This is a genomic window from Actinomyces capricornis, from assembly GCF_019974135.1.
Classification (GTDB): domain Bacteria; phylum Actinomycetota; class Actinomycetes; order Actinomycetales; family Actinomycetaceae; genus Actinomyces; species Actinomyces capricornis.
The window spans coordinates 806,451-919,529 of record NZ_AP025017.1 but is presented as its reverse complement, the minus strand read 5'-3'; the positions used below and the strand labels follow the sequence as shown (position 1 = coordinate 919,529).

The following is a 113,079-nucleotide window of genomic DNA, read 5'->3' as shown; positions in this document are numbered from 1 at the left end:
CCGCCGTCTACGCCGGCGCCGACGCCTTCCCCCGCTTCAAGGCCTGAGCCTGTCGGGCAGCGCACTGGCGCCGCCCACCTGAGATGAGGGCACCCATCTGCGGGGTGCGGCCGATCCGGATCGGCCGCACCCCGCAGTGCTGCCCGGGCCTCCCGAGCCGCTCAGGAGGCCCGGGCCACTGCCCTGGCTCTGGGTGCCACTGGTCCCTGTCAGGGCGTCCTGTCAGGGCGCGCTGAGCGCGGCGGTCGGTGGCGTGCGGGCGGCCCGCGCCGCCGGGTAGGCACCCGCCAGTGCGCCGACGACCACCGTGATCCCCAGTCCCGCCACGATCGCCAGGGGCGGTATGGCCAAGGGCCAGCCGCGCAGCGCAGCCATCCCCCCTGATACCGCGATGCCGATGAGGCAGCCCAGGATCCCTCCGGTGAAGGACAGCACCAGAGCCTCGGCCATGAACTGGATCCGGATATGACCGCGCCTGGCGCCCAGGGACCTCCTCAGCCCGATCTCCCTGCGCCGCTCCAGCACCGAGACGATCATCGTGTTGGCCACGCCGATGCCGCCGACGAGCAGGGCGATGGAGCCCACCCCCAGCATCAGGCCGGTCAGTGCCCTGTCCGCGGCGTTCTTGGCCTCCAGCGCGTCGGAGGGGCGGGAGACCTTCACCTCGTTGGGGGTCTGCGGCGAGATCGTGGGCGCCAGCAGGGACCGGACGGTGGGCACGGCGTCGTCATCGCTGCGTGTGTACACCCTGCTCGGCTTGCCATCGTGTCCCAGTAGGGAGGAGGCCGCGCCTTGGCCGATGAGCGCGGCGTTGTCGAGCTCGGGGGCCAGCGCGACCGGCTCAAGGATGCCGACCACCGTGAACCACGTCCCCCCGATCCACACATTCGTCCCCGGCGAGACCACCCCCAGTCTTCGTGCGGCGCTGCTCCCCAGGACCGTGGCCGGGTAGTCCGCGGTGGCCTCGTTGAGCCATCCGCCCCTGCTCACCCGTCCCGCCACAACCTCCAGGAGCGACTGCTCGGCAGCCAGGGTGGCGATCCCGCCGGAGGCGTTCTTGTCGATCAGCGGGCTGCGGTAGACCAGGGAGCTCTTGACCGTCCCGGTGCTCGAGGCGCTGCGCACCCCCTCGATGAGCCGCACCCTGCCCACAGAATCCTGGGGGAGAGGAGCATCCTTGCCGAAGAGGTCCTGGCCGCTGCCCGCCGTCAGCAGATTGGTGCCCAGTGAGTCGAGCTGGGCCGTGAGCTGGGCGTGGCTGGAGGCGGAGACCCCCACCACCGCGACCATGGCGGCGATACCGATGGCGACGCCCAGGGCCGACAGGAGCGCCCGGGCGGGCCGGGCCCGCAGACCGGTCAGCCCCAGGCGCAGTGCGTCGCCGGGGAGCAGCCGTGAGGGTCGGAGCCCCACTGCTGCACGGCGGGCGGCACCAGTCTCAGTGCGTGATGCGTGCGCTGCCATGCGCGTCCTCCTTCCGCATCGAGTCGCCCACAACGCGGCCGTCGCTCAGGCTGATGCGCCGGGGCAGGCGGGAGGCGAGCTCCTTGTCATGAGTGATGACGATGATGGTGGTCCCCTGCCGGTGCAGCTCGTGGAGGAGCTCGACGATCGAGGCCCCTGAGACCGAATCGAGGTTCCCGGTCGGCTCATCGGCCAGCAGCAGCGCGGGATCGCCGATCACCGCCCTGGCGATGGCCACGCGCTGGCGCTCGCCCCCGCTGAGCTGGTGGGGGCGGTGATCCAGCCGGTGCCCCAGTCCCACACGCTCCAGCGCCCGGCGAGCGCGCTGGAGCCTGGCGGAGCGGGGCATGCCGCTGTAGAGCAGGCCGTCGGCCACGTTGTCCAGCGCCGTGACGCCATCGGATAGGTGGAACTGCTGGAAGACGAAGCCGATCCGGCTGGCGCGCAGCGCCGACAGGCTCGCGTCGTCCAGGGAGCCGACGTCGAGTCCGTCGATCTCGACCGTGCCCGAGCTGGGGCGGTCCAAGGTTCCGATGAGATTGAGGAGCGTGGACTTCCCCGAGCCCGAGGGGCCCACGATCGCGACCAGCTCGCCGTCATCGACCTCCAGGCTCACGCCCGCGCAGGCGGTCACGGGAGGCTCTCCGTAGCTGCGGTGCACGTCCCGCAGGGACAGGATGCGGTTCCTCATTGCGGCACCACCACCGACTGGCCCGCGGTGATCCCCTCACCGGAGATCTCCACGCGCCCGGCCGCGAACAGCCCGGTCGTGACCGGCACCTTGCGGGTGGTGCCATCGTCCTGGACGACCTCGACGCCGTACTGCTGCGGGCTCAGGGCCAGCAGTGCGCCCAGGGGCACTGAGAGCACGTCCTCGCGCGTCTGGCTGGGCAGGGCCACCGTCACCGAGGCCTCCTGGAAGGCGGTGCTGGACCCGGCCTCATCGAGGGTGATGGTCACCGGGATGATCCTCTCCTTGGACTCCCCCGATCCTGAGGTCTTCTCCGTGGGCGTGCCCACGGTGCTGATGGTGCCGGAGGCCGTGGAGGAATCGGGCATCGTGATGGTCACAGCCGTTCCCACGGCCGCCAGCCCCTGGTCGGAGAGCTTGACGGGGGCATCCACCACCTGGGTGGTGCTGGTGACCGCGTAGAGCTCGGAGCCCATGCCCACGCGGTCCCCGAGCCTGGCACTGACCGGCCCCACCCGCAGATCCCCGGGGGAGAAGACCACCTGTCCCAGCGGGACGCTCCCGGTGCGCGACAGCCCCGCATCCCTCTGCCACCGCAGGACGGCGCCGGTGGTCGCCCGGCCGAAGCGGTTATCGGGCTCGCCCTCCAAGTAGCCCAGGGACCTCAGTGCCGCCTGGAGCTGGCGGACGTCCTCGCCGTCGTCCACGCCGGCCTCGAGGGTCCGCCAGGCCGGCAGGGCGCCGTGCATGAGGTAGGCGGCCTCGGCCCCCGCGCGGTACAGGAGGTCGCCCTGGGTCAGGACGGTTCCGGAGGCGGGCAGGCCGATGAGCACGCCCTCGAACCCCGAGGTGAGAGTGCGGGCCTCGGAGTAGCGCAGTGTCCCGGACACCGAGGCCTGGCCCTGCAGGTCCCCGCGGGTCACTGTGTCGGTGGCCCCGCTGAAGGGGCGGGAGGACGGCTCCGAGGGTGCTGAGAATGGTCCGATCCGTCTGGCTCGCATGACGGCGCCCGCGGTCAGGGCCAGGGCGGCGCAGGCTCCGCCGGCCAGCAGGGCGCGGCGTCGCATGGGGCGGGCCTCGCTCGCGGGAGCGTCGGGTCGGGCGGCATCCGTGGTTTCCGTCCGGTCCTGCGCGGTGGCGCCCTTCGCAGCGCTCGTGGACTCCGAGGGCGCGGGCGCGCGGTCATTGAGGGCTCGCATCACTTGCCGCCCCTCGTGGTCTGCGGCGCACTGGGAGACCCGGAGCCGACCTTCTCAGCGCAGGTGCTCAGGGCCTCCTCGGGGATGGTCTCATCGAGGCGCAGGACCTCGCCCGGGGCGGGGTCGGCGACGTCGTACCCCTCCTGGCGCAGGCACTCGGTGACCAGGACATAGAACTGCTGCATCTCCTCCTCGGACACGTCCTCGGCCCCCGGGAGCGGGCCGGCGCTGCTCTCGCACTCCTTGTAGGCCTTCTCAATGGCCTCGGGGTCGCCCGTGGTGGGGATCGCCAGGGCTCCATCGCTGTCAGGATCAGGGACATCGAAGCCCTTGTCCCGCATGCAGCGGGAGATGGAGAGCGTGTACTGCTGCAGGTCGGCGGCGTCGGTGGAGGAGTGGGAGGACGACGCGGGGGCCGCGGATTGGGCGCAGCCGGCGAGCAGGCTCAGTACCATCGCCGCGCAGATCGCCCCGGCGGCCGCGGCCGTCCTGGTGGCCGCGGCCCTTCTCATCATGCTGGTCCCTCCAATGGTGGTCATGGATGTCCCTCCGTACTAGGTGCGGTGGCCGGCCCAGTGGCGCAGCCCTTACTGGGCGGACAGGAGCGGATGCGTCCCGCCCGCGGGGGCAAGACAAGCCGGACCGGTGTTGCCATGGCGTTCACGGTGCCGCTTATGCCGTGGCAACGTCGGTGGTGGTTCAATCTGGCCGTCAGTGACTCACGGCGTCAGGCGCGATGAGCGCCTGCGGGTATCGAGGGGGCAGCAGTGCGCGTGCTGGTCGTGGAGGACGAGGAGTACCTGGCCGAGGCCATCGCGGCCGGGCTGCGCCGCGAGGCGATGGCGGTGGACGTCGTCGGGGATGGGGCCGGGGCCCTGGAGCGGATCGGGGAGCACCACTACGACGTCCTGGTCCTGGACCGCGACCTGCCCCTGGTGCACGGAGACGAGGTCTGCCTCCGGGTCGCCGAGGAGCACCCCGGCACCAGGGTGCTCATGCTCACCGCCGCCAGGAGGCTGGACGCCCGGGTGGGGGGCTTCGAGCTGGGGGCGGACGACTACCTGGTCAAGCCCTTCGAGTTCCCCGAGCTGGTGGCCAGGCTGCGGGCCCTGGAGCGGCGCAACCAGCCCGCGCGCATCCCTGTCATTGAGGCCCACGGCGTCAGGCTCGACCCCTTCCGACGCGAGGTGCGGCGCGACGGGCGCCCCCTTCGGCTCAGCCCCAAGGAGTTCGCCATCCTCCAGGTCCTCATGGAGGCCGATGGGGGAGTGATCAGCTCCGAGGAGCTGCTGGAGCGGGCCTGGGACGCCAACGCTGATCCCTTCACCAACTCCGTGCGCGTGACCATCTCCCACCTGCGCCGCAAGCTGGGCGACCCCTGGGTGATCCAGACGGTGAGCGGCGCGGGCTACCGGTTCAGCGCATGAGGCATCGCCCGTGCCCAGCCGCTGGCGCCCCTGCGGCACCGGCGCTCCAGTCCCGGCCGGCGGGAGGGGAGCTGCCGGAGGCAGGCCTGCGCCGTGCACGGCGCCTGAGCATCCGCGCTCGCCTGGTCCTGACCTACACCGGTCTCATGGCTGCCACGGGGGCGGTCCTCATTGCCCTGGTCTCCTCCTATACCTTCTTCGAGGTCTACATCATCTCCGACGGCGGGCAGATCCCTCCCGAGCAGGTCGACCTCTCGTCGCCGGAGTTCAACGAGCTGCTGAGGGACGTCGAGAGCTCGCTGTACACCACGATCCTGTGCGCGGCAGTCATCGTCCTGCTGGTGCTGACCCTCCTGTCCGCGGTGGTGTGCTGGATCCTGGCCGGCAGGATGCTCCGGCCACTGACCTCCGTGAGCGCCGCCGCCAGGCGGGCAGCCTCAGGAGACCTCGGCCAGCGCCTGTCCCTGTCCGGCCCGCATGACGAGATCCACGACCTGGCCGACACCTTCGACAGCATGCTGGCCTCCCTGGAGCGGGCCTTCGAGGTGCACCGCCGCTTCGCGGCCAACGCCTCCCATGAGCTGCGCACACCGCTGGCCACCACCAAGACAATGATCGACGTCGCCCTGACCGACCCCCATCCCACAGTCGAGGGCCTGCGCGAGGTCCTAGTGCGGGTGCGGCAGACCAACGACGCCAATCGGGAGCTGATCGACGCCCTCCTGGACCTCGCCGATGCCCAGGCCGGGGAGCTCGAGCGCGAGGAGGTCGATATCGCCGCCATCATCCGCGGCGAGCTGGCGCGCCTCTGCGATCAGGCGCATCACCGGGGCCTGCACGTGCAGTGCGCACTGGAGGAGCCCCGGGTCAGGGCAGATCCGGTCCTGCTGCGCCAGGCCGTCTCCAACCTCCTGCGCAACGCCGTGCGCCACAGCGCCGAGGGCGGCCGGGTCATGGTGCGGGTCCACAGCCGCCCACTCGATCGGGGCCGGCCTTGCGCCGTGCGGCTCACCGTTGACAATGATGGCCCGGTCATCCCCGCCGAGAGGATCCCGGTCCTGCGTGAGCCCTTCGTCCGCGGCCAGGGGCGCTCGCGGGGCGCCGGGCACGGCCTGGGCCTGGCGATCGTCTCGGCCGTGGTCACCGCCCACGAGGGCGAGCTGCACCTGCATGCCAGGCCCGCCGGGGGACTGGGCGTGGTCATGGACCTGCCGGGAGCCCCGGGCCGCTCCTGATCACGTGGAGCGGGCCGCCCCTGGCCGCCGCCGCGACTCGTGGCGCCCGGCCCGCTCAGGTGCGCGCCGCCATCGGGCGGTGTCGGTGACGCCTCCTGTGTCGTGCGCGCCCTGCGCCATCGACCTGGGGCAGGATTCGATGCATGACGCCGCGCCGACCCTCCCGCACCGCCAGCCACCGAGGCTCACGTGGCTCGCGCGGCTCGGGAACGCACCCCGGCCGCGCCTCCTCCAGTGCCGCGGGCCCGGGGGCCTCCGCCGGGCCCGCCGGCTCGCGCGGAGCCTCCGATCGGGAAAGCGCCGAGGCCCCCGTGGTCGCCGAGAGGGGGGTGCCCCCGCGCGTGGTCACCCTCGTCATCGTGGCGCTCATCTCCTTCGCCGTCGTCTTCACCTCCCTGCGCGCCTACCTGTCCCAGCGCGCCCAGTACGACGACGTCGTCAACCAGCTCGCCGAGGCCAAGGCCACCTCCACCGCCCTGGAGCAGGAGCTGGCCCAGTGGCAGGACGAGACCTTCGTGCGCTCCCAGGTGCGCCAGCGCCTGGGCTACGTCATGCCGGGGGAGACCACCTACGTCGTCGTGGGGGCTGACGGCCTGGCCGACGGCGAGGGCGGCGGCGATACCGACCAGGACTCCCAGCGCCTGCCCTGGTACGAGACCCTCCGGAAGTCCTCGCGGGCGGCGGGCGGCGCCGAGCAGACCGAGGCGCCCACCGACCCCGCCCAGCGGGGTTGGGCCCCCACCACCCCGCAGCCCAGCGGGCAGCCGAGCCCCAGCGGAGCACCGGGCGGCCGGCCGGGGCAGGAGCCCAGCGGGGCCCCCGGTGGGGCGCCCGCACCCCAACCCCAGCCCAGCGCAGCGCCCAGCCAGGCACCCGCGCCCCAGGAGACGCCATGACCGACACCCCCGTGACCCCGGCCGACCTCGAGGCCCTGACCGAGCAGCTCGGGCGGATCCCCCGGGGCGTGGTGGCCATCGCCGCGCGCTGCGTCTGCGGGCGCCCCGCCGTCGTGCGCACCGCCCCGCGGCTGGACGACGGCACCCCCTTCCCCACCAGCTACTACCTCACCCACCCCGCCGCGGTGAAGGGGTGCTCCACCCTGGAGGCCGAGCACCTCATGGAGGAGCTCAACGCCGAGCTCGCCCAGGACGCTGAGCTCGCCGCGGCCTACGCCCGCGCCCACGAGGACTACCTGGCCCGCCGCGCCGAGCTCGGGCAGGTGCCCGAGATCGAGGGGATCTCCGCGGGGGGCATGCCCACGCGCGTCAAGTGCCTCCACGCCGTGCTGGGCCACACGCTGGCCACAGCGCCGGGCATCAACCCCATGGGGGACCGCACCCTGATGGCCCTGCGGGCCCGCGGCCTGTGGGATGAGGCCCGCTGCCACTGCTGAGCCGCCGGCCGCCGCGGCGGCCGACTACCGGGGCCCGCCCGCCCCGCAGTGCGGCGCGGGCCTGCGCCCCCGATGCCCTTGTTGCGGCCGGGCCGATCCGCTCCGCCGCCCGGCCTGCCTCAGCGCCCGGCCGGCCGCGCGCCGGGCCACGGCACCCCACACGCCCGGGCTGCTACGTTTCCTGCCAGGAGCGCCCAGCGCCCCTCGAACCGCCTGAGCCGAGCCCCTCCAGGAGGACCCGCCCATGACCCGCGTGGCCGCCATCGACTGCGGAACCAACACCATCCGCCTCCTCATCGCCGACGCCCACCTTGAGGCCGGCGGCGTGAGGCTGGAGACCCTGGAGCGGCGCAACGAGATCGTGCGCCTGGGTCAGGGCGTGGACCGCACGGGCCGCCTGGACGATGCCGCCCTGGAGCGCACCCTGGCGGTGGTCGAGGACTACGCCGCCCAGTGCGAGCGCCACGGCGTCCCCCAGGGACCGGGGCACCGGCGCTTCGTGGCCACCTCCGCCACCCGCGACGCCGAGAACCGGGAGGCCTTCACCACCGGGGTCAGCCGCCTGCTGGGCATCGCCCCCGAGGTCATCAGCGGGGATGAGGAGGCGCGCCTGGCCTTCGCCGGCTCCCTGCTTGGCTCGGCCGCCCCGCAGGCCCCCCGCCTGGTGGTGGACCTGGGCGGGGGCTCCACCGAGCTGGTCCTGGGGGCGGGCGCCCCCAGTGCGGCGATCAGCCTGGACGTGGGCAGCGTGCGCATCACCGAGCGCCATCTGGCCCACGGCGTCACCGCCGGCGGCGAGGAGGCGGCGCGCGCGGAGGTGCGCGGCCTGCTGGAGGAGGCCGCCCAGGTGGTCGACCTCGGCGCCCCCGAGCTCATCGTGGGCATGGCCGGGACGATCACCACCGTGACATCGCATGCCCTGGGCCTGGAGGCCTTCGACCCGCAGGCCGTCGACGGCGCCGAGCTGGGAGTCGAGCAGGTCCTGGCCTCCTGCGAGGCGATCATCCACTCCACCCCCGCCCAGCGCGAGGGGTGGGGCTTCCTGTCGCCCGGGCGCCGCGACGTCATCGCCGCCGGGGCCCTGGTGTGGAGCGAGATCGTGGCCCGGGTGGCCGCCGATACCGCGGCCGCCGGGCGGTCCCTGCGCGGGACGGTGACGAGCCTGCGCGACATCCTCGACGGCGTCGCCCTCTCGCTGGTGCCCGTGGAAGCGGCGGCGCCCAGCTCCCCGCAGTCGGCTGGTTCCACGGAGTCCTCCGGAGCCGGCGCGGCGCCCTTGGACGGCGCCGGCAGCGGGCCCGCCGTGCGGTGAGGCGGCGGGGCCATGACACCGCAGCAGTACCAGCCGCATGAGGCCGTTGGCCAGGAGCCGGGGCAGGAGCCGGGGCAGCGGGGCCCCGGCAGTGGCCCCCTGCGCTGGGGCGGGGCACGGGTCGGTGCGGGACGGCCCGCGCTCGTCGTCGCCCTGACCGGCCCCACCCTCGCTAAGGCCGCCGACCAGGCCCGCCGGGCCGTGAGCGCTGGGGCCGAGGTTCTGGAGATGCGCGTGGATCTGCTGGAGGAGGTGCGCCAGGGCCTGGAGGCGGGGCCCGGTCCGGCGGCATCCCGGATCCTGGAGTGCCTGGGAGGCCTGTACGAGGCTCAGGCAGGCATGGGGGCCCCGGGGCAGTCCAGTGCCGGTGCGGACCTGGAGGCGCCCGCCCCGCTCCTGCTCACCTGCCGCACCACGGCCGAGGGCGGGCGGGCGCAGGTGGGGGATGCCGCCTACAGGGAGATCCTGCTCGCGGTCCTGGAGGCAGTGGAGGCACTGCCGCGGACCGCGCGCCTCGCGGCCATCGACGTCGAGGTCCAGCGCGGCTGCCTGCCCGAACTGGCCGCGCGCGCCCACGAGCGGGGGATCGACGTCGTCGGATCCTTCCACGACTTCGAGGGCACTCCCGGCGACGCCGAGCTGGAGGAGGTGCTGGCGGGTATGGCGGCCCAGGGCGCCGACCTGGCCAAGGTGGCGGTGATGCCGCTGAGCGCGGAGGACGTGGCCCGCCTGCTGGGGGTCAGCGCGCGGATGTCGACGGCGCTGGAGGTGCCGGTGGCAGCGATGTCCATGGGGGCCCTGGGGACCATCAGCCGTGTGGCACCGGTCTTCGGCTCGGCCCTGACCTTCGTCGTCGTCCCCGATGAGGAGGGTGAGGCCCTGGCCTCCGCCCCCGGCCAGCTCCCCATCGAGCAGGTGCGCCGCTGCCTGGAGTGGCTGGGGGGCTGATTCCGCCGCGGCCCGGAGGCTGGCGCTGCTGGCCTCCCGGAGCTACTGACAGCCGGAATCGCTGGGGACCCGGAGGTTCTGACGCCCGGAGGCTCTGGGCGCTGAGTACTCCGGCGCATGGCGGAGATGGGTCCACTGTGCGGGGTTGTCTGCACTGCGCAGGATTGTCTGCACTTTGCGGGGGATGTCTGCGGAATGCGGGTCTCCCAGACCTGCACCGTGCCGACAGCACCTGCAATCCACGGACAACCCCGCGTTCTATAGGCACGGGGCGGCGCCTGAGCCTCCTGTGAGGACCCGCAGGAATTGCCACCGCACTAAAGGGACGCACCCCGTGACGTAGCGCCGGCGTCCTGCCCCCGCATCACGTGGGATGGTCTGCCTCGGACACCTCAGCCCCGGAAGCCTCAGCTCAGGTGGCCCCAGTCCCGGCGGCGGCGATGCCGGCGGGTGGGGCGCCTCACCGCAGGGCGCCTTCCGGGGCCGCTTGGCGGTGGCGTAGACTGCCCGGCGTTGCCCCGGCGAGGGACGCGCTGCCCAGCGCGCATCCGTGATCGACGTGGTGGTACCTGGCGGTACTGCGCGTCGACGCGCCCGCCGGACCACTGACTGCGGGGCCCTGGTCCCGCTCCTCATCATCTAGGAGAGCCACATGGCCAACAACGCCATCACCCTCACGGGCCAGGACCGCACCGAGTTCGGCAAGGGCTCGGCCCGCCAGGCCCGCCGCGCCGGCCAGGTCCCCGTCGTCGTCTACGGCCACGGCACCGAGCCGCGCCACCTGCTGCTGGAGGAGCACGCCACCCGCCTGGCCCTGCGCAGCAACGACAACGCCCTGGTCGAGCTCAAGGTCGGCAGCGAGACCCTGCTGGTGCTGACCAAGGAGGTCCAGCGCCACCCCATCCGCCCCGGCGTCCAGCACGTGGACTTCCTGCTGGTCAACCGCAACGAGCGCGTTGAGGTCGAGGTGCCCGTCACCGTCGTCGGCGAGGCCGCCCCCGGCACCATCCACATGATCGAGTCCTCCCACGTGGTGCTCTCCGCCCCCGCCGTCTCCATCCCCGAGACCCTCGAGGTCGACATCACCGGCGTGGCCGGCGGCACCGTGCTGACCGTGGCCGACCTGACCCTGCCCGAGGGCGTCGAGGCCGTCTCCGAGCCCGAGGCCGCCGTGGTCAACGTGGCCGACAAGGGCGCCGTGGCCGCCTCCGTCCCCGAGGATGAGGCTGGGGACCAGGCCGCTGAGGAGCAGTGACCGAGCCGTCGCCGCGAGCCGAGTGAGCCGCCCGTGACCGCCCCCTGGCTGATCGTCGGGCTGGGGAACCCCGAGGCCCGGTACGCCCGCAACCGCCACAACGTTGGCCATATGGTCATCGACGTCCTGGCGGGGCGTACCGGGGCCCGCCTCTCCCCCCACAAGGCCCGCGCCCGCCTGGCCGAGGTGCGCCTGGGGATGCTGCCGGGCGGAGCGCCCGGCCCCCGGGCCATCCTGGCCGCGCCCACCTCCTTCATGAATGTCTCCGGTGGCCCCGTGAAATCCCTCCTGGGCTATTACGGGGTGGACCCCCGCGCGGGGCTGCTGGTCATCCACGACGAGCTCGACATCCCGCCCCATGAGCTGCGCCTCAAGCGCGGCGGGGGAGAGGGCGGGCACAACGGCCTGCGATCCATCTCCTCGGTGCTGGGCACCAAGGACTACGCGCGGCTGCGCGTGGGGGTGGGCCGCCCGCCGGGACGCCAGGACCCCGCGGCCTTCGTCCTGTCCGACTTCCCGGCGCGCGAGCGCGAGGAGTTGGGGGTCACCCTGGAGCAGGCGGCCGACGTCGTCGAGCAGGTGGTGGCCGAGGGCTTCGAGGCCGCTCAGCAGCGCCTCCACACCCCCTGACCCCTACTCTTCGACAATTTGCATGAGATCGTCCTTTTCCAGGCCCGGAAAAGGACGATCTCATGCAAAAGGGGTAGGTTAGGTCATGAGGCCGGTCTCGTAGGCCACGACGACGGCCTGCACCCGGTCGCGCACGTCCAGTTTGGCCAGCACATTGCCCACGTGGGTCTTGACGGTGGTGGCCGAGACGACCAGATGGGCCGCGATCTCCGCATTGGACATGCCCCGGGCCATGAGCATGAGGATCTCGCGCTCCCGGGGCGTCAGGGAGGCCAGCCTGGGGTCCTCGGCCGACGGCGTCCCACCGGTGTCGGGCAGGTCGGCGGCGAACATCTCCAGCATCCGCTGGGTGACGCGGGGCGAGACCACCGCCTCCCCGGAGGCCACCGTGCGGATGGCCTCGGCCAGCTCGGTGGGGCGCGTGTCCTTGAGCAGGAAGCCGGAGGCACCCGCCCGCAGCCCGGAGAAGGCGTACTCATCCAGGTCGAAGGTGGTCAGGATGAGGATCCGGGTGCTGGGGCATTCCTGGGCGATGATCTGCGTGGCCTCGATGCCGTTCATCCCCGGCATGCGCACATCCATGAGGATGACATCGGGCCGGAGGGCCTTGGCCTGGGCGATGGCGGTGGTGCCGTCGGAGGCCTCGCCGACCACCTCGATCCCCTCCTCGGCATCCAGGACCATGCGGAAGCCCATGCGCATGAGGGACTGGTCGTCGGCCAGAACCACGCGGACGGTGCGCAGGGGCTCGGCCTCCTGGTCGTCGTCGCCGGCTGCGGTGTTCACAGAGGCATCTGCCACGAAGAGCTCCCTTCATCGTGCTCGTCCCAGCGCAGGACGGCGCGCACACGCCACCCGATGGGGGTGGGGCCGGCCTGCACTGTCCCACCATAGACCGCGGCGCGCTCCCGCATGCCGATGAGGCCCTTGCCCGATCCGTGCATGGGCCGTGAGCCCGGGGCCGCCTCGTTGTCCACCGTGAGCACCGCGGTGCCCGTATGGCGCTCCACGGTGACCGCCACGGACTTCGTGGTGGGGGCGTAGCGCAGCACATTGGTCAAGGACTCCTGCGCGATGCGGAAGAGAGTGAGCTGGAGGGCCTTGTCCTGCGGCAGGCTCGCGCCCGTCCACGTGTAGGCCACCGGCACTCCGGCGGCCCTGAAGTGCTCCACCAGGGTGGCGATGTCGGCCTGCTCGGGGGCGGGGGACATGGGGGCCTCGCCGGTGGTGGGGTCGGCCTGGGTACCGGTGGCCCGACGGCGCAGGTCGGCGATCTGCGCGCTGGGCTCGACGGGCGCCACCGTGCCCGGGGGCGCGAACTCGGGAACCGGCAGCTCGCGGACGACCGGCACGGGGCCTGAGGTCACCGGGCTGGCCTGGGGTTGGCCGCCGCGTGGGAGGCCCGTGCGCGGATCATCGGCCTGGTGGGCGCCACCGTCCTGCTCGCCCGCCCCGGTGGTGCGGACGCCCGACGGGGATGCGGCCGAGGCGGGCGAGGCCTCCGGGGCCATGGAGGTGGCGGGGGGATCCTCGCGCAGGACTCCCACGAGGCGGCGGGTATCGGCCAGGGCACTGCGCCCGGTCTCGGCCAGCACCTCCAGGGCCTGCTTGGCCTGCTCGGGTCGGCGGTCGATGGCGGCGGCGGCGCCGTCGGCCATGGTGATCATCACCGCCAGGGAGTGGGCGACGACGTCGTGCATCTCGCGGGCGATGCGGCTGCGCTCCTCGGCGGCCGCGAGCAGCGCGCTCTGCTCGCGGGCCAGGGCCATGCGAGCCGTGTGCATCCGCAGATCCTCGAGGTTGCGGCGCGAGGCCCTGATGGTCAGGCCCACGAGCACGGGGATGGCGAACATGATGAGATTGGTCGTGATGTTGCGCCATGCCGACTCGGCAGTCTGGTTACTGCTCTCGGTGATGAGGTAGTTGATGGAGAACACCAGGCCGGTCACGGCCCAGGCCCCCCAGGCCGCGGCGGGGCGCCGGTAGACGGCGATCGTGCCCAGGCACAGCGGCAGTCCCAGGATGACGAAGGCGGCTAGGCCTCCGAGCGCCGTCGCGCTCTCCTCGGGGCTCAGCGATAGCAGCACCTGGCCGATCGTCTGGAAGGCGACGAGGAGCAGGAGCAGGCCCAGCCAGCTCGCCATCGGGAAGCGTCGCCGCACCGCCAGCAGGGCGGTGGCGATGACACTGGAGCCCAGGGCCATGGGCAGGGCGCTGGCGATCTCGCGGGGGAGCTCGAGTGCTGGTGAGGGGCGCATCAGCAGCAGGAAGCCCAGGGGGATGTTGACCAGGAGGACGCCCACGGCGATGAGGGAGTCCACCTGGAAGGGGTGCTCGCGATACCAGGTGCGCAGACGGCCGCCCAGGGAGGCGCGCACGGGGGAGTCGCGGTGCAGTGCGGTGGTGAGGTGCATCATGGCAAGTGTGGCATCTTCTGGGGCCGCGTGGCCCTCGGGTCCGGTCCTGGCGGGCTCGGCGGGGGAGGTTGCGCTATGGCTTGCGGTGCCCGACGACAACGGCAGCGCCCGGGCGGCGGCCTGGAGGAGTGCCAGGTGGGCCGAGCGGGGGGAGGCGTCGACGTCGTCGAGGCGGCCGGCAGGAGGCGGCACCGGCCCGCGGCTGCCGGGCCCGGGGTGGGGCGGCTTGGGGGTGGGGCGATCCTGGCCGGGTAGGCGGGGAGACCCGCTCTGGTCGGGTGATGACGGTGATGGCTCGATAGGGCTGGTGGGATACCCCGGGCGGCCCCGCAGCACTGCGGGGCCGCCCGGGGCGGGCTCACCTCGGCGGGTCAGCTCCATGGGGGCCTCAGGCGTCCCGGCGCAGGAAGGACAGGCCGCCCAGGACCAGGGGCACCAGGGTCCAGGCCAGGAAGACGGCCAGCACGACCGGGTGGTCGACGGAGGCCTCCGCCCACCGCGAGGTGTACTCGAAGGGATCGGATACGGCGTTCGAGGCGGCCGAAGGCGTGAGCTCCAGGGCCTTGGTGGCCCAGTCCCACTTGAGGGCCATGAGGTTGAGGGGGAGGTTGATGACGAACAGCAGCACTGTCGTGACGGTGAGTGCCCCGGCGGTCGAGCGCATGAGGAAGCCCAGGCCCAGGCTCATCAGGGCGATGAGGGCGAAGGCCAGGCCCGTGCCCCAGAACAGGCCCAGGTACTCGGCGTCGGCCAGGGAGCCGGCGTGCCCGTCCATGAAGGGGGCCGAGAGAGCCCAGGACAGGGTGATGGACACCAGCCCCAGGACGAAGGCGAGGGCTGCCACCACGATCGCCTTGGCGGCCAGCAGGCGCCCGCGGCGGGGCACGGCGGCCAGGGAGGAGCGGATCTGCCCCGAGGCGTACTCCCCGGTGATGGCCAGGGCCGCCAGGACGGCCACCGCGATCTGGCCGAAGGTGGCGCCGACGGTGATGGCCTCTGCGGCACCGTCCTGGACCTCGGGGGTCTGGCTCAAGGCGATGGCCAGGCCTGCGCCGAACAGGACGGTGACGACGACGGTGATCGCCCCGGTGACCCAGGTCGAGCGCAGGGTGCGGATCTTGGTCCACTCCGAGGCGACGGCCCGGGCGAAGGTCTGGCGGCCGGTGATGGCGGGGCGGCGCAGGGCGGGGGACTGGGTGCTGGGCCGCGCGGCAGGCGCGGGCCCCTGCATGGTGGTGGCGGTCATGATCGTTCCTTTCGTGGGCCGGTGGGTCAGGCGGCCCGGGCGCTGTGGCGGGTGGGGGAGGAGGGGCGCGGCGCCGCGCCCCCGGTGGGGCGGGGACCGGCTGGCCCGGGGTCGGCGGGGGTGTGCTCCCCGACGGCGTACTCCACGGAGTCTTTGGTCAGGGTCAGGTAGGCCTCTTCGAGGCTGGCGCGGATGGTGGTGAGCTCGTGCAGGACGATGCCGTGGGTGGCGGCGAGTTCGCCGATGGCGGCGGCGGTGGTGTCGGTGGTCTCCAGGACGCTGGGCTCAACGGGGCGCGCGGCCAGCTTGTGGGAGGCCATGAGCTCGGCGAGCCGGGTGGCCTGGGGGGAGGCCACGCGGACGCGGTCGGCGGTGGCTGCGGCGATGACCTCGTTGACGGGGCCAGAGGTGATGATGCGGCCGCGGCCGATGACGATGAGCTGGTCGGCGGTCTGGGCCATCTCGCTCATGAGGTGGGAGGAGATGAAGACGGTGCGGCCCTGGGAGGCCAGGTTGCGGCAGGTCTCGCGCACCCACTTGACGCCCTCGGGATCCAGGCCGTTGACCGGCTCATCGAAGATGAGGGTCTGGGGGTCGCCCAGGAGGGCGGCGGCGATGCCCAGGCGCTGGCCCATGCCCAGGGAGAAGCCCTTGACGCGCTTCTTGGCCACGCTGGTCAGGCCGGTCAGCTCCAGGACCTCGTCGACGCGGTTGGTGGGGATGCCGTTGGAGATGGCCAGCTGGGTCAGGTGGGTGCGGGCCGAGCGCGAGGGGTGCAGGCCCTTGGCGTCCAGGAGGGCGCCGACCTCGCACAGGGGCGCGGCCAGCTCGCGGTAGGGGCGGCCGTTGACGGTGACGCGGCCGGTGGTGGGCTTGTCCAGACCCATGATCATGCGCATGGTGGTGGACTTGCCGGCGCCGTTGGGGCCGAGGAATCCGGTGACGGTGCCGGGCTCGACGGTGAAGGAGATGTGGTCCACGGCGACCTTGGCGCCGTAGTGCTTGGTCAGGTCGACTGCCTCAATCATGGTGGAGTCCTCTGCTCGATGTGGCTGCTCGGTGCGGTTGGGTGATGCGGGGTCTGGCGATCTCGGGATATGGGAGCCGGTGAGGGCTGCTGTGCCGGGGTGCCTTGTGGGCGGCCGGTGCTGCCCTGGTATCCATCACGGTAGGCGGGCGGCGGCCCCGGTCGGATCGGCCCGGTTGACGAACCTGGCGGAGGGCCTGATGGCCCCAGCGGCCGAGAGGGGTCCTCCTGCGGGAGGAGCCGGTGGGGGCGGGGTTGTCCACAGGGGTGCTGATCAGGTGGTTGACACGGTGGTGGGTGGCTCGGCGGTGCGGGTGGTGGCCACGCCGGTGTCCTATACGTGGTCCTGGGGTGATGGGACGTCGTTGACCACGACGGATGCGGGGGCGCCGTGGCCTGATCACACGGTGTTCCACAAGTACTCCGCCACGGCGCGGGGGGTCAGGATCACGTTGACCACGACGTGGCGGGCGACGTACTCGGTCGATGGGGGCCCGGCGCGGGCGGTGGCCGGGGTGCTGACGACCACGGAGAGTGATGAGCCCTTCGATCTGGTGAGGTTGCAGACCTATCTGACCGACCAGGGCGAGGAGGCCCAAGGCCACTGACGCCCCCGCGATCGTTCGCCCGGTGCGCCAGCGGCGCTCACCTCAGCGCCGGGCCGCGGCGCACTCCCGATCCGCAGCCGGGGACCGGCTCGCCCCGGTCAGGTCGTCTCCGGCTTCTTCGTTGCGGGGCCCGCCGTGGGACCGCTGGATTCGCCGGTGGTCGTCGGACCGTTCTTCACCGATCCCGTGCTCTGGCTGCCGTCCTTGGTCGTGGCGAAGCAGTAGTAGGAGTGGTTGCCGGCGTCCCAGGCGTTCTGGGAGGGGTACATGTAACTGGTGGAGAAATCACCCACCGAGCCCCCCATGTACTCGATGAGGGCCGTGGAGCAGGCCGTGTCGATCTCCGAGGTCAGGGCGGTCTCGTCATAGGCGCCCAGGGATGACTGCCCGATGGAGATCACCTCCCGGTCATGCGGCGTCTCGCAGTTGACGACGGAGACCTCGCTGACGCTCTCCCCGTCGGCCGCGGCGCTGTTCTCCAGCGTGCAGTCGCCCACCGCCAGGTCGGAGATCCGCGTCGGTCGGGGAGTCTCGGAGGGGGCGGCGCTCGGCTTGCCCGGCGTCGGGGAGGCGGAGGCGCTCGGCTCACCGCTGGGGGGCGGGGAGTCCTCCGAGGAGGCCGAGGCGCTGGGCTCGAGGGGCTCCACGGCAAGGGGCTCGTAGTTACGGCACGCCGTCAGGCCGACCGTCAGCGCCACGAGAGCGGGAATGGCGAAGAGAGTGCGGGAACGCATGATCGGAGTCTGCCCGAAGTCACGGTTCGATACCAGCGCATCGGCCACAGGCGAGGAGGGCGCGTGAGGCGGGTGGGCGGTGCCGCCGCTGAAGGATCCTCTGGGCCTCCTGAGGGCCGTCGGCGGGGGTCCAGGGGAGGACTCCCCATGGGCCGGGCCGGTCCGGAGGCCTCCTGGCGCGGGGAAGGGATTTCAACCAGGAGGATCGCCTGGGCATAATGGGGCCAGTTCCCGGCCGAGGGCGGTCGCTCGCCTCGCCCGGGTCGCCGGCCCCCGACGGGGGCTGCGCTCAACCGTCCCCCGAGAGAGGACAGCCACCACATGAGCAACCCCTTCTTCAGTCGCAGCTCCGCCTTCCAGCCCGGAGGCGGCGTGCGCGAGTCCGCCCCCGCCTACACCCCCAACGGCTACCCCACCATGCCCGGCTACCAGCCCGGCGGCCAGGGCGGTTACGGCACGCAGTCCTATGGCGCCCCGGCCTACGGCCAGCAGCCCGGCTACGGCCGGACCACCTACAGCCAGCCCGGCTACGGCCAGGCGCCCCAGGGCTACGGCCAGGTCACCCCCGAGCAGCTCGCGGGCCTGGAGGCCCAGTACCAGGCGCCGTCGGCCAGCAGCGTGGACATGCGCCGCATGACCTACGACGACGTCATCATCCGCACCGCGGGCCTGTTCGGCATCATCGTCGTCACCGGCGCCATCGCCTGGAACCTCGTGACCTCTCCGGCCACGATGGGTCTGGGCTACATGGCGACCTTCGTGGGCGCCATCGCCGGCCTGGTCCTGGGCCTGGTCAACTCCTTCAAGTCCAAGCCCTCACCGGCCCTCATCATGCTCTACGCCGCCTTCGAGGGGCTGTTCCTCGGAGGCTTCTCGGGCGTCATGGAGTACAGCTACCCGGGCATCGTCATGCAGGCGGTGCTAGCCACGGCGGCGACCTTCACCGCCATGCTGTGCGCCTACAAGTTCGCGGGCTTCCGCGTCCAGGGGCGCTTCCTGCGCATCGTCCTGGTGGCGGTGGCCGGATACGCGCTGTTCTCCCTGATCAACCTCGGGCTCATGCTCACCGGTGTGGCCAGCGGGCAGTGGGGCCTGCGCAGCATCGAGGTCATGGGCATCCCCCTGGGCGTCATCCTGGGCCTGGTGGCCGTCGTCCTGGCCGCCTTCTGCCTGGCCATCGACTTCGAGTCCATCCAGCGCGGCGTGGAGAACCGCCTGCCCCAGCGCTACGCCTGGGCCGGCGCCTTCGGGCTGGTGGTGACCATCGTGTGGATGTACCTGGAGTTCCTCCGCCTGCTGTCCTACTTCCGGGACTGAGCCGAGGCGCTGGGCCGGCCTCGTACCGACCCGGCTGTCCCGCCCGGGCAGTACCTACTGAACGCACCGGGCCAGACGGCTTCCCCGTCTGGCCCGGTGTGCTGCTCCGGGTCAGGCTCGGGCGAGGCCCCGTGCGCGGTGCTCCCGGTGCCGCGGGCGAGGGCGGGCCGGTTCGCGGCGAGCCGAGGGGTGGATCCCGGGCGGCACGCGGGCCTGGCGTAGGCTCGCGGCCATGATCAACACGAACATGCCCACCGTTGAGGGAGCCGCGGGCTCCAAGCCCACCCTGACCTTCCCGGGGCCCCAGGCCCCCGAGGGCCTGCAGGTCCAGGTGCTCGACGCCGGTGACGGCCAGGTCGTCGAGGCCGGCGACACCATCGTGGCCCACTACCTGGGCCAGTCCTGGGACGGCGCCGTCTTCGACAACTCCTACGACCGCGGGCAGCCCCTGAACTTCCAGGTGGGGGTCGGTATGGTCATCCGCGGCTGGGACGACGCCCTGGTGGGTCAGCGCGTGGGCTCGCGCCTGCTGCTATCCATCCCCTCCGAGCTGGGCTACGGCGACCGCGGCGTGCCCCAGGCCGGCATCAAGGGCGGGGACACCCTCGTCTTCGTCACCGAGATCCTCGGCGTCATGTGACCACCTGAGCGTCACTCCCGGCCGGACCCGGCATCGGCCCCCGGCCGGCGAACCCGTGCCGCCCCCGCGCTGCTGGCCCCGCAGCCGGGGGCGGCTCTGCGTGCGCGGCCATCACGCCCCCGATCGGGCGGGGCAGGGCGCCGGGGTGGACTGGACTGGATGGGCCGCGCCGGACCGCAACCATCATGGCTGTGATCCTCAGGATGGAGCTCTTGCTGCTGCGGCACTCCAGGGTTGGAGCGCTCACCGCGGTGGTGATGGTGGCCGGCACGGTCCTGCTGCTGGGCGGCATCACTGTGGGCGTGGCCGGCGGCAACGCCCAACTCGTCGCCGAGGCCGGCCCCGCGGCGAGCCTGGACTGGAGCGGCCTGCTGGCGGGCGCCACTCAGGTCGCCGGCGTTGCGGGTCTCCTGGGCGGCGGCACCATCCTCGCCTGGATGTTCGGGCGGGAGCTCGCAGAGGACACCACCTCGGCCTTGCTCGCCCTGCCCTGTAGCCGAGGCAGGATCCGCCGCCAGGCTCCCCGCTCGCGCGCTGTGGACCCTCATGGTTGCCACTGCACTGGTGGTCGGAGCTCTGGCACTGGGAATCACCATCGGCTACGGCCCGCCGACTGCCGTCGCATGGGTGGGCCTGGAACTCGACCGATGGTCCGGTCGCCAGTGCTGCCGGTGGAGCCGCCGCACCGTCGTCGAGGAGGCCGGCGACGACGGCCCCAGGTGTGACGCCGTCAGTCGCCCGGGCCGCTCAGGTGTCCTTGGTCCCACGAGGTGGTCGCCTGGAAGAGACCTGACGTCGTGACAGTTACCCTGAGCGCAGACCCGCGTCCTTCGTCAAGGAGACCCCATGCCGCAGTACCGCAGCGCCACCTCCACCTCCGGCCGCAACATGGCCGGGGCCCGCGCCCTGTGGCGCGCCACCGGTGTCAAGGACTCCGACTTCGGCAAGCCCATCATCGCCATCGCCAACTCCTTCACCCAGTTCGTCCCCGGGCACGTCGGCCTGCGCGACGTCGGGCGCCTGGTAGCCGGCCAGATCGAGTCCGCCGGGGGCATCGCCAAGGAGTTCAACACCATCGCCGTGGACGACGGCATCGCCATGGGCCACGACGGCATGCTCTACTCCCTGCCCAGCCGCGACCTCATCGCCGACTCCGTGGAGTACATGGTCTCGGCCCACTGCGCCGACGCCCTGGTGTGCATCTCCAACTGCGACAAGATCACCCCCGGCATGCTCATGGCGGCCATGCGCCTGAACATCCCGGCGATCTTCGTCTCGGGTGGGCCCATGGAGTCGGGCAAGATGACGGCCGCCGACGGCACCACCCGCAAGCTCGACCTCATCGACGCCATGATGGACGCCGCCGACCCCACGGTCTCCGATGAGATCATCAGCGCCATCGAGCGCCTGGCCTGCCCCACCTGCGGCTCCTGCTCGGGGATGTTCACCGCCAACTCGATGAACTGCCTGACCGAGGCCCTGGGGATGGCGCTGCCCATGAACGGCACCATCCTGGCCACCCACGCCGACCGCGGCGAACTGTTCAAGCGCGTGGGCCACCAGATCGTGGCCATCACCAAGGCCTACTACGAGGGCGAGGACGACTCGGTCCTGCCGCGGTCCATCGCCACCAAGGCCGCCTTCGAGAACGCCATGAGCCTGGATATCGCCATGGGGGGCTCGACCAACACGGTGCTGCACCTGCTGGCCGCCGCCCAGGAGGCCGGGGTGGACTTCACCATGGCCGACATCGACCGCCTCTCGCGCAGGGTGCCCCAGCTGTGCAAGGTGGCGCCCTCGACCAACCTGTTCCACATCGAGGACGTCCATCGCGCCGGCGGCATCATGGGGATCCTGGGCGAGCTGGACCGGGCGGGCCTGCTGGAGACCTCCACCACCAATGTGCTGGGCTCCACCCTGGCCGAGTCCCTGGCCACCTACGACATCGTGCGCCCCGGCCCCGACGGCGTCCCCGGCTCGGGGCTCAGCCAGGAGGTGCACACCGGCTACCTGGCCGCCCCCGGCGGGGTGCGCACCACGGAGATGTTCTCCCAGTCCTCCCGGTGGGAGGCCCTGGATACCGACCGTGCAGCGGGCTGCATCCGCGACCTGGAGCACGCCTACTCCGCCGACGGCGGGCTGGCGGTGCTCTTCGGAAACATCGCCGAGAAGGGCTGCATCGTCAAGACCGCGGGGGTGGACGACTCCATCCTCACCTTCTCGGGGCCTGCGGTGGTCTTCGAGTCCCAAGACGATGCGGTCTCGGGGATCCTGGGCGGGAGGGTCAAGGCCGGCGACGTCGTGGTCATCAGCCACGAGGGCCCGCGTGGGGGCCCGGGCATGCAGGAGATGCTCTACCCGACGACGTACATCAAGTCCATGCACCTGGGCAAGGAGTGCGCCCTGCTGACCGACGGGCGCTTCTCCGGGGGCACCTCGGGGCTGAGCATCGGGCACTGCTCGCCCGAGGCGGCGGCCGGGGGCCTCATCGGGCTGGTGCGCTCGGGCGACATCATCGACATCGACATCCCGGCGCGCTCGATCTCGGTGCGCCTGGATGAGGGGGAGATCGCCCGGCGCCGGGTCGAGGAGGAGGCCCGCGGGGACGCGGCCTGGACCCCGCATGTGGAGCGGCCCCGCAAGGTCTCGGCGGCCCTGCGCGCCTATGCCATGCTCGCCACGAGCGCCGACCTGGGGGCCGTGCGGGACCTGCGCAGGCTCGGCGTCCCCCGCCCCTGACCCTCCCTCCCCTTCCTTTCGACAATTTGCATGAGATCGGCCTTTTCCAGCCCCGGAAAAGGCCGATCTCATGCAAATTGTCGAAAGATGGTGGGGAGGTGAGTTGAAAATGAGTCTCAACAGCACTTAGGGTGCTGCATATGACTATCGTTCTCGACTCGCTGGGCCTTCGCGCCGGGGGACGCACCCTGCTCGACGGCGTGAGCCTCAGCCTCGTCCCGGGCGGCCGCACCGCCCTGGTCGGCGCCTCGGGGGCCGGCAAATCGCTGACCTGCGCCGCCCTGGCCGGCACCCTGCCCCCCGGCCTGGAGGCCAGCGGCTCCCTGCGCGTCGTGGAGGACGCAGCACGGGACGGCGCGCAGGACGAGGGTGCCCCGGAGGCGCCGGCGGGCCCGGACCTGCTGGGCACGCCCGCCGCGGCACGCCCCCGGGGGAGTCGGGCGGCCCTGGTGCCCCAGGACCCCACCACCGCCCTGCACCCCCTCATCCCCGCCCTGCGCCAGGTCGAGCTCGCCGCCCGCGGCGCCGGCGGGTCCCGGGCGGGGGAGCGCGCCCGGGACCGGGCGGTCGAGCTGCTTGAGGCCGTCGGCCTGGACGCCGGCACCGGTGCCCGCGTCCCCGGGCGCCTGTCGGGCGGCCAGCGCCAGCGCGTCTGCCTGGCCCTGGCCCTGGCCGGCGATCCTGCGGTCCTCATCGCCGATGAGCCCACCACCGCCCTGGACGTGGTGGCCCGCGGCGAGGCCCTGGCCCTCCTTCGCGACGTGACCGGCGGCCCGCAGTCCCCCTCCCTGCTGCTCATCACCCACGACCTGCCCGCGGCCACTATCTGCCAGGAGATCGTCGTGCTCCACCAGGGCCGGGTCGTCGACCGGGGCGCTACCACGAAGGTCCTCACCGACCCCCGCCACCCGGCCACGCGCGCCATGTGCGAGGCGGCCGCCGACGAGACCCTCGACGGCGCCCTGGCGGCTGCAGGACTGCGAGTCCGGGGAGGCGGGAGCGGCAGTGGCGGCGGGGGAGGCGGCGCCGGATCGGGCGAGTCCGGGCACCGGCGTCGCCCCGGTATCGCCGCATGAGCGGTCTGGCGGTGCGCGGCCTGACGCGCTCCTACCGCGCCGCTGGCGGCTACCACCGCGTGCTCCGCGGCCTGGACCTCGCCCTGGCCCCCGGCCAGAGCGCCGCTCTGCTGGGCCGCTCGGGCTGCGGCAAGACCACCCTGCTGCGCGCCCTGCTCCTCATGGACCGCCCCGGCCCCGAGGACGGCGGCCAGATCCTCCTGGAGGGGCGCGAGGTCCGTCGCGGCAGCGCCCGCCGGATGCGCCCCTACCGCCGCGCCGTCCAGTACGTGCCCCAGGACGCCGCGGCCAGCCTCGACCCCCGCCGCCGGGTCCTGGACCAGGTGACCACGCCCCTGCGCACCCTGGGGGTTGCGGGCGGGCGCGCGGAGCATGAGGAGAGGGCCGCGGCGCTGCTCCAGGGCCTGGGCGTCGCCGAGCACCTGTGGGGCTCCCGGCCCCACGAGATCTCCGGGGGCCAGGCCCAGCGCGTGGCCATCGCCCGCGCCCTGGCGCCCCGCCCGAGCTACCTCCTGCTCGATGAGCCCGTCTCTGGGCTCGACCCGGCCCTGCGCCGCCAGGTTCTCGAGCTCCTGGCCGGGCTCGGCGGCCGCGGATCGGGCACCGAGCCCGCCACGGGGCGAACGGCAGCGCAGGCTGCCGGGCCGTCGTCGGGGGAGCGGGCGGGGCGGGAGCCCCCGGAGGGCGGCGACGACGACGCGGCGGCACCGGCGGAGGGTCGGGCGCCGGCACCGGCCCTGCTCGTGGTCTCCCACGACCTGGCGGCGGTGGCCCGCATCTGCCAGCGCTGCCTGGTCATGGACGACGGCGCCCTGGTGGAGGACGCCCCCATGGAGCGCATCCTCACCAGCCCCTCCCACCGGGCCACGCGGGCGCTGCGCGACGCCGTCCCCCAGATGCCCGCGATAGGCGCCTGAGCCCGGCGGGCGCCCCGTGCCGGCCTCGATCCCCCGGGCCCCGCCTCCAGACCAGCCACGACGACCGCCGACCGCCACCGACTCGACCGGAAGGCCCCTGAGACCCCCGAGCACACCGAAGCCACTGAGCCCATAGCCCACCGCCGGACCCCGCCTGGCCAGCCCCCGGCCCACCACGACCAGTCCCATCATCAGCGCCCGTGACCAGTGCCTGCGACCACCTGCGCGGCCTGCCGCCCGGTGCGCCCACCAGACCGATGAACCCGAGGAGAGCTCATGAACCCGTCCACCACCACCGCCCCGGTCACCCGCCGTCAGGTGCTCGCCCTGCTGAGTGCCGGCGCCGCCACCGCCACCCTGGTCGCCTGCAGCTCCGGCGGGAGCGGCTCGGGTGACGGGCGCATCCGCCTGGCCATGCTCCAGCCGCCGCGCAGCGGCCTCAACCCGCTGTCCGACGACGCCTTCAAGCTCTCGCGCTGGTCGTGCGCCGAGACCCTCATCACCCTGGATGCCGAGGGCAACGCCATGGAGGGCCTGGCCACCTCCTGGACCCAGGATGACGAGACCACCTGGCGCTTCACCATCCGCGAGGGCGTGACCTTCCACGACGGCACCGAGTTGACCGCCGAGCAGGCGGCCGCCGCCCTGAGCTTCGCGGCCGCCTACAGCACCCCGCCGCGCATCCTGGACGGCATCGAGCTGAGCGTGACCGCGCAGGGCCAGGACGTCGTGGTGACCACCGCCAGCCCCGACCCCCTGATCCCCCACCGCCTGTCCAGCCCCCAGCTGGCGATCCTGGCCGCCGCGGCCTACCCCGACCGGGCCGACGGCCCGGTCGACCCTGTGGGCCACGGGACGGGCGCCTTCAGGCTGACCTCCGTGGAGGGCACCGCCGGGGCCACCCTGGAGCGCTACGAGGACTACTGGGCGGGCAAGGCCAAGGCGCCGGGCATCGACGTCACCTTCGTGCCCGATGGCACCGCGCGCGGCGCCGCCCTGCGCACCGGGACCGCCGACCTGGTGGAGGCCGTGCCGGTCTCCCAGGTGGCCACCCTCGATGATGCCCTCCTCCACGAGGTTCCCATGCCCCGCACCTGCACCCTCTACCTCAATACCTCCTCAGGGGCCTTCGCCGACGCCGGCCTGCGGGCCGCGGCCCGAGACGCCCTGGACCCCGAGGCCCTCATCTCCACCGTCTACGAGGGCCATGCCGACGTCGCCGCGGGCCTGCTGGGGCCCGCCCTGCCCTGGGCGCCCCCGCTGCGTTCCTGGGACGGGGCCTATGCGGGGGCCAAGGGGGCCGCCGCCCAGGGCTCGGTTCCCGGCGCCGCCAAGGCGGGATCGGTGCCCGCGGGCACCACGATCACGGTGGGCTCCTACACCGATCGCCCCGAGCTGGAGGAGATCATGGTGCTCCTGACCCAGCAGCTCGAGGCGGCGGGCTTCACCGTGAGCACCGACGTGCGCGAGTACGCCCAGATCGAGGCCGATGCCCTGGCGGGCTCCTTCGACGCCTTCCTGCTCTCGCGCGCCACCGTCCTGGACTCCGGAGACCCCGTGGCCTACATGGTCTCCGACTTCTCCTCCTCGGGCTCCTTCACCCTGTGCTTCCTGAAGGACACGGCCGTGGATGAGGCACTGGCCAGGGCCGGCGCCCTGGCTCCGGGTCAGGAGCGGCAGAAGGCCACGATGGCGGCCGAGCAGGCCATCCTGGCGACGACCGCGGCGATCCCCCTGCTGCATGAGCGGGTCATCCAGGGCGAGGCTGCGGGCCTCAGCGGTGCCGAGCGCGACCCGCGCGAGCGCGCCCTGGTCACGGTCGAGACGAAGACGGGCCAGTGAGCGCGCTGCTGGGAGCCTCGGTGCGCCGTCGGGCCCGGCATGCGCTGGGGGCGGTGCGCTCCGACGCCGTCATGGCCCTGTCCCGCCTGGTGGCGCTCCTGGGGCTGGTCGCGCTCGTGGGCGCCATGCCCTGGCTCTCCAGCAACGATCCCGCCCTGACGATCCTTCGGGCCACCTCCGCCGAGCGCGAGCCGACCCCCGAGGTCCTGGAGTCGATTCGCCAGCGCCTGGGCCTGGACGGCGGCCCCCTGGGCAGCATCGGCCACTGGCTGGGCGGGCTCGTGCGCGGCGAGGCGGGCACCTCCTGGATCTCGGGGCGCGACGTGGGTCCCGGGAGCTGGCAGGCCTTCGCCCTGTCCCTGGGGCTCATGGGGGCCAGCCTCCTGGTGGCCCTGGTGGTCGTCGTCCTGCTGGCGGGCCCGGCCCTGCGCGACGGCCTGCGGGGGCGGGCCCGGCCCCGGGGTGGGGCGGCGGCCGCGATCCTGACCTCCCTGCCCGAGTACCTCCTGGCGCCGGTGCTGCTGCTCATCCTGTCGGTCTACGCCGGGCTCCTGCCGCCCTACGGGTGGGGTACTCCCGCGCAGGTGGTCCTGCCCGCCCTGAGCCTGGGCCTGCCGGCGGGCGGCCTGCTGGGAGGGCTGCTGGGAGACGCGATCACCGCCACCTTCTCCGAGGGCTGGGTGAGGACGTGGACGACGGCGGGGATCGGGCGCGGCCCCGTGGCGCTGGCGGTGCTGCGCCGTGCGGTGGCGCCCCTGACCGGCCAGGTGGCGCTGGCGGTGGTGGGGCTGACGGGTGGGGCGGTGGCCGTGGAGCAGGTCTTCGCCATCCCCGGGATCGGCCGGGCCCTGCTGGGGGCTGCCACGGCCCAGGATGTTCCGGCTCTCCAGGCGGGGATCGTGCTCCTGCTGGCCCTGGCCCTGGGGGCGGGGGCGCTGGCGGAGCTGGCCCGCCGCCTCGTGCTGGGCCCTGCCGCGCAGGCCGGGGGCCTGCCGGCGCCCGCGCCGGTGGCCCATCCCGTCCGGGCCGCGAGGGTGCTGACGGCCGTGGGCAGCGGCCTGCTGGTGGTCATGGTGGCGGCAGGGATCGGCCGCGACCCCCTGGCCGTGGTGGCGACCCGCCTGGAGGCGCCCAGTGCGGCCCTGCCGCTGGGGGCCGACGCGCTGGGGCGCGATGTGCTGGCCCGCGTCGCCCATGGCGCGAGCTCGACGGCGCTGATGGCGCTGGCGGTCAGTGCCGTGTGCTTCGTCATCGCCCTGCTGCTGGGGCTGGTGCCGCGGGCCTCGATCGGCTTCGTGGAGGTGGCCAATGCCGCTCCGCCGGTGCTCGCCGGGCTGATCGTCGCGGCGGTCACCGGCCCCAGCGGTCTGGGGGCAGCACTGGCGGTGGCCTGCGTGGCCTGGGCGCCTCTGGCGGCTCATGCGGCCTCCCTGGTCCAGGAGGCCCGGCTGCGGCCCGATGTGCTGGTGGCGCCGGTGCTGGGGGAGGGGCGCGTGCGCGTGACCCTGACCCGGGTGCTGCCGGCGGTGACCGGGCCGCTGCTGAGCCATGCCGCTCTGCGCCTGCCGGGGGTGGCGCTGGCACTGGCCGGATTGGGATTCCTAGGGCTGGGGGCGCAGGCGCCCAGCCCGGAGTGGGGGCTGGTCCTGGCCGAGGCACTGCCGTACATCGAACGGGCCCCCTGGGCCGTGGCCACGCCCTCCCTGGCCCTCGTGGTACTCGCGGTCACGGCTGTGGCGGCCTCCCGGCTGCGTCTACCGGCGGCCCGCCGGGGCTCCCACGACCGTGCTGGGGAGCCGGCCGGCCAGGAGTGAGGGTGTGCCTGCAGGCGACCGCCTCCTCAGCGGGGTGCGCCTTTGATGATGAGCCAGCCGCGGCCCAGGGGGCGCTCCAGGAGGAGTGTTGCGCCTTTGGAGCGTGCGGACCATGGGTTGCTGATTGTGCTGACGTCCACATCCTCCAGGTCGAGCCCGTCCGGGGGAGCCGTTGAGTACTTTTCGAGAATTCTGCCGTCGTGGATGGTGTTGTTGGTGACGTAGGTGCGGATGGCTGGGTCGGTGGCGGTGAAGGTGATGATGTAGCCCCAGCCTCCGGGGAATCCCTCGGCGAAGTTGGTGGCCGGGCTGACTGAGGTGACCTCTGCGCCCTCGGGCAGGTCGTGCCCCTGGCCGATGGCGAGGATCTGGTCGAGGTGCTCCATGTCCGCGGGGTAGGGCGCCCCTTCCTGATGGGTGCTGGCCATGCTCGCTCCTTGGGATGAACGAGGTGTTCCTGAGGCCTCAGGTGGCCCTGGTCGCAGTGCGCCGCATCCTGACGCTCCCATGACGCAGACACTGGCGAGTGCGAAGACCTTGACAACATAAAGAGGAGAACGGTGCATGTTGACTGATTTCGAGATCCTCATGGCCCGCTCACTACTGATGATTCGCCGATGAGATCGTACTCCTGAGCGAGTCCGGCTCGGTGCAGTTCCTGTAGTTCCTTGTCTGTGATAGTAAGTGGTCCGATCGGTGTCGCTTTTTTGCCGTCCCAGTTGTACCGGTCCGCCACATGGACGCGATAGTTGTACTTGTATGTCCATTCTGGATCATCTTCGGTCGGGGGGTATACCGTCACGGTGCCCTCGGTGGCGCGCTGATAGCCGCCTGTGGCGTAGAACCAGTTGGGGTGCTCTTTCTGCTCTGCGTATTCCGGCTCCCAGGGGGTACTGAAGGTGTAGGTCACCGGCCCTGATGCGCCGGAGGCGATGGCGTCATCTTTGGCGTCATCTGCAAACTTCTTGACCTCTGCATGGGTGTTGTTGTTAAGGTCGGGCATGTCCTTCATCATGCGGTTGACATTGATCTGCTGGGGTTCTCCGGTGTTCTCGAGGTAGTGCAGAAGGTTCCTCGATGCGTCCGGCCATACGAGCCCGAACAGGCCTGCCGCGGCTGCCACCCTCCCCGCGCTCGTCGATCCCGGCATGGCCGCCTCCACGCCATCAAGCGCTGCAGCAATATCGAGGCCGTCCAGGCCATCGCGCACCGCATCCACCGAGGTCGACAACGCTATGAGGTCACTCCACTGAAGACGGATATTCACCGCCCAGCCTCCGATGCTCATCGGGGATGGTGCTGCTCGACAATGCCGGAATCCGGCATTTCCGCGGCCACCACCCATCCGATCCGTGAGAGCAGTGCTTAATCTAACCGATACCATCTGGCGCTGTCCACGGATCGCACGTACCTCCTCACATCGGGCCGGCCCGCGCGTGCGCGAGGCGCGGTTTCGGGGCGTCAGGGCTGCGGCAGTGCTCGACGCGGCCCCGCAGCGCGCGGTTAGGCTGTCGGCCGTGAACGAGCTCGACACCCCCGGCACCACCTGGGATCCGACCCGCTACCTGCGCGAGATCCTGCGCGCCCCCGTCTACGAGGCCGCCGAGCACACCCCCCTGCAGCCCATGGAGGCCCTCTCGGCCCGGTTGGGCTGCACCGTCCAGGTCAAGCGCGAGGACCTCCAGGCCGTCCACTCCTTCAAGATCCGCGGCGCCTACACCGCCATGCGCTCCCTGAGCGAGGCCGAGCGCGCCCGTGGCGTGGTCACCGCCTCGGCCGGCAATCACGCCCAGGGCGTGGCCCGCTCCGCCGCCCTGCTGGGGGTGCGCGCCCTCATCGTCATGCCCACCGTCACCCCCCAGATCAAGGTCGACGCCGTCGCGGCCCTGGGGGGCGAGGTCCTCCTGCACGGCGAGAACTTCGATGCCGCCAAGGCCCAGGCCCAGCACCTGGCCGAGGCCGAGGGCCTGAGCTACATCCCGCCCTTCGACGACCCCCGCGTCATCGCGGGCCAGGGCACCATCGGCCTGGAGATGATCCAGCAGGACGCCGAGCTCGACCGCATCTTCCTGCCCGTGGGCGGCGGCGGCCTGGCCTCGGGCGTGGCCGTCCTCATCAAGCAGCTCATGCCCCAGATCAGGATCATCGGAGTGGAGCACGAGGAGTCCGCCTGCTTGCGCGCTGCCCTGGATGCGGGCGAGCCCACCACCCTGGAGCGCGTCGGGCTCTTCGCCGAGGGCGTGGCCGTGCGCCGCATCGGCGAGGAGACCTTCCGCCTGTGCCGCGCCCTGCTCGACGACGTCATCACCGTCTCCTCCGACGAGACCTCCGCCGCCGTGCGCGACCTCTTCGAGGACCTGCGCGCCATCTCCGAGCCCTCCGGGGCCATCGCCCTGGCCGGGCTCAAGCGCTACGCCGTCGAGCACGGCCTGGCCGGCGAGCGCCTGGGGTGCGTGCTCTCGGGCGCCAACCTCAACTTCCACCAGCTGCGCTACATCTCCGAGCGCAGCGAGCTGGGCGAGCAGCGCGAGGCCATCCTCGGGGTGACCATCCCCGAGCGGCAGGGCGCCTTCCTGCGCTTCGCCTCCATCCTGGGCGGCCGGGCCGTCACCGAGTTCAACTACCGCCTGTCCGCCAGCCGCGCCCAGGACGACCCCGCGCGCATCTTCGTGGGCGTGCGCATCACCCGTGGGCGCCAGGAGCGCGCCGAGATCGTCGCCGACCTGGAGGCCGAGGGCTACGGCGTCATCGACCTCACCGAGGACGAGCTGGCCAAGGTCCACGTGCGCTCCATGATCGGGGGGCGGGCCACCCAGGGGGTCCCCGAGCGTCTCTTCTCCTTCCTCTTCCCCGAGTCCCCCGGGGCCCTGGCGCGCTTCCTGGAGATCCTGGGCACCCAGTGGAACATCACCCTCTTCCACTACCGCACCGACGGCGCCGACTACGGGCGCATCCTGTGCGCCTTCGCCGCCGATGCCGGCGACGCCGAGCTCACCAGGTACATGGACCGCCTCGGCTACGCCTACCAGGAGGAGACCGCCGACCCTGCCGCCCGCTTCTTCCTGGCCCGCTGAGCCGCCACCGCCACCACCGGGGAGCGCATGGAGGATGTGCGGCCGCGGTGGCGTCCGCCTCGCGGCCCCGGCTGGGTTGTGGCAGGCTTCATGGGCGGGGGCCTGGCGCCCGGGCGGGCCCGGACCTAGGGTAGTTCAGTCATAAATCACCCTGTTCGGTCCCGTGCCGGCATTGGCGCCCGTCCCGGCACACCGCAATATCTCACGTGCAAGGAGATCACCTCATGACCCGTATCGCCGTCATCCTCGGCTCCATCCGCCCCAACCGCGTCGGTGGGGAGGTGGCCGACTGGGTCGTGGCCAAGGCCAGTTCCGTCGACGGTGTTGAGGCCGAGCTGGTCGACATCGCCGCTTTCAACCTGCCCGTCTTCGCCGAGGAGACGCCCCCCATGATGGCCGCCCCGAAGGACCCCGCGGGCATCGCCTTCAATGAGGCGCTGGCTTCCTATGACGCCTACATCTTCGTCACCCCCGAGTACAACTTCTCCATCCCCGGTGCGCTGAAGAACGCCATCGACTTCATCGTGCCCTCCAATCTGGCCAACAAGGCCGTGGGGCTGGTGGGCTACTCCTACTCCCACGGCTACCAGCCCCTGGCCCACCTGCGCGACGTGCTCGTCAACTTCACCACCGGTGTTGTGGGCCCCCAGGTGACCCTGTCCCTGGCCACGGATGTGGTCGATGGCGCCTTCAGCCCGGCATCCACTCACGAGCGCAAGTTCGCCGGCATGGTTGAGGCCATCGTCACCCAGGACAAGGCCCTGTCCACCCTGCGCTGAGCGCCGACCGGACATCGTAGGCGCCCCCGGCCACTCCCGGCCGGGGGCGCCTGCGCGCGTGCGGGCCCGACCCCGTCACCCGCCTGCCACCCGCCCGTCATCGGCCCCGCCCGTCGTCGCGGGGCTTGATGCCGAGGGGCCCGCGGCTCACAGGGCCAGGTGGACGGCCACCACCAGCATGATGAGCCCGACGATGACGTCGAGCACGCGCCACGTCGCGGGCCGCGACAGGGGGCGGGACAGGGCCCGCGCCCCCAGCCCCAGGCCGATGAACCACATCGCGGAGGCCGCGATCGCCCCCGCCGCCGCCACCCAGCGCTCCTGGCCGAACTGGTTGGTGACCGAGCCCAGCATGACCACCGTGTCCAGGTAGACATGCGGGTTGAGCCAGGTCAGGGCCAGCGTCGTCACCGCCACCGAGGAGGCGGGCCGCTCCTCCTGGGCCTTCAGTGCTGCGGGCCGGAGCGCGGAGCGGAAGGAGGACAGGGCGAATCCCGTCAGGTAGGCCGCCCCGCCCCAGCGCAGGACCTCCAGCACCCAGGGCGCCAGGGACGAGACCGCCCCGATCGCGCCGGTCCCCAGGGCGATGAGCGCGACGTCGGAGATGGTGCAGATGGCGATGACCAGGCCGATGTGCTCACGGCGCACTCCCTGGCGCAGGATCCAGGCGTTCTGGGCGCCGATGGCGACGATCAGTCCGAGGCCGGTGCCGAATCCGGTGAGTGCGGGAGTCAGAAGATCCATGGCCCCCACGCTAGGAGCCGGCGCGGGTGAAGCAAAGCGCGATAATCTGAACCTCGTGAAGCAGGCCTTCATGCACCCCGATCAGATGGCCGCCCTCCTGGCCGTGGCCGACACCGGCTCCTTCGAGCGCGCCGCCAGCACCCTGGCGGTCTCCACCTCCGCGGTCTCCCAGCGCATCCGCGCCCTGGAGTCGTCCCTGGGCCGGGTCCTCATCCAGCGCGGGAGCCCCTCGCGGGTGACGGCCCAGGGTGCGACGGTCCTGCGCTACGCCCGCCAGCAGCAGCTCCTGGCCGGGGAGATGAGCGCCGAGCTCGGCCTGGGGTCGGCAGGTGCCAGGGGTGATGGCCCTGGGCCCGGCGCGCAGGAGGCCGTGGAGATCGCGGTGGCCGTCAATCTCGACTCCCTGGCGACCTGGTTCCCCTCCCTCTTCCCCGAGATCGCCCACTGGCCGGATATGCGCCTGCGACTGGTGGCCGATAACGAGGGCCGCACCGCCGAGCTGCTGCGCGAGGGCTCGGTGATGGCCGCGGTCTCGGCGGCCCGAGACCCGGTGGCCGGCTGCTCCAGCCAGGCCCTGGGCCGCCTGCGCTACCTGCCCGTCGCCTCACCCGCCCTCCTGTCCAGCGCAGGCCTGCGCGTCGCCGGCGCTGGGCCCCACGAGCGCATCCGGGACGGCGTACGGGACGGTGTACGGGACAAGGTCGCCCGCCTGCCGGTGCTGCGCTTCGACGACACTGACGACCTGCAGGACCTCGTCCTGACCGCCGCCGGGCTGCCATCAGGGCTGCCGGGGCCGCACGTCCCCGGCAATGAGGCCTACGCCCGGGCCCTGGAGGCGGGCATGGGCTGGGGCCTGCTCCCGCGATCCCTGCTCGAGCGGCACCCCGGCCTGCTGCCGGTGCCGGGGCTGGCCCCGCTGGATCGTGAGCTCACCTGGTACCGGTGGCGCCTGCGCTCAGCGCTCCTGGAGCGCCTGACCCAGGCGGTCCGCCGGGCCTTCGCCGCCCACCGGGAGACGAGCGGGGCATGAGCCGGCGCGCGCCGCCCGGCAATCGCCCGCCGGGTGCTCGCGCCGGGGCGGCGCCCCCACTCCGTTGCACATCTTCGGTGCCCTTCGCTCCGCCCGGGGCCGACTTTCCCGCAGGATCCCGTCGGCCCTCGAGGTGAAGATGTGCAACGCCCTCCCCGTTGCACATCTTCGGGCCGATCCCGCCCGGTGGACCTCGAGTTTTCCGCATGGTCCCGTCGGTGGGCGCGCTGAAGATGTGCAGGGGCGGAGTCTGGCGGGCCGATAGGGTGCGGGCATGAGCGATCGTGATGAATGGGGAGCGTCCGGCGGGCCGGGCCGGTCGGCAGGCGGCCGGGGGTACGAGAGCCGCGGGGGCCGCGGCGGCTACCGCGACGGCGGCCACTCCCGGGACCGGCGCAGTGGAGGCCAGCGGCGCATCTACCGCGATGAGCCCCGCGACGGCGTGCTCTCCGATCTCATCGGCCACCTCCACGCCCTGGACGGCCGCTCCTACGCCGCCTACAAGGCCATCGTGGGGCGCTACGAGTCGCCTGCCGGCTGGGTGCTGCACATCGACCGGGTCCAGCCCGACCCCTATGCCCCACCCACGCGCATCCACATCGACATCCCCGCCGACCTTCCCGGCCTGGAGATGCTTGAGCGCGAGGACCTGCTGAGCACCGCCGACCGCCGCCTGGCCCTGGCCGACCTGCTCACCCGCGAGCTGCACGCCGCCTTCCGCGGCACCGACCTGTCGATCGCCTCACCCGGCCAGGAGATCCTGGAGCGCTCCAGCATCGTGCTGCGCCCCACCGCCCGCAGCCAGGCTGTGAGCGGCCCCGGCGGGCGGCACGTCGAGGACGGGCCCGACCAGTCCGAGGAGCGCCATGCCGAGAGTGCGTACCGCCCCGCGCCGGTGGACCGGGCGCTGCCGGACAGCGCGGCCGACTGGATCATCGAGGTGCGCGCCCGCCTCGCCCTGCCCGCCCAGGGCCGCTCCATCCAGGGCCGTGCCGCCGCCCGGAGCGTCAGCCTCGACCTCGTGCGCGCCCTGGAGGAGGTCCTCAGTCTCACCGGGGCCAGGGCTGAGCGCCTGCGCGAGCACATCGCCGCCCTGGAGGACCACCGTGCCCTGAGCGCCGCGGTCCGGCAGCGCGGCTGGGTGTCCTTCCTGGCCGACGGCGCCATCCTCCCGCGCCGCTCGGGGGTCAGCGACGAGCCCCTGACCGACGGCGTGCCCCTGACCGCTCCGGACTCCCTGGCCGCCGTCGTCGAGCTGCCGCATGCCGGCACGGTCAGGGGGACCGCGATCGGGCGGGGCGTGAGCCTCATCGTGGGCGGGGGCTACCACGGCAAGTCCACCCTCCTGAGCGCGATCGAGCGGGGCGTCTACCCGCATGTGCCGGGCGATGGGCGCGAGCTCGTGGCCACCGTTCCCCAGGCGGTCAAGGTGCGCGCCGCCGACGGCCGGGCCGTCACCGGCGTGGACCTGACGCCCTTCATCTCCCACCTGCCCGCCGGGCGCGACACCGCCTCCTTCACCACCCGCAACGCCTCGGGCTCGACCTCCCAGGCCGCCTCCATCATTGAGGCGATCGAGGCCGGTGTCACCACCCTGCTGCTCGATGAGGACACCTGCGCCACCAACCTGCTCATCCGCGACGCGCGCATGCGCAGCCTCGTGGCCGATGCGCGCGAGCCCATCACCCCCCTGGTCGACCGCATCGGCGCCCTGGCCCGGCAGCGGGCTGTCTCCACGGTCATGGTCATGGGCGGCTCCGGGGACTACCTGGATGTGGCCGACCGCGTCCTGCTCATGGACTCCTACCGGCTGCGCGACGCCACGCAGCAGGCCCGCGAGGTCGTGGCCGACCAGCCCCGGCCCCTCACCGAGCTGGATGACTTCCCCGCACCCATCGCGCGCATCCCCCTGCCGGCCCCGCCGCGCACGAGGCGCGGGCCCTCGCGCACCCGCGCCCACGGCACCCGGGCCCTGGTCCTGGACCGCGAGGAGATCGACATCTCCGACGTCGCGGGCGTGGTGGACCCCGGCCAGGCCGAGGCCCTGGCCCGCGCCCTGCGGGCCCTGCTGGAGCAGCGCTTCGATGGCGAATCGCCCCTGGCCGAGTGCCTGGAGGACCTGGAGGACCTGCTCGACGACGAGGGCCTGGACGCCCTGGCCGAGGGCCCCCAGGACCGGCCCGCCTTCCTCGTGCGCCCCCGCATGGTGGATGTGGCCGCCGCCGTCAGCCGCTACCGCAGCCTGGACCTGGCCTAGGCCTGAGCCGTGTCGCGGGCCTGGGCCCCGCCCGGGGCCGGGACGCGACTGTTGATCGGGGCGCTGCCAGGGGCCTGGTTCTCCCCCGGGGGCGGGACCTCGCTGTTGATCGGGAGGCTGCCGGCGGCCTGGGTCAGGGCCTCGCCCAGGGCTGGGGCGGCCGGTTGACCGGCCTTAGCCGCGGCCGGCGGCTGCGTGCGCCTGGGCCCCACCGCGGCGCGGATCGCCCGCTGGGCGGGCAGCTCCACGCCCCGGTGCAGGGCCTCGGCGCACACCCAGGAGATCAGCAGGGTGAGGGCCAGGTAGGCCAGGCCCTCCAGGGCGCCGCGGGGGACGGGCAGCCGGGCGGGCAGCACCGCCAGGACCAGGTAGTGCGTGAGGTAGAGGGCGAAGGAGACGCGCCCGGCATGCTGCAGGGCGGGGGAGGCCAGCAGGCCCCCACGGCCCTGCACATCGGCCTGGGCGGCACTGACCACGAGTAGGACGATCGCCGGCAGGGTGATGACCGCGGGCACCGTCTGCATGGTCACGCCCCCGCGGTAGACCGCCAGTGCCACCAGGTAGGAGCCCAGGCAGGCCAGGAGCGCCAGCCACATGGGCGGGCGCACCCGCAGTCGCCCCCGGCGGAAGAGCTCGGCCAGCACGATGCCGATGAGGAACTCCGAGGAGCGCAGGAGCGGCAGGTAGTAGGGCCATTCCTCGGTGCCGGCGACCACCACCAGCATCCGTCCCGCCACGATGGTCGTCAGCCACCACGCCCCCGCGGCGAGGACCAGGTGGCGCTCAGGCAGCCTCCGGGCGGCGGTGATGAGCCAGGGCGCCAGCAGGTAGAAGAAGGCCTCGGCGGACAGGGACCAGGCCACAGCGTTGAGGGCCAGGGCGGTGGCCTGGTGGGGCGACCAGGCCTGGAGCAGGAGGGTGTTGAGGGCCAGGTCCCCCCACGTGGCCGGAGGGATGAGGATCACCGCGATGAGCATCGTCACCAGGTGGGAGGGGTAGACGCGGGCGAAGCGGTTGACCCAGAAGCGCCGCGGCTCCACGCGCCGGCCCTGGCTCGCCCAGGCCAGGACGAAGCCCGACAGGACGAAGAAGAAGGCCACCCCCATGTGGGCCACGTCGAAGAACTGGCCCTGGGGGACGAAGTGGTGGAGCCTGGCGTGGAACAGGACGATGAGCAGGGCCGCGAAGAAGCGCAGGGAGGTCAGCCGGGGCAGGTCTCTGCCCGGCTGGACAGGTGGGGTCATGACGCGACTATACGTCCAACGAGTACCGTCACAGGAACCGCACAGGTTCTGTGCCCGGCGACGACGGCGCCCGCGCTGCCGGGCTGCGCGGGCGCCGGGCGGGCGGGTCTCAGGCGCGCGGCGCCCGGTCGGGGCTCAGCACCTCGGTCTGGGCGGGAAGATCGGTGATGCCCACCGGGCAGGTCACTCCGTTGGGCCCGTGGTTGCAGTAGCCGCCGGGGTTCTTGTGCAGGTAGCCCTGGTGGTAGTCCTCGGCCAGGTAGAAGGGCCCGCCGAAGTCGGCATAGACCTCCTCGGCCGGCGCCACCGTGGTCACCGTGGTGCCCAGGCGCAGGCGGGTGAGCTCGTCCTGGAAGGCCTGGCGGATGCGCAGCGCCGCCTCCTGCTGGGCGGGGGTGGTGGTCCACACCGCGGAGCGGTACTGGGTGCCCACGTCATTGCCGTGGCGGTTGAGACGGGTGGAGTCGTGGTTCTCCCAGAAGGTGCGCAGCAGGGTGTCCCCGCCCTGGCCGCACACCGCGGGGTCGTAGATCACGCGCACGGTCTCGGCATGATCGGTGGCGCCCGTGCAGATCTCCTGGTAGGTGGGGTTGGGCGTGGTCCCGCCCATGTAGCCCACTGCGGTGGAGATGACCCCTTCCTGGCGCCACAGGATGCGCTCCACACCCCAGAAGCAGCCCGCCGCCAGGTAGATCGCCTCCGCGCCCTCGGGCCAGGGGCCATCGATGGGCGTCCCCAGGACGACGTGGGTGCCGGGCGCGGGCAGGATCGAGCGCTCGCGGCCGGGCAGGAGCGGGTTGCGTGCAGGGGTTGGGGCCGGTGCTGTCATGGTCGGTACGCTACTCCCCGCCTACGCCCCTTCCCCTGCCTCTTCCCTCTGCGCTGAGCGGGATGCTCCTCGCTGAAAACGGGAATACGGCATCGGTGCGCTCCCCGGAGGAGAGGGGCTCGATGCGTGCGCCGCCCCCTCCCGCAGTGGGAGGGGGCGGCGCGGCCGGGGCTGGTGGCCGGCTGGTGTCCGGCGTCGGGCTAGACCCGCGTGACCTTGACGATCCGGGCGGAGATGGTGCGGCCGTTGGGGGCCTCGTAGGAGACCTCGTCTCCGGCCCGGTGGCCCATGAGGGCCTGGCCCAGGGGGGCGTCGGGGGAGAAGACCTTGACGCCGTCGGGCACATCCTCGGTGATCTCCTGGCCGCCCAGGGCGAAGATCTGCTCCTTGCCGGCCACGGTGGCCGTGACGATCGTGCCCGCCGAGACCGACCCGTCATCGGCGGCCTCGCCGATCTGGGCGCTGGAGAGGGTCTCCTCGAGCTGGATGATGCGCGCCTCGTTGAGCCCGGCCTCCTCGCGGGCGGCGTGGTAGCCGGCATTCTCCCGCAGGTCGCCCTCCTGGCGGGCGTCCTCCACGCGCTGGGCGATCTCCTTGCGCTGGGTGGTCTTGCGATGCTCGAGCTCGGCGGCAAGACGGTCGTAGGCCTCCTGGGTCAGCCAGGTTCCCTGCGTCTGCTCGGACATGTGTGCTCCTCGGGTAGTGCTCGACCGCGCCGCGTCGTAGAGGCGCGACAGTCCTGCGGGCGATGGTTGTCGCGTATCGGCCGTGCGTCGGCCTGTCGCGCAGGTCATGGGCCCAGGCGGGTCTGGTGGGCAACTCTACGCAGCGAACTGTGAGAATCCTGGGTGCGGGAAGGTTCTTCCGCAGGTCGAGACCCTCCCGGTATCGACTGCTAAGCGACTGTGACCTGCGCCGATGTCTGCCGATGCAAGATGGCTCAGGGGTCCATGGGCACGTCTGCCCTCCGGTGCGCCGCCGGCCCGGCGCGGTGGGGTGCTCTCGGGGGCGGCCTCAGAGGATGGCCAGGTAGCAGGCCACGCACTGGCACGCCCAGGCCGCCACCGTGCAGACGTGGAAGACCTCGTGGAAGCCGAACCACCGCGGCGAGGGGTCGGGGGCCTTGCGGGCGTAGACCACCGCGCCCAGGGTGTAGATGATGCCGCCGGCCACCAGCAGCCACACGATGGCGGGGCCGCCCGAGCGCCAGAACTGGGGCAGGAACCAGATCGCCACCCAGCCGAGCACCACGTACAGGCCGGCGGTGAACCAGCGCGGCGCGCTCATCCACAGCAGATTGGTGGCGGTGCCGATGGCCGCCCCCACCCACACGATCCCCAGGACCAGGGCCGCCGTCGGTCCGGGCAGCAGCGCCACCGACAGTGGCGTGTAGGTCCCGGCGATGAGCAGGTAGATATTGGCGTGGTCGATGCGTCGCAGCACCGAGGTCACCCGGGCCGACCAGTGCCCGTTGCCGATGTGGTAGACCCCGGAGTTGGCGAACAGCAGCAGTGAGCAGGTGAGGTAGACCGCGCTGGCCCAGCTCAGGGCGGCACTGGGGGCCAGCGCCGTCAGCACGATGCAGGCCGCCAGGGCCAGCGGGGCCGTGCCTGCATGGATCCACCCGCGCAGGCGGGGCTTGAGCGAGGCCGCCAGGCCCGTGGGGGCCGGGGCGGTTGGGAAGGGGGCCCGGGGTGCCGACGACGACGGTGCCCCGGCGGCGGCCTTCGCGGCGTCCGCGGCGCCGGGGGCGGCGGGAGTCGTGGGTGCGCTGTCGGGTGGGGACTGCGGGGCGAGTGGAGTGGTCATGGGTGTCCTCGTGCGGCGTCGGCTGCCAGCGCGACGACCGGAAGTTACGGTCACGTAGGTTACGCTACCGTAGGTTCCTGGGTGGCGACCAGGAGCACTGTGGGCGACTGGTCGGAATGCGCCGTTCCTCGGCGGGCCGGCAGGGCAGTGGCGGAGGAGGGCCTGGGCGGTGCCGGAGAAGCGGCTCGGCGGCCCCCGGTCAGGGGCTGGTCGGCGGCCGATCGGGGTCGATCGCACGCCGGTGGGCGCGGAAGTGGATAAGGCGGGCGATGGCAGTGCGCTCGCGCTACCGTTGTCCCAACCCGGCGCCGTCGCCCGACGCCGCCGGGTCCCGGACCTCCGATTCCCCAGGAGCGGCATGTCAGGCGATATCCTCTACAACCTCTATGAGCGCCGCCTGGCGGCGCGCCTGGACCCGGCCAGGGCCCCGCACCACGTCGGCGTCATCCTGGACGGCAACCGCCGCTGGGCCAGGGCCATGGGCTTCGGCGCCGCCCAGGGCCACAAGCGCGGCGCCGACAAGATCGCCGAGTTCCTCACCTGGGCCGAGCAGGCCGGGGTGCGCGTGGTCACCCTGTGGCTGCTGAGCACCGACAACCTCTCTCGCGACCCCGCCGAGCTCTCCCCCCTGCTGGACATCATCAACCGCGCCGTCGAGGACCTCGCCGCCACCGGGCACTGGAGACTGCGGCTGGTGGGCGCCGTCGAGCTGCTGCCCGAGCCGGTGGCCCAGCGCCTGCGCGCCGCCGTCGCCCGCGAGGCGCACGATGAGGACGGGGCCGCCGGAAGCCCGGATGGGGGCGACGGGGCCTTGGCCGGCAGCACCGCCATGGAGGTCAATATCGCCGTGGGCTACGGCGGGCGCCAGGAGATCGCCGACGCCGTGCGCGCCCTGCTGCGCGAGCGCGCCGCCGACGGCGCCAGCCTGGAGGAGGTGGCGGCCTCCTTGCGCGAGGAGGACATCACCGACCACCTCTACACCAAGGGCCAGCCCGACCCCGACCTGGTCATCCGCACCTCCGGTGAGCAGCGGCTCTCCGGGTTCCTCCTGTGGCAGTCGGTCCACTCCGAGTACTACTTCTGCGAGGTCAACTGGCCCGCCTTCCGCCGCATCGACTTCCTGCGCGCCCTGCGCGACTACTCCCGCCGCGAGCGCCGCCTGGGCAGGTAGGGCCGGCGGGCGGGCCGGCGCCGGCCGGCCGCTGCCGGGAGGCGGCGCCCAGGACCGCGTGGCACGATGGCACGCTGAGGGCCGCTGAGGGCAAGACCGCCCGTAGAGGAGGAGAGCCATGACACAGTCCCATGCCGCGTCACGCGCCACCGAGCTGCTCGGCCGCACTCCCATCGGGATCTTCATCGGCGGGGAGTTCCAGGACGGCTCCATCGAGGAGCGCCTCGACGTGCTCGACCCGGCCACCGGCCAGGTGCTCACCACCGTGGCCTGCGCCGGCCCCCGCGACGCCGCCCGGGCCATGGATGCCGCCGCGCAGGCCCAGGAGCGCTGGAGCGCCACCGCCCCGCGCGAGCGCAGCACGATCCTGCACCGCGCCTTCGAGCTGATGACCACCGACTACCGCGAGGACCTGGCACTGCTCATGACCCTGGAGATGGGCAAGCCCCTGGCGCAGTCCCGCGCCGAGGTCGCCTACGGGGCCGAGTTCCTGCGCTGGTTCGCCGAGGAGGCGGTGCGGGTGCGCGGGGACGCCTTCCGCGTGCCCGAGGGCCACCTCCGGGCCATGGTGCTGCGCCGCGCCGTCGGGCCCTGCCTGCTCATCACTCCCTGGAACTTCCCCCTGGCCATGGCCACCCGCAAGATCGGCCCCGCCTTCGCCGCCGGGAGCACCGCGATCCTCAAGCCCTCGCGCGAGACGCCGCTGACGGCGCTGCTGGCCGCCCGGATCCTCACCGAGGCGGGCCTTCCCCCGGGCGTCCTGTCGGTGCTCCCCACCCGGGACTCCGAGGCCGTCACCAGCCCGCTGCTGGCCGACCGCCGCCTGCGCAAGGTCTCCTTCACCGGCTCGACCGCTGTGGGCAGGGAGTTGCTGCGCCGCTCGGCCGACAATGTGCTGCGCACCTCCATGGAGCTGGGCGGGCACGCCGCCTTCATCGTCTTCGACGACGCCGACCTGGATGCCGCCATCGAGGCGGCGGTGGCCACGAAGATGCGCAACATGGGGCAGGCCTGCAATGCCGCCAACCACTTCCTGGTCCAGGAGGGCGTCTACGAGGACTTCACCCGGGGGCTCGCGGCGGCCATGTCGGCCCAGGCGGTGGGCAGCGGGCTGGAGGAGGGCGTGCAGGTCGGGCCGCTGATCTCCGCGCGCCACCGCGACGGGCTCGCCGAGATGGTCGAGCGCGCCCTGGACGGCGGGGCCCGCGCCCTGTGCGGGGGCGCCATCCCGCGCGGCGCCGGCTACTTCTACCCGCCCACCGTCCTGGTGGACATGCCCGCGACCAGCGAGATCATGCGCCGGGAGATCTTCGGGCCGGTGGCCCCGGTGCTGCCCTTCACCAGTGAGGAGGAGGCCCTGGCCCTGGCCAATGACGACGAGGTGGGGCTCTCGGGCTACCTCCACACCCGGGACATGGCGCGGGTGATGCGCATGGCCGAGCGCCTGGAGGTGGGCATGCTGGGGGTCAACTCCGCCACCATCTCCAATGTCGGCGCGCCCTTCGGCGGCGTCAAGCACTCCGGCCTGGGCCGTGAGGGCGGCAGGGAGGGCATCGAGGACTACCTGGAGACCATCTACGTGGGCATGCCCGCCCCGCCGCTGGGCTGAGGCGCCCGGCGCAGGCCGCCCGCCGTGGGGTGACCGCGTCCTACCCTGGTGGCCCGGGGCGATCCGCCCCCGGGCCCCCGTCGCCCAGAGCAGAGAGGCTGAAGCAGATGAGTGCACGCCAGGACATCCTCGACGTCCTTGAGGACCGGGGGATCCCCTACGATCTCAGCGAGCACGAGCCGGTCTTCACCATTGAGGCCATGATCGAGGCGGGCCTGCCGCACCCCGAGCGCATCGCCAAGAACCTCTTCGTGCGCGACGACAAGAAGCGCAACTACTACCTCCTCGTGGTCCCCGGCGAGCAGCCGGTCAACCTGCGCCACATCCAGGGGGTCATCGGCTCGCGGCGCCTGTCCTTCGCCTCCGAGGCCGACCTGGCCCAGCGCCTGGCCATCGCCAAGGGTGCGGTGGGGCCCTTCGCGGTGCTCAATAATGAGGCCCGTGACGTGCAGGTCATCATCGATGAGTTCTTCCTGGGCGGGCTCATGGGCATCCACCCCAATGACAACACCGCCACCGCCTGGGTGGGATGCGAGGATGTCATCGCCCTCATCGCCGAGCACGGCAACCCGGTGACCACCGCCCGCCTCGAGAAGCCCGAGAAGCCCGAGGAGCCCGGGGTGTCAGGGGCGGCCGGTCAGGGCTGAGCGGGCCCTGCGCTGCGGCCGCCCGGCTCATCGGCCCGATGGGGGGCGGGCTGGTGGATGCGGCTGAGAGCGGCCCCATCACCGGCGCGCGCCCCATAGACTGGCGGCATGGTCATCGCAGAGCAGCCCGCCCCCGATGACACGCGCACTATCCGCAGCGAGCCGGAGTCAGCCGCGCCCCTGACCTGGGAGCAGTTGATGACCCCGCTGCTGCGCCTCCTCGACGACGGGCGGGTCCAGCAGTTCAGGGTCCTCCAGCGCATCGTCCTGGGCGAGTCGCCCCAGGACCCTCAGGCCGAAGGGGAGCCCGGCTCCTGGCGCCGCCCCAGCGACAGCCGGGCGGCCCTGGCCCTGTCCCACCTGGTGAGCATCGGCGCGGTCGAGCGTCCCTCGCGCGGCCAGTTCCGCATCACCGACCTGGGCCGCCAGATCCTCTCGGAGTTCCGCGGCGGGCTGACCCACAAGGATGTGGTGGCTCTGACCGACTATGCCGCGGCGCAGCGCCGCTCCCCGGCGGGCCGGCACGCCCACGAGGCGCCTTCGGGCTCCCGGGCGGGCACCATCATCAGCGCCCAGGCCGTCAGCCCCACCGACCAGATCGCCGATGGCGTCGAGCGCCTGCGCCAGCGGCTGGCCGCCGAGCTCCTGGGCAGGCTCCACGCCCAGGACCTGGAGTCCTACGGCCGCACGATCCTGGCGGTCCTGGAGGCCATGGGCTATGAGGTGGGGGAGTCGCCCGAGGTCCCGGCCACCGCCGACGGGGGCATCGAGACTGTCGTGGACAACGGCTCCCAGGGCGGGGGCCGCAGCTATGTGCAGGCCAAGCGGCTCTCGCCGGCGGGACTGCCCGCGGGGCGGCCCGTCATCCAGGCCTTCACCCGGGAGGTGCAGCGCCGCTCCCTGGCCCAGGGCGTCTTCATCACCACGGGGGAGCTGACCGCCGACACGTGGGCCTACGCCGAGCGCTGCCCGGTCAGGATCGTGCTCATCGACGGCGAGGGCCTGGCCTCCCTCATGATGCGCCACGGCGTGGGCGTGCGCTCCACCCGGATCTTCCGGATCCTCGACGTCGACGAGGCCTTCTTCGCCTGAGGCGGCCGTGGGGTCGGTCTTGAGTCGGCCCTGGGCTGGCCGTGGGAGGCCCGGGCGGCCCAGGCGGGGGAGTGGGCCCGGGCGGCCCAGGGCTGGGCGGCCCTGGAATGGCCACCGGGCGGGCATGGGAGAATCCCGCCATGTCCGGATCGATGCCCGAGCCCGCCCCCGTGGACCTCCTCGAGGTGCTCAAGGCGCTGGGCAACCCCGCCCGCCTGCAGATCATGGAGTGGCTGCGTGACCCCAAGACGTCCTTCGCGGAGTACGAGGCGATCGCCGATCCCGAGGAGGTCGGCGTGTGCGTCACCCACCTGGCCGCCAAGAGCGGCCTGGCGCAGTCGACGGTGTCCACCTACATGAGCATGCTTGAGCGCACCGGGATGGTGAGCTCGGTGCGCGTGGGGAAGTGGACGCACTACCGGCGCCAGGACTCCCGCGTGGAGGAAGTGCTCAGCGAGCTGGGCCGGCATATCTAGTCGCTGTTGCAGGAGTGCTTGCGGTAGGGCCTTGGGCGCCCGCCCCTGGCCCACCGCAGGCCCCGGGGCGCAGGAGTGCGCCAAGGTGACTGTTTTGGTGGCCGTCTCATCCGTGGGCCCGTCAGGCCGGGGCAGGCCGGCTTTGCGGATCCGGAGGGGTGGCCCATGCGGAGCGCTGCCCGGCCATGAGGCCTGGTCGGCTGGCTCAGTGCCCCGACGAGCCCGGCGAGCATGGCAGCCCCGGCCGGCACGAGCTGGTGGCCTGCCGCGGGCAGGGTGGTGTCGAGCCACTGGCAGAGCGCAGAAGAGCGTCGTTTGGCGCCATGGGCGTCACTTGGCGGAAAGGGCGACACCTGTAGGCGACGTCGATTCCGCCAAACGACGCCCATTTCGCCAAGTGAGGTCCAACCTGCGCCGCATGTCTGCGCCAAGCGGCCCGCCGGTCCGCCGACACGGCCGCCTTCGCAATGAGAACCTAACCAAAATATTGACGTTTCGCGAATCCGCAATACGATGGAGTCATGGTGACCTCCTCCAAGCCCGTATACCGGGCCCTCATCGTCCACGCCCACCCCGAGCCGCGCTCCTTCTCCACCGCCCAGGCACATACCGTCGCTGAGCAGTTGCGGGCCGACGGCGTTGAGACCACCCTGGTGGACCTCTACGCCGAGCACTGGGACCCCGTGCTCTCCGCAGACCAGTTCCCCGACGACCCCGACTCATCGGGCTACTTCAAGCCCCAGGCCGCGCAGATGAACGCCGTCGCCCAGGGCTCGCTGGGTGAGCCGGTCGCCTCCCAGCTGCGCCTCCTCCAGGACTCGGACCTGCTCATTCTCTCCTTCCCCCTGTGGTGGTTCTCCATGCCGGCGATCCTCAAGGGCTGGGTGGACCGCGTCCTGGTCATGGGCGCCGCCTTCGGCGGGGAGCACGGGGTACGGGAGCAGGGCGGCATGCGGGGCAAGAAGGCCATGGTCCTGTTGACCACCGGCGGCAGTCAGCAGGCTTTCGCCCCCGATACTCCCGGGAGCTATGGGAGCCTGGATTCCTTCCTGTTCCACATCCACCAGGGCACGCTCGAGTTCTGCGGCTTCGAGGTGCTACCGGTCCTGGCCACCTTCGGGCCGGCCCACCTCGATGGCGCCGGCCGAGCCCAGGCCCTGGAGACGATCCGCGAGGGGATCACCTCCAGGCTCGCCACCGAGCCGGCGTAGGCCCGGCCGGGTGGAGCCGGCCGGGCCGGAGTGGATCAGCCGGCCAGCTCCTCGCGAGTGGGCGGGTTCGCCCCGGCGCGCGAGACCGTGATGTCGGCGATCGCCGCCGCATGGCGCACGATCCGCTCCAGGGTAGGAGCGTCCACCGCGCGCAGGGCCTCGCGGCGGTCCGCACCCACCAGGTCCTCACTCCACAGGGCGTCCTCCAGGCCCCCCATGAAGGAGTCCCCGGCCCCCACGGTGTCGGCCACGACCACGCTGGGGTCGGCGGGCACCTCGACGCGCAGCCCCGAGCCGGTCAGGGCCATGGCCCCGGCCTTGCCGCGGGTCACCACCACTACGGCCACTCCCAGGTCCAGCCAGTTGCGCAGCACCGACTCCACATCAGCATCCTCGCCGTAGAGCCAGGCGACGTCCTCATCGGAGCACTTGACGAGGTCGGACAGCGCCACCAGGCGCTCAACGATGGCGCGCGCGGACTCGGGGGAGCCCATGAGCTGGGGACGGGCGTTGGGGTCGTAGCAGATCGTGGAGGTCTCGCGGTGATCGCGCAGCACCTTCTCCACGGTGGCCCGGCCCGGCTCCAGGATCGCCGCGATCGAGCCGGTGTGCACCAGCACGGGGGGCTCGGCGCCCTGGGACGCCTGGGGGTAGGGCGGGTTCCAGTCCAGGTCGAAGACATAGGTGGCGGCCCGGTCCTGGCCGATCGTCGCCTGCGCAGTGGAGGTCCGCTGGGCGCCGTCGGCCCCCGGGGTCAGGCGCACCCCGGAGTCCTCCAGGTGGGCGCGCACCGCCCGGCCGCGCTCGTCGGTCCCGATCCAGCAGTCCAGCTCCGCCTCACGGCCCAGACGCGCCAGGCCCAGGGCCACGTTGGCGGGCGAGCCGCCCGGGATGTCCACCGGCTCCTGGCCGGGGTGGATGACGACGTCGACCAGGGCCTCGCCGATGACGAGGGCGGCTCCTTGGCGGCCGGGTGCACTCATGGTGGCTCCTTCGCGGGGATGACTGGGGTGGGCCTCATCCGATGCGCATCGAATGGCTCACTGATGGCTTTCTGGCCAGCGCTTCGGCTGGCGCTGGGCTGGCCTGACTGGCACGTTGACGGGCACATGGACGGGCGGCGGCGCCTCAGACCGCGCATCCGCGCGCGGTGTGCACGTGTGCACCAGGGCTCGGCGTGAGCCCCGCAGCACCGACAGGGCCAGCCTACCGAGCCCAGCGCCCGCGCGGGGCCCATCGGCGCTCGGAGTGCGTGGGAGGCCGGTCCCGCCCCTGGCACGGGCCCGGAGCGGGCCCGGAGCGGGCCCGGAGCGGGCCGGATGGTGGAGGAGTGGCGAGCGGGCGCGGGCCGGGAGCAGGGCCGCTGGGGCATGCGGCGCTCAGGCGGCTCGGCCGGCCCCAGGGGGGTGGGGGTGTGGCGGGCGGGTGGGTCAGGCCTCCGGCGAGGCGGGGGCGCCCTCGGGGGCCGGGGCACCCGAGTCCTGCTCGACGACGGCGGCCAGGCGGGCGCGGGCCTCATCGAGCCAGCCCTGGCAGCGCTGGGCCAGCGCCTCGCCGCGCTCCCACAGGGCCAGGGAGTCCTCCAGAGGCACCGAGCCCGCCTCCAGGCGCTGGACGACAGCCACCAGCTCCTCGCGGGCCTGCTCATAAGACAGGGAGGCGACATCGGCCAGGTCGGAGGAGCCCGACTCGGGGCCGTAGGACTGCGTGGAAGGGTCAAGGCTCACACCCCGATTCTTGCACGCCCCGGCCCTGCCGCCCAGGACGGCCGTCGGCCCGCGGCCACCCGCCAGTGGGGCATCCTCGCAGGATCGCCGACGGCCTCGGGCACGGTCATCCGCACGAGCCCGCGCCTTCGTGATCCGCGGGCGGGTTCACCAGGGGCCGACGATGCGCAGCGCGGGCCCTGCGGCACATCCTCGGGTCCCATGGAGGGGCCGCCGACTGGCCGAGCCGCGCCATCGCAGCGATCCACTGCGCCCCGAGGGCCGACGATGCGCAGCACGGGCGGGGGCGGCTATGGCTATGAGGGCGATGAGGGCTCAGCCGGCTGGGACTGGGGCTTGGTGGCCCCCACCACCTGGGCCACCAGGCGCCCGGAGGCCAGCACCCCCTCGATGAGATCGCCCTTCTTGATCTGCTCGGCGCTGGTGACGACCTGCCCGCCGGGCATGCGCAGGATCGCGTAGCCGCGGTCCAGCACCCCCTGGGGGGACAGGGCGGTCAGGCGGGCCCGCTCGGCGCGCAGGTCGGCGGCCGCCAGCGACAGGCGATGGCCCAGGGCCCGGCGCATGCGCTCGCGCCCCCGCTCCAGCTCGCCCATGCGGTCGCGCACGATGACCGTGGGGTCGGCCATGACCGGGCGGGCCCGCAACTGGTCCAGCCCGGCCTGCTCGGCCTGAAGACGGGAGGTGATGAGGGAGCGCATGCGCTCGCGGGCCGAGTCCAGGCCCACGGTCTCCTGGGCGAGGTCGGGCACGATCCGTCGGGCGGCGTCGGTGGGCGTTGAGGCCCGGTAGTCGGCCACAAGGTCGAGCAGGGGGCAGTCGGTCTCATGCCCGATCGCCGAGACCAGGGGGGTGCGGGCCGCGGCCGCCGCGCGCACCAGGCCCTCGTCGGAGAAGGGCAGCAGGTCCTCCACCGCCCCACCCCCGCGGGCGATGACGATGACATCGATGCCCGGATCGGCGTCGAGCTCGGTCAGGGCGCGGGTGACCTCCGGCACAGCGCGCGCGCCCTGAACGGCGACCTCGCGGATCTCGAAGGGCAGGCCCGGCCAGCGCAGGCGCGAGTTGACCACGACGTCGTCCTTGGCCTTGGCCTGGCGCCCGCAGATGAGCCCCACGCGGCGCGGCAGGAAGGGCAGGGGGCGCTTGCGCTCGGCGTCGAACAGGCCCTCGGCGGCCAGGATGCGGCGCAGCTGCTCGATACGGGCCAGCAGGTCGCCCACGCCCACGGCCCGGATGTCGTCGGCCTGGAGCTGGAGGGAGCCGCGCTTGGTCCAGAAGGTGGGCTTGGCGCGCACCACCACGCGGGCGCCCTCGGCCAGCCCGGCACCGCGGGACTGGATGGCGTCCAGGACCCGGGAGTAGACGGCCACCGACATGGAGACATCCGCCTCGGCGTCGCGCAGGGTGAGGAAGGCCATGCCCGCGCCGGGGCGGCGGTTGAGCTGGACGATCTGCCCCTCGACCCACACCTGGCTCATGCGGGCCACGTACTCCTCGATCTTGGTCGACAGCAGCCGCAGGGGCCAGGGGTTCTCCGCGGTGGTGAGGTTGGCGCGCGGCGCCAGCTCGCGCTCCTGCTGGGCGGCGGACTGGGGCTGGGGGGCGGTGGGGCCTGTCACGCGCACCACTGTGCCATGCCTGTGGCCTGGGGCGGGGCCGCTGCGTGCCGGGCGCCGCCTGTGGCACAGTGGGAGGGTGACCATGACGAGTGAGACGACGCGCGAGACGCGCGAGAACGCGCGCGCCAAGCGAATCCTGCTGGCCGCCCCCCGCGGCTACTGCGCCGGGGTGGACCGGGCGGTCGACGCCGTCGAGCAAGCCCTGGCCCACTACGGGGCGCCGGTCTACGTGCGCAAGGAGATCGTCCACAACAAGTACGTCGTCGATGCGCTCTCCCGGCGCGGCGCGATCTTCGTGGAGGAGACCGACGAGGTCCCCGAGGGCGCCCGCGTCGTCTTCTCCGCCCACGGCGTCTCCCCGGCCGTGCACGAGCAGGCAGCGGCCCGCCGCCTGGAGACCATCGACGCCACCTGCCCGCTGGTGACCAAGGTGCACAAGCAGGCGGTGCGCTTCGCCCGGGACGACTACGACATCATCCTGGTGGGGCACACCGGCCACGAGGAGGTCGAGGGCACCCAGGGGGAGGCCCCCGACCACATCCAGGTCGTCAACGGCCCCCACGAAGTGGACCGGGTCCAGGTGCGCGACCCCGAGAAGGTCGTGTGGATCTCCCAGACCACCCTGAGTGTGGATGAGACCCTGGAGACGGTGCGGCTGCTGCGCGAGCGCTTCCCGGCCCTGTCCGACCCGCCCGGCGAGGACATCTGCTACGCCACCCAGAACCGCCAGGCCGCGGTCAAGGTGATCGCCCCCCAGGTCGACCTCATGATCGTGGTGGGCTCGGGCAACTCCTCGAACTCCGTGCGCCTGAAGGAGGTGGCCCTGGATGCGGGGGCCGGCGCCTCCCACCGGGTGGACTTCGCCAGCGAGATCGACCCGGCCTGGCTGGAGGGCGTGAGCACCGTGGGCCTGACCTCGGGCGCCTCGGTGCCCGAGATCCTCGTGCGCGAGGTCATCGAGCGCCTGGCCGAGTACGGCTTCGAGGACGTCGAGGAGGTGCGCACCGCCACGGAGAAGATCACCTTCTCCCTGCCCAAGAACCTGCGCGCCGACCTCAAGGCCGCCTCCGGGCAGCCGGCGCCCGCCCGGCGCCAGCCGGTGGCCGACCACACCTGCTGAGCGCCGCCGGGGCGGGCATCCGGGGGACCGCTGGGGGCGGCATCTGCGGGGCCGGCCCCAGGGACGGCGTCGGCGGCGCACCGCAGGTGAGGCGGGGGTGAGGCTGAGGCGAAGCGGGGCCGGGGAACGGCGCCACCCCCTGAGACTGGCCCCCGCGGCCGATGCGGGGGCGCTAGGCTCGCACCGATGGTGCACAGTGACAACGATGAGACCCATGCCGCCGCCCCCGGGGCTGCCGGCATCAGCGGCCCCGGAGGCCCCGGTAGTGGCGGGGCCCCCGGCGGCCCCAGCGCGGCGACCGGGCGCGAGTCGTCCAGGGAGTCGTCCAGCGAGTCGCCCAGCGAGTCGCCCGAGGACAGCGGCCTGCGGCGCACCCTGACCAACCGCCATATGCAGATGATCGCCATTGGCGGGGCGATCGGCACGGGCCTGTTCGTGGCCTCGGGGGCGACGGTCTCCCAGGCGGGGCCGGGTGGGGCGATCGCCGCCTACACGGCGGTGGGCCTCATGGTGCTGCTGCTCATGCAGTCCCTGGGGGAGATGACCGCGCATATGCCGGTGGCGGGCTCCTTCCAGACCTACGCCACGCGCTTCGTCAGCCCCTCCTTCGGCTTCGCCATGGGCTGGAACTACTGGTTCAACTGGGCGATCACGGTGGCCGCCGAGCTGGTGGCCGCGGGCATCATCATGGCCTACTGGCTGCCGGACGTGCCCTCATGGGTGTGGGCGGGCCTGTTCCTGGTGGTGCTCACCGGGCTCAATGCCCTGTCGGCGCGGGCCTTCGGGGAGGGGGAGTTCTGGCTCTCGGCCATCAAGGTGGTCACGGTGGTGGTCTTCCTCATCGCCGGGGCGGCGATGATCGCCGGCATCCTGGGGGGCCACCGTGCGGGCCTGAGCAACTGGACGGTGGGGGACGCCCCCTTCCACGGCGGGGCGCTGGCGGTGGTCTCGGTGTTCATGATCGCCGGCTTCTCCTTCCAGGGCACCGAGCTGGTGGGGGTGGCCGCGGGTGAGGCCCGCAATCCGCGCCGCGATGTGCCGCGTGCGATCCGCACCGTGTTCTGGCGGATCATGCTGTTCTACATCGGGGCGATCGCCGTGGTGGGCACCCTGGTGGCCTACAACGACCCGCGGCTGCTGCGCACGGGCACGGAGGACGTCTCCTACTCGCCCTTCACCCTGGTCTTCGACCGCGCGGGTATCGCCGCGGCGGCCGCGGTGATGAACGCGGTCATCCTCACCGCGGTGCTCAGTGCCGGGAACTCGGGGCTCTACGCCTCCACCCGCATGCTGCACTCGATGGCCCTGCAGGGCCAGGCTCCCCAGTGGTTCGGGTACGTCAACCGCCACGGGGTGCCGGTGCGGGCCCTGGGGGCGACGGCGCTGGTGGGCGCGGCCGGGTTCCTCACCGCGGTGGTGGGCCAGGACACGGCCTACTCCTGGCTGCTCAACGTCTCGGCGCTCTCGGGCTTCATCGTCTGGGTGGGGATCGCGGTGTGCCACTTCCGCTTCCGGCGCGCCTACGTGCTGCAGGGGCATGATCCCGCCGACCTGCCCTATCGGGCGCCGCTGTTCCCGCTGGGGCCGGTGGTGGCCTTCATCATGTGCGTGGTGGTGATCCTGGGGCAGAACTATGAGGCGGTGTTCCGCGGCGAGCTGCTGGGGGTGCTGTCCTCCTATATCGGGCTGCCGGCCTTCTTCCTGGTGTGGCTGGGCCACCGGCTGACCCGGGGGACGCCGATGGTGCCGCTGGCCGAGGTCGATGTCTCGGGCGCAGCGGCGCCGCGCGGGGACCGGTAGTCGGCCCGACGGCGGCTGCCCCCTGTCCCGGGGCATGATCCCTGAGCCCCGGGGCTCAGGGATCATGCTCAGGCCGACAGGGACTGCACGCGCACGGTGACGCTCGGGCGGGGCCGGGTATCGGCGTCGTGCCCCGGCCGGCGGGCGCGCTGGTGCGCGCGCTGAGGCTCGACGGCCTCCGCGTGGCCCTGGCCGGTGTTGTGGCCGGTGTCGTGGCCGGCGGCGGGGTTGACGGCCTTGCTGCTGGCCTCGGGCTCTTCGGCCTGGTCGAGGGCCTGCAGGACGGCGGCCTGGATGTCCCGCACGACCTGCCTGATGGGCCGCGAGCCGTCCAGGCCGACCTCGATGGTGGTGTGCTGGGCGGCGGTGTCGATGACGATGCCGAAGCGGGCCACGTGACTGTCCCGGCCGCGCAGGTGGGTGTCCAGGGTGCGCAGGGCCGAGGCGATGCCTGGCTCGATGCCCCGGACGCCGGGGACTCCGGTGATGGTCCTGACCAGGGCTGCGGCGGTGTCTTCACTCGTCATCGTGCAGGTCCTCCACGTGGATGCTGACGGTCGGGCTGCTGTCCAGGTCGCTGCGGAAGGCCTCCAGCACGGCGTCGCGCACCTGCTGGGCCAGTGCCGGAAGGTCCGGGGAGGCGGCGTGCGCGGAGATCCGGCAGTGGACTGAGATGGGCGCTCCAAGGCCCTTGTGCCCGTCGGTGGCCGGTGCGTGCTCGAAGGAGGAGCGCAGGGCCCTGGCCCCGGGAACACCGTCGACGGCTCTGCGCACGAGGGTGCGCAGGGAGAGCTCGGTCAGGGTGTAGGGGCCCAGGTCGGTGGGCGGGGCCTGGACCTGGGCGCCGTGCCGGGCGTCGGCGCGCACTGCCTCCATCACGGACTGCATGACCCGGGTGGAGGGCATGACCGAGAGGTCGGACTGGGACTCCAGGGCGTCCCACTCCTCGTGGATGGAGGCGATGAGCCGGTGGTAGTCCTGGGTGGCCTGCTCCTGGTCGCCGCCGCTGGCGGGCGCCTGCTCCGGCTGGGTGGAGGGGCGGGTGGGATCCGTGGGTGTCATGTCCACTCCTTCATCCGCTTGATCACGGCGGAGCGGGCGCGTGCCAGCCTGCCGCGGACAGTGGAGGCGGTGATGTTCAGGGTCTGTGCGATCTCCTCGTAGGACATGGTCTCGACCTCTCTGAGCACCCAGACGATGCTCAGCTCGGGGCGGATGGTGGACAGCACCTCGGCCAGCGCCTGGATCTGGGCGTTGACCTCACTGGACCGGGCGGGGTCGGAGGCGGGCCCCCCGGTGGGGCGGGTGCGGGTGTCCCCGGCCTGGGAGTCCAGGGCCTCCAGGCTCTCGGAGTCGTGGGGGTCGGTCCGGTGGCGGCTGCGCCGTCTGACGGCGCTGGTGGCCTCATTGGTGCAGATCCGCAGCAGCCAGCCGTGGAAGGCCTCGGGCTCGCGCAGCAGGTGGAGGCGCTTCCAGGCCAGGATGAGGGCCTCCTGGACGGCGTCCTCGGAGTCCTGCCGGTTGCCCAGGATCATGTAGGCGGTGCGGAAGAGGCGCCCCTGGTAGCGGCTGATGAGCTGCTCGAAGGCGGTGGTGTCGCCGTCCTGGGCCCGCAGCACCAGGTGGCGCTCGATACCCCGGCTCACGGGGGAGTCGGCGGGCCGGGGGCCGGTAGGAGCCGGAGGCCCGGGGGCTCCGGCCGACCCGGCCGTCTCGGGGGGCCGGCTCATGTGACCACGTCCCTGGTGGGCCGCACCTGGGTGGCGCCGCCCTGGCGGGTGCCCCGGGCTCCGGTGATGCTGCGCGAGACGGCGGTGCGGTGGGGCCGGATGAGCACGTCGACCTGGTGCGGCGCCTGGCCAAGGGCGGTGGCGGCGTCGTCGGCCAGCCGACGGCGCAGGTCACTGACCGTCCAGGCGACCTCGGCGTCCTGGGCGATGCGGGCGGTCGCCTGGAGCCAGGTGCTGCGCGAGGAGCCGGCCACCCACACGCTGCAGGAGGTGACGCCGGGGATCTCCTCGGCCCGCTCGGACAGCGCCCGGCCCATGACCTGGGGGTCGAGTGTGGCCAGGAGGGTGCCGTCGTGGCCGGTCAGGCGCAGGGGGCTGGTGCGGGCCCGGCGGGGGATCTGGGCCAGCAGGAGGAGGACCCCGGCCAGCACCACCAGGACCGAGGCCCCGGCGGCTGCCGGCACGATCCAAGGATCGCCGCCTGCGGCCAGCTCCCTCCATCGGGCGCCGGCGGGCGCCAGGGCCGCCCGGCCCTGGGGCCAGGAGGCGACCAGGTCGAGGTGGGCGGCGGTGAGCCAGGCGGCGGCCAGGAGGGCCACCAGCCCGGTGAGGGCCAGTGCGATTCGGTTGCGTGCTCCAGACACTGAGCGCATGGTTGGTGGTCCTCCTTCAGTTGGCGCGCCGCACGCGCACTCGGCACCGCATGGTCTGCTCGGGGCGCAGCTGCTCCAGGGCGTCCTGCGCGGCCCGCATCACCGCCGGCTGCAGCTGGCCGTCATCCATGAGGGTGCGTACGCGGATGTCGGCCCGGGTGCGGGAGGCCTTGACGCGGACGGTGTCGACGCCGTCGACCTGCTCGACCCGGCGCTGGATGAGGGTGGCCAGGTCGCGGCGGGACAGGACTGTCTGCCCGGGGATGTCGTCGGGCAGGATGGCCAGGTGGGCGGGGCGCCCGGGCCACAGTGCCGCCATCAGCATGATGAGGCCGAGGCCGGCCAGGATGCAGGCTGCCATCAGCACGCTGGGCGAGCCCATGGCGGTGGACCCGGTCGTCCTCATGGTGGAGGCGGCCCGGGAGGGCCAGTTGCCGGTCACCAGGAGGGTGATGGCGAGCCAGGCGCCCAGGGCGCCCAGGGCGATGAGGCCCACGGCCAGGATGGCCGCCGCCAGGCTGCGTGAGGGGCGCCGGGTCAGGCGTCGCGGGTCGTTGCTCATCTCAGGGCTCCTCTCGCGGTACTGCTGGGGTCGAGCCAGGAGATCTCGACGTCGATGCGGCCGACCTCCAGGCCGGTGAGGTCCTCGACCCGGGAGCGCACGTGGTCCCGCAGCCGCTGGGCCGCCGAGGCCATGGCGGTGGGGAAGGTCAGGCCGACGTCCAGGCGCAGGATGGCGACCTGCCCGTAGATGTCGCAGTCCGCGTCGGGACGGGTGTGGAAGTCGCGGCGTGCGCCCACGCCCAGCAGTCCGCCGGCGGAGGAGCCCACGTGGGGCGCCTCCAGGGCGGCCTGCTCGGCGATGCGGGCGACGACGCGGGCGGGGACGGTGGTGGTCCCCCGCTGCTCGATCGGCGGGCCGGCCTGCTGGGGGAGGCCGGGGTGGGGCCCGCCGGTGACCTGCGCGCCGCTCATCATCGCTGCATCCAGCGCTCGAGCAGGCCGCGCAGGTCGAGCCGGTCCTCCAGGCCCAGGCCGACCGCCGCCCCCACCAGGCCGCACAGGCCCACCAGGATGAAGTCGGCGAAGGATCCGAAGGCGAGGACAGTGCCTAGGAAGAGGCCCACGGCGAGGGCCAGGTGTGTCGTCTTCATGCGGACTCCTCGGTCGGCGTGCGGGGTGGGCTACTTCAGGTCGGTGCTGGTGGTGTCGGCGTCCTCGTCGGGCAGGTGCACGTCGGTGACGTTGACGTTGACCTCGATGACCTCCAGGCCGGTGGTGCTCTCGACCTGCTGGATGATGTTGCGGCGGATGGCGTTGCCGACCTCGACGATGGAGACCCCGTACTCCACGACGACGGTGACGTCGACGGCAGTCTGGGTCTCGCCCTTCTCGATGCTGATGCCGCCGGCCACGTTGGTCTGGGCGTTGGGGATGCGGTCGGTGACGGCGTTGAAGACGCGGCGTGCGGCGTTGCCCATGTCGTAGACGCCGGGGACCTCGCGTGCGGCCATGCCGGCGATCTTGGCCACGACCGTCTCGTCGATGGTGGTCACGCCGTGGGAGGTCTGGAGGGGGCCGCGAGGGGTGGCCTCCTGCTGCTCCTTGTCCTCGCGCGCCTTGGCGATCTCGCGCTGCTGGCCGGTCTGGGGGATGGACTCGTTGCTCATGGCTCTCCTTGAGGTGCTTGATGGTCAGGGGCGCTCCGCGACTGCGGAGGGCGCCGAGATACGGCCGGATCGGCCGGTGCACTGCGATGGCGGGCGGGCCCGCCGCAGGTGCGCCGCACTGACCGGGACATGAGGAGGACGCCATGAGCCGGCCTTTCCTCACGCACCAGAACAGTGGCGTCCGTCACTGTGGGGGAGGTGGGTGGGCGGTGCTGGTCGCCTGGGCGGCGTCGGGGGCGGAGGGCGCGGGCTCGGGGCGCCTGGGGAGCCCGGGGTCGGGGGGTTCGGCGGCCGAGAGCTCGGCGGCCGAGAGCTCGGGGGTGGAGAAGGCGCGGACCTGGGCGGCGTCGGCGTCGATGGGGGAGGGGGACTGGAGCTCGGAGCTGAGTGCCTCCAGGGAGCGGGCGGTGACCAGGAGGCGGGTCTCCATGGAGCCCACGGCCCGGTTGTAGGCGGTGACGCTGCGGCGCAGGGCCGAGCCCAGGGTGTCGAGGTGGCCGGCGACGGTTCCCAGTCGCTCGTAGAGGGTGCGACCGAGCTCCAGGAGCTCGCGGGCGTCGTCGTTGACGGCGGTGCGGGCCCAGGCGGTGGCGCAGGTGCGCAGCAGGGTGAGCAGGGAGGCCGGTGAGGTCAGGGCCACGCCCCGGCCCAGGGCGTGCTCCATGAGCGTGGGATCGGCCTCCAGGGCGGCGGCCAGGACGGGCTCGGCGGGCACGAACAGGACGACGAGCTCGGGGGAGTCCCCCAGGGCGCGGTCGTAGCGGCGGGCGGCGAGCTGGTCGACATGGGAGCGCAGGGCCTTGGCGTGGGCGGTGAGCAGGCGGGTGCGGCGCTCCTGGTCGGCGTCGCCGGCGCCGTCGACGGCCATGGCCTCCAGGTAGGCGTCCATGGGCGCCTTGGCGTCCAGCGCCAGGTGGCCCTCTCCCGGGAGGTGGACGACGACGTCGGGCCGTGAGCGCTCGGCGCTCTCGGTGCGGCGCGGCGAATCGGGGGTGCGCGGGGCGCCGCGCCGGTGGGCCAGTGCCCCCACCGAGCGCTGCTCGGAGAAGTCCACGTGCCGCATCATCCCCGAGGCCTCCAGGATGCGGGCCAGCTCCACCTCGCCCCACAGCCCGCGGGCGGAGCGGGAGCGCAGGGCGCCCTCCAGGCAGGCGGTGGTGCGCGCCAGCTCGCGCTCGGCCAGGGCGGTGGAGCGCAGCTGCTCGGCCAGGGCGGCGTGCTGGGCGGCACGCCGGCGCTCCATGGTCTCCACGCGCGCCCCGACCTGCTCGAGCTGGGTGCGCACGGGGGCCAAGGCGCGCAGGATGGCGCCATCGCGCTCGGCCCGCTCCTCGGCCAGGTCCGCGCGGGAGCCCAGCTCCTCGGCCCGGGCGCGCCAGGCGGCGAGCTCGACGCGCAGGGCCGTGGACTCCTCCGCATCCTCCCGGGCGGTCCCGGAGTGCGGGCCGGGCGGGTGATGGGCGCTGCGCAGGAGGGCGACGGCGTATCCCAGGGCGGCGCTGATGGCGGCGGTGAGCAGCAGGAGAAGGGCCAGGAGGCTCGCGGGCATCGTCATGGCGCCAGTGCACCACGGGGGTGTGACACGTATGGCGGCGGCCCGGCGCTCTGGCGGCCCGGTGGCCCGGGCGGCCTCTCCGCGACCCGCGCCCGCCCCTCCGAGTCCTGGGCGGTCCGGGCGCCCCGGCCTGCGCATCGCGGGCGCGGGCTGGTCGCTGGCGGGCGGGGCGCAGGCGCGGAATCCTGCGGGGGAGTGAGGGGCGGGGCAGGATCGGGAGGACTGGGGAGGTGCCACGGCGGGGGCGGGCGGTGGCTTAGAATCCGGGGCGTGGCACTCACCATCGGAATCGTCGGACTGCCCAATGTCGGCAAGTCCACCCTGTTCAACGCCCTGACCCGTGCGACCGTCCTGGCCGCCAACTACCCCTTCGCGACGATTGAGCCGAATATCGGCGTCGTCCCGCTGCCCGACCCGCGGCTGGGCAGGCTGGCCGAGCTGTTCTCCTCGGCGCGGGTGGTGCCGGCCACGGTGTCCTTCGTGGATATCGCGGGGATTGTGCGCGGCGCGAGCGAGGGCGAGGGACTGGGCAACCAGTTCCTGGCGAATATCCGTGAGGCGGACGCGATCTGCCTGGTGACGCGCGCCTTCGAGGATCCTGACGTGGTGCACGTGGACGGCAGGGTGGACCCCTCCAGCGATATCGAGACGATCACGACCGAGCTGGTGCTGGCCGATATCCAGACCCTGGAGAAGGCGATCCCGCGCCTGGAGAAGGAGGTGCGGGGGAAGAAGGCCGATCCTTCGGTGCTGGAGACGGCCAGGGCCGCGATGGCGGTCCTGGAGGAGGGGACGCTGCTATCGGCGGGCGCGGCGGGTGCCGGGATTGATGAGGAGGTCCTGCGCACCTTCCAGCTGATGACCACCAAGCCCTTCATCTACGTGTTCAACCTGGATGATGATCTTATGCGCGATGAGGCCCGGCAGGCCGAGCTGCGGGCGCTGGTGGCTCCCGCGGAGGCGGTGTTCCTGGATGCCCAGTTCGAGGCCGAGCTCGTGGAGCTGGAGCCCGAGGAGGCCGCCGAGATGCTGCATGAGAACGGCCAGGAGGAGTCGGGCCTGGACAAGCTGGCCCGGGTCGGCTTCGACACCCTGGGGCTCCAGACCTACCTGACGGCGGGGGAGAAGGAGGCCCGTGCCTGGACGATCCGCAAGGGCTCGACGGCGCCGCAGGCCGCGGGCGTCATCCACACCGATTTCGAGCGTGGCTTCATCAAGGCCGAGATCGTCAGCTACGACGATCTTCTCGAGTACGGCTCGGTGGCCGAGGCCCGCGCTCACGGCCGCGTGCGCATGGAGGGTAAGGACTATATCATGGCCGACGGCGACGTGGTGGAGTTCCGAAGCGGGCTTACGTCTGGGGGTCGGAAGTGACAGAGGGGAATCTGTGCGGTCCCGAGCATCAGAAAGTCCGCGTTCCTATCATCGAGTCACTCGTTCGAGTTGGCTGGGATCGCGCGCAGCTTAAATGGTCCCCCGAGTGGCGGGTACCGAAGTCACCACACGACGCTGCCAATCGTGAAGCTGGACGTTCCTTTGCTTCATGGCCGGTGGACCTCGTGATCTTCGAGGACGCCTCCACAGTCGGGTCGTGGGAGCACCTGCTTGTTATCTGTGAGTTCAAGGCCCCCGATATCAGTGCTGGAATTTCGCAACTTGAGGTTTACCTCGCGCGTGAGCCACGTGCTCGTATGGGGTATTGGACGAACGGGATAGATGATGTTCGCGTCTACAAGCTTCCTGACGGTGGGTTCCAGCACTTCAAAAACCGCGGTGTGCCCCACCCAGGCGAGAACTTTACGAAGGCCTCCAAACAGCCGCTCAAGTTCGAGGACTTGAAAGTCCCTTCGGGTAGGCAGCTTCGGTCGGTCTTCAAGCGACTCCTCGATGTCGTCGTTGCCAGAGATAGTCGCGCCACGAGGTCGGACGTCCAGCTCGATCAGCTGTGCAACCTGCTGCTGTTGAAGTTGGAGTCGGACACCAACGGCGAGTATGACCATCAGAAGACGCTGGCGTTCCAGCTCAATGATGCGGGGAGCGCATACACTGCACGCAAGATGCGCGAGGACTTCAAGGCACTCAAGAACATCAGGTCTGAGATCTTCGCAGAGGATGACAATGCCGACCTCATCCTCAACGACGACACGATTGCTGAGGTTGTGTTCGAGTTATCTGCTCTGAACCTGCTGGCAGTGAGGCCTGAAGCTATCTCTTCGGCTTTCCAGGTCTTTCGGCGCGCTAATCTCAAGGCGGGAGAGGGGCAGTACTTCACGCCTGCCCGTGTCATCGAGGCCAGTATTGAGGTCCTGGACATTCAGCCCACAGACAAGATTATCGATCCGGCGTGCGGTACAGGTGGGTTCTTGGTCGAGGCGTTCCTGTCTATCCTAAACAAAGGCACTGGCGGACGTGCCGAGGCGCAGGCTCGTACGTGGGCGCACCGGCAGGTGTTCGGGGTGGACAAGGACTCGATCAACGTCAAGCTTACCCGTGCACTTATGGTGAGTTTAGGGGATGGTTCCGTCAATATCCATGTAGGAGATTCGATCCGGCAGAACCGCTGGAAAACGGACTATCCCTACCTCGAGACGCCGCTGAAGGATGGCTCGTTCACCGTTGTCATCACGAATCCTCCGTTCGGCAAAAACCTTAAGGTGAGTGCAGCGGACTCGCGTGTGAACGGCTATACGATTGCCAAGCAGGCCAGGGGGAGGTACGCCGATCTTGAGATCGGCCTCATCTTTCTCGAGCGCGCCCACCGGCTCCTGATGAGCGGCGGTCGTCTCGGCATCATCCTGCCAGAGACGTATTTCTTTTCCTCGACCTACCGCTGGTTGCCGGACTGGTTAGAGCCACGGTTCGAACTCCGCGGAGTGTTCAATATTCCGATGGAGGCCTTCCAAGGCTTCTGTCGAGCTAAGACTAATCTCTACGTATTTGAGAAGAAGTGATCGCCGATGATTCATAAGCCGGCTTGGTTCACAAGCGGCAGGGTGTTCGTTTCCTACGCGCCGACGGTCGGTATTAACAAGGATGGCGAGGACCTCTACATCATTGACGAGACCACGGGGGAGCGCACTGACGTTATCGACGACAAACTCCTCAATGATGTGCGGAGCCTCAAGGCCGGTGAGGCCACGGCTACGGGGCGGTGGGTCGATGTTGGTGAGCTCACCGATCGACTGATGGCAGTCCCGGCATACTTCGATGCACGCCCTATGGCCGACTTCGAGGCGATGATGCGTCATCCTGAGATGGTAGACTACGATGAGTTCACGATCGAGGAGCTCATCGATAACGAGTGGATCGAAACCCTGAGCGGCCACGGCAGTCCGCCAGCAGATTTTCGCCACGGGACGGTCCCCTACATCAAGGTCTCTGATATCCGTGCAGGGCAGATTAATATCAATCCAACGAACCGAGTGAGTGAGGTCGTCGCTCGTAAGTTCTGGAAGGGTACGGAGTCCGGCCTGCGTCAATGGGATCTCATCACCCCAATCCGCACCAGTAAGAACATCGGCGAATTCGCTGTCTTGATGCCTGGCCAGGAGCATGTCGTGCTAACGAAGGAGATGCTGATTCTTCGGGCCACTGACCAGGCTCCGTTCGATAACTTCTACCTTCTGTGGGCTCTTACGCTGAAGGCGGTGCGGAGACAGTGGGAACGTATCGTGTTTATGCAGACGAACCGTGAGGATGTGGGGACACGCTACCGCGAGATCGTTCTCCCTATCCCTTCGAGTGCGGATGTTGCGTCAGTCCGGTCCGAGCCCTTCAGGACCTACTACGAGGGGATGGACGCACTGCGCGAGCATCTCATTTCCTACCTTGAGTCCGATGACAAACACCACCTCTTTATCTCAACTGCTGCGATGGCTGCGGAAGAAGCTGAAGACGTAGACTGAACCTCTCTTGCCGACGGGTGAGGTGTCGGTGTGGTGGTTGTTGAAGTGCTGAGGAAAACTGGGAGTGTCTGGAATTATTGATGTTTTTCGGACTGTGGTTGTTGTATTGGTTAGGCTGCTTTCTGGTCCCCCAGGAGTTCGCGTTCGACCTCGTTGGGTGCGTGCGTATCCCAGGGCCGAGTGCAGCCGGGTGTGATTATAGGTCAGCTCGATCCATGAGGCAATATCGTTGATGGCCTTCTTGCGGGTGGAGTGGACCATACGGTGTACCCTCTCGTTCTTCAGCGTCGCGTTGAAGGACTCCGCCCAGGCGCCCTCCCAGCACACTCCGGTCCTGCCGGTCGACATACGAATGCCGTAGGCGCCCAGGTGCTTGGAGAATTTCTCCGATGTGTACTGGGACCCCCTGTCTGAGTGGAAGATCGTCTTACCTCGGATGGTAGGGTAGCCCGCGCACCGCCATATCAATGGCGTCGCACACCAGGGAGGTGTGCATATGATCCGCCAGCGCATAGCCAACGACCTTCCTCGTGGCGCAGTCCAGCACGGTGGCCAGGTAGACGAATCCCTTCCAGGTACGGATATAGGTGATGTCTCCCACCCATTTCCTTCCCGGTGCCTTAGGGGCGGTGGTCGCGCTCCACCAGGTCGGGTCTGACTCCCAGGTCGGCGGCCGGGGTAGTGGTGCGGACCTTTCGGCGTGGACAGGCGGCGACCAGGCCGGCCTGGCGCATGAGGCCGCGCACGGTGTCACGGTGCACGCTCACGCCCCGGCGCTCCAGGGCGGCGGTGATACGACGGTAGCCGTAGGTTCCATCGGAGGCCTTGAACTCGGTCTCGATCATGGCAGCCAATTCCTGCCTCCTGATATCCCTGCGTGACTGTGGTCTATCCCTCCAGGAGTAGTATCCCGAGCGCGACACCCTCGCCCAGCGGCACATCGAGGCGATCGGGTAGTTGCCTTCTTCGCGACCGGTGAGAGCGTACCTCTGGCTCACCGCTGTTCCTTCGCAAGCCAGGCCGGTCAAGTCTTTTTGTGTGGTGTAAGTGTTCTATCGGGTGATGGTGGTCGCTGTGGGTTGGTCGGTGGTCAGGGTGGTGGCGAGTTGGTTCATTGAGGTCTGGGAGAGGTAGCGGCGTTCGGCGTAGCGCCATTCCTCGTGCTGCTCGAGCAGGATGGCGCCGATGAGGCGGGTGGCGCTGTCTCGATCGGGGAAGACCTGGACGACGTCGGCGCGGCGCTTGATCTCGCGGTTGAGGCGCTCGATGGGGTTGTTGGACCAGATCTTCTGCCAGTGCTCGCGGGGCATGGCGGCGAAGGCGGTCAGGTCGCTCTGGGCGTCGGTGAGCATCTGGGCGACCTGGGGGAAGGACTCGCTCAGGGAGTCAACGACCTTGCTGTACTGCGCTGCCACGGCCTGGGGGGTGGTTTGGGCGTAGACGGTGGAGATCAGGGCGTTGACCGGCTTGGAGTGGGCTGAGCCCACGGTCTGGGTGACGTTGCGGGCGAAGTGCACGCGGCACCGCTGCCAGGCCGCGCCCGGCAGGATCGCCTTGACCGCGGCCCTCAGGCCGGCGTGGGCGTCACTGGTGACCAGTGCGACCCCCAGCGGGTCGGTTGGGCTGGAGACCCTCAATCCCCGCTGGCGCAGGGAGCGCAGGAAACCGGTCCAGAAGTCGGTGGTCTCGGCGTCCCCGAGGGCCATGCCCAGGATCTCGCGGTTACCGGACCCGGACACGCCGGTAGCCACCACCATGGCCTGGGAGACGACCCGGCGCCCGATGCGCACGTCCAGGTAGGTGGCGTCCAGGAACAGGTAGGGGAACCAGTCGTGGTCCAGCGGGCGTGAGATGAACTCCCCGACGGCCTCGTCGAGCTCCTTGCAGATCCGCGAGACCGTCGAGCGGGAGATCCCCGACTCGCAGCCCAGGGCCCGCACCAGGTCGTCGACCTTGCGGGTGGAGACCCCCTCGACCCAGGCGGTGGCGATCACCGCGTACAGGGCCTTGTCGACCCGCCTGCGAGGGTTGAGCAGCGAGGGGTAGAAGGACCCGGTGCGCAGCTTGGGGATGGCCAGCTCAATGCTTCCGGCAGTGGTGTCCAAGGTCTTGGCGCGCTTGCCGTTACGCCTGTTGGTGCGCTGCTCGGTGCGCTCATAGGGCGCCGCGCCGATCACGGCGGCGGCCTCGGCGTCCACCAGGTCCTGCAGGCCGGCCTGCAGCATCCGGCGGAACACCTCGTCATGGGCCAGGCCGGGGTCGTCCAGGACTTCCCGGATCAGCACGGACACGGCAGACTGGTTCTTGGGCATCGTGGGGACACTCCTTGTGAATCTTGGTCGACGAACACGGACCCCACGATGCCCACCCCTCCAGCACAGGCCACCAACCCCAACCACGACGAGCCGGGCACCACAGGAATTACCACCACACTACGAGACGCACCCGCCAGGCCGCCGCTTTCCTCTAAGAGCTCGCATCCCTGCTGCAGCTCGCGGACCTGTTTCTTCAAACGAGCTGCTTCCACGGCTTCTGTAGCCGCTTCTCTTTCCTCGGCACTGCCGGCACTGCCATGCTCTTTCTTGTACTTCGCGACCCAGATGCCAACTGTCTGGGGTGCCAGCTCGTAGGAAGCGGCCACTGACGCGATCGTGCGATCCTTTTCGATCACCTCGCGCACCACCTGTGCCTTGAACTCATCAGAGTACTTCGCCCTCGACATGGCTCCATCCTATTGAATCAAAGGAGGACGAAAATCCTCCCCTGTCCGAGAAACACCACCCACCCCAGAACGCGGTGTAGCACAACCCCGACAGCGTCCTGACATAGGTGATGTCAGCGACCCACAGCTGATGAGGACGCTCTGCTGCGAACCGCCGCTCGACCAGGTCAGGGCGAGTATCGCGCTGACCGGCCGGGCGGGTGGTGGCCGGCCCTGTGACCACGACGCACCCCCTGAAGCCTGGCTCATGCGCGTCGTCGGGCTTCAGCACCGGGGGCTGTGAGGTACCCAAGGGTCGTAAGGCCGGTCAGCAGCAACGCCCTGTGGTGGGCCATTGAGACCACACCGCCGCGCACGCGAAGGCGGGCCCCGAGCAGTGGTTCTGCTCAGGGCCCGCCTCTCGGGCTCGAGACACCGGGCTATCAGCCCGTGCCCGCTTCGCTCGTGCGCTTGACAACCGCAGGTTTCCCCCGGCTCATCACATGCGCCCTAGCGCGGCGCCGGCTGTTGATCAGCGGGTGGCCATGGAGCCGTCAGCCTGGAGGTAGTAGCCCTCAACCCAGGTGTTGGTCACCATCGCGCCGGAGGAGTTCAGGTAGTACCAGGTGTCCCCGACCTTCACCCAGCCGGTGGCCATGGCGCCGTCGGCCTTGAGGTAGTACCAGGTGTTGCCGACCTTGGCCCAGCCGGTGGCCATGGCGCCGTCGGCCTTGAGGTAGTACCAGGTGTTGCCGACCTTGGCCCAGCCGGTGGCCATGGCGCCGTCGGCCTTGAGGTAGTACCAGGTGTTGCCCACCTTGGCCCAGCCGGTGGCCATGGCACCGGAGCTCTTGAGGTAGTACCAGGTGTCGCCCACCTTGCTCCAGCCAGTCGCCATGGAGCCGGAGGGGGTGTGGTAGTACCAGGTGTCGCCGACCTTGCTCCAGCCGGTGGCCATGGCACCGGAGCTCTTGAGGTAGTACCAGGTGTTGCCGACCTTGGCCCAGCCGGTGGCCATGGCGCCGTCGGCCTTGAGGTAGTACCAGGTACCGTCGACCTTGGCCCAGCCGGTCTTCTTCTCACCCTTCTCCAGGTAGTACCAGTGGCCGCCCTCCTTCTTCCAGCCAGTGACCTTCTCCTCCGGCTTCTCCGAGGGCTTCTCAGAGGGCTTCTCAGAGGGCTCCTGCGATGGGGCGGAGGGCTGAGCCGAGGCACTCGGGGCCGCGGTGGCCGACGGCGCAGCGGACGGCTGGTCGGTGGCCTTGTCGGTGGGCTCAGCCTTGTCGGTGGGCTCGGCCTGGGGCTCCTCGGGCTTCTTGGAGGGCTCAGCGGTGGCCTCGCCCTCGGGCTCGCCCTTGTCGGTGGCCTTGTCGGTGGGCTCAGCCTTGTCGGTGGGCTCGGCCTGGGGCTCCTCGGGCTTCTTGGAGGGCTCAGCGGTGGCCTCGCCCTCGGGCTCGCCCTTGTCGGTGGCCTTGTCGGTGGGCTCAGCCTTGTCGGTGGGCTCGGCCTGGGGCTCCTCGGGCTTCTTGGAGGGCTCAGCGGTGGCCTCGCCCTCGGGCTCGCCCTTGTCGGTGGCCTTGTCGGTGGGCTCAGCCTTGTCGGTGGGCTCGGCCTGGGGCTCCTCGGGCTTCTTGGAGGGCTCAGCGGTGGCCTCGCCCTCGGGCTCGCCCTTGTCGGTGGCCTTATCGGTGGGCTCAGCCTTGTCGGTGGGCTCGGCCTGGGGCTCCTCGGGCTTCTTGGAGGGCTCAGCGGTGGCCTCGCCCTCGGGCTCGCCCTTGTCGGTGGCCTTATCGGTGGGCTCAGCCTTGTCGGTGGGCTCGGCCTGGGGCTCCTCGGGCTTCTTGGAGGGCTCGGCGGTGGCCTCGCCCTCGGGCTCGCCCTTGTCGGTGGCCTTGTCAGTGGGCTCAGCCTTGTCAGTGGCCTTGTCACTGGCCTGGTCGGTGGCCTCGGCCTTGGGGTCGGCGTCGCCCGTGGCCTCGTCGCGGGGCTCGGGGTCGGTCTCGGAGCCAGGGTCGGCGTCCTCGGGACCGGGGACGGCCGGGGGCTCAGCCTCGGGTCCAGCCGGGCTCTCCGACGTCGCAGCGGTCTCGGCAGCCGGGCCGCCGGTCGCCTCTCCGCTCGTGTCTCCAGCGGCAGCGGGGATCGCCGCCCACATGAGAGACACTGCTGCGAGCGTTCCGATGGCAGATTTCTGAAGGCGCTTCATGGGATTCCTTCCAGGGGGCAGAACAATCAGCCACGACTCCACGCTTCCTCAGTGATCAGGGAGCATCGTTGAGATTCTGCGCGGAAAGGTGGGTGCGCGGATAGTGTATGAGTATGCCTGCTTTCATTTCGCTATCGATGGGGCCTTCGCGGTCTCGGTTTCATGGAGTTCCTGTCACCGTTCTGTCTCACGTGTCCAATAAGTGTGGATAGATTAGTGTCACACTACGGTGTGGTCGTACTTTATGATGGTGCCTATATGTACGGCTGTGGAGGTTCCCGCAGTGCTCGTCCCTCGCCCCCTCCTGGTCCGGGCCGCACATGTGGGGTGCGCTCCACGATCACGCGGATCGTGGAGCGCACCCCACTCGTATGCCGCCAAGCGGCCCCGCCTGTGGCGGTCGTCGTCAGCGGCCCGCTGCGGCGGTCGGGCCCACGGCGTCCGCGGTATCAGACCCGGGCGGCCCGGTAGCCCGCGATCTCCGCATCCGACCTGGTGGCGAAGCACTCCTCGGCCTTGGTGCGGTCATAGTGGCGCTGTCCGGGCATGTGGTAGATCATGCTGTCCTTGTTGCCCTTGATCGGCGCGTGACTGAGGCAGGTGTAGGTGCCCGAGTAGACGCTGAGCCAGCGGCCGTTGCTGTGGAAGCGGTACCAGGTGCTCCCGGCCATCGCCCAGCCGCCCGAGGCCATGGCGCCGCTGCCCGTGAGGTAGTAGTCGCCGACCCAGGTGCTGGACAGCATCGCCCCAGAGGAGTTGAGGTAGTACCAGGAGCCGCCGACCTGGATCCAGCCCGTGGCCATCGATCCGTTGGACCGCAGGTAGTACCAGCTGGCGCCGACCTTGGTCCACCCGGTGGCCATGGCGCCGTCGGCCTTGAGGTAGTACCAGCTTCCGCCGATCTTCGACCAGCCCGTGGCCATGGCGCCGTCGGACTTCAGGTAGTACCAGGTGCTGCCCACCTTGGTCCATCCGGTGGCCATGGACCCATTGGCGTTGAGGTAGTACCAGGAGCTGCCGACCTTCGCCCAGCCCGTGGCCATGGCGCCGTCGGAGGCGAAGTAGTACCAGCTCCCGCCGATCCTCGCCCAGCCCGTCGTCGCGGCGCGGCCATCGCCGAGGTAGTACCAGGTGCCTCCCACCTTCGTCCACCCCGAGGCCAAGGCGCCATCGGGGTGGAAGTAGTACCGGGAGCCCTGGATCGTCGCCCAGCCCGTGGCCATGGCGCCGTCGGTGCCGAGGTAGTACCAGCTGGCGCCGACCTTGGCCCAACCGGTGGCCTTGGCGCCGCTGTCCCTCAGGTAGTACCAGCGCCCATCGACCTTGGTCCAGCCGGTGGCCATGGCACCGTCGGCGCCGAGGTAGTACGAGACTCCCTTGTCGGTGACCCAGCCGGTCTGCCGGACGCCGTCGGCGTAGTAGTACCAGTGCCCGCCCTCGCTCCTCCAGCCGTTGATCGCGGGTTCTGCCGGCTCGGCTGGCGCGGAGGGCTCGGCCGAGGGCTGCGCCGGGGGTGCGTCGTCGGCCGGTGGGGCCTGCTCGCCGTCGCCCGGATCGGCGGTGGGCTCGGGGAGGGGGTCGCCTGCGGGGGCCGAAGCCTCGGCGGACGGTGACGGCGGTGGGACGGTCGGCTCATCGGCGGCGGCGGTGGAGGCGCCGCAGAGAAGTGAGGCTGCCGCCAGTGCCCCGATCACGGATTGGTGGATGTTCTTCATGGCATTCCTTTCGACTGTCGAGATCTCAATCGCGCAGGAATCACCTCCTCGACAGCGTCGTTCGAGGAGTGCGTGCAAGGCATTGGGAGGGGGTGAGCGCCCTCCTATTGTAGGCCGTGGGGAGTCGTATGAATTGGGGTCGTAGACCTTCCCATGGTCTCTTTTGAGTAAACCAGGTGGGGCTGTCAGTAATCTATTCTCGACCTCTGTGATGACACTCCTGCGCTGGCCACCTCCTTGCTGCGCAGTCGCGCCGGGTGACGCCTGCGCCCCGGGAGGCGAGCGGGAGGTGAGACGGCCCGCGCGCCGACCGGCCGGCGGTGGGAGACTGAGCCCTACGCCTCGGCGGCGCCTGCCGCCAGAGCGCCAACGAGCCAGGAGGATTCATGATCAGGGTCGCAATCAACGGGTACGGGAATCTCGGCCGGGGAGCCGAGCAGGCGATCTCCAAGGCCGAGGACATGGAGCTCGTCGTCGTCTTCACCCGGCGCGACCCGGCCGCGATCACCACCCAGGGCGCCCCGGTGGCCCATGTGGACGACATGCCCCAGTGGGCCGACCGCGTGGATGTCTGCCTCAACTGCGGCGGCTCGGCCACCGACCTGGCCGAACAGGGCCCGGCGAGCGCCGCCCACTTCACCACCGTGGACTCCTTCGACATCCACGCCCAGATCCCCGACTACTTCGCCTCCGTGGACGCCGCCGCCCGGCAGGCCGGGAACCTCGCGCTCATCTCCACCGGCTGGGACCCGGGCCTGTTCTCCATGCTGCGGGTCCTGGGGGAGGCGATCCTGCCCGACGGCGCCACCACCACCTTCTGGGGCCCCGGCGTCTCCCAGGGGCACTCCGATGCGGTGCGCCGCGTGGAGGGGGTGGTGGATGCCAGGCAGTACACCCTGCCGGTGGAGAGCACCGTCGAGGCGGTCCGGGCCGGTGATGAGGTGGAGCTGACCACCCGCTCGATGCACCGCCGCGAGTGCTATGTGGTGGCCCGCGAGGGCGCCGACCTGGAGCGCATTGAGCGGGAGATCGCGACCATGCCCCACTACTTCGCCGACTACGAGACCTCCATCTCCTTCATCTCGGCCGAGGAGATGGCCGCCGAGCACCATGGTCTTCCCCATGGGGGACTGGTGGTCCGCCGGGGAGAGACCTCCGCGGGGGTGGGCCAGACCATGTCCTTCGAGCTGCAGCTGGCCTCCAACCCGGAGTTCACCGGCTCGGTGGTGGTGGCCATGGGGCGCGCGGCGGCGAGGATGGCCGGGCGCGGGCAGACCGGGGCGTGCACGGTCTTCGATGTGACGCTGGCGGACCTGTCCCCCCGCAGCCCCGAGGAGCTGCGCGCCGCCTACCTGTGAGGCGGGCCCCCGCGGGGGCGGGATCTTCGATCGGCCTGCCCCCAAGGCCCCCGTCTCGTACCTTCGGCCTTGATCTCGTAGGTTGGAGGGACGAGATCGAGAGCGAAGGTACGAGACCGCGGGCGCGGCGGTGCGGCGTCGAGGGCGCTGGCTGCGAGTGCGGCGCTCGACCGCCGGTGTCACGTGGTGCGGGGCACCAGCTCCTCCAGCAGCGGGCTGGCCTGCCCGCTCCAGGAGATCGCCAGCTGGTCGCGGGCGCGCGTGGCCGCCACATAGAGCAGGGACCGCTCGCGCAGCTCGGCGTCGGCGCGATCGGCCTGGGAGTAGGACTGGTCGTGCAGGCTGCGGGGGATGGAGGCTGCCGAGACGTCGAAGAGCAGCACCTTGCGGAACTCCAGGCCCTTGGCCCGGTGCATGGTCATCACCACTGGCCGCCCGCGCCCGACAGCCCCCCGGTCCACCGCCCGCACCTCCAGGCCGCGCCCGGCCAGGCCGTTGACGACGGCGTCGCGCTGGTTGCGCTCGCGCACCAGCACGGCGATGGTCTCCGGTGCTGCGTCCTCAAGGCCCTCGTCCTGCTCCAGCCATTGGCGTAGCAGCGCCGCAGCCCTGTCCAGCTCCTCGACCCGGTCCGCCGCAGGCAGCAATTGTGGCTGGGGCCCATTGCGCGGGGAGAGGTAGTGGTGCTCCTCGGCCTGCCCCTCCATGTCCTCATAGCTGCCCGGATCCAGGATCCGGAAGGCGGCATCGAGGTTCTGGCGGGTGGTGCGGTAGTTGCGGGTCAGCCGTCGTGAGCGCCCGCGCACCTGGATCCCGTAGTGGCTCAGTATGATCTTCTTGCCGTAGATGCGCTGGTGGGAGTCCTCGGCGAGCATGAGGTCGTCGGGCCCGGGGGCGGCCAGTGCCCGCAGCAGCTGGAGGTGGACGGGCGTGAGGTCCTGGGCCTCATCGACGATGACGTGCCTGAAGGGCCGCGCCTGCCCGGCCTCGGCCTGGTGGTCCAGCCAGGCGGCTGCCAGGGCGAGGCGCTCGGGGAAGGTGGTCAGATCCAGGGAGGCCATGCGGTCGCGGTAGATCTCGATGGCCTTCCACACGGCGGCGCGCTTGCGCCGGTCCAGGGGTACGCCCCGTCCCGGGCGGCGCACCCGCAGGTAGGCCTGCAGGGTGGTGATCCGCTGGGGCAGGATGACCAGCTCGTACTCCGATGCCAGGAAGTCCTCCAAATGCAGCCGGTCTGGCAGCACGTCCCCGGCCATGGCCAGGACCTCGCGCCACACCTGCCCGGGGGCGTTGGCCAGAACCTGCGTGCGCGGGAGGCCCAGCACCTCGTTGGCCACCGGCGCGATGGCCTCACCTGCGCCGCGCAGGATCGCCAGGGCCAGGGAGTCCAGGCCACTGACCATGATGCCGGGAGTCCCGAGCCCGGTGGACAGGGGCAGGGCGGCATCCAGGCGGGTGAGCTGGCGCTGGAGGTCGTCGGCCAGATTGCGCGTGAAGGTGGTCAGCAGCACGCTCACCTCCTGCCCCTCCTGGGTGTCGCGGGCCGCGAGCTGCTTGGCGCGGTGGACGGCGATGACGGTCTTGCCGGTCCCGGCGCCCCCGCTGATGCGCATGGGACCGCTGGTGCGGCGCTCGACCAGGGTGCGCTGGCTGGGGTGGAGGAAGAGCTGCCACTGCTGGAAGCTGAGCCCCTCGATGGCCCGCCGCAGGTCCTCGTCGCTCTCCACCCAGGTGAAGGTGGAGCGCGCGGCCCTGGTGCGCAGGCCCGCCACGAGGGCGGCGTCCTCGTCGGGCTGGCTGGCGGGATGCTCTGGGGGGCGGATCAGCTCGTAGTCCTCGCGCACCTCCTCCAGGGTGGCGCCCGTGGCCAGGGACAGCAGGGCATCACCGTGCCAGGGGACCTCGGCGGTGGCAGCGAGGTCGAGCAGCTGGGACTCCCGCTCAGCAGCCAGGGCGGCCGCAGCCAGGGGGAGATCGAGCCCCAGCTCCTCATGGAGCACCTTCGCGCTCAGCCCCGCGGGCCAGTGGGGCCGGGGGTCGCGCGGCTCCACAGTGATGGCCTCGACGGCGCCGGCGGGGCTAGCGGCCCCGCCCTGCGCTGCGGTGAAGGGCGGGGCCGCTGAGGGGGCCCCAGGCCCGCCGGACTGGTTGAGCTGGGTGCGTGTGCGGGTGTTGTCGGCTTCGATACGGGCGGCCTGGGCGTTGATCTCCTGGCTCTGACGCGCTGCGGCGGCCAGGCGCTCGCGGGCCTGGCGCTCCGCCCGCTCCACCTCCTCCTGGCTGTCGAGCACGGCCTGCGAGACGCGGGTGACCTCGGTGGCGCCGTTGCGCGGGTTGACCTTGAGGGTTACGCGCTTGGCCTCCTTGATGGCGTCGTCGTGGGCCCAGATGCCGTGCAGGACGTAGATGGGGTCGTCGCCCTGGTCGATCTTGAACAGGACGGCCCGGTAGAACTTGTCCACGCGGGCGGTGCGCACGCGCGGGTCCGCGGTGCCGGCGATGGGCTCGACGTGCAGGCCCGAGGAGGCGTCGGACTCCGCGAGCTTGATGAGGAAGGGCCCCAGTTTGGCCCTGATCGAGGGGTCCTTGGCCTGGGCGTCCTTGGGTGCTGCCTTCGGCATGACGATCGAGGGCATGTCAGTCTCCTTACCTGCCTCAGCAGTCTTCCACGCAGCGCCGACATGAATACCTTCCCGGCAGGGGCGGTGCGGTGGCGGGTGTGGGTCGGTGGGGGCGGTCCGTCTGGTGGCACTCCTGGCAGCCTCTGGCGCTGCCTGTGCTGCCGGGCCGCTCTCCTCCCGGGGCGGCGACGGCGGTGGTCGGGATGCTCATGCGGCCTCCTTCTCACTGGGGCCCGGGACCGGTGGGCCCGCCAGTCCCGTCTCCCCCCGCGCCCAGGAGCGCGGCGACCTGCTCTGCGGCTGCGGCGGGGTCCTGGCCGGCGATGACCACATGCCAGCCGGCCCGCTCCAGCGCCTCGGCGTCGTCCTGACCGGCCTCGGCCAGGACGACGACGCGCCCGCCCTCCCAGGACAGGTCCGCCATGATGCCTCCTTCGAGCTCCTGCCCATCGGCCTCGTGGGCCACTCCTTGCGCCGCCAGGTGGGGCAGGAGGGCCAGGACGCCGGCGTCGGTCAGCTCGCGGTCGACGGCTCCCCAGCCCAGCCGGTGGAAGGCCTGCGCGGGGGACTCCTGGCCTGGTGCGGGGCGAGCACCTGGAGGGGCGCCATGGCCGGCAGGAGCGCGTGAGCCTGCGGGGGTGCCGCCTGGGCGGGGAGCAGCGGTGGGGGAGGCGCTGGGGTCCGGTCGGTGAGCCCGCCCCGGGGCCCTCGCCGCAGCCTGCTCCACCTCGTCTGCCACGTGGGCGCTCTCCCGGGGGCCGGCGGCGGGGTCGGCCAGGGCAACGGGCAGGAAGCGGGCCCTGGCCTCCAGCTCCTCCACGGCCCGGCCCGCGGTGGTGATCGTCACCGGGGTGTCGGCCAGGGGCAGCAGGTTGCCCAGGCGCAGCCAGGTGAGCCAGGCCTCGCGGTGGGCGGGGTCCTCGATGGCCTGGGCGGAGTCGTCGAGGACCAGGGCCATCTGCGCGGTCGAGGCCCCGTTGAGGCGCACTGCCAGGACGAGGTGGGGCCAGATGAACAGCGATCCGGAGGCCATGGAACCAGGACTGGAGCCGGCACCGGTGTCAGCGGTCTCGGGCAGTGCGAGCCCCGGGCGCAGGCATGCGGCGGCCTGCCCCAGTGCGTCGAAGCTGCCGGGGCGGAAGGGCTGATAGGACAGGGCCCCGAGGGAGGCTCCCACCATGAGCGGCCCCCAGGCGCTGTCGGCCAGTGCGCCCAGCGCGCCAGTGCCGTGCCCGTGGGGGCTGCCGCCGGCCGTGCCGAGGCCCAGGATCATGTCCTCCAGGAGGGCCATGGGCCCGCCCCGCCAGACCTCGACGCTCTGGTCGGTCACGGACCCCGCCTTGGCGGCCCCCACAGCGCCGTTCTTGAGCATGGTGACGGCCGGGTCTGCCAGCCACGGCGGGTTCCAGGCGCCGTCGAGGTCTGCGGCGGCCAGGCTGACCACCCGGTAGCCCTGGGAGCGCAGGCGCTCGCGTTTGTCGGCGTCCTCGGCCAGGCGGTTGTGCTCGTGGCTGGCGTGGTAGGTCCAGCCGTCAGTGAAGACGGCGATCATGGGAGTCCCGCCCGCGGTGGGGGCGAGCGCGGCTCCACTGGAGGGCTCCAGCATGAAGTCGGGCCGTGATCCGGCGGCATCCACTTGGGGGCGCATGCGCCACCGGCCGCCGTCGATCTCCAGGGCGGGGGCGCCGGAGCGGTCCGGGACGGTTCTCACTGAGGCGCTGGCCTCCAGGCGCCGGATCAACTCGACGCGGAAGCGGGCCTCCAGGGGGCTCTCGCCGTCCCCGTGGGCCACGGGCGCGTTCTGGACTGTCCACTGGGGGTGGCCGGGGTTGAGGTCGGCGATGGTGTCCTGCTCGCTCAGGCCCAGGATCTGGCGCAGGGCGTGCAGGGCGGCGGCCCGCGAGACCCCGCTGCCGGTGGTGCCCGCATAGGGCTGGAGGCAGTGGTGGCACATGTGGGTGCTGGTGTGGCGGCAGGGGCAGGCCTCCAGGTGCTGGGCGGCGCGCACCAGGAGGTTCCAGAGCGCGCTGGGGGCCTCCAGGTCGGTGAGGTAGCCGGTGCCTCCGGGGATGGTGTCGTGCAGGAGGAGGGCGGGGCGGGTCTCGCCGGGGTCGCCGCCCTCGGTGGGGTGGGGCGCGGTGGTGATGTCCAGGTGGGCCGGCGCCCCGCCGGAGACCAGCTCCAGGCCCAGGAGGACGGCGGCGCCCAGGGAGGCGGTGGCGGGATGGTCGGCGTCGAAGGCCAGCGGCAGGATGAGGGCGATGGCCTCGGTGCGCAGCTCGCGCATGAGGCCGAGCTGGATGACGTGCTCGGCGGGGTCGTTGCGGTACCGGCACCAGGGGCGGTGCTCGCGCGGGGAGCTGGTGCCGGTGTCGGTGTCGCGCTTGCCGCAGGCCTCGCACAGGCGGAAGCCGTGGCCGGTCTGGGGCCTGCCCCCGATCCGCTCGACGCTGTGCCCGCTGGTGGCCTGTCCGGTGTTGAGCCAGCGCAGGGCGAGGCCGCGGTAGCGCACCAGCCCGAAGCCGGTTCCCTGGGCGCTCCACTGGCGCTGGATGCGCCCGGGGTCGAAGTCGGCCAGGGGCAGCACCTCGAAGCGGGCACGGATGCGCTCATCGCTGGTATCCCCGATGCGGGCGTCGTCCTTGGTGACGTCGGCGAAGACGCGGGTCAGGGGCATGACGCGCCGGGCCCGCCCGATGTCGGCGATGGTGGTGCTCAGGCAGCGGGGGCAGTGCGGGGGAGGGGTGGGGGCGGCCTCCTGGGCGGGGTGGGTGTGGACGTAGCCGCAGGCCTCGCAGCACAGCCACCACTGGGCGCTCAAGGACAGATCGGAGTCGTCGATGCCGTCGACTCCCATCTCCATGCCGTGGGCGTAGAAGGTGGCGCCGGGGGCCAGCTCCGCCAGGGCCCGCTGGGAGGGGCGGTTGATGTCGTGGGGCTCGGTGGTCACCTCATCGGAGTCGGGATCGCGCCAGGACACGCGCGCCGCGAGCAGGACGGAGTCGTCGATGAGGGCGTAGTTGGGCAGGACCCCGCGGCGCTCCAGGGCCGAGATCCAGTACTCCTCGTTCAGGTCCTTCACGCGCTTGATGGCGGCGGTGTGGGCGGCTTGTGCGGAGCGCCAGGCCCGGGTGTCCTCCTCGCTGGCCCCCGGCATCTCGGCGGTGGTCTTGAGGTCGGGGAGGGCGGCCTCGATCTGGGTGATCTGGTGGTGCAGTGCCTCGGCCTCGCGGTGGTGCTCGGCGGCGGCGCGGTGGAGCATGAGGCCGGGCCCCTGCTCGCGGTCCCTCACCCAGGGGGCCAGGCGCCCCAGGCCCGGCGTGGAGTGAGGGAAGGTGGCGGTGAAGGCGGCGGCCAGGGCCGTGCCGTCGCGCTCGATGAGGTCGAGGAGGGCGGCGATGAAGGAGCCCTCGGCGGTGGAGCCCAGGGCGGTGCTGGCCCTGTGGGACCGGCTACCTGTGCCGGGCACGGTGGGGTCCTGGCGGCGGGCCATGTGGTCGATGACCGAGGCGAGGAACTGGCGGCGCAGGATCTCCTCGGCCCCAAGATAAGTGGAGGGCGGTGCCACGGAGCCGTTGAGCAGGTGGAGGGGGTCGGCCAAGTGGGGCAGCTGGCTGCTCCACCCGGGGACGTAGGCCAGGGTGAGGGCTGAGCCGTTGCGCCGCCCGGCCCGCCCGGCCCGCTGGATGTAGGAGGCGACGGTCTCGGGCAGGGAGGCGAGCATGACGGTGGACAGGTCGCCGATGTCGATGCCCATCTCCAGGGTGGGGGTGGCCACCAGGACGTTGGGGTCGCCGGGGCGCTGGGCGGCCCGCTTGAAGCCGGTCTCGACGTGCTCGCGCTCCTGCGGCGCCAGCAGGGAGGTGTGCTCGTGGGCGTCGACGCGCCGCGCCCGGCCCGCGGCGTACAGGTCCCGGTAGAAGCTGTGCCGGGGGTGGGGCTGGGCCTCCAGGCGTCCGTGGCAGGGGGCGCTCAGGCAGGGGGCGCCGTCGAGCTGGGCGACGATGGCGGGTGCCACGGGCAGCTGGCTGTGGCAGGTGGAGCACACCAGCAGCCCGCCCGTGGCGGTGGGGACCGGATCGCCGGCGTCCGTGTGGGTGGGGCCCGGCTGGTTGGAGCCCAGTGGGGCGGCCAGGACGCGGCCGGCGGGGATGGCGTAGACCCGCCCCTTGCTTCTGGTGGCGGTGGCGGTCAGGATGCCCGCCTGGGCCAGGGCCTCCAGGAGGGCGGGGGCCAGGCGGGCGGCGTGGTGGGCGCTGATGCCCAGGCACTTGCGCGTCCAGGTGGCGTACCAGGACTGGGGTGAGGCCACGGGAACAGCCGCGCTGTAGCGAGGGTTGGGCCGCCCTCCCACCTGGGGGAAGGCGGGAGCGGTGCGGCCGGAGGGGAAGGCGGGCTGGCCCTGTTCGCGCTTGCGCTTGTACCAGATCCAGGTGCGGGCGCTGTCCTCCTTCTTGTAGCGGGTCAGCCACTCGTGGTCGATGGCGCCGTCGCGGCGCATGCGCTCCAGGGTGCCGCGCGCCCAGGCCAGCAGGTCCCGCTGGGGCAGGCGGGCGAAGGCGGGCAGCAGGCCGCCGTCGTGGCCGGCGAGGGCCTGGTGGGCGATAGCGGCCAGGTCCTGGGCGCCGCCGGCATCCACGTGGACGGCGATGGAGCCGGTGGCCTCCAGGGTCCGACCGTAGGTGGTCTGCAGGCCCACCTCCAGGGCGGTGTCGAACAGCAGGCGGCGGCGCACCCGTGTGGTGGCGGAGCGCTTCTTGGCGCGGGTGGCCCGGGCGTCCCAGTAGGGCTGGAAGCCCTGATGGTGGGTCAGGGCCGCGGGCACGAGCCGGTAGCGGTCGAAGGCGTCCTCCGCGGCGGCCATGGCCGTATCCACCCACTCCTCCAGGGGCATCCGGGTGGTCAGGGCGCTGCGCAGGGCGGAGCGCAGGCTCATGGTGTGGGAGCGCTGATCGACGTACCCGGCGCGGTGGGCGGCGTCCTGGACGGAGTCGGTGAAGACGAGGGCTCGCTTCTCGGCGTCGTCGAGGCGCTCGTCGCCGAACAGGGTGGTCAGGCTCACCGAGAGCAGGGTGGCGACGGCGGAGCCGAGGAAGCGGATGACGTCGGTGCTCTCGCAGGAGGGGCAGCGGTCGCGGGTGGAGCCCTCGGCGATCTCCGCATCGGTGCCGGTGAGGGTCAGGACGGGCAGGATGCGGCCTTCGCGGGCCTCCTCCTCGTGGGTGGGGCGGCGGGCGAGCAGCTCGCGGTCGGCCACGGAGTACCAGCGCAGGCCGGGCACACTCGCCTCGGGGTGCTCCTCGCCGGCGGCCTGGGCGGCCAGGTAGGTGGCCTCCTCGCCGGGGGCGTGCAGGAGGGTGCGGAAGCGGGGGGAGCCCTGGAAGCGGTCGTGGCGGGCGGTGGAGTGGTCGGCCTTCTCGCTTTGGCCGGTGGGGGCCAGGGTGATGCCCCAGCCGGAGCGCCCGCAGGCTCGGCAGTACAGGGCGGGGCGGGCGGGGGCGTCCTGGTCGGTGGTGTAGGCGGTGGCCTCGTCATCGCCCCACCGGAACTCCGGCAGGCTGGATAGGGCCCGGTCGATGCGCGTGATCTCGCGGATCCACAGGGTGATCTCCACACTGACGGCGCTGCGGTCGGGTTGGCCCTCCAGGCCCGCCCGGATGGCGGACAGGGCGGCGAGCAGGGTGCTCAGGGCCATGCGGGCCATGGTGGGGTCCTCGCGCTGGGCGGGGGTGAGCAGGCGCAGGGCGAGGTCGTCCAGGGCGATGACCTGCTGGGCGGCCTCGATGATGTCCCGGATGGCGGGGTGGGCTTGGAGGGCGGAGGCCAGCAGGCTGGTGGGCGGGCCGTCCGGCCGGGTGGGGCTGGGGGCCTCCGTGCTGGTGGGGCCGGTGGGGCCGGCTGGGTGGGGCTGGTGGTCGGGCGGGGTGTGGAGGCAGTCGACGACGCCGGCCAGGAGGGAGCTCGGGTCGGGGGCGGTCTCGGGCAGTGCGGCGAGGGCGGCCAGGTCGGCGGGGCTGAGGGTGTGCAGCGCTCGCGGCTGGAGGCCGGCGGCCTGGGCGGCCTGGAGGTGGGATGCGGCCCACTGGTCCAGGGGGGTGCGGGTCTCGGTGATGACGGCGCTGGGGTCGAGTTGGCAGCCGAAGACCTCGTGGGCGAAGTGGAGGATGCGGGTGGGGTCCTGGTCGTCGCCGAGGGTGGCGGAGGTGGCCACGGGGGTGAGGGGCCCCAGGGGGGAGGTGGTGTAGGTCTCCTGGAGGGGGTCGTCGGCGGGCAGGTGGGCGCGGATGGCCAGGCCCAGCCGTCGCAGGAGCATGGCGACGTCGGTGCCCTGGGCGCCGTCGTAGGTGTGGAACTCGTCGAGGACGAGGTAGGTCAGGGAGTGCGCGGAGGCGGCCCACAGCTCCTGGTCCTCGGGGCGCAGGAGGAGCTGGTCGAGCATCTTGTAGTTGGTCAGGAGGATGTCGGGCGGGTTGTGGCGGATGTGGTAGCGGTCGGTGATGAGGCCCTGGGGGGTGACGCGGGAGCGCTGGTCGGCGCTGCCGGTGGTGTCCCCGGTGTAGAGGGCGGCGGTGACACCGGCCAGGGCGGGGTCGGTGGTGATGAGCTGGGCGATGCGGTGGGCCTGGTCGCTGGCCAGGGCGTTCATGGGGTAGAGGATGAGCGCCTTGATGCCGGTGATGCCTTGGCCGCGGGCGCGCAGGACGTGGTCGAGGATGGGGTGGAGGAAGGACTCGGTCTTTCCCGAGCCGGTGCCGGTGGTGATGATGGTGGGCTGAGGGCGGGGGCGCTCGGCGGTGAGGCGCTTGGTGCTCAGGCGCTGGTAGGCCTGCTCCTGGTGCCGGTAGGGAGGGAAGGGTGGGACCCAGTCCAGGGGGGAGTCGCTGGTTGTGGTGGCCCGGGAGGGCTGGTAGGGCAGGCGCAGGCGCACGAAGGGCCCGGTGAAGACCCCGCGCTCGGGGCTTTCGAGGAAGTCGGCCAGGGCGCTGCGGGACTCGGCGTCGGTCAGCGCGAAGGTCGTCGACAGGTAGTCGACGACGGCGCTGCGGATACGCTCGGCCTGGAGCGAGGGGAGCAAGGAGGACATGGGCATGTTCTGGTGGTGGGTGTTGCCGGGGTAGCTGCTGTCAGGACGAGGCTAACGTAGGGGTGTGACAGGAGAGTCTCGCCCGTACCGAGAGCGCTGATGTGGGTCGTCCTCGTCGTCGAGGGGACGGGAATTCAGTACGTGGGAGGCCGCGTAGTGAAGGGCGTCGTTGTCGAGTTTTGTCGCGGTGGTAGTGCTTGCGAGCGGAGGAGTGCAGTTCAGGCACTGTGTACCCACTGTTGTACGGCGGCTCGGACCGCGTCTGAGCGCGTGGTCAGGCCCTCAGCCTCGGCCTTCGCGGTGAGCGCCGCGAGGGTGGCCTCGTCGAGCCGGACCGGCACGACCACGCCGGGTCCCTCGCCCACCGGAGGGCGGCCGCGGCGCGGCCTGGGCAGCTGCGACAGGTCGTAACCGGCCTCGGCCTCGTCGGCCCAGGCCTGAATCTGCTCGTCACTGACAGTCTTGCCGTGCAGAAGACGCTTACCCACGCCAATAGCGTATACGAAACACTGGGCGGATGTCATTCCCAGTCAGCGCGGAGGAGAGGTGGCGGAGGCGCGCCGAGGAAGCCTCAGTGGTAAGTGCAGGGGTCGCCGAACGCGGGGATCCCATCATCATGGGACTCCCGCGGTCCGGCGGCCAGCGCGAGATTGGTGTCAACGACGACGGCGAGTTTCATGTGATGCCAGTATGCGAAGGATCCTGGGGGAGGAGGCGGGTTGTGAGGATTGCCGAGGAGATGCTCGACGAGGTCGAGAGCGCCCGTAACGGAGACGACCCGGATCCCGTGTCCACGGTCGATGATCCCCTCCTCGCGACGATCAGGGTTGCGCAAACACGTGCCCGCGCGGCTGAGCGCGCCCTCAATGAGGCGGTCATGCCCGAACGCGACGTCGGCCGGTCGTGGCAGGCAATTACTGACGTGCTTGGCATGACTTACCAGCGCAACAACATACATTTACACGTGCTTTGAGCGATCGTCGGCGTGTGCCCCGCGCCCAGGATCGCTTCAGCGGTCAGTCGGCGGGCCAGACCAGGATTGTGGTAGCGGGATCGACGCCAGGAGCTGCGGCGAGGGTCGGGAGTTCGGGACCGTCCAGTCCGGCGAGTTCTAATGCGGCCTGACCCGCGAGATGAGCCGACCGAACAGATTGCCCGTTAGCGACAGAGGCGTAGAATTGTGCGGCGTAGTTGATGGCGTCTCCATCGGCGATGCTATCGGCCATGCCGATAGCAAGAGGGGTGACGTCTGCGACGAGCTGACTGAATGCGCAGGGACTTCACCGCTAAGACGCCGGGAGCTACATGGATGAGGATATCAACTATATCCATAACTGGGCAGGGTTCGTCTATCTGGCCATTGTTCTTGACTGCGTCACAAAGAAAGTCGTGGGATACGCGATGGGCGACCATATGCGCACCGACCTTGTCCGCCAGTGCATCGATATGGCTGTGCGCAACGGTCCTACCGCCAAGGGTGAGGAGATCTTTCACTCCGACCGAGGTCTAAATGCACTTCCGAGCAGTTCTCGGCATGTCTGAACAGGTTTGGCATCCGGGTTTCGGTGGGGCGGAAGGGGGCGTGCTGGGTTAATTCCTGAGCGGCGTCCTTCAATGCCGCTCTCCCTTCGTCTCCGAAATTAGGTGTCAGATTAAGTGAAAGTCGACGATATGATGAATAACGCGAAAAACCTATACTTCAAGTCGGAAATGATCGGTTTCGAGGCTCGTCGCGCTGGTTAGAAGGCCGCAGAATTGTTTGGCGCGGGTGATGGCAACGTAGGTAATGCAATTCTCTTCTTCGAGTTCGTGAAGTCCTGATTCGAGTGCTGCAAGTTGTGTGCCGGAGAGTGCGACTCCGACACGTTCCCATTCTCTCCCCTTCGCCTGAAAGACAGTGAGTCCAGGAATGACCTTAGGCTGCCTGAGTCTTGCCGCCAGTCGAGCAAGTTCGTGATGAGCGATGCGTTCCTTCTTCTCCTCGAGACGGCGTGGCTTGCGTGCTCCGAGCCTCTTGAAAGTTTCACGTAGATCTTCAAGAACCTGAGCTTCGTCTCCACTGAGACTCAGACTCTCGATAAGTGGATTGAACATCTCGTCCTGCACTGCCAGAAACTGTTCGCGCTCAAGCCCCAGTCTTGCGATTGCGGTTTCGCGTCCGTATGACGCTGTACCGAGGCGAGCGCGTGTGATAACGTCCAAGAGAAGATTCAATGCCGCATCTGTTGCGTTATTCACTGTTCGGAAGGCAAGCGGTAGAACGTTGTTGCCAACCGACCACAATTGACCCCAGGTTCGAGCGAGTGCGACGTCTATCTCGTTGCTAGTGGTGTGAGGTAGAATTACACTGGCACCGGCACGTAGGTTGCTCGCTAGTTTAGGCATTTGGTCACCGAGGAACCTGAATGACTCTGATTGTTTGTATTCGATAAATGGGTCGGACGTGCTGGTCAGTAGGCGCTTTACTACCTCCGGCTCAGCGCCTCTCCACTTGTACAACGCCTGCCAGGGGTCGCCAACGAGGGTCACAGATAGCCCGGCCTCGGCAGCTAAGTGGGCGACACAAAGATCGAGACTATCTCCGTCGTATACCTCGTCGATGACTAAAGCCCGATACCTCTCAGAAAGCCAGTTCGATGCGAGTTGTCGAAGATCCTCCTGTCTTACTGCGGACCACAGGATGCTGCGAACGTCTTCGTGACTGACGATCCCTGCCCTTAGAACTTCTCGGTGATCCTTAACGCGCCCAATCCCTGTGCGAGGCTTCGTAACTTTCTGGCCTGTTGAGACGACAATACGATTGTGATCTAGTTGGGCTACTCGCCTGTAGCCCCCGGCCTCTAGGTACCGAAATCCTCTGAATCCATTGTAGTTGTCGCGCACGTCTAGAGTGTCGATGCTGTTTGGCCAGGTTATCTTTCCCTCACGAACAAGATGACTAAGGAGGTCAACATGGAGGTGGTCGAAAGTAATGACGCAATGAGGGGCTTTGATGCAGTTGTCGCCCCATTTGAGTTTGACTCGGTGTCGCAATTCGTCGGCGGCCGCTCTGTTGAAAGTTAAGCCCGCTACGCCACGAAGGTCACCTGCTTGATATCGAAGGTAGCCGTAGCGCTCTGTGGCGATCGTCGTCTTGCCGCTGCCAGGCGATGAAATGACGTTGACGAGCCGATCAGTCGCGGCGGCGGCAAGTACCTGGGCGTCGGTCAGTTTGATCATCGATGGCTCAGACGAGGTTATCCTGTGGAGCCGTGCTGGGCTCGGTGCCGTCGTAGAGCCAAGTGAACATTTCACTGATGTGACTCGGTACCACGACGGCGTTCAGATCTTGATCGATCAGTCGCGCCAGTTCGAGGGCGAACCTGCCTTTGTCCTTGGAGTGGTTTATGAAGAACTGGTCGACTGTGTTGAGATCAACTGGATCTGGTGGGTTGAGTCCGCATTTTTCGAAGGCTTTCTTGATGAGTTCCTCGTTTCTGTCGACCAGTGAGGGTTCCAGCGTTGGCCGGGACCAATAGAAGCGTGCCGACTCGGAGTTGAGTTCTGCGTGCCAGGCAGGCGGCTGTGGGTCGGGAAGCGGTGTATCGCGTCGATCCGTGTCCGCTATAGCGGCGACACGGGTGACTAGTTCGTGGTGCGGCGTCGCAAGCAGGCGGATCGGCCATTGGCCAATCTTGTGGCCGACAGGAAGAATCGCGAGGGAGTCGATGAAGCCGATTCTTCTGGCGTCGCCATTGGCCCAAGCGCGCCCTAGCAACCTAAGGATACTGGCCTCCGTGACACCCTCAACGACAAGAAGGCGGTCAGCAAACAGCGCGGCTGATCGCGTTGCATCTAGGTGTAGTCGAGTTTGCTGGAATAGGTGAACCTTCAGGTCTTCCTTCAATGGAAGGTCGGAAAGTCGGCGCGATATTGTGCGATTTTCAGCATTCTTTCGTATGACGACAAGCTCCTCGGGATCACAAGCGGCAGCGAGATCGGCGGAGTGTGTCGTCACAATTATCTGAATATCGGGGCGCTCGTCGACAAGGTTGCGCAGATAGCGAATGAGGCCATATTGAAGTTGTGGGTGGAGGTGTGCTTCTGGCTCTTCGATCAAAATGGTTGCATGAAAGAGCTCTGGATAGAACGAATCGGCGTCGGCTTCGGCGGCCGCTTCTGTCTGGGCCAGTCGCTCTCTTGCGGCTTCAGCGAGAGAGTCTGGCGTGGGTGCGTGAGTGGACCTTGCGCTTTCGCTGCCTTTGCCTATGTTGCTGGGCGAATATGCGGGTGGCGTGGCGGTTCCTGTGTCCGGGATTCCTGCGAGAGTGACGGCTATGTGAAGCAAGTTCACATAGCCGAGGCTCGACACCTGCAAGCGGCGGGCTGCTGCTCGGTCTGGGACTAACGTGACGAGCATTTCGAATACTCGGGCGAGGTAGGTGTCATCAACGATCTGTGTGCCTATGAATGCGTGATGCTCCTGGACTCCGCCGCTGATGATTCTGAGGTTTTCGGCGATACGATCTTCAACATTTCTCACAAGGGAGTGGCTGGTCAGCGAGCTGAGCATTCCCTCGGCTTGGGCTCGTAGGGATCGAAGCCCGCCGGTCTCGGGGTGTCTACGTTCGTCGGCGCGAAGCAATTCAAGAAGAATGCGAGTGTCGCGCCTCGAAAGATCATCTACTGGGTTTCGCAGTGCTGGAAGGTGCACGAGCCGAATGCCGTCGTAACCGTCGTCCGTTGCATCTACCCGCCCTGCGCGAACCTGGCCTAGTGATCGTTCAAGTGGCCGCTGCCATTGTGGTGCTGCAAGCCTTCGCCGTCTCCGATACTGGCCAAATGAGCCTTCCTGGGATGAATCAACTTCGAACGCGTACTCGATATGGACGCTTCGCGGAGTCGGCCCCAGGGCGGCCGCGTCTATAGGGGCGAGCCGAGGGAAGCGATGCGGATGTGCCAAGGCAATCGCCTCATTGATCGTTGTCTTTCCTGAACCATTGGGGCCGAGGAGCAAAGAGAAGCGTCCACTTAGTTCGCAAACGATCGGAGTGTTTGCGGAGGCGCGATATCCTTCAACTTCTATACGTCTGAGATGCATGCGTTTCGTTCTTGTTCGGGGAGTTGGTGGTGTCCTGCTACTTGTTTCGTATTCTATTAAACTTGTGTTGCCGTGGTGAGGGTGGAATGGACGGTGCGGAAGTCGGATTCGCGGTCGCGGGTGCGGAAGGGGAGGGAGTAGACGTAGGACACGCCCGAGCCCGGGTGGGTGTGGGTGCGCTCATCCAGGGGCATGTCCGCATCCGAGGCGGGGCGCTCGCGCTTCTCCCACGCCTTACGAACAGGAGTCGGAACCTGGCGGCCATTCGCATCATACACATACGCGCCCTGGCCCCGACCATGATCATAATCGTAGAGCACCGCGAACTGGGTGCGGTAGATCGTGCACAGATCCTCCACCGGGACACCCAGCATCACCGCCACCATCACATCGATCTCCACCTGAGCATTCCGACGATCCTCCGCCCGGCGCAACGGCACCCCAGGAGACCACAACGGCCCCACTGGACGCTCATCATACCGAGGAAGAATCGGAGCATCCCCTGCGAAACCATCCTCCCAGCACGACTCCCACAAGTCCGCATACGCCGCCGTCAGGCAATTAAGGCGCAAAGCCCGAAGGGTCACTCGTGAGACAAGTGGGTGCTGTAGATTTAACGAGGGCAGTCTGTCGAAGTCTGTTCCATGGATGTCATTGCGGCCGATGGAACGAATGAGAAAATCGCCGAGAATGGATGAAGTGGAGCCGAAAACTCCTGCTAGTTCTCTGGGGTATTTTGCCGTATCGATCAAGCCTGCTGAATAGACGGTGTGGGTGTGTGCTACTCCCGGTGCGATGAGGGCGGGAATGAGTGTGCGTTCTCCGGTATTGGCGGCCATTCGGCGCCACGCGATGCGGTAGTGGTCGTGGGCCGAGGACTCGCCCCAATGCGTGTAGAGGCGGTCGTAGGAGGCGCGATCGCCCGCAGGCTTATAGGCCGTCACCGGCTCGGCATTCGGCGGCAGCGCCTCCACATCCACCGAGGTCCAGTCCTGATTATGCTTCATCGTCTCGTTCGGCTGCTTGTACAGTGGCGTCGAGACATGCAGATGCGGGCCCTGCAGAATGGCATCCTCCCAGGAGGCCGAACCCCACTCCTTGACGAACCGTCCCTTCTGGCGGTCGATCGACTCATCCCAGCCGCGAGAGAAGTGCAGGCCCACGCCCGCGAGACGCGGGCTCTCCGCCAAAGTTGCCAGCGTGCGGGCAGCCGCCGAGTTCACCGTGTAGACCATCGGCGTGGACTGCCAGTCCTCCGCCTGCGTCACCGACTGCCAGGTCTGCAGCGTCTCCCTCGTCACCTGCTGGATACGGGAGGCATGCGGCCGCAAGTCCCACGTGCCCGTGTGTGGGTCCTTGAAGCCAGGCTCCTCTCCGGACCCATCGTGGGCCAGTGACCGCAGTACCGTATCCGGGTGGTAGAGAGACGTTGCGTGCAAGAACGATGGGGCCGTCTCTGTCCCATAAACATGTATTCCGTAAGGGTTGTGGTGGTCGATGTCGAAGAGTTGGAGCTCGTTGACGAACTGCCAGTGCCGACGCAGCCTGCGGTAGGTCGCCGCCCGCAGGCCCGGGGTCTTCGCATCCGTGAAGTGGCTCTCCATATGGATGAGCCCCGAGACGCCATGCCGTGCCTGATGCTCCCACACGGCGCACATGAAGGCCCGGTAGAGATCGGGCTGACCGCTCAGCAGGGGATACAGGGCTGGGTCGCTGAGGATCTCCGCCAGCACCACCACCTCCGAGGTGCCGCTGATCACCAGCTCCTCCATGCCCGGGCGCGCCAGGGTCTGCTGGCGCCGCGCATCCTTCTGCGCCACCGAGGGCTTGCCCGCCAGCACCCACCACGGATCCCCCTCCGCCAGCAGGCCCTCCACATCCGTGCGCGGCCGTACCCACGGCGGGTTGCCCACCTGCAGGTCAAAGCCCCCACGGGCGAAGACCGGGGCGAAGTCCAGCTCCCAGTGGAAGAAGCCCTGCTGCGCAGCGATCTCCTCCACCACCCCCAGCCACGGGTGGGCCCGCCTCACCTCACTCACGCGCAGCGCCCCACTGAACTGGATCTCCGTGCGCTCAGCCACCTCCAGCTCATCCCAGGAGCCCGCATCCGCCAGGCTCGCCGCACCCGCAGGAACCAGCGGGCTCGCCTTCCCACCCGTGCCCAGCAGCCCCTCCAGGGCGCCGATCCACTTCTCCAGGTCCGGGGGTGCCACCTCGGGCCGGTTCAACGGCCAGAACCACAGCGCGCACCACGCATCCATCACCAGCCGCAGGCGCCGGTATGCCGAGGACTCATCCGCCAGGAAGCCCTCAATCCGCTCCCGGCTCACCCGGGAGGCAGGCGCCCTATCCTCGCCCTCACTGCCCCACAGCACGATACGGCGAGAAGCCTCCGCCTCCGCGATCCGCAAGCGCCGCAGCGTTACCTCCCACAGCACCTCCACCCGGGCGGCCAGCGCCGTCAAGCGCCTGGCCTGCGCCGCCGTCGGCGCCTTCGTCACCGAGCGGCGCCACGCCTTGAGGGCCTTGAGATGCGCCGCATCCACCAGGTCGCGCACCTGCTTGGGGACCTCCACCGCCGAGCCCCAGCCCGCCGCAGGCAGCAGGAAATGATGAATCCGGTGCGAGACCTCCACCGCCGAGCCCACGCGGCGCACCGCATCCGGGCCCGCCGCATCAAGGGCACTCCCCACCCGGGACAGCGGCTCGGGCACCGGCGCCGTCGAGAGCCACGCCCTCTTCCTCAGCGCCGCCACATCATAGAGAGCCCGCTTGGCCCCCACCAGGGAGTTGCCGCGCCGCAGCCGCAAGCCGAACCACGGGGCGCTGAGCCCCTCCACCATCGTGTCCAGCCACAAGGACACCTCCGCCAGCTCCACCGCCGTCGCATTCAGATCCACCCCATAGACCCGGTGCAAGGCGATGAAGGCCTTCACCTTCGCCAGCTCCCGGGGCCGCTCCTCCGGATCCACCCGGCGCCCCAGCTCCCGCTCCCGGCGGGAGAGGTACTGCTCGGCCAGCTGGCGCACCGCCTCGATCGCGAAGGCCCCCGAGCCCAGCGCCGGCTCGCACACGCTCAAGCCCAGCACCTCCCGGGCCGTGGTCACCCGGCCATCCTGATCCAGCAGCTCGGCCAGCGCCTGCTGCACCGTGAAGCGCGTGAGCACCTCCGGGGTGTAGTAGCTCGCCGAGCGCTGCCGATCCCGGCCCGAGAGGCGGAACACGAAAGTCCCCGGCTCATGGATGACGCTGCGGCGCTCACCGGTGACCTCATCGACCCTCGTCACCATATCCGCATCGCTCAAGCCCTCAGCCACCTCACGAGGCACCACCCACGAGCCCTTCGACGCATCCCCGCCCGGGGCCACCTCCCACAGGCGCTCCGTGGCGAAGGAGCCCGTATAGCTCATCAGCCCCTCGTAGACCGCGCCCAACTGGTTGATGCCCAGCTCCACATAGCTGATGAAACCGCGCCCCGCGCCCGACTCCCCCCGGGTCAGCAGCAGATGGCGCAGCACCCGCAGCATCGCCTCATTGCCCAGGCCCACCTCATCGATGAGCGCAGTACTGGCAGGGCGGAACAGGTCCGCGCGCATCGGCTGGAAGACCAGCCCCGAGAACGGCTCGGCCTCCCCATCCCCAGGCCAGGGCCCCGCCGCGCCCCCCGGGCCCCCAGCACCGCCGGCACTGCCAGCATTGCCCGCATCCGCATTCCTGCCCCGATCCACCAGGGCGAACAGCAGCTCCAAGGACTCATAGACATGCGTGCCCGAGCGCGAGGACTCCTCATGCAGCTCGCGCAGCACCAGCTCGCGCAGACGATCCAGCCCATAGCCCGCGTCATACTCCTGGGCCCCCACCGGCAGCACGCCCAGCTCCGGGCTCGCCTCCGCATACAGCAGGAAGATGATCCGGTACAGGTAGCGCAGGCACTGCAAGGCCAAGGGCTGGGCCTGCCCCTGCTCCAGAGGCTCCAGCCCCCGGGCCACCCGGCGGCGCACCACCTCATTGGCGAGGATCTCCACCGACAGGCGCACCCCCTCGCGCAGGTCCTTCGAGACCCCCACCGTGTGGGCCGCGGAATCCTCCAAGGTGGTCGACCACCACGTCTCGCCCTGCGCCGTCGGCAGCAGCGAGCACGCCTCCAGGCAGGCTAGCGCCCGCTCCACCTCCCCGCCCCTGGTCAGCTCACTGCGCTCAGCCACCAGCTGGACATCCACCGCCAGCCACCGGCCCTCCGGCCAGCGCTCCCGCTCCACCACCAGCGCCCACCGGCCCGCCAGCACCAGGGCGAAAGCCGGACCATGCTCGTCAGTCATCAGCACCGACAGCGCCCGCGAGACCGAGACCACCGGCTCAGCGCCCTCCAGGGGGCCCGAGGCCGGATCGGCCAGATCCACCGGCACCCACGGCGCCGCCAGGCTCGGCGCATCCTTGACCAGCAGATCCTCCACTGTGGCCGCGGGGCGCGCCCGCACCAGCGCCGCCGGCGCCGGCCCCTCCGCCCCCACCGGGCGCACCAGCGTCACCGGACCGCACTCCCACAGGCCGAACTCGCCCGTGGAGTAGCCCAGAACCTCACGCAGCAGCCCATCGAGCTCCTCCGCCGCCGGCTCACCCGCGCCATCCGGTGCCCCACCGGCCAGTACCGCCGGCGCCGTCGGGCCAAGGCCCGCCGCGCCGAGAGCCCCCGGGTCCTGGCCCGGCGCCCCCTCAGGCGCGGGGAGCTCGGCCAGGAGGGACTCCAGGCGGGAGTGCTGGGCCCGGAAGCGCGAGCGCGACGTGGCCACCCCCTCGGCCTCCGCCGCCGCCCACTCCTGGCGCCGCTCCAGCACCCGCGCCATGAACGAGCCCTTGGTCGCCTGAGAGGTGAAGTAGTGCTCGCTGATCCAGTCCTCGCCCACCACCAGCGCATCCGACACCGCCATCAGCGGCCCCCTTCCCTGCCGAAGTCCTGCGGAACCACCACCAGCAGCGGGCGCACCAGGGAGTGCGCCGGCCGATGCAGCTCCATCAGCCGCCTCTCCTGGGCCACCGAGAAGCGATGAGAGCGCAGATGCCGGTTCTGCACCAGCACACCCGCCTCATCATCCCAGGCATCGGCCCGCTCACCCCAGGCCTTCACGCGGTCCTCGGCATCCTGGCGCGCCACCGCCATCGTCATCCGCATCTGGGCCGCCGCCGCATCCACCGCCGGGCCTACCAGCGCCGTCAGCAGATCCAGATGCGGCACCGGGCCCTCATTGGTCAACGGCTCATCAACCCCCACGGCGCGCAGCATCTCCTCGGCCGACTCATGCACGCTCACCGTGGACGGCCCCCTCACAGGCCGCCCCGCCGCCACATCCGCCAGGGCCGCCGCCACATCCATGAAGGGGAAGGCCACCGAGGCGCACACCATGCTCACCGTGCGGCCCGCCTTGTTCGTCAACGTGCCCAGCATCAGCACCGTCGGTGCCTCCACCGACCCCGGACGGCCCCGCACCGCGAAGACAGAGCCGCGCCCCAGGCGCGCCAGCACACGATCCCCCGCCCACTCCAGCACCGGGTGCAACGGGCCCAGGTAATGGGCCTCAGGCCACGACGACCCACTGGGGTCGCGCAGGGCCTCCGCCAGCAGGCGCGCCCCCTTGCGCTGAGAGGTGGCCAGGCGCAGCAGATCATGGACACGCCGCTGGCGCACATAGCTCTGCGGCAGCACATCCATGCGAGCACGCAGCCCCGGCGGCGGAACCAGCTCCGCCACATGCTCACTGCCATGCTCCCGCCAGGACACGCCCCCGCCACCCGAGGCCAGCGCCGACTCCTGCGGGCGCTCATAGAGCTCCGTGAGCGCCTCGCGCAGGAAATCCACCTGCGAGTCGTAGAGGATCGAGGCCGGCAGAGGCGCGCGATCCGGGGCCTGCTCGCCAACCGGTGCGAAAGCAGCCGAAGTGGGTAGGCCAGTGGCGGACGCGGTGGAAGGGGACGATGCGGCGTCGTCGGGGCCCGCTGCCTGAACGGGTCCCTGACCGGGGGCCTGAGCCCCCGTCAGCCGGGCGAACAGGGCCGCCATCGGGTCACGGGTCAAAGCCTCCTCAACCCCCGGCACCACCAGGTCGATATCGCTGCCCGACTGCAGCGCCTCCCGGATCGCCGCCTCCTCCTTCTCACCGGAGTACAGGCCCATGAGGGACGCCGCGTCCCCCAGCGCCCGATGCGCCTCATCCTCCTTCTCCATCAAACGCGCCAGCACCCGCACATCCCCACTGAAACGCGCATCCGACGGATTGAGCAGCAGCGTCGTGATCTGCGGGGAGACCTCCTGGCCGTAGCGATCAATACGACCATTCCTCTGCTCGATGCGGATCAACGACCAAGGAATATCGTAATGGATCAGCTCATGGCACTGGCTGTGCAGATTCACGCCCTCTGAGGCCACATCACCGGTCACCAGCACCCGGATCGGGGAGTGCGCCTGGCGGAACTTCTCCACGATCGCCTGCTGCTCCACATCCGACAGCCCGCCATGGAGCACCCTCACCGCGCCCGAGGGCATGCCCAGATCCTCCTCCAGGCGCCCGCGCAACCAGGTCAAGGTCGCCACCCGCTCGGCAAAGACCACCGCCCGCTCCTCACTGCGCGGCCCCACCCCGATGCGACCCAGCTCCTCCAGCAGCGCCCGGTACTTGCCCGACTCCGCGGTACTGGCTGCCTGCGCCAGCTCGCGCAGGCGCACCAACGCCCCATGCTCACCACCGCCCTGGGCGGCCTGCGGGCCCGAGGCCCGCGACCCGCGCCGACGCAGGCGCTCGTCAATCGTCTGGATCAGCGCCGCCGGGGAGGACAGGAACGCCTTGGCCAGCGTCCAGGAGAACAGGGCATCCCCGCGGGTCCTGCGGCCCCAATGCGCTCCGGGCGCTGCGGGCGCCGTGCTCCCAGCGGGGGAGAGGGACGCAGGGACGGCGCCCCCGGCGGCCGGTGCGTCGTCGCGATGAAGCCAGGTGCGCGAGAGCTCCGAGGCCACCGCATCCTCCGCCGGGGACGGCGCCACCAGGCGGTTGACCGGCGCCAGGCGCTCCTTCCAGCGCCCACCCACCACATCGCGCACCTCCTGGGAATGACGGTGCCGGCGGATCACCAGGCGGGCCACCTCCGCCTCATTCAACGAGCCATCCGCGTTGACCGCCGTCGGCTCCAGAAGACGGATCAGCTCCGCGAAACTCCGAGGGTCCCCATTGTGGGGCGTGGCCGAGGCCAGGATCAGCGCATCCGTCTGGCGCGCCAACAAGTCAGCGAGCCGATGATTGAGCGTCCCCTTGTTCGTGACATTATGGGACTCGTCAATCACCACGGCATCCCAGGTCTGCTTGCGCAGATGCGCCAGGTAGCGGTCATTCTTCAGCGTATCGATCGAGATGATCGCCCTGGGGAAGACGCTGAAAGGATTCCGGGTGGCCGGGACCCTGCGGCGCACCCGCTGGATCCCCTGAGAGTCCAGGCGCACGAAGGGCAGGGCGAAGCGGGTCCACATCTCATGCTGCATCTGCTCCAGCACGTGGCGAGGAGTGACGATCAGCATGCGATCCCCGCGGCCCCGGCGCACCAGCTCGGCCAGGATCATGCCGATCTCCAGGGTCTTGCCCAGACCCACGGCATCAGCCAGCAGAATACGCGGGCGCAGATGATCCGGGTCCAGGGCCTGGCGCACCGCCCGCAACTGGTATGCGAGCGGATCGGCCAGCACATCGCCCACCACCGCCAGGTGTGGGCTCGCCGCAGGCAGGGCCGTCTTGCGCAGCGTCGCCTCCAGCCACAGGCGCGACAGGCGATGACGCGTCGAGGTATCCGCAATCACCCGCGTGCGGCGGGGGTCCACCGGCTCGATCCGGTCGATCCCCGCGCTGAACTGGGCAGTGGTATCGCGCACCAGCTCCGAGAGGCCCTGGACCGTGACCAGCAGGCCGTCGGAGGTCGAGGAGACCTGAGTGACCAGCCAATCCTCGTCACGCACCCGCACCACCGATCCGGGAGCCAGTTCACGAGTTGAGGCCGGGGATGAGGAACGAGACCCAGGAGCCGAGGACGGCGGCGGGGGAGCGGAAGCAGTCATGGGAGAGTCGGGAGTGGGAGTGGTGGAAGGGGACGGCGCTGCGGCACGTGCCGAAGATACGAAGGACTCGGAGGGAGGCGCCGGAGGGGCCGGGTCCGCTGGCGGGGCGCCGTCGGCCACGGGCATGGACGAGCCCTGGGACACGCGCTGTCCCAGAGAGCCGGAGGGCGCAGCATCACACGAATCGGCACTGAAAGGCACGATCGTGATTATAGGTTCGGCCAGGATGGCCCCGGGTGCAGGAGGAAGGTGCCCAGCGTGGGCAAGGCGTGAGGGGCTGGAGTGGTCGAGTCCCAGGATCATGCGGCGTCGGCGCGGTCGATACCGGGGACCAGGACCGGGCGGCCCGAGGCCGAGGCCAGCGCGTCGAGGTAAATCGTGACGATACCGTCACCTTCCGCCGGGCTGCTCCGAGGTGTGCCGATTCGCAACTCATCCCTCCATCCCGCGCCCGGGGCGCCGAGGCAGAGGAGCCCGGTACGGGACGGCCAGTGCGGCGGTGGCGGGAGGCGGCGGGACCCGGCTGCACCGCCGTCGGGAGCGCGGCTCAGTGATCGGGAGCACAGTACTCATGGGCGCGGCGAAGTAATCTTGGACGTATGACCGCAACCAGCCCCTGGATGGGGCACCAGGTCGCCGACGTTGGGCAGGAGACCGGGCGGCTCACGCGGCGCGAGCTGCGCGACGAGCCCGCCCGGGTCCTCCAGGCAGTCCGAGAAGGCGGCGCCTTCCTCCTCACCGACGACGGGGTGCCCGTGGGCAGGATTATCCCCCTCAATCCTCCCGACTCCCCAGACATGCCCTCGCCGGCACTGACCATCACCCGCCCAGCCGTTCGCCAAGGAGGATGGGCTGAGTTGGGCATCGTGCGGAAGAGCAGCGTGCGCAGTCTCCACGAGACTCTCGACGACCTGCGTGAGGAGTGGAACCCCACTGCTCACGGCGACCATGATCGTCTACGTTGACACCTCGGCCCTCGGCGCACTGCTCGTCGACCAGCCCGAGAGCCCAGCCCTCATCGCATGGCTCGACCAGACTCCAGACATCCTCGTCTCCAGCGATCTGCTTGAGACAGAGCTGCGCCGAATCGCGATCCGGGAGAATCTCGACCAAGCCGACGTCACCCGCATCCTTGAAGGAGTAGGACTCGCCGCCCTCGACCGTGCCGTGTACCGCGGTGCAGGCCTCCTCCCCATGCCCTATCTCAGGACCCTCGACGCACTCCACCTCGAAGCGGCGATCCGACTCGAGGCGGCGGCTGTCCTCACCTATGACCATCGCCTCGCCGATGCCTCCAGATCCGTAGGACTCAAGGTGATCACGCCAGGCGCACAAGGGGAGCACCACCACAACTGACCAGTTGGGCCACTCGCCGCAGCGCGGTATTCGCCCCGAGGTCAGCCGGCCCGCGCCCGGGGCGCCTGAGACGGAGGGGGCAGGCACGAGGCAGTGAATGCGGCGGTGGCGGGAGACCGAGGGCGCTGGCTGCGGCGTCGTCGCGAGCCCGAGCCCGGTCAGTGATCGGCTCCGTCGGCCTCTCCGGGGTTGCTGGGCCGGCCGGTGCCGCTCCTGAGGCGCTCCAGGTTACGGCGGAAGACCAGCAGGTAGGGGTGGGGGCCGCTCAGCACCCGCTCGGCGTCGCGCACCAGATCCTCGTAGATCTCCAGGGCACGCCGCTCCTGACCCGCCTCCTCCCAGGCCCGCGCCAGGTTGTTGCGGGCCGAGAGCGCATCGGGGTGGGAGGGCCCCAGCAGGCGGGCGGCATCCTGGGCCATCTCCTGATAGAGCGCCACCGCCTGCTCGGGCTCCCCCGCGTCGGTCAGCGCCCCGGCCAGGCCCGAGCGGGCCGTGAGCACCTGCGGGTGGTCGGGCCCCAGCAGCTGCACCGCCCCCTCCACCACCTGCTCATACAGCGCCACAGCCACCGCCGGCGCCACCTGGCGGTAGGCGCCCGCCAGGGTGAAGCGGAGCGTCAGGGTATCCGCATGCTCCGCCCCCAGCTCCGCCGCCACCGCCTCCACCGCGCCGGTGAGCGACAGCGCCACCTCGGGCTCGCCCAGCCTGGTGGCCTGGCGCATGACCTCGGCCAGGGCCCCGACCACCTCATCCTCAGTCAGGACGGTGCGGGCCCCCTGCCCGCCGACCGCGCCCAGCACCTCGGCCAGCTCGCGCACCTCCCGCAGCTGGGCCCCGGCGTCCCAGGCGCCATCGCGCCCGGCCTGCGCCGCCCGGCGTCGGCTCTGCGCAATCCGCTCCAGGACCGCCTCACGGCCCAGGGGCGCGCCGGGCCCCGCCGTCGTCGCGCTGCCTGCTGCGGCCCCGCCCGCAGCGGCCCTGTCGGCTGCCGTGCCGCCCGTGCCCTCAGAGGCCTGGGTCATCGTCGTCCTCCTTCATCCTCGCGCCCGTCAATGAGCCCTACCCGGGTAGCAGCAGGAAAGAGACGAGCACGATGATCCCGATCACCAGCGGCGGCAGGAGCATCGTCGCCACAACGATGAGGATAGCCCGCTGCATGGCCGTGCCGGGAACCTCGCGGAAGGGCGTCAACGAGATCGCCGACGGTGCATTCCTGAAGCGGGTATCGGTGTAGAACAGGGGCATCACCTGGCCCGGAGACAGGGTCACCATCAAGGAGCTGGACGCGAAGCTCGATGCGAAGACTGGCGAGATGCTCAAGGGGCTGCCCGCAGCGACCGGGATCCTGCCGCCCTGGGAGCCAAGCTCCACCAGGTCCCGGTTGATCCGCAGCTGCACTGGTGCAGAGGAGCGCAGGCTCCTGAACAGGTGGGAGAAGTCGCTGGCCAAGTAGTGGACGTGGACATCGATGAAGGCCACCGGTCCCGGGCCGCCCTGTGCGGGGGAGGGCAGTGGGTCGGCGCCGAATGGAGCACCGGGGTGGGGCTCCGCCACGGGCATGGGCTCGCGCGGTGCCGTGAGGAAGGGGTCATCCGCACAGGGATCCCTCCCGTGGCCCGCCATGCTCATGCTCTCCTCCTGCCTCCTCGATCCCTCCTGCGTGCGCCCGGCGGGCGTCTCCGCCCCATCGCTGAGCCCTGGGCAGCCTACCGCGCACGGGCCGGCGCTGCTGGATGACCCGATTGCCGCCGGGTCACTCGCATGCTGCCGGCTCATGAGGTGCTGTGTGGGCCAGCAGGATACGGGTGACCCAGCAGAATGCGGGTGACCCGGCGAGTCGGCACCGGGGTGCCGAGCGCTCCCCTCCTAGGGCTTGCGCGAGGATGCCTCGCCCTGCCACAGCCAGCGGGGGACCTGGGTGCAGTAGTCCGCATACTCCTGGCCGAAGCGCTCCGCCAGCGCCTCCTCCTCGGCCGGGATCTGGAAGCGATCGATCGCCCACCAGAAGCCCACCGCGGGCAGCAGTGCCCGACGACGTCGTCGAGCCACCGCCCGTGCGACCAGAAGACCGAGCATCCCCACATACATCGGATTGCGGGTCAGCGCGTTGGGGCCCGTGGTCACCAGGGCGCTGGCCCGCTCCACGCCGTGAGGATCAACGGTGGTGCGGTGCCGGGCGAACTCCGCGACCCCCTCCAGGATCAGCGCCCCACTGGCGCCTGCAACGGCAGTCGATGCGAGGACGCTGCGGGCTGTGCGCCTGCGGCGCCGACCTGTCAGCCGCTGCGCTGCGCCAGCCGCGCCAAGCACCACGACCGGCGGAACCCTGATACCCATGACTTCACCTGACACATCGACTCGACCGCCCGGTCACGGGCTGCTGTGCCGCCGCCCGGTGCGGCGAGTGTATCGCGCGCCCCGCCGCTCCGGGGCGCCACCGGCCCTCGCGGCCGAGGCGCGGCCATGGCGGCCCGGGTGGTCCGCGAGTCGGGGAGCCGGGCCGGTCCGGTGCCTCCGGACGCCCCGGATGACAGGCGAGCGCCCCACTTAACCCTAGGATGAGCCGCATGATCCTGCACATCGCGCTGGCCGAGGACTGGGCCCGGGCGCAGCGGCGCGGCACCTACCCGTGGTCCACGCGTGGCGTGCTCGCCTCCCAGCAGGGCTTCGTGCACGGCTGCGCCACCATTGAGCAGGTCGGCGCCGTCATGGAGGCCGTCTACCCCGATCGCCCCGACGTCGTCCTGCTACAGGTCGATGAGGCGGCACTGGCCGGCCACGGCCTGGAGGTGCGCGAGGAGCCGGGCGACCCCAGCGACCCCGACTCCGAGCTCTTCCCGCACATCTACGGCGGGCCACTGCCCACCCGGCTGCTGCGCCCCTCCCCGCTGCCCCTCGCGCCGGGCGAGCCTCAGTGATGCCCCCGGCCTCCGGCCTCCTCCGGGGCGCCTACGGCCCGGGTGCGCCGGACTACGACCCGCGCATCGTCGACCTCTACGACCAGGACAACCCCGACGGCCCCGACCACGACTACTACCGTGCCCTGGCGGACCGGGTCGATGCCCGCGACATCCTCGACCTGGGATGCGGCACCGGGATACTCACCGTCACCCTGGCCGCACCCGGCCGGCGCGTCGTCGGCGCGGACCCCTCGACGGCGATGCTCGACCACGCCCGCCGGCGCCCCGGTGCGGCCGCGGTGACCTGGGTGGAGGGCGACAGCCGAGCCCTGGCGTGCGGGCGGCATGAGCGCTTCGACCTGATGATCCTCACCGGCAACGCCGCCCAGCACATCCCCGACCCCGAGTGGCAGCGCACCCTGCACGACCTGCGCCACTCCTGCCGGGACGGCGCCGTCCTGGCCTTCGAGACCCGCAACCCCGCCGCCCGCGCCTGGATCGGGTGGGCCGGGCCGAGCCCCGACGTCGGAGCACCGCCGATGGCGAGCTCACCGAGTGGTTCGAGGTCGCCGAGCTCGATGCGGGCCGGGTCCTGCTGCGCAGCTGCGCGCGCATCGAGGGCAGTGGCGAGCGCCTGGACCACGACCAGCTGCTGACCTTCCGGGATGAGCGGACTGTGCGGGGCCAGCTCGCGGCTGCCGGGTTCGAGGCCACCGCCGTGTGGGGCGACTGGCGGCGCACCCCCTTCACCGGGGGCCAGCCGATCATGGTGTTCGAGGCCCGCGCCGCCGGGTGACCCGCCCCTTGCTGGGTGACTCGATTCTCGCTGGGTCACCCGCATCCCGCTGGCTCAGGAGGCGCAGTATGGGCCAGCAGAAGGCGGGTCACCCAGCGAAACGCGGGAACTCCAGCCGGATGCGAGGGGCAGAGGTGGGTAGCGATCGCGGTACGGGTAGGGTTCTCGGGTGGTACAGAAGGAACTGCGCCGCATCGTGGCAGCAGCCATGGCCTGTGAGTGCTGCCGGGCGATGGAGCCCGGAACATGGGTAGACCTGGCCACCTGGCTGCTCACCCGTGAGGAGTGGGGGCAGAGATCGAAGAAGTCGTTGAACTTGCCTGCCTGCCCGCCCAGCCCGTGCGGTCTCAGACCGCGCCGATCGTTGAGCGGCTCATCGAGCGCTGCGGCATCCCGATCCCTGACAGCCAGGCGGCTGTAGAGACCCTGACGAGGCTTCTGGCGGAGGACCTGCGAGCAGCGCCAGCGCCGGTGGCCTTCCCGATGATCCGCATGCTGGGAGAACTAGCTGTACTTCCTCGGGAGGTTGTGAACGGGGTGGGTGGTGAGTGAAGGCCTCCGGCAGGATGTGGGTTGACACACTCGCATCACTGACCGGAGGCCTTCATGACCCACGCTAACGCACCACTGACCCCTGAGGGGCGTCGTCGTCTTGCTGTCCTGGTGGTCGAGCAGGGATGGCCCGTGCGCCGGGCGGCTGAGCGCTTCCAGGTCTCGCCGGCCACCGCCAGCCGGTGGGTGGGCCGGTACCGGGCCGGCCAGCCCATGGAGGACCGCTCCGCCCGTCCCCACCACAGCCCAGGGCGGCTGGCAAGGCGCACTGAGCGGCGCATCATCGCCTTGAGGTTCAACCGCCGGTGGGGGCCCCACCGCATCGCCTACCACCTGGGCCTGGCACGCTCCACAGTAGGGCGGGTCCTGGAGCGCTACCGCATGCCCCGCCTGGCCGAGGTGGACCGGGCCACCGGGCTGGCGGTGCGCCGCCCTGCGCCGGTGCGTTACGAAAAGAGTGCCCCGGGCCAGTTGGTGCATGTCGATATCAAGAAGCTCGGCCGCATCCCCGACGGCGGGGGCTGGCGCGCTCACGGACGTGGCTCAGCGCCCGCCCTGGCCGCGGACCGCGCCAAGACCCGCACCCGCCGCCGGGGCGGCCCGGTCGGAGGCTACCGGTACATCCACCACGCGATAGACGACTACTCGCGTGTGGTCTACTCCGAGATCCTGGCCGACCAGACCCAGGAAAGTGCCGCGGGGTTCTTTCAGCGCGCCAAGGCGTTCTTCGAGGACCTGGGCATCACTGTCGGCGCTGTCATGACAGATAACGGGGCCTGCTACCGCTCACGGGCCTTTAACCAGGTCCTGTCCGCAGCCGGCATCAAGCACCGCTACACCCGTCCCTACCAGCCGCAGACCAACGGCAAGGTCGAGCGCTTCAACCGCACCCTGCAAGACGAGTGGGCCTACGCCCACACCTACACCAGCCAGACCCAGCGCGAGACCGCCTACCAGGCCTGGCTCCACCACTACAATCACCACCGACCCCACACCGCCATCAACGGCCAAACCCCCGCCAGCCGCGTTCACAACCTCACAGGGAAGTACAACTAGCAGCATGGGATCTCGACTCGGATCTCCTGGAGACATGCGCTCTCCATGCCGAGTACCTTGACTGCCTGTGCCGCCCCCAGGTGGGCGCCGAGTCCCTGGAGCATCGGCTCCAAGCCCTGCCGGCTATCGGGCTGCCCCGGGAGGCGGCCACCATCCTGGCCCGTACGTCCCGGGCCGGACTGCCCACCGCGCAGCTTCGGTGCGGGCGCGGCGGTTGATGAGGGCTCGCCTCCGGACGAGTCCGTCCAGATCCTGAGCCCAATCCGCTGACAGCCTCGCGCCGGGAGAATAGGCTGGTAACAGCCTGATAAATTCACCTTCCCGGGAGATGATGCTGTGATCAACCCGAACGAGATGCTTGTGATGGCTCCTCAGAGCGAGGGTGGCCCACTCCGTGACTGCACATGGAGGGTCTATGGCATCAGCGCTCATGTCGACAGAAAGCAGCTCAAGGTGACCTACGCCCGAAAAGACGGCTCCGAAGGGGGGTCGTGTAGCTATAGGCACCCCGCCGCCCGGCTGCTCAGGCCCCACACCTCCTTCGAGCTTCCTCCCGACGAGGTGGCGGTCCTCTCCGGCGAGTACTGGACCCCGCCGCTGACCGTCACGGTGTTCGTGGATCAGTGGGATGACCGGTTCTCGATGGTTCGCGTCAGCCGTCATCGTAAGGGGCGGTCCCCGGCAAGCAGGACCTGCCCCATTGAGGAGTTCTCCAGGGTGCGGTCAAGTGCCCATGCCGGTGGGCCGGCGCATGTGCTCGACTACTTGCGTCGCGCCGTTGAGGTGCTTGAGCCGAGAGGCTCCGCGAATGCAGGGCGCTCAGGATGCGATGATAGATGTACTGGTCTGCTGCGCGGCTCCTATGAGCGCATGCGATTCGTTCACCCGGAGAGCGCCCTGGCCGCCTACTTGGAGGGGCGAAACTCCACGACCTCCTTTCCTGGAGGTCCCGTCATCCTCCCCTTCCGCAGTAACGAGGATCAACGCCATGCCGTCGTCAAGGCTCTGAGCCACCAGGTCAGCGTCATTGATGGGCCGCCCGGAACGGGGAAGACTGAGACGATCCTCAATCTCATCGCCAATATCCTTCTGGATCCCGGGAAGAGTGTCGGCGTGGTGTCCTTCGGAAATGCCGCCGTCGACAACGTGAGGGACAAGCTGGAGGATCTGGGGATCGATTTCGTTGCCGCCCGCGTGGGAAGCTCCAAGAGGGTCAAGAAGTTTCTTCATGATCAGGATGATCGTGATCCGGAGACCGGCAGGGAGGCCAGGAATGTCAGGCTGGAGCGGTGGCTTGAGCAGCCGCTTCAGCCACTTCCTGTGCCGACTGCGGGCCTGGGGCCCGGTGGGGAGGAGGTGGATCCTGCGGAGAGTCTTGCCGATCAGGTATTGGCCTCGGAGCGGCAGCTCCTGACCGTCTGGAGGGCGACTCGCGAATTGGCGGTCCTGCGCAACCTCATTGACGCCTATGCCCTGGAGGCGGCGCACCTCGACCGTCGCGCCGCAAGTGACGAGCTTCCGGATCTCACCTCACTGCCGCTCTTGCGCAAGGATTCTGAGCGCATCCTTGATTACCTCGCTGAGACGCATCTTCTTCCAGATCTCCCCCATGGAATCGCTGGCCTCATTCCCCGGGTGCGCAGATACTTCCGGTACGGCCGGCTCAAGGATCTTGACCCAACCGATGCTGCGACCGTCCTGCGACTGGAAAAAGCATTCTATGCCAACCGGATCGAGGAGTTGAAGGAGGAGGAGCTCCTACTGCAGGGCGAGCTGGAGAATCTGGATGCCGATGCTATCAGGGCGAATCATGAGGAACTATCGTTCGGATTACTGGGGCGGGAGCTGAGGCGTCGCTATTCAGGGCAAGCCAGGGCGTGTTTTGATGAGAGGGAGGGGGCGATCTTCAAGCGGACCCCTGAGTTCATCGCGGAGTATCCGGTGGTGCTGACCACATGCCACTCCATCCGTTGGAACCTGAGCGAGGGGACCCTTCTGGACTGGGTGGTCATCGATGAGGTGTCCCAGACCAATCCACTCGCTGCCGCCTTGGCCATGAGCCGTGCGCGCAATGTCGTGATCGTCGGGGACCTCAAGCAGCTCGGGCCTATCCTGGACAAGAAGAGCATGAGGTCGGGGGAGAGGCTTCCTGTGCCGCCTGCGCCAGGATATGATGTTGATGCGCACTCAATTCTGTCCTCCGTGGCCGACATTTACGGTCCTGCACTGCCCCGCACGATGCTCAAGGAGCATTTCCGGTGCGTGCCGGCGATCGCTGAGTTCTGCAACCAGATGTACTACGAGGGCGCACTCATCCCCTGCCGGCCTGCTGGTGATGTGAAATCGGATGCCCCGCTCGCCGTCATTAGGACCGCTCCGGGAAATCATATGAGATCATCCAATAAGGGGGCGGAGAAGGGGACAGATAATCGCCGCGAGGTCAGTGAGATTGAGGAGTATCTTGATGGGATCCTGGAGGACTTGGGGATTGACTCTGGCCGTCAAGACGAGATGGTGGGGAACGATTATGATCTTGGAGTGTGCACCCCTTACCGTCTTCAAGCGAAGAGGATCAATGAAGCGCTAGGTGAGCGCTTCGAGGACGTCGGTGAGCGATACTGGAGCGTCCAGACCGTGCACAAGTTCCAGGGGCGCGGTGTTCGGGAGATGGTGTTCAGCACGGTTGTCGATGAGACCAGGCTCGGGCATATCAAGCTTCGCTTCGTCGACGATCCCCGTCTCCTCAACGTTGCAGTCTCCAGAGCCAAGGACCGATTCGTCCTTGTGACGAATCGTGATGGGGTGCCTCGCAGTACTCACATCAAGGCCCTCATCGATTATATCCGATTCCAGGACCCCGATCAGATCGTCGACGGGCAGGTCCTCTCTGTTTTCGACCTCCTCTATCGGGAGTACTCGCAGAGGCTCGCGCACTTCGCCGCCCGGGTGGATGGTGGGAGCAAGTTCCTCTCTGAGAACATCATGTGGACCCTGCTGGGTGATATTCTCACCGATCCTGCTTATCAGCACCTCGCAGTCCTGCCGCAGGTGCGACTGCGCGACCTGCTGCCCGACACCTCCCTCCTCAGTGATCGGCAGCGGAAGTTCGTTCGTTCTGTCTCCGCCGTGGACTTCGCCGTCTACCACAAGGCCTCCCGCAGGCTCCTGCTCGCCATCGAGGTCAACGGCACCGCCTTTCATGAGAACAATCCAGTGCAGCAGGAGCGTGACGAGACCAAGAAGTCGATCCTGGCGGCCTATGGTGTTGACGTCCTGGCGCTGCCGACCAACGGCAGCGGCGAGGAGGAGAAGATCCGAGAGGCGCTCGACAGGGCGCTCCATGAACGGCCAGGCGGTGCGATCATGGTCGATGAGGCCATCGAAGGCAGTTGAACCGGATCGATACTGCTATGACGCCCGCTCCACGCCGGCCCGCGCCGCCGAGTGACCCGCCCCTTGCTGGGTGACTCGATTCTCGCTGGGTCACCCGCATCCCGCTGGCTCAGGAGGCGCAGTATGGGCCAGCAGGATGCGAGTCACCCAGCGATATGCGGGCGGCCCAGCGGAACGCGGGCGGCCCGGCGGGAAGTGGCGGGCCCGTGCGGTGGTCGGCGTCCGCACCGGAAGCTCCGGGGCGATCCCGCCTGGCCATGCCATCGCCGTCGGCCCGCCGGCAGAGCCTGAGGATGCGCTCTGAAAACGGCCCTGCGCCGCCCTCATCCTGGGTAGGCTGTCGAGCGGACGAGGGAGTTCCCGTGAACCCTGGCGGTTGCCACCCTCGACCGCACCGGCACCCGTCGACCACAGGAGATAGGCCCATGACCTCTGCAGCGACGACGTCCGCGTCGACCTTCGCAGCGCCCCTGGAGATCCTGGAGGCCCTCTTCGAGGCTGAGAACGCCCGCGACTGGGAGGCCCTGGCGGCCTGCCTCCACCCGGAGGTGGAGTGGCGCATCGGCACCCAGGTGGTTCGCGGCCCCCAGGCCTACGTCGACAGGCTCCGCCAGTTCTACGCCGGGGCCAAGGACTCTGCGAGCCGCTTCCGCCTCCACCAGGCGATCGCCTCTGAAGACGAGGCCACCGTGGTGGTGCTGCTCGTCAGCGGCGCGGGAGACCGCTCCCTGGAGGTCTTCGAGGTGACTGGCGGTCTCGTGCGCCGCGAATGGGAGTTCGAGCTGGGCGCCGGCACGGACTGGAACGGGGCGGCCCTGCAACCTACCCTCGACTCGCCCGCACCGGAGCGGGTGGTGCTCAGCGGCCGCTTGATCTGCGCCGAGCAGGATCAGGCCGAGGCCGTCAGCCGCCTCCTGCCCGAGCACATCGCCGCCTCCCTTGCCGAGCCGGGCTGCCTGTCCTTCGACGTGCACCCCACTGATGACCCCCTCATCTGGGAGGTCCACGAGGTCTTCGCCGACGCCGCCGCCTTCCGCTCCCACCAGGAGCGCGCCGCCACCAGCGAATGGGGCACGGTCACCCATGGCGTGGAGCGCCGCTACGAGATCTGCGGCGCCCTGCGGGGCCCGAGCGCCCCGCAGCCCACCAGGGGCCCGGCCTCCCACACCCCCATGGGCTCCTTCCCACCACTCCGCCCCGTCATGCAGCCCACCGGTGGCGGGGCGCTGCGCGCCTCGGCCTGCTAGATTCCCCGGGGTGCTCCCCGGGCCCCCTCTGCGCTTGCTGGTGAGCACCGGGCGGGGCGCGCCTGGAGCGCCACCGCCTCCTTCGCCGTCTCCTACGACCGCGCCTGCGCCGTGACGAAAGGGTCCGATGACTCCCCGAGACCGCTCTACCGCCCCCACCCGCCGATCCCTGCTGGCCTGGCCCTGGATGGCCGCAGCTGCCAGCGCAGCCGGCCCCCTGGGGCTCACGGCCTGCACGGCATCGTCCCCGGGCCAGGCGGCCGGCGCCGGCGGCCCGGGCACACTGCCTCCCAACCCCTTCGACTCCCTCTACCCCGGCGACTTCGCCCTCACCGAGCTGTCCGCCGACCCGATCGAGCCGATGGAGCCCCCGGCGCGGCCCACCGGCCTGGAGGATGCCGTCCTCGACCCCGCCTACTCCACCCGCCTCTACCGGGCCACCGATGCCGGCGACGGCGGGGGCGGGCGCATGCGCCACGAGTACAGCCGCCGCCAGGCCTTCAACGCCGACAACTCCCGCTACCTCGCCCAGGACGGCACCGGCGCCTGGCACCTCTACGACGGCGCCACCTTCGCCCACCTGGGGCAGGTCCCCGAGCTGATCGGGGACTGCGAGCCGATCTGGCACGCCACCGACCCGGCCCTGATCTACTTCACCGACCGCAACGGCGGCACCCTCTGGCGCACCTACGACGTTAAGGCCCGGACCACCAGCGAGGTCATCAATCTCAAGGACACCGCCCCCTGGCCGCAGGCGACCTCCTACTGGACCAAGGGGGAGGGCACCACCAGCGCCGACGGCCGCTACCTCACCCTCATGGCCACCCGCTACGACGAGGGCGCCCAGACCACCACCGCCTACGGCCTGGTGGTGGTCGACCTCATCGACCGCGCGGTGGTCTCCACCCTGGACGCCGCGGACTTCCCGGTGCCCGGCGCGGTGCCCGACCACGTGAGCACCTCGGCCTCCGGGGACTACGCGGTGGCCTCCTGGCTCGATGGCCAGGGCGGCACGGTCGCCTTCACCCGCGACTTCTCCGCCTCTCGCCAGCTGACCACCGGCTCGGAGCACTCCGACCTGGCCTTCGGCCCCCAGCGCCAGGACTACCTGGTCTACGCCGACTACGGGGCCGGCGAGCTGGTCGCCATCGACCTGGCCACCGGGCGGCGCACGCCCCTGCACACCCTCTACCCCGCCGAGGGGGAGGCCTACGCCCTGCACGTCAGTGGCCAGGCCTTCGACCGGCCGGGCTGGGCGGTGGTCTCCACCTACGCCGACACCGCCGACCACGGCCAGACCCGCCCCGCCCCCACCCTGCGCGCCGAGTACCGCAAGGTCTGGCTGGTCGAGCTGGCCCCCGGCGGGCGGGTCCTCAACGTGGCCCACACCCGCGTGGGGGAGGGGTCGCAGGACGACGGCGCCTACTTCGCCGAGCCCCAGGCCAGCGCCTCACGCGACCTGAGCCGGATCATCTTCGCCTCCGACGTCGGCGGCCGGGCGGTGGAGAGCTACATCGTGGGCCTTCCCGGCGGCTTCAGCGGGTGAGGCCTGTGCCCGGCCGGCCCTGGGCCCACACGGGGCCGGGCTGGTACCGGGCCGGAGCGATCGGGCGGGCCCTGCCTGGCCGTTGCACATCTTCGGGGCCGGTGCGCCGGGGTTCTTGTTGCCATGGCGCCGATCGGTGGTGGGGGCCGGTGGTGAGGATGTGCAACCCGGGAGGGGGTGGTCTACTGGACGGACGCCACTGCCCGGAGTGGACGACGCCGCCGGTGCCTTGACGACCCCCCGGCCCCCTCCTAGGGTCCCCAGGCATGGGTCACCTGCCGCCTTTCCCGCCTGATCACCCCGACATCGAGCGCGTGCGCCGCATCGCCCTGGCTTTGCCCGAGGCCAAGGAGAAGCTCTCCGTGGGCCGCCCCGCCTTCTACACCAAGAAGGTCTTCGCCTGGTTCGGGATGAGCCGCAAGGTCGATGGCGTGTGGGACCACAGCCCCATCTCCGTCGGCGTGCTCCTGCCCGAGGACGAGCGGCAGGCGGTGCTCGACCGCCCCGCCGCCTACATCCCCGGCTACATCGGCCCTTACGGGTGGGTGGGCCTGCTACTGGATGAGTCCACCGACTGGGTGGAGATCGCCGAGCTCATCGAGGAGTCCTACCGCGTGACCGCGCCCGCCAGGCTCGTCAGGATGCTCGACGGCGGAGCCTGAGCGGCCTCGCCCACCCTGCGGGCCCGGCCGTTGCACATCTTCGGGGCCGGTGCGCCGGGGTTCTTGTTGCCATGGCGCCGGTCGGCGGTGGGGGCCGGTGGTGAAGATGTGCAACCGGGGCCAGGGGGCGGGGTGGCTGGGCTACTGAACGGACGGCGGCCACTCCCCGGAGTGGACGACGCCGCCGGAGGCCTCATCCCAGGTGAACACGGAGACAGACCGGCCACTCGCGCTCGCGGTGGTCTCGCCCTCGCGTGTCCAGGTGTAGGTGACCTCGATGCTGCCGTCATCGATGCGCGCCACCTGGGGCGCGAAGGCGAAGGCCTGGTCGGAGGTGACCCCGATGTACTGCCCCTGGTGGAAGAGCATGATCTGGTAGGGGGAGGAGCCCGTGGGCCCGTGGATGCCCAGGACCACCCAGGACAGCGCCGCGCACTCGTCATAGGTGCTGGTGTCGGCGGCCTCCAGGTCCCACTGCCACTTGGGGTCGTCGTCCTTGGCGGGCGCCACCTGGCCTCCCCAGGTCTGGAGGGCCTCCTGCCCGCTCAGGCCCGAGCAGGAGTCGGTGTCCTCCGCCGACGGCGTGGCGGAGCCAGTCTCGGTGGCGGGGTCGGACAGCTCGGTCTGGTCCCCCGACTCGGTCAGTCCGCCCGGCTCCCGCTCCATGGCCAGGGAGGTGGAGGACTCGGAGGCCTCGGGGGTCGAGCTGCTCGTGCTGGTGGTGCTCTGGCAGCCGGTCAGCATGAGGGACAGGGCCAGGGCAAGTGCTGCTGATGCTCGTGTGGTGAGGTGGCGCTTCATTGCGGTGTCCTTCCGTCGATGCTCATGGACATGCCCATCGGGGCACCTCCATCACCTATTACTGTAGAAGGCTCCTGAGGCGGGGGCGATGGGGACGACTGCCCCGCGCCGCGTGTCCCGTGCCCGCCGGAGCCGGATCGCCCACCGCCGGCGGGTGCGTGCCCGCCGGGCGCCCCTGTGATGAGCGAGACACATGGATGCGGAATGGGGGCCCGGCCTCAAGTAGTTGAATCCTGTATGAAGGCATTCGGATTCCTCAGCTTCGGACACTACGGACACGGCCGCGGCCCCGGCGACCCCGACGCGGGCCAGGCGCTCAAGGACGCCGTCGAGATCGCCGTCGGCGCCGACGAGATCGGCGTCAACGGCGCCTACTGGCGCGTGCACCACTTCGCCCGCCAGGCCGCCTCCCCCTTCCCGCTCCTGGCGGCCGCGGGCGCCAGGACCTCCCGCATCGAGGTGGGCACCGGCGTCATCGACATGCGCTACGAGAACCCGCTGTACATGGCCGAGGAGGTCGCCGCCCTCGACCTGCTCACCGACCAGCGCATCGCCATCGGCATCTCCCGCGGCTCCCCCGAGCAGGCCAAGCGCGGCTGGGAGGCCTTCGGCTACACCGGCACCAAGGACCCGCGCGGAGCCGACATCGCCCGCGCCCACGCCGCCCGGTTCCTCGAGGCCGTGCGCGGCATCCCGCAGGCCGAGCTCGACCCGCGCAACGGCGTCATCCCCGGCGAGCCACTGCGCCTGCGCGTCGAGCCGCACTCGCCCGGCGTCGACCGGCGCCTGTGGTGGGGCGCGGCCACGCGCGAGACCGCCGAGTGGACCGCCCGCCAGGGCCTCAACCTCATGAGCTCCACCCTGCTGACCGAGGTCACCGGCAAGAGCTTCTCCGACCTCCAGGCCGAGCAGATCCAGCGCTACCGCGAGGCCTGGAAGCAGGCCGGCCACGACTGGAGCCCGCGCGTGAGCGTCTCGCGCTCGATCTTCCCCATCGTCTCCCAAGCCGACGAGCAGCTCTTCGCCCTGCGCGCGGGTGACGACCAGGACCACTACGGCATCATCGACGGCCTGCACTCCACCTTCGGGCGCACCTACGCCGCCGAGCCCGACGTCCTCATCGAGGAGCTGTCCAAGGACGAGGCCATCAAGGCCGCCGACACCCTCATGCTCACCATCCCCAGCCAGCTCGGGGTGGACTACAACGTCCACGTCCTGCAGGCCTTCGCCGAGCACGTCGCCCCGGCCCTGGGCTGGAAGCCCAACACCGAGGGGCCCGTCACCGGCTACCCCGTGGACTGAGTCCCGGGCCTCCTGCCGGGCGGCGTCGGGGCGGGTGGGATGCCCGACGACGCCGCCCCGGCTCGCCCGCTCCGCGGGGCCCGACGACGCCGCCCGGTGGCGGCCAGGTGGCGGCCAGGTGGAGACGGGGCTCGCGACCGGGCGGCGACTGGCTACCGTTGCCCCATGAGCACAGGCGGGGACGCACTCAGTTGGATGGAGCGCCACCAAGTGGCCCTCTACCTGGCGGCCCTGGCGCTCGGTGCTGTTGTGGGGCTGGCCCTGCCCCAGCGCGCCGGGGCCTTCGAGGCCGCGGTCACCCCGGTGCTCGTGGCCCTGCTTTACGCCACCTTCCTGGGAGTGCCCATGGCCCGCCTGCGCGCGGCCTTCACCGACGGGCGCTTCATGGCCGCGATCCTGGTCGTCAACTTCCTCATCGCACCGCTGGTGGTCCTGGTCCTCTTGCGCCCGCTCGCCGATGCGCCCGCGCTCCTGGTCGGGGTACTGCTGGTGCTGCTGGCTCCCTGCGTCGACTACGTCATGGTCTTCACCCGGCTGGCCGGAGGCGCGTGGAGCCGGACCCTGGCGGCCTCGCCGGTCCTTATGCTCCTCCAGATCCTCATGCTGCCACTGTGGCTCACGGCCCTGGCGGGTGGTGCCGCGATCAGCTGGCGGCCCTTCGCCTGGGCCTTCCTGCTCATGATCCTCATCCCGCTGGGGCTCTCGGTGCTCACCCGATGGGCGGCCGACCGCCGGCGGTGGGCCGCCGGGCTCCAGGCGGGGGCGACGGCGCTCATGGTGCCGCTCATGATGGCCACCCTGGCCACGGTGGTGGCCTCCCAGGTCGATGCGGTGAGCGCCCACCCGGGGCTGCTGGCGCGAGTGCTGCCGATCTACCTGCTCTACGCCCTCATCATGCCGGCGGTGGGGGAGGGGGTCGGCCGGCTCCTGGGGCAGGGCGCTGCCTCGCGCCTGGCCCTGGCCTTCTCCGGCACGACCCGCAACTCCCTGGTGGTCCTGCCCCTGGCCCTGGCGCTTCCCCGGGGCCTGGAGCCGGCGGCGATCGTCGTGGTGGCCCAGACGCTGGTGGAGCTGGTGGTCATGGTGGCCTACACCCGCCTGCTGCCCCGGCTCATCAGGTAGTCGCCGCCCGCGCCCGACCGGGCGGGCCCCGCCGTCGGGCACGGGGCGGAGGGCACGACGCGGTGGCGCGGGGCACAGGTGCGGGCGGGCTGGGCTCGACGGCGCCGTAGGCGGGCCGGGCTCGGCGGCCTCGAAGGACGGGCCACGCTGGTTGGCAGGCCACCGGGCGGCGCCGGCGGGTCGTCATGGCCGACTGGCCGCCGGATCGCGCTGGAACGGACGTGGCCCGCGGGTCCGGGCTCTCACCCGGCCCCGCGGGCCGTTGTCGTCGAGGAGGCCCTCAACCCGGATTCCCTTAGTCCGGGGAGGCCTTCCTCCTTCGCCGGAGCGAACGGTGCGGGCTCCCAATAGACCCGCTCCGTGTCTCGGAGGCCGGCCGGTCATCGGGCTCCCCAACCCTCTCGACCGGTTCCGTCCGGCGGCAACAACTATGTAACCCCCCTCTGCTGTAGAAGCACTTCACCTGGCCTGAGAACAGTCTGGGAAGTTTCTCCCAGGATGTGGCCGTGCGCACGATGCCCCCGACCGGGCGGTCGGAGCCCTGTTGCGGACGTGCGTTCGGCAACAGGGGGAGAAGTAGCCGCTTCAACGGCGTTATGATTCCGTGACTGCCGAGGCGGCCGACGGCGCGACGGTACTGGTCGGGCCGCCTGCCTCAGGCCGCTCGTCGCCGCTCCCTCCAGCGCCGCCGCCAGGAGGGAGCCGATGCCGCGAGCCTCCGGGCCCGCTCGATCGTCGGACGCCCGATCGTGCCGAGTCGGCTCCCGGCAGCCGCACCCGTCTATCACGCGAGTCCCCTCAAGGAGTTCTGTCTCATGCCTGCTGTGAAGGTCACCGGAGCCACTCACGAGGTCGGAGTCGACCAGCTGTTCTTCTCCACCACGGATGCCCGCGGCGTTATCCGGCACTCCAACAATGTCTTCATCGAGCTCTCCCGCTACCGGCGCGACGAGCTCTCTGGGGCGCCCCACAACATCATCCGCCACCCGGAGATGCCCGGCGGCGCCTTCAAGGCGATGTGGGACACTCTCCAGACGGGCAGCCCCTTCGCCGCCTACGTGCGCAACCTCGCGGCCGACGGCAGCGAGTACGACGTCTTCGCCACCGTCACGCCCCTGGCCGATGGCGGCTACCTCTCGGTGCGCACCCGCCCGGTGTGCACCGACCTGTTCTCCACCGCCTGCGGCATCTACCGCGACGCCCGCGCCGTGGAGGACAGCGCCCTGGCCCGGGGGCGCAACCGGCGCGAGGCCTCCCAGGAGGGGCTGGGACGGATCGCCGAGATGCTCGCCCAGGCGGGGCTGTCCTCCTACGAGGAGTTCCAGAACGCGGCGCTGCCCGCCGAGGTGGCCCGCCGCGAGGAGCTCTCCGAGGGCCTGCCCCAGCGCCCCGGCGCCACCGGGGAGCTGCGCAGCATGCTGGAGGCCGTCACCGCCATCATCGCCGAGCTCGACTCCTGGATGGCCCGGCAGGAGGAGCTGGCCGCCCTGTCCGCCTCGCTCAAGGCCGCCGGCAGGGGCCTGACCGAGACCCTCCAGGATCCGCGCCTGAGCGCCGAGCGGATCGCGGCCCTGGACCGCAGCGACCCGCGGGTCGCGCCCCTGGCCGAGCTCCTGGACCTGTGGGGCCAGATGCAGGGGATCGTCAGCCCCTTGGTGTCCCGCCTGGTCGACGTCCTGGCCCAGCTCGACGCCAACAGCTCGCGCACCCGCTTCCGCATCGCCCTGGCCCGCCTGCACGCGACCATCACCGCGCTGTTCACCGTCGAGCTCATCGACGGCGTTGGGGACCGCCAGTACTCGGCCGAGGCCATCCCCGACCTCATCGAGACCCTCACCCAGGGGCTGGGGGAGATGGAGCGCCAGGCCCAGGCGCACCGCGCCCTGGCCGACCAGGCCCTGTCCTGCATCGGGGAGGCGAGCCGCATGATGACCATCCCCCGCCAGCTGCTCATGCTGTGGACCGGCTCGCCCTCCGCCGGCGACCCCGCCCTGCCCGGGGCCGCGGCCGAGCTGTCCTGCGCCGCCTCGGGCGTGGTGGAGTCGGTCGGCCAGCGGCTCGCCGAGCTCGACGAGGCCGCCGCCCGCTGCAGCGCCGTTGAGGTGGTCACCGGTGCCTCCCGCATGCGCGAGCACCTGGAGCGGCTGACCGCCGCGGCCGGGGCCATCGCCCCCCAGTAGGACCCAGTAACACTCAGTCAGTGAGGCGAGGGGGGGCTGGGCGGGCCGAGGGCGGGGGGCCGACTCGGCGCCCCGCCCCACAGGGTGGAGGAGCCGCAGAGCGCGCACCAGCCCCGCCGGCCACGCCGGGCCCAGCCCCGCCTCGTCATGCCGGCCACGCCGGGCCCCGTCATGAGTTGGGCCGGGGACGCCGCCGCGCCGAGCGCACCCCGTGCTCCCGGCGCGGCAGCGGGCCCCAGTGGCCTCAGCTCAGGGCTGGGGCGTCGTCGGCTCGGCGCCCGGCCCCGACGACGCCCCGGGAAGGGGACCGTGGCCCCCTCCGGCGTCGGGCGAGCCTGAGCCCGCGGCCCCGGTCGGCGTCGTGCCGTAGCCCACCGGGCCGGCGTCGGGCCCGGTCACGGTGGTCCCGTAGCCGACTGGCGCCTGGGACGCCGCCCCGCCGTCGAGCGAACCGGAGCCCACCGCGGGACCGGCCGACTGCACGGCGCCGACGAGCGGCACCGGCGTCGGGTCGGCCAGGCGCACCTCGTCGCGCGGCACGCGGTAGTCCACACCCGGGTAGCGCCCGAACTGCTCCTCGGCGTGAACGCGAGGCGTGGTGGAGTCCAAGCGGGCCAGGACCTCACTGGGCGTGGGCCACAGGGAGGAGAACATGCTGCCCGAGGGCTGGACCGGTGGGAACCAGGCCGTGGACTCCGGGGGCCGGATCATGAGCCGCCCGTGACGGCTGCGGTCGCGCAGGGCATGCGCGCGCCAGGTCAGCACCGGGTGGGAGCCCGACCATGCGGCCAGGTGCAGCCACCAGCCCCTCTCGCGGGTGGCGCGGTCGGCCACCGCGTGCAGGTTGACCTGGGCGCCCAGGTACTTGCCCGCCCCCAGCAGGCCGATCACCCCGGTCACGCCCCGGGGCGCCTGGGAGTAGCCGTGGTTGTCCGCCGTGTACTCCTGGGCCCGCGACAGCGCCGGCCCCAGCAGGGGGACCTGGCCGATGAGCGAGCTGAGCAGCGTACGTCCGAAGGACACGTGCCCCGCGGCCAGGTGGCCCACCTCATGGCCGATGACGAAGCGCAGCGCCTCGGGGTCGCGGGCCTTGCCACCCACCTCGAACAGGTCGGAGTTGACCGCCACGAAGCGCCGGAAGCCGTGCCCGGAGGCGAAGGCGTTGATCTGCCCCTGCCCCAGGACCACATAGGCGTCGGGGACCCGGCGCAGGCCGTAGCTCTGGGCCGCCTCGACCACCATCCGGTAGCCCTCCGGGAACTGCGTGGGGCTCATCTGCACCGACCGTGCGCGCAGGTCGGCGTACAGCAGGGCGCGCCCCATCCAGATGATCAGGGGCAGGGCGGGCAGCGCCAGGAGCAGCTCGGTGCCCTGCGCATCGTCGATGATGAGGCGGCGGAGGTCCGCTCCGGTGCCCGTGGGGTCGGGAACGGCGATGAGCCAGACGACCAGGGCGATCCAGGTCGTGTAGAGCAGCACCGCCACGATGGAAGCCGCGGTCACCAGGGGGATCTCGCAGCGGTGCCGGAGCTGGCGTATCCCCATCATTCCATGGGTGGTGGCGCCGTTGAACAGCGTGGGCCGCTCGATGGCGGGGGAGGACGGGGCGTGAGTCGGGTCGGCG

At 70.8% G+C, this 113,079-nt stretch carries 93 protein-coding genes and 5 pseudogenes (2 of these 98 running past the window's edge); 47 read left to right on the top strand and 51 right to left on the bottom strand.

Annotation, left to right across the window (positions count from 1 at the left end):
* A protein-coding gene (eno, locus tag MANAM107_RS03740) for a phosphopyruvate hydratase (RefSeq protein WP_223911308.1) crosses the window boundary here: on the top strand, positions 1–47 show its final stretch. Its footprint begins 1,240 nt before the window's first position; the window shows 47 of its 1,287 coding nt (coding positions 1,241–1,287); its start codon lies off the left edge, out of view; its stop codon occupies positions 45–47.
* A gap of 175 nt (positions 48–222) precedes the next feature.
* Here eno and MANAM107_RS03735 read toward each other — a convergent pair whose 3' ends face one another.
* The 4 genes from MANAM107_RS03735 to MANAM107_RS03720 all read right to left on the bottom strand — a co-directional run bounded on the left by MANAM107_RS03735 (position 223) and on the right by MANAM107_RS03720 (position 3,869).
* Positions 223–1,464 (bottom strand): ABC transporter permease, encoded by a 1,242-nt coding sequence (locus MANAM107_RS03735; RefSeq protein WP_223911305.1) that lies wholly within the window; start codon positions 1,462–1,464, stop codon positions 223–225.
* Positions 1,439–2,155, bottom strand: a complete 717-nt coding sequence (locus MANAM107_RS03730) for an ABC transporter ATP-binding protein (protein WP_223911302.1) — start codon at positions 2,153–2,155, stop codon at positions 1,439–1,441. The genes MANAM107_RS03735 and MANAM107_RS03730 overlap by 26 nt, the downstream gene beginning before the upstream one ends.
* Entirely contained in the window at positions 2,152–3,222 is a 1,071-nt protein-coding gene (locus tag MANAM107_RS03725; protein WP_223911299.1) for an efflux RND transporter periplasmic adaptor subunit, read from the bottom strand. The genes MANAM107_RS03730 and MANAM107_RS03725 overlap by 4 nt, the downstream gene beginning before the upstream one ends.
* 131 nt (positions 3,223–3,353) lie before the next feature.
* On the bottom strand, positions 3,354–3,869 hold the full coding sequence (locus tag MANAM107_RS03720; RefSeq protein WP_223911296.1) for a hypothetical protein: 516 nt from the start codon (positions 3,867–3,869) through the stop codon (positions 3,354–3,356).
* 252 nt (positions 3,870–4,121) lie between these two features.
* On the opposite strand from MANAM107_RS03720, the gene MANAM107_RS03715 reads away from it, so the two are divergent.
* The 8 genes from MANAM107_RS03715 (at position 4,122) to pth (ending at position 11,554) form a co-directional block, all read left to right on the top strand.
* The gene (locus MANAM107_RS03715; protein WP_223911293.1) at positions 4,122–4,781 is read left to right on the top strand and encodes a response regulator transcription factor; all 660 of its coding nucleotides are present in this window, start codon (positions 4,122–4,124) and stop codon (positions 4,779–4,781) included.
* A gap of 146 nt (positions 4,782–4,927) precedes the next feature.
* A complete protein-coding gene (locus tag MANAM107_RS03710; RefSeq protein ID WP_223911290.1) occupies positions 4,928–6,016 on the top strand; it encodes a HAMP domain-containing sensor histidine kinase in 1,089 nt (362 codons plus the stop codon).
* Between the two features lie 143 nt (positions 6,017–6,159).
* On the top strand, positions 6,160–6,912 hold the full coding sequence (locus tag MANAM107_RS03705; RefSeq protein ID WP_223911287.1) for an FtsB family cell division protein: 753 nt from the start codon (positions 6,160–6,162) through the stop codon (positions 6,910–6,912).
* The gene (locus MANAM107_RS03700) at positions 6,909–7,409 is read left to right on the top strand and encodes a DUF501 domain-containing protein (RefSeq protein ID WP_223911284.1); all 501 of its coding nucleotides are present in this window, start codon (positions 6,909–6,911) and stop codon (positions 7,407–7,409) included. Before MANAM107_RS03705 ends, MANAM107_RS03700 begins: the two co-directional genes overlap by 4 nt.
* Positions 7,410–7,653: 244 nt before the next feature.
* Positions 7,654–8,721: a Ppx/GppA phosphatase family protein gene (locus MANAM107_RS03695; RefSeq protein ID WP_223911281.1), complete on the top strand. Its 1,068-nt coding sequence runs from the start codon at positions 7,654–7,656 to the stop codon at positions 8,719–8,721.
* A 12-nt stretch (positions 8,722–8,733) separates the two neighbouring features.
* Positions 8,734–9,669: a type I 3-dehydroquinate dehydratase gene (locus MANAM107_RS03690; protein WP_223911278.1), complete on the top strand. Its 936-nt coding sequence runs from the start codon at positions 8,734–8,736 to the stop codon at positions 9,667–9,669.
* 652 nt (positions 9,670–10,321) lie between these two features.
* A complete protein-coding gene (locus MANAM107_RS03685) occupies positions 10,322–10,924 on the top strand; it encodes a 50S ribosomal protein L25/general stress protein Ctc (protein ID WP_223911276.1) in 603 nt (200 codons plus the stop codon).
* Between the two features lie 33 nt (positions 10,925–10,957).
* Complete coding sequence (gene pth, locus MANAM107_RS03680; RefSeq protein ID WP_223911274.1) at positions 10,958–11,554, top strand: aminoacyl-tRNA hydrolase; 597 nt, start codon at positions 10,958–10,960, stop codon at positions 11,552–11,554.
* Between the two features lie 78 nt (positions 11,555–11,632).
* Here the strand turns inward: pth and MANAM107_RS03675 are convergent, their stop codons facing one another.
* The 4 genes from MANAM107_RS03675 to MANAM107_RS03655 form a co-directional block, all read right to left on the bottom strand.
* Positions 11,633–12,256: a response regulator gene (locus MANAM107_RS03675; protein WP_263421948.1), complete on the bottom strand. Its 624-nt coding sequence runs from the start codon at positions 12,254–12,256 to the stop codon at positions 11,633–11,635.
* Between the two features lie 80 nt (positions 12,257–12,336).
* Positions 12,337–14,163 (bottom strand): sensor histidine kinase, encoded by a 1,827-nt coding sequence (locus MANAM107_RS13055; RefSeq protein WP_263421922.1) that lies wholly within the window; start codon positions 14,161–14,163, stop codon positions 12,337–12,339.
* A 196-nt stretch (positions 14,164–14,359) separates the two neighbouring features.
* Positions 14,360–15,217, bottom strand: coding sequence for an ABC transporter permease subunit (locus MANAM107_RS03660; protein WP_223911270.1), 858 nt, complete (start codon positions 15,215–15,217; stop codon positions 14,360–14,362).
* Positions 15,218–15,243: 26 nt separating this feature from the next.
* Positions 15,244–16,245, bottom strand: a complete 1,002-nt coding sequence (locus MANAM107_RS03655; protein WP_223911268.1) for an ABC transporter ATP-binding protein — start codon at positions 16,243–16,245, stop codon at positions 15,244–15,246.
* A gap of 277 nt (positions 16,246–16,522) precedes the next feature.
* Between MANAM107_RS03655 and MANAM107_RS03650 the strand changes: the two genes are divergently transcribed.
* Positions 16,523–16,852: a hypothetical protein gene (locus MANAM107_RS03650; protein ID WP_223911265.1), complete on the top strand. Its 330-nt coding sequence runs from the start codon at positions 16,523–16,525 to the stop codon at positions 16,850–16,852.
* A 98-nt stretch (positions 16,853–16,950) separates the two neighbouring features.
* Here the strand turns inward: MANAM107_RS03650 and MANAM107_RS03645 are convergent, their stop codons facing one another.
* The gene (locus tag MANAM107_RS03645) at positions 16,951–17,586 is read right to left on the bottom strand and encodes a septum formation family protein (protein ID WP_223911261.1); all 636 of its coding nucleotides are present in this window, start codon (positions 17,584–17,586) and stop codon (positions 16,951–16,953) included.
* A gap of 321 nt (positions 17,587–17,907) precedes the next feature.
* On the opposite strand from MANAM107_RS03645, the gene MANAM107_RS03640 reads away from it, so the two are divergent.
* The 7 genes from MANAM107_RS03640 (at position 17,908) to MANAM107_RS03610 (ending at position 27,931) form a co-directional block, all read left to right on the top strand.
* Positions 17,908–18,903: a Bax inhibitor-1/YccA family protein gene (locus tag MANAM107_RS03640; RefSeq protein ID WP_223911258.1), complete on the top strand. Its 996-nt coding sequence runs from the start codon at positions 17,908–17,910 to the stop codon at positions 18,901–18,903.
* Positions 18,904–19,135: 232 nt separating this feature from the next.
* Positions 19,136–19,543 carry an FKBP-type peptidyl-prolyl cis-trans isomerase gene (locus MANAM107_RS03635; protein ID WP_179901011.1) on the top strand — a complete coding sequence of 136 codons (408 nt, stop codon included), beginning with the start codon at positions 19,136–19,138 and terminating at the stop codon, positions 19,541–19,543.
* A gap of 846 nt (positions 19,544–20,389) precedes the next feature.
* Positions 20,390–22,282, top strand: a complete 1,893-nt coding sequence (gene ilvD / locus MANAM107_RS03630) for a dihydroxy-acid dehydratase (protein ID WP_223911256.1) — start codon at positions 20,390–20,392, stop codon at positions 22,280–22,282.
* Positions 22,283–22,422: 140 nt separating this feature from the next.
* A complete protein-coding gene (locus tag MANAM107_RS03625; RefSeq protein ID WP_223911253.1) occupies positions 22,423–23,358 on the top strand; it encodes an ATP-binding cassette domain-containing protein in 936 nt (311 codons plus the stop codon).
* On the top strand, positions 23,355–24,275 hold the full coding sequence (locus MANAM107_RS03620; protein WP_223911251.1) for an ABC transporter ATP-binding protein: 921 nt from the start codon (positions 23,355–23,357) through the stop codon (positions 24,273–24,275). Before MANAM107_RS03625 ends, MANAM107_RS03620 begins: the two co-directional genes overlap by 4 nt.
* A 276-nt stretch (positions 24,276–24,551) precedes the next feature.
* Positions 24,552–26,117, top strand: coding sequence for an ABC transporter substrate-binding protein (locus MANAM107_RS03615; RefSeq protein WP_223911248.1), 1,566 nt, complete (start codon positions 24,552–24,554; stop codon positions 26,115–26,117).
* The gene (locus tag MANAM107_RS03610; protein ID WP_223911245.1) at positions 26,114–27,931 is read left to right on the top strand and encodes an ABC transporter permease subunit; all 1,818 of its coding nucleotides are present in this window, start codon (positions 26,114–26,116) and stop codon (positions 27,929–27,931) included. The genes MANAM107_RS03615 and MANAM107_RS03610 overlap by 4 nt, the downstream gene beginning before the upstream one ends.
* Before the next feature lie 26 nt (positions 27,932–27,957).
* Here the strand turns inward: MANAM107_RS03610 and MANAM107_RS03605 are convergent, their stop codons facing one another.
* Together MANAM107_RS03605 and MANAM107_RS03600 are read right to left on the bottom strand one after the other, a co-directional pair.
* Positions 27,958–28,359 carry a hypothetical protein gene (locus MANAM107_RS03605; protein ID WP_223911242.1) on the bottom strand — a complete coding sequence of 134 codons (402 nt, stop codon included), beginning with the start codon at positions 28,357–28,359 and terminating at the stop codon, positions 27,958–27,960.
* A 158-nt stretch (positions 28,360–28,517) separates the two neighbouring features.
* On the bottom strand, positions 28,518–29,219 hold the full coding sequence (locus MANAM107_RS03600; protein WP_223911240.1) for a hypothetical protein: 702 nt from the start codon (positions 29,217–29,219) through the stop codon (positions 28,518–28,520).
* Between the two features lie 229 nt (positions 29,220–29,448).
* Between MANAM107_RS03600 and ilvA the strand changes: the two genes are divergently transcribed.
* Together ilvA and MANAM107_RS03590 are read left to right on the top strand one after the other, a co-directional pair.
* Positions 29,449–31,005 (top strand): threonine ammonia-lyase, biosynthetic, encoded by a 1,557-nt coding sequence (gene ilvA / locus MANAM107_RS03595; protein WP_223911237.1) that lies wholly within the window; start codon positions 29,449–29,451, stop codon positions 31,003–31,005.
* A 224-nt stretch (positions 31,006–31,229) separates the two neighbouring features.
* Positions 31,230–31,784, top strand: coding sequence for an NADPH-dependent FMN reductase (locus MANAM107_RS03590; RefSeq protein ID WP_223911235.1), 555 nt, complete (start codon positions 31,230–31,232; stop codon positions 31,782–31,784).
* A gap of 147 nt (positions 31,785–31,931) precedes the next feature.
* Here the strand turns inward: MANAM107_RS03590 and MANAM107_RS03585 are convergent, their stop codons facing one another.
* Positions 31,932–32,528, bottom strand: coding sequence for a LysE/ArgO family amino acid transporter (locus MANAM107_RS03585; RefSeq protein ID WP_223911232.1), 597 nt, complete (start codon positions 32,526–32,528; stop codon positions 31,932–31,934).
* Positions 32,529–32,583: 55 nt separating this feature from the next.
* Here MANAM107_RS03585 and MANAM107_RS03580 point away from each other — a divergent pair, with 55 nt between their 5' ends.
* The gene (locus MANAM107_RS03580) at positions 32,584–33,558 is read left to right on the top strand and encodes an ArgP/LysG family DNA-binding transcriptional regulator (RefSeq protein WP_223911229.1); all 975 of its coding nucleotides are present in this window, start codon (positions 32,584–32,586) and stop codon (positions 33,556–33,558) included.
* 274 nt (positions 33,559–33,832) lie between these two features.
* A complete protein-coding gene (locus MANAM107_RS03575; RefSeq protein ID WP_223911226.1) occupies positions 33,833–35,815 on the top strand; it encodes an ABC-ATPase domain-containing protein in 1,983 nt (660 codons plus the stop codon).
* On the opposite strand, the gene MANAM107_RS03570 is transcribed toward MANAM107_RS03575, so the two are convergent.
* The 4 genes from MANAM107_RS03570 to trhA all read right to left on the bottom strand — a co-directional run bounded on the left by MANAM107_RS03570 (position 35,812) and on the right by trhA (position 39,697).
* A complete protein-coding gene (locus MANAM107_RS03570; protein WP_223911223.1) occupies positions 35,812–37,059 on the bottom strand; it encodes an acyltransferase family protein in 1,248 nt (415 codons plus the stop codon). The genes MANAM107_RS03575 and MANAM107_RS03570 overlap by 4 nt on opposite strands.
* A gap of 109 nt (positions 37,060–37,168) precedes the next feature.
* Positions 37,169–37,888 (bottom strand): peptide-methionine (S)-S-oxide reductase MsrA, encoded by a 720-nt coding sequence (msrA, locus tag MANAM107_RS03565; RefSeq protein ID WP_223911220.1) that lies wholly within the window; start codon positions 37,886–37,888, stop codon positions 37,169–37,171.
* A gap of 200 nt (positions 37,889–38,088) precedes the next feature.
* Positions 38,089–38,574 (bottom strand): GreA/GreB family elongation factor, encoded by a 486-nt coding sequence (locus MANAM107_RS03560; RefSeq protein ID WP_223911217.1) that lies wholly within the window; start codon positions 38,572–38,574, stop codon positions 38,089–38,091.
* A 328-nt stretch (positions 38,575–38,902) separates the two neighbouring features.
* A complete protein-coding gene (gene trhA / locus MANAM107_RS03555) occupies positions 38,903–39,697 on the bottom strand; it encodes a PAQR family membrane homeostasis protein TrhA (RefSeq protein ID WP_223911214.1) in 795 nt (264 codons plus the stop codon).
* A 358-nt stretch (positions 39,698–40,055) separates the two neighbouring features.
* On the opposite strand from trhA, the gene uppS reads away from it, so the two are divergent.
* From uppS to MANAM107_RS03525, 6 genes are all read left to right on the top strand, one after another.
* Positions 40,056–40,868: a polyprenyl diphosphate synthase gene (uppS, locus tag MANAM107_RS03550; RefSeq protein WP_223911212.1), complete on the top strand. Its 813-nt coding sequence runs from the start codon at positions 40,056–40,058 to the stop codon at positions 40,866–40,868.
* A gap of 118 nt (positions 40,869–40,986) precedes the next feature.
* Entirely contained in the window at positions 40,987–42,477 is a 1,491-nt protein-coding gene (locus MANAM107_RS03545) for an NAD-dependent succinate-semialdehyde dehydrogenase (RefSeq protein ID WP_223911210.1), read from the top strand.
* Positions 42,478–42,584: 107 nt separating this feature from the next.
* Complete coding sequence (locus MANAM107_RS03540; protein ID WP_223911208.1) at positions 42,585–43,124, top strand: prolyl-tRNA synthetase associated domain-containing protein; 540 nt, start codon at positions 42,585–42,587, stop codon at positions 43,122–43,124.
* A gap of 108 nt (positions 43,125–43,232) precedes the next feature.
* The gene (locus tag MANAM107_RS03535; protein WP_223911205.1) at positions 43,233–44,216 is read left to right on the top strand and encodes a restriction endonuclease; all 984 of its coding nucleotides are present in this window, start codon (positions 43,233–43,235) and stop codon (positions 44,214–44,216) included.
* Positions 44,217–44,356: 140 nt separating this feature from the next.
* Positions 44,357–44,692 carry an ArsR/SmtB family transcription factor gene (locus MANAM107_RS03530; protein ID WP_223911202.1) on the top strand — a complete coding sequence of 112 codons (336 nt, stop codon included), beginning with the start codon at positions 44,357–44,359 and terminating at the stop codon, positions 44,690–44,692.
* A 521-nt stretch (positions 44,693–45,213) separates the two neighbouring features.
* Complete coding sequence (locus tag MANAM107_RS03525; RefSeq protein WP_223911193.1) at positions 45,214–45,903, top strand: NAD(P)H-dependent oxidoreductase; 690 nt, start codon at positions 45,214–45,216, stop codon at positions 45,901–45,903.
* A gap of 35 nt (positions 45,904–45,938) precedes the next feature.
* Here the strand turns inward: MANAM107_RS03525 and MANAM107_RS03520 are convergent, their stop codons facing one another.
* The 3 genes from MANAM107_RS03520 to xseA all read right to left on the bottom strand — a co-directional run bounded on the left by MANAM107_RS03520 (position 45,939) and on the right by xseA (position 49,261).
* Positions 45,939–46,886, bottom strand: a complete 948-nt coding sequence (locus MANAM107_RS03520) for a carbohydrate kinase family protein (protein WP_223911190.1) — start codon at positions 46,884–46,886, stop codon at positions 45,939–45,941.
* 447 nt (positions 46,887–47,333) lie between these two features.
* On the bottom strand, positions 47,334–47,630 hold the full coding sequence (locus MANAM107_RS03515; protein ID WP_223911187.1) for an exodeoxyribonuclease VII small subunit: 297 nt from the start codon (positions 47,628–47,630) through the stop codon (positions 47,334–47,336).
* A gap of 296 nt (positions 47,631–47,926) precedes the next feature.
* Positions 47,927–49,261, bottom strand: coding sequence for an exodeoxyribonuclease VII large subunit (xseA, locus tag MANAM107_RS03510; RefSeq protein ID WP_373314069.1), 1,335 nt, complete (start codon positions 49,259–49,261; stop codon positions 47,927–47,929).
* Positions 49,262–49,334: 73 nt separating this feature from the next.
* Between xseA and MANAM107_RS03505 the strand changes: the two genes are divergently transcribed.
* Together MANAM107_RS03505 and MANAM107_RS03500 are read left to right on the top strand one after the other, a co-directional pair.
* Positions 49,335–50,372 (top strand): 4-hydroxy-3-methylbut-2-enyl diphosphate reductase, encoded by a 1,038-nt coding sequence (locus MANAM107_RS03505; protein WP_223912830.1) that lies wholly within the window; start codon positions 49,335–49,337, stop codon positions 50,370–50,372.
* Positions 50,373–50,558: 186 nt separating this feature from the next.
* Entirely contained in the window at positions 50,559–52,172 is a 1,614-nt protein-coding gene (locus MANAM107_RS03500) for an amino acid permease (RefSeq protein ID WP_223911182.1), read from the top strand.
* A gap of 68 nt (positions 52,173–52,240) precedes the next feature.
* Here the strand turns inward: MANAM107_RS03500 and MANAM107_RS03495 are convergent, their stop codons facing one another.
* The 9 genes from MANAM107_RS03495 to MANAM107_RS03455 all read right to left on the bottom strand — a co-directional run bounded on the left by MANAM107_RS03495 (position 52,241) and on the right by MANAM107_RS03455 (position 57,780).
* On the bottom strand, positions 52,241–52,699 hold the full coding sequence (locus MANAM107_RS03495; protein WP_223911180.1) for a transcriptional regulator: 459 nt from the start codon (positions 52,697–52,699) through the stop codon (positions 52,241–52,243).
* On the bottom strand, positions 52,689–53,234 hold the full coding sequence (locus tag MANAM107_RS03490) for an Asp23/Gls24 family envelope stress response protein (protein WP_223911178.1): 546 nt from the start codon (positions 53,232–53,234) through the stop codon (positions 52,689–52,691). The genes MANAM107_RS03495 and MANAM107_RS03490 overlap by 11 nt, the downstream gene beginning before the upstream one ends.
* Positions 53,231–53,902, bottom strand: coding sequence for an RNA polymerase sigma factor (locus tag MANAM107_RS03485; RefSeq protein ID WP_223911176.1), 672 nt, complete (start codon positions 53,900–53,902; stop codon positions 53,231–53,233). Before MANAM107_RS03485 ends, MANAM107_RS03490 begins: the two co-directional genes overlap by 4 nt.
* The gene (locus MANAM107_RS03480) at positions 53,899–54,555 is read right to left on the bottom strand and encodes a hypothetical protein (RefSeq protein WP_223911174.1); all 657 of its coding nucleotides are present in this window, start codon (positions 54,553–54,555) and stop codon (positions 53,899–53,901) included. Before MANAM107_RS03480 ends, MANAM107_RS03485 begins: the two co-directional genes overlap by 4 nt.
* Before the next feature lie 16 nt (positions 54,556–54,571).
* Entirely contained in the window at positions 54,572–55,117 is a 546-nt protein-coding gene (locus MANAM107_RS03475; RefSeq protein ID WP_223911172.1) for a DUF6286 domain-containing protein, read from the bottom strand.
* Positions 55,114–55,530, bottom strand: a complete 417-nt coding sequence (locus MANAM107_RS03470; RefSeq protein ID WP_223911170.1) for an Asp23/Gls24 family envelope stress response protein — start codon at positions 55,528–55,530, stop codon at positions 55,114–55,116. The genes MANAM107_RS03475 and MANAM107_RS03470 overlap by 4 nt, the downstream gene beginning before the upstream one ends.
* On the bottom strand, positions 55,530–55,709 hold the full coding sequence (locus MANAM107_RS03465; RefSeq protein ID WP_223911167.1) for a hypothetical protein: 180 nt from the start codon (positions 55,707–55,709) through the stop codon (positions 55,530–55,532). The genes MANAM107_RS03470 and MANAM107_RS03465 overlap by 1 nt, the downstream gene beginning before the upstream one ends.
* 30 nt (positions 55,710–55,739) lie before the next feature.
* Positions 55,740–56,225, bottom strand: coding sequence for an Asp23/Gls24 family envelope stress response protein (locus MANAM107_RS03460; protein WP_223911164.1), 486 nt, complete (start codon positions 56,223–56,225; stop codon positions 55,740–55,742).
* Between the two features lie 184 nt (positions 56,226–56,409).
* Positions 56,410–57,780: a DNA recombination protein RmuC gene (locus MANAM107_RS03455; protein WP_223911161.1), complete on the bottom strand. Its 1,371-nt coding sequence runs from the start codon at positions 57,778–57,780 to the stop codon at positions 56,410–56,412.
* Positions 57,781–58,050: 270 nt separating this feature from the next.
* Between MANAM107_RS03455 and ychF the strand changes: the two genes are divergently transcribed.
* From ychF to MANAM107_RS03440, 3 genes are all read left to right on the top strand, one after another.
* Positions 58,051–59,154, top strand: a complete 1,104-nt coding sequence (ychF, locus tag MANAM107_RS03450) for a redox-regulated ATPase YchF (RefSeq protein WP_223911159.1) — start codon at positions 58,051–58,053, stop codon at positions 59,152–59,154.
* A gap of 176 nt (positions 59,155–59,330) precedes the next feature.
* Positions 59,331–60,731, top strand: coding sequence for an HsdM family class I SAM-dependent methyltransferase (locus MANAM107_RS03445; RefSeq protein WP_223911156.1), 1,401 nt, complete (start codon positions 59,331–59,333; stop codon positions 60,729–60,731).
* A gap of 42 nt (positions 60,732–60,773) precedes the next feature.
* Positions 60,774–61,685 (top strand): restriction endonuclease subunit S domain-containing protein, encoded by a 912-nt coding sequence (locus MANAM107_RS03440; protein ID WP_223911153.1) that lies wholly within the window; start codon positions 60,774–60,776, stop codon positions 61,683–61,685.
* On the opposite strand, the gene MANAM107_RS03435 is transcribed toward MANAM107_RS03440, so the two are convergent.
* From MANAM107_RS03435 to MANAM107_RS13335, 10 genes and pseudogenes are all read right to left on the bottom strand, one after another.
* On the bottom strand, positions 61,641–62,033 hold the full coding sequence (locus tag MANAM107_RS03435; RefSeq protein WP_223911150.1) for an integrase core domain-containing protein: 393 nt from the start codon (positions 62,031–62,033) through the stop codon (positions 61,641–61,643). The two genes, MANAM107_RS03440 and MANAM107_RS03435, sit on opposite strands and share 45 nt — an antisense overlap.
* A gap of 79 nt (positions 62,034–62,112) precedes the next feature.
* Positions 62,113–62,286: a DDE-type integrase/transposase/recombinase gene (locus tag MANAM107_RS03430; protein WP_223911147.1), complete on the bottom strand. Its 174-nt coding sequence runs from the start codon at positions 62,284–62,286 to the stop codon at positions 62,113–62,115.
* 19 nt (positions 62,287–62,305) lie between these two features.
* Entirely contained in the window at positions 62,306–62,530 is a 225-nt protein-coding gene (locus MANAM107_RS03425; RefSeq protein ID WP_263421920.1) for an IS3 family transposase, read from the bottom strand.
* Positions 62,531–62,737: 207 nt separating this feature from the next.
* Positions 62,738–63,997 (bottom strand): IS256 family transposase, encoded by a 1,260-nt coding sequence (locus tag MANAM107_RS03420; RefSeq protein ID WP_223911144.1) that lies wholly within the window; start codon positions 63,995–63,997, stop codon positions 62,738–62,740.
* On the bottom strand, positions 63,964–64,407 hold the full coding sequence (locus MANAM107_RS03415) for a transposase (RefSeq protein WP_223911141.1): 444 nt from the start codon (positions 64,405–64,407) through the stop codon (positions 63,964–63,966). The genes MANAM107_RS03420 and MANAM107_RS03415 overlap by 34 nt, the downstream gene beginning before the upstream one ends.
* A gap of 67 nt (positions 64,408–64,474) precedes the next feature.
* A pseudogene (locus tag MANAM107_RS13210) lies at positions 64,475–64,618 on the bottom strand (IS3 family transposase); the annotation flags it as partial.
* 300 nt (positions 64,619–64,918) lie between these two features.
* On the bottom strand, positions 64,919–66,541 hold the full coding sequence (locus MANAM107_RS13160; RefSeq protein ID WP_223912826.1) for a cell wall-binding repeat-containing protein: 1,623 nt from the start codon (positions 66,539–66,541) through the stop codon (positions 64,919–64,921).
* Between the two features lie 500 nt (positions 66,542–67,041).
* Positions 67,042–67,119 (bottom strand): annotated as a pseudogene (locus MANAM107_RS13345) (sunset domain-containing protein); the annotation flags it as partial.
* Positions 67,120–67,218: 99 nt separating this feature from the next.
* A pseudogene (locus MANAM107_RS13340) lies at positions 67,219–67,695 on the bottom strand (cell wall-binding protein); the annotation flags it as partial.
* Between the two features lie 60 nt (positions 67,696–67,755).
* Positions 67,756–68,307, bottom strand: a pseudogene (locus MANAM107_RS13335) (hypothetical protein); the annotation flags it as partial.
* A gap of 386 nt (positions 68,308–68,693) precedes the next feature.
* On the opposite strand from MANAM107_RS13335, the gene MANAM107_RS03400 reads away from it, so the two are divergent.
* On the top strand, positions 68,694–69,665 hold the full coding sequence (locus tag MANAM107_RS03400; RefSeq protein ID WP_223911135.1) for a diaminopimelate dehydrogenase: 972 nt from the start codon (positions 68,694–68,696) through the stop codon (positions 69,663–69,665).
* 179 nt (positions 69,666–69,844) lie between these two features.
* Here the strand turns inward: MANAM107_RS03400 and MANAM107_RS03395 are convergent, their stop codons facing one another.
* The 3 genes from MANAM107_RS03395 to MANAM107_RS03375 form a co-directional block, all read right to left on the bottom strand.
* Positions 69,845–72,301 carry a UvrD-helicase domain-containing protein gene (locus MANAM107_RS03395; RefSeq protein WP_223911132.1) on the bottom strand — a complete coding sequence of 819 codons (2,457 nt, stop codon included), beginning with the start codon at positions 72,299–72,301 and terminating at the stop codon, positions 69,845–69,847.
* 208 nt (positions 72,302–72,509) lie between these two features.
* A complete protein-coding gene (locus MANAM107_RS13040; RefSeq protein WP_263421919.1) occupies positions 72,510–79,370 on the bottom strand; it encodes a DEAD/DEAH box helicase in 6,861 nt (2,286 codons plus the stop codon).
* A gap of 218 nt (positions 79,371–79,588) precedes the next feature.
* Positions 79,589–79,858 (bottom strand): ribbon-helix-helix protein, CopG family, encoded by a 270-nt coding sequence (locus tag MANAM107_RS03375; protein WP_223911129.1) that lies wholly within the window; start codon positions 79,856–79,858, stop codon positions 79,589–79,591.
* 29 nt (positions 79,859–79,887) lie between these two features.
* Between MANAM107_RS03375 and MANAM107_RS03370 the strand changes: the two genes are divergently transcribed.
* Positions 79,888–80,343, top strand: coding sequence for a hypothetical protein (locus tag MANAM107_RS03370; RefSeq protein ID WP_223911126.1), 456 nt, complete (start codon positions 79,888–79,890; stop codon positions 80,341–80,343).
* Positions 80,344–80,675: 332 nt separating this feature from the next.
* Complete coding sequence (locus MANAM107_RS03365; RefSeq protein WP_223911123.1) at positions 80,676–80,912, top strand: DDE-type integrase/transposase/recombinase; 237 nt, start codon at positions 80,676–80,678, stop codon at positions 80,910–80,912.
* 150 nt (positions 80,913–81,062) lie between these two features.
* On the opposite strand, the gene MANAM107_RS03360 is transcribed toward MANAM107_RS03365, so the two are convergent.
* The 5 genes and pseudogenes from MANAM107_RS03360 to MANAM107_RS03340 all read right to left on the bottom strand — a co-directional run bounded on the left by MANAM107_RS03360 (position 81,063) and on the right by MANAM107_RS03340 (position 92,452).
* Positions 81,063–82,589, bottom strand: a complete 1,527-nt coding sequence (locus tag MANAM107_RS03360) for a UvrD-helicase domain-containing protein (RefSeq protein WP_223911120.1) — start codon at positions 82,587–82,589, stop codon at positions 81,063–81,065.
* Between the two features lie 7 nt (positions 82,590–82,596).
* Positions 82,597–83,922: an ATP-dependent nuclease gene (locus MANAM107_RS03355; protein WP_223912820.1), complete on the bottom strand. Its 1,326-nt coding sequence runs from the start codon at positions 83,920–83,922 to the stop codon at positions 82,597–82,599.
* A gap of 414 nt (positions 83,923–84,336) precedes the next feature.
* Positions 84,337–84,450, bottom strand: a pseudogene (locus MANAM107_RS13205) (hypothetical protein); the annotation flags it as partial.
* 56 nt (positions 84,451–84,506) lie between these two features.
* The gene (locus MANAM107_RS03345; RefSeq protein WP_223911117.1) at positions 84,507–89,378 is read right to left on the bottom strand and encodes a class I SAM-dependent DNA methyltransferase; all 4,872 of its coding nucleotides are present in this window, start codon (positions 89,376–89,378) and stop codon (positions 84,507–84,509) included.
* On the bottom strand, positions 89,378–92,452 hold the full coding sequence (locus MANAM107_RS03340) for a helicase-related protein (RefSeq protein ID WP_373314068.1): 3,075 nt from the start codon (positions 92,450–92,452) through the stop codon (positions 89,378–89,380). The genes MANAM107_RS03345 and MANAM107_RS03340 overlap by 1 nt, the downstream gene beginning before the upstream one ends.
* A gap of 689 nt (positions 92,453–93,141) precedes the next feature.
* Between MANAM107_RS03340 and MANAM107_RS03335 the strand changes: the two genes are divergently transcribed.
* Together MANAM107_RS03335 and MANAM107_RS03330 are read left to right on the top strand one after the other, a co-directional pair.
* A complete protein-coding gene (locus MANAM107_RS03335) occupies positions 93,142–93,507 on the top strand; it encodes a hypothetical protein (RefSeq protein WP_223911111.1) in 366 nt (121 codons plus the stop codon).
* Positions 93,491–93,898, top strand: a complete 408-nt coding sequence (locus MANAM107_RS03330) for a type II toxin-antitoxin system VapC family toxin (RefSeq protein WP_124934832.1) — start codon at positions 93,491–93,493, stop codon at positions 93,896–93,898. Before MANAM107_RS03335 ends, MANAM107_RS03330 begins: the two co-directional genes overlap by 17 nt.
* Before the next feature lie 158 nt (positions 93,899–94,056).
* Here the strand turns inward: MANAM107_RS03330 and MANAM107_RS03325 are convergent, their stop codons facing one another.
* From MANAM107_RS03325 to MANAM107_RS03315, 3 genes are all read right to left on the bottom strand, one after another.
* Positions 94,057–94,920 (bottom strand): tetratricopeptide repeat protein, encoded by an 864-nt coding sequence (locus MANAM107_RS03325; RefSeq protein WP_223911108.1) that lies wholly within the window; start codon positions 94,918–94,920, stop codon positions 94,057–94,059.
* A 37-nt stretch (positions 94,921–94,957) separates the two neighbouring features.
* The gene (locus MANAM107_RS03320) at positions 94,958–95,527 is read right to left on the bottom strand and encodes a hypothetical protein (protein ID WP_223911105.1); all 570 of its coding nucleotides are present in this window, start codon (positions 95,525–95,527) and stop codon (positions 94,958–94,960) included.
* Between the two features lie 237 nt (positions 95,528–95,764).
* Positions 95,765–96,235: a methyltransferase family protein gene (locus tag MANAM107_RS03315; RefSeq protein ID WP_223911102.1), complete on the bottom strand. Its 471-nt coding sequence runs from the start codon at positions 96,233–96,235 to the stop codon at positions 95,765–95,767.
* A 230-nt stretch (positions 96,236–96,465) separates the two neighbouring features.
* Here MANAM107_RS03315 and MANAM107_RS03310 point away from each other — a divergent pair, with 230 nt between their 5' ends.
* The 7 genes from MANAM107_RS03310 (at position 96,466) to MANAM107_RS03280 (ending at position 106,050) form a co-directional block, all read left to right on the top strand.
* Complete coding sequence (locus MANAM107_RS03310) at positions 96,466–96,816, top strand: DUF952 domain-containing protein (RefSeq protein ID WP_223911098.1); 351 nt, start codon at positions 96,466–96,468, stop codon at positions 96,814–96,816.
* Entirely contained in the window at positions 96,816–97,454 is a 639-nt protein-coding gene (locus MANAM107_RS03305; RefSeq protein WP_223911095.1) for a class I SAM-dependent methyltransferase, read from the top strand. The genes MANAM107_RS03310 and MANAM107_RS03305 overlap by 1 nt, the downstream gene beginning before the upstream one ends.
* 746 nt (positions 97,455–98,200) lie before the next feature.
* On the top strand, positions 98,201–99,202 hold the full coding sequence (locus MANAM107_RS03300) for an IS481 family transposase (RefSeq protein WP_223911092.1): 1,002 nt from the start codon (positions 98,201–98,203) through the stop codon (positions 99,200–99,202).
* Between the two features lie 336 nt (positions 99,203–99,538).
* The gene (locus MANAM107_RS03295) at positions 99,539–102,595 is read left to right on the top strand and encodes a DEAD/DEAH box helicase (RefSeq protein ID WP_223911089.1); all 3,057 of its coding nucleotides are present in this window, start codon (positions 99,539–99,541) and stop codon (positions 102,593–102,595) included.
* Between the two features lie 425 nt (positions 102,596–103,020).
* Complete coding sequence (locus tag MANAM107_RS03290; RefSeq protein WP_263421918.1) at positions 103,021–103,842, top strand: nuclear transport factor 2 family protein; 822 nt, start codon at positions 103,021–103,023, stop codon at positions 103,840–103,842.
* A gap of 127 nt (positions 103,843–103,969) precedes the next feature.
* Positions 103,970–105,388, top strand: a complete 1,419-nt coding sequence (locus tag MANAM107_RS03285; RefSeq protein ID WP_223911085.1) for a hypothetical protein — start codon at positions 103,970–103,972, stop codon at positions 105,386–105,388.
* A gap of 266 nt (positions 105,389–105,654) precedes the next feature.
* Complete coding sequence (locus MANAM107_RS03280; protein ID WP_223911083.1) at positions 105,655–106,050, top strand: MmcQ/YjbR family DNA-binding protein; 396 nt, start codon at positions 105,655–105,657, stop codon at positions 106,048–106,050.
* Between the two features lie 141 nt (positions 106,051–106,191).
* Here the strand turns inward: MANAM107_RS03280 and MANAM107_RS03275 are convergent, their stop codons facing one another.
* Complete coding sequence (locus tag MANAM107_RS03275; RefSeq protein ID WP_223911081.1) at positions 106,192–106,851, bottom strand: LppP/LprE family lipoprotein; 660 nt, start codon at positions 106,849–106,851, stop codon at positions 106,192–106,194.
* A 237-nt stretch (positions 106,852–107,088) separates the two neighbouring features.
* Between MANAM107_RS03275 and MANAM107_RS03270 the strand changes: the two genes are divergently transcribed.
* The 3 genes from MANAM107_RS03270 (at position 107,089) to MANAM107_RS03260 (ending at position 111,455) form a co-directional block, all read left to right on the top strand.
* Positions 107,089–108,153, top strand: coding sequence for an LLM class flavin-dependent oxidoreductase (locus MANAM107_RS03270; RefSeq protein ID WP_223911078.1), 1,065 nt, complete (start codon positions 107,089–107,091; stop codon positions 108,151–108,153).
* Between the two features lie 165 nt (positions 108,154–108,318).
* Positions 108,319–109,275, top strand: a complete 957-nt coding sequence (locus MANAM107_RS03265) for an arsenic resistance protein (protein ID WP_223911075.1) — start codon at positions 108,319–108,321, stop codon at positions 109,273–109,275.
* Positions 109,276–110,090: 815 nt separating this feature from the next.
* Positions 110,091–111,455 (top strand): PAS domain-containing protein, encoded by a 1,365-nt coding sequence (locus MANAM107_RS03260; RefSeq protein WP_223911071.1) that lies wholly within the window; start codon positions 110,091–110,093, stop codon positions 111,453–111,455.
* A 249-nt stretch (positions 111,456–111,704) separates the two neighbouring features.
* Here MANAM107_RS03260 and MANAM107_RS03255 read toward each other — a convergent pair whose 3' ends face one another.
* Positions 111,705–113,079, bottom strand: partial view of a M48 family metallopeptidase gene (locus MANAM107_RS03255; protein ID WP_308443639.1) — the 3' portion only. 38 nt of this gene lie beyond the right edge of the window; only the last 1,375 of its 1,413 coding nucleotides appear in the window; the start codon falls outside the window, past its right edge; it ends in the stop codon at positions 111,705–111,707.

What these genes read in the sequence shown, in the direction of transcription:
- MANAM107_RS03360 (WP_223911120.1), bottom strand. Translation starts at nt 82,589, where the DNA reads ATGATCAAACTGACCGACGCCCAGGTACTTGCCGCCGCCGCGACTGAT.
- MANAM107_RS03455 (WP_223911161.1), bottom strand. Translation starts at nt 57,780, where the DNA reads ATGACGATGCCCGCGAGCCTCCTGGCCCTTCTCCTGCTGCTCACCGCC.
- MANAM107_RS03695 (WP_223911281.1), top strand. Translation starts at nt 7,654, where the DNA reads ATGACCCGCGTGGCCGCCATCGACTGCGGAACCAACACCATCCGCCTC.
- MANAM107_RS03590 (WP_223911235.1), top strand. Translation starts at nt 31,230, where the DNA reads ATGACCCGTATCGCCGTCATCCTCGGCTCCATCCGCCCCAACCGCGTC.
- MANAM107_RS03700 (WP_223911284.1), top strand. Translation starts at nt 6,909, where the DNA reads ATGACCGACACCCCCGTGACCCCGGCCGACCTCGAGGCCCTGACCGAG.
- MANAM107_RS03640 (WP_223911258.1), top strand. Translation starts at nt 17,908, where the DNA reads ATGAGCAACCCCTTCTTCAGTCGCAGCTCCGCCTTCCAGCCCGGAGGC.
- MANAM107_RS03520 (WP_223911190.1), bottom strand. Translation starts at nt 46,886, where the DNA reads ATGAGTGCACCCGGCCGCCAAGGAGCCGCCCTCGTCATCGGCGAGGCC.
- MANAM107_RS03470 (WP_223911170.1), bottom strand. Translation starts at nt 55,530, where the DNA reads ATGAGCGGCGCGCAGGTCACCGGCGGGCCCCACCCCGGCCTCCCCCAG.
- MANAM107_RS03605 (WP_223911242.1), bottom strand. Translation starts at nt 28,359, where the DNA reads ATGGCCAGCACCCATCAGGAAGGGGCGCCCTACCCCGCGGACATGGAG.
- MANAM107_RS03260 (WP_223911071.1), top strand. Translation starts at nt 110,091, where the DNA reads ATGCCTGCTGTGAAGGTCACCGGAGCCACTCACGAGGTCGGAGTCGAC.
- MANAM107_RS03540 (WP_223911208.1), top strand. Translation starts at nt 42,585, where the DNA reads ATGAGTGCACGCCAGGACATCCTCGACGTCCTTGAGGACCGGGGGATC.
- MANAM107_RS13040 (WP_263421919.1), bottom strand. Translation starts at nt 79,370, where the DNA reads ATGTCCTCCTTGCTCCCCTCGCTCCAGGCCGAGCGTATCCGCAGCGCC.
- MANAM107_RS03620 (WP_223911251.1), top strand. Translation starts at nt 23,355, where the DNA reads ATGAGCGGTCTGGCGGTGCGCGGCCTGACGCGCTCCTACCGCGCCGCT.
- MANAM107_RS03570 (WP_223911223.1), bottom strand. Translation starts at nt 37,059, where the DNA reads ATGACCCCACCTGTCCAGCCGGGCAGAGACCTGCCCCGGCTGACCTCC.
- MANAM107_RS03710 (WP_223911290.1), top strand. Translation starts at nt 4,928, where the DNA reads ATGGCTGCCACGGGGGCGGTCCTCATTGCCCTGGTCTCCTCCTATACC.
- MANAM107_RS03265 (WP_223911075.1), top strand. Translation starts at nt 108,319, where the DNA reads ATGAGCACAGGCGGGGACGCACTCAGTTGGATGGAGCGCCACCAAGTG.
- MANAM107_RS03285 (WP_223911085.1), top strand. Translation starts at nt 103,970, where the DNA reads ATGACTCCCCGAGACCGCTCTACCGCCCCCACCCGCCGATCCCTGCTG.
- MANAM107_RS03320 (WP_223911105.1), bottom strand. Translation starts at nt 95,527, where the DNA reads ATGAGCATGGCGGGCCACGGGAGGGATCCCTGTGCGGATGACCCCTTC.
- MANAM107_RS03300 (WP_223911092.1), top strand. Translation starts at nt 98,201, where the DNA reads ATGACCCACGCTAACGCACCACTGACCCCTGAGGGGCGTCGTCGTCTT.
- MANAM107_RS03490 (WP_223911178.1), bottom strand. Translation starts at nt 53,234, where the DNA reads ATGACACCCACGGATCCCACCCGCCCCTCCACCCAGCCGGAGCAGGCG.
- MANAM107_RS03560 (WP_223911217.1), bottom strand. Translation starts at nt 38,574, where the DNA reads ATGTCCGAGCAGACGCAGGGAACCTGGCTGACCCAGGAGGCCTACGAC.
- MANAM107_RS03460 (WP_223911164.1), bottom strand. Translation starts at nt 56,225, where the DNA reads ATGAGCAACGAGTCCATCCCCCAGACCGGCCAGCAGCGCGAGATCGCC.
- uppS (WP_223911212.1), top strand. Translation starts at nt 40,056, where the DNA reads ATGTCAGGCGATATCCTCTACAACCTCTATGAGCGCCGCCTGGCGGCG.
- MANAM107_RS03615 (WP_223911248.1), top strand. Translation starts at nt 24,552, where the DNA reads ATGAACCCGTCCACCACCACCGCCCCGGTCACCCGCCGTCAGGTGCTC.
- MANAM107_RS03325 (WP_223911108.1), bottom strand. Translation starts at nt 94,920, where the DNA reads ATGACCCAGGCCTCTGAGGGCACGGGCGGCACGGCAGCCGACAGGGCC.
- MANAM107_RS03345 (WP_223911117.1), bottom strand. Translation starts at nt 89,378, where the DNA reads ATGGCGGTGTCGGATGCGCTGGTGGTGGGCGAGGACTGGATCAGCGAG.
- MANAM107_RS03310 (WP_223911098.1), top strand. Translation starts at nt 96,466, where the DNA reads ATGATCCTGCACATCGCGCTGGCCGAGGACTGGGCCCGGGCGCAGCGG.
- MANAM107_RS03315 (WP_223911102.1), bottom strand. Translation starts at nt 96,235, where the DNA reads ATGGGTATCAGGGTTCCGCCGGTCGTGGTGCTTGGCGCGGCTGGCGCA.
- MANAM107_RS03730 (WP_223911302.1), bottom strand. Translation starts at nt 2,155, where the DNA reads ATGAGGAACCGCATCCTGTCCCTGCGGGACGTGCACCGCAGCTACGGA.
- MANAM107_RS03720 (WP_223911296.1), bottom strand. Translation starts at nt 3,869, where the DNA reads ATGATGAGAAGGGCCGCGGCCACCAGGACGGCCGCGGCCGCCGGGGCG.
- MANAM107_RS03305 (WP_223911095.1), top strand. Translation starts at nt 96,816, where the DNA reads ATGCCCCCGGCCTCCGGCCTCCTCCGGGGCGCCTACGGCCCGGGTGCG.
- MANAM107_RS03335 (WP_223911111.1), top strand. Translation starts at nt 93,142, where the DNA reads ATGACCGCAACCAGCCCCTGGATGGGGCACCAGGTCGCCGACGTTGGG.
- MANAM107_RS03435 (WP_223911150.1), bottom strand. Translation starts at nt 62,033, where the DNA reads ATGTCGACCGGCAGGACCGGAGTGTGCTGGGAGGGCGCCTGGGCGGAG.
- msrA (WP_223911220.1), bottom strand. Translation starts at nt 37,888, where the DNA reads ATGACAGCACCGGCCCCAACCCCTGCACGCAACCCGCTCCTGCCCGGC.
- MANAM107_RS03645 (WP_223911261.1), bottom strand. Translation starts at nt 17,586, where the DNA reads ATGCGTTCCCGCACTCTCTTCGCCATTCCCGCTCTCGTGGCGCTGACG.
- MANAM107_RS03575 (WP_223911226.1), top strand. Translation starts at nt 33,833, where the DNA reads ATGAGCGATCGTGATGAATGGGGAGCGTCCGGCGGGCCGGGCCGGTCG.
- MANAM107_RS03625 (WP_223911253.1), top strand. Translation starts at nt 22,423, where the DNA reads ATGACTATCGTTCTCGACTCGCTGGGCCTTCGCGCCGGGGGACGCACC.
- MANAM107_RS03705 (WP_223911287.1), top strand. Translation starts at nt 6,160, where the DNA reads ATGACGCCGCGCCGACCCTCCCGCACCGCCAGCCACCGAGGCTCACGT.
- MANAM107_RS03685 (WP_223911276.1), top strand. Translation starts at nt 10,322, where the DNA reads ATGGCCAACAACGCCATCACCCTCACGGGCCAGGACCGCACCGAGTTC.
- MANAM107_RS03415 (WP_223911141.1), bottom strand. Translation starts at nt 64,407, where the DNA reads ATGTCGAGGGCGAAGTACTCTGATGAGTTCAAGGCACAGGTGGTGCGC.
- MANAM107_RS03500 (WP_223911182.1), top strand. Translation starts at nt 50,559, where the DNA reads ATGGTGCACAGTGACAACGATGAGACCCATGCCGCCGCCCCCGGGGCT.
- MANAM107_RS03585 (WP_223911232.1), bottom strand. Translation starts at nt 32,528, where the DNA reads ATGGATCTTCTGACTCCCGCACTCACCGGATTCGGCACCGGCCTCGGA.
- MANAM107_RS03270 (WP_223911078.1), top strand. Translation starts at nt 107,089, where the DNA reads ATGAAGGCATTCGGATTCCTCAGCTTCGGACACTACGGACACGGCCGC.
- MANAM107_RS03690 (WP_223911278.1), top strand. Translation starts at nt 8,734, where the DNA reads ATGACACCGCAGCAGTACCAGCCGCATGAGGCCGTTGGCCAGGAGCCG.
- MANAM107_RS03495 (WP_223911180.1), bottom strand. Translation starts at nt 52,699, where the DNA reads ATGACGAGTGAAGACACCGCCGCAGCCCTGGTCAGGACCATCACCGGA.
- MANAM107_RS13160 (WP_223912826.1), bottom strand. Translation starts at nt 66,541, where the DNA reads ATGTGGGCGGCGATCCCCGCTGCCGCTGGAGACACGAGCGGAGAGGCG.
- MANAM107_RS03505 (WP_223912830.1), top strand. Translation starts at nt 49,335, where the DNA reads ATGACGAGTGAGACGACGCGCGAGACGCGCGAGAACGCGCGCGCCAAG.
- MANAM107_RS03480 (WP_223911174.1), bottom strand. Translation starts at nt 54,555, where the DNA reads ATGCGCTCAGTGTCTGGAGCACGCAACCGAATCGCACTGGCCCTCACC.
- MANAM107_RS03280 (WP_223911083.1), top strand. Translation starts at nt 105,655, where the DNA reads ATGGGTCACCTGCCGCCTTTCCCGCCTGATCACCCCGACATCGAGCGC.
- MANAM107_RS03530 (WP_223911202.1), top strand. Translation starts at nt 44,357, where the DNA reads ATGTCCGGATCGATGCCCGAGCCCGCCCCCGTGGACCTCCTCGAGGTG.
- MANAM107_RS03485 (WP_223911176.1), bottom strand. Translation starts at nt 53,902, where the DNA reads ATGAGCCGGCCCCCCGAGACGGCCGGGTCGGCCGGAGCCCCCGGGCCT.
- MANAM107_RS03355 (WP_223912820.1), bottom strand. Translation starts at nt 83,922, where the DNA reads ATGCTCAGCTCGCTGACCAGCCACTCCCTTGTGAGAAATGTTGAAGAT.
- MANAM107_RS03465 (WP_223911167.1), bottom strand. Translation starts at nt 55,709, where the DNA reads ATGAAGACGACACACCTGGCCCTCGCCGTGGGCCTCTTCCTAGGCACT.
- MANAM107_RS03275 (WP_223911081.1), bottom strand. Translation starts at nt 106,851, where the DNA reads ATGAAGCGCCACCTCACCACACGAGCATCAGCAGCACTTGCCCTGGCC.
- MANAM107_RS03660 (WP_223911270.1), bottom strand. Translation starts at nt 15,217, where the DNA reads ATGACCGCCACCACCATGCAGGGGCCCGCGCCTGCCGCGCGGCCCAGC.
- MANAM107_RS03545 (WP_223911210.1), top strand. Translation starts at nt 40,987, where the DNA reads ATGACACAGTCCCATGCCGCGTCACGCGCCACCGAGCTGCTCGGCCGC.
- MANAM107_RS03370 (WP_223911126.1), top strand. Translation starts at nt 79,888, where the DNA reads ATGTCATTCCCAGTCAGCGCGGAGGAGAGGTGGCGGAGGCGCGCCGAG.
- MANAM107_RS03400 (WP_223911135.1), top strand. Translation starts at nt 68,694, where the DNA reads ATGATCAGGGTCGCAATCAACGGGTACGGGAATCTCGGCCGGGGAGCC.
- MANAM107_RS03365 (WP_223911123.1), top strand. Translation starts at nt 80,676, where the DNA reads ATGGATGAGGATATCAACTATATCCATAACTGGGCAGGGTTCGTCTAT.
- MANAM107_RS03425 (WP_263421920.1), bottom strand. Translation starts at nt 62,530, where the DNA reads ATGATCGAGACCGAGTTCAAGGCCTCCGATGGAACCTACGGCTACCGT.
- MANAM107_RS03330 (WP_124934832.1), top strand. Translation starts at nt 93,491, where the DNA reads ATGATCGTCTACGTTGACACCTCGGCCCTCGGCGCACTGCTCGTCGAC.
- MANAM107_RS03475 (WP_223911172.1), bottom strand. Translation starts at nt 55,117, where the DNA reads ATGAGCAACGACCCGCGACGCCTGACCCGGCGCCCCTCACGCAGCCTG.
- MANAM107_RS03600 (WP_223911240.1), bottom strand. Translation starts at nt 29,219, where the DNA reads ATGAGCATCGGAGGCTGGGCGGTGAATATCCGTCTTCAGTGGAGTGAC.
- MANAM107_RS03675 (WP_263421948.1), bottom strand. Translation starts at nt 12,256, where the DNA reads ATGCGCATGGGCTTCCGCATGGTCCTGGATGCCGAGGAGGGGATCGAG.
- MANAM107_RS03635 (WP_179901011.1), top strand. Translation starts at nt 19,136, where the DNA reads ATGATCAACACGAACATGCCCACCGTTGAGGGAGCCGCGGGCTCCAAG.
- MANAM107_RS03525 (WP_223911193.1), top strand. Translation starts at nt 45,214, where the DNA reads ATGGTGACCTCCTCCAAGCCCGTATACCGGGCCCTCATCGTCCACGCC.
- MANAM107_RS03655 (WP_223911268.1), bottom strand. Translation starts at nt 16,245, where the DNA reads ATGATTGAGGCAGTCGACCTGACCAAGCACTACGGCGCCAAGGTCGCC.
- MANAM107_RS03725 (WP_223911299.1), bottom strand. Translation starts at nt 3,222, where the DNA reads ATGCGACGCCGCGCCCTGCTGGCCGGCGGAGCCTGCGCCGCCCTGGCC.
- trhA (WP_223911214.1), bottom strand. Translation starts at nt 39,697, where the DNA reads ATGACCACTCCACTCGCCCCGCAGTCCCCACCCGACAGCGCACCCACG.
- MANAM107_RS03395 (WP_223911132.1), bottom strand. Translation starts at nt 72,301, where the DNA reads ATGCCCTCGATCGTCATGCCGAAGGCAGCACCCAAGGACGCCCAGGCC.
- MANAM107_RS03735 (WP_223911305.1), bottom strand. Translation starts at nt 1,464, where the DNA reads ATGGCAGCGCACGCATCACGCACTGAGACTGGTGCCGCCCGCCGTGCA.
- MANAM107_RS03290 (WP_263421918.1), top strand. Translation starts at nt 103,021, where the DNA reads ATGACCTCTGCAGCGACGACGTCCGCGTCGACCTTCGCAGCGCCCCTG.
- MANAM107_RS03535 (WP_223911205.1), top strand. Translation starts at nt 43,233, where the DNA reads ATGGTCATCGCAGAGCAGCCCGCCCCCGATGACACGCGCACTATCCGC.
- ilvD (WP_223911256.1), top strand. Translation starts at nt 20,390, where the DNA reads ATGCCGCAGTACCGCAGCGCCACCTCCACCTCCGGCCGCAACATGGCC.
- MANAM107_RS03420 (WP_223911144.1), bottom strand. Translation starts at nt 63,997, where the DNA reads ATGCCCAAGAACCAGTCTGCCGTGTCCGTGCTGATCCGGGAAGTCCTG.